The sequence below is a fragment of the Streptantibioticus silvisoli genome (genome assembly GCF_027947535.2).
Taxonomy (GTDB): Bacteria; Actinomycetota; Actinomycetes; order Streptomycetales; family Streptomycetaceae; genus Streptantibioticus_C; species Streptantibioticus_C silvisoli.
Genome location: NZ_JAAGKO020000040.1, coordinates 1 through 81972 on the forward strand (window position 1 = coordinate 1; position 81972 = coordinate 81972).

Annotated in this window: 140 protein-coding genes and 1 pseudogene; 19 read left to right on the forward strand and 122 right to left on the reverse strand. The window is 68.4% G+C overall.

Features of this window, described 5'->3' with window-relative positions; translation table 11 throughout:
• Both POF43_RS23695 and POF43_RS23700 read left to right on the forward strand, forming a co-directional pair.
• Positions 1-202, forward strand: a 202-nt coding sequence (locus tag POF43_RS23695; protein WP_282704741.1) for a hypothetical protein, incomplete at its 5' end; no start/stop codon positions are given.
• Between the two features lie 295 nt (positions 203-497).
• Positions 498-740, forward strand: coding sequence for a helix-turn-helix transcriptional regulator (locus POF43_RS23700; RefSeq protein ID WP_271322749.1), 243 nt, complete (start codon positions 498-500; stop codon positions 738-740).
• A 370-nt stretch (positions 741-1110) separates the two neighbouring features.
• On the opposite strand, the gene POF43_RS23705 is transcribed toward POF43_RS23700, so the two are convergent.
• Positions 1111-1491 carry a hypothetical protein gene (locus POF43_RS23705; RefSeq protein WP_271322748.1) on the reverse strand — a complete coding sequence of 127 codons (381 nt, stop codon included), beginning with the start codon at positions 1489-1491 and terminating at the stop codon, positions 1111-1113.
• Positions 1492-1600: 109 nt separating this feature from the next.
• Positions 1601-2785, reverse strand: a complete 1185-nt coding sequence (locus tag POF43_RS23710) for a helix-turn-helix domain-containing protein (RefSeq protein ID WP_271322747.1) — start codon at positions 2783-2785, stop codon at positions 1601-1603.
• An 83-nt stretch (positions 2786-2868) separates the two neighbouring features.
• On the opposite strand from POF43_RS23710, the gene POF43_RS23715 reads away from it, so the two are divergent.
• Both POF43_RS23715 and POF43_RS23720 read left to right on the forward strand, forming a co-directional pair.
• Complete coding sequence (locus POF43_RS23715) at positions 2869-3411, forward strand: flavoprotein (protein ID WP_271322746.1); 543 nt, start codon at positions 2869-2871, stop codon at positions 3409-3411.
• A 39-nt stretch (positions 3412-3450) separates the two neighbouring features.
• Entirely contained in the window at positions 3451-3633 is a 183-nt protein-coding gene (locus POF43_RS23720) for a hypothetical protein (protein ID WP_271322745.1), read from the forward strand.
• 64 nt (positions 3634-3697) lie between these two features.
• Here the strand turns inward: POF43_RS23720 and POF43_RS23725 are convergent, their stop codons facing one another.
• The 4 genes from POF43_RS23725 to POF43_RS23740 form a co-directional block, all read right to left on the reverse strand.
• Positions 3698-3964 carry a hypothetical protein gene (locus POF43_RS23725; protein WP_271322744.1) on the reverse strand — a complete coding sequence of 89 codons (267 nt, stop codon included), beginning with the start codon at positions 3962-3964 and terminating at the stop codon, positions 3698-3700.
• Entirely contained in the window at positions 3961-4491 is a 531-nt protein-coding gene (locus tag POF43_RS23730) for a DUF6221 family protein (protein WP_271322743.1), read from the reverse strand. The genes POF43_RS23725 and POF43_RS23730 overlap by 4 nt, the downstream gene beginning before the upstream one ends.
• Positions 4492-4899: 408 nt before the next feature.
• Positions 4900-5805, reverse strand: coding sequence for a hypothetical protein (locus POF43_RS23735; RefSeq protein ID WP_271322742.1), 906 nt, complete (start codon positions 5803-5805; stop codon positions 4900-4902).
• Positions 5806-5816: 11 nt separating this feature from the next.
• On the reverse strand, positions 5817-6116 hold the full coding sequence (locus POF43_RS23740; RefSeq protein ID WP_271322741.1) for a hypothetical protein: 300 nt from the start codon (positions 6114-6116) through the stop codon (positions 5817-5819).
• A 203-nt stretch (positions 6117-6319) separates the two neighbouring features.
• On the opposite strand from POF43_RS23740, the gene POF43_RS23745 reads away from it, so the two are divergent.
• From POF43_RS23745 to POF43_RS23760, 4 genes are read left to right on the forward strand one after another with little or no spacing between them, the layout of a single operon-like run.
• Positions 6320-6571 carry a hypothetical protein gene (locus POF43_RS23745; RefSeq protein ID WP_271322740.1) on the forward strand — a complete coding sequence of 84 codons (252 nt, stop codon included), beginning with the start codon at positions 6320-6322 and terminating at the stop codon, positions 6569-6571.
• Positions 6568-7725, forward strand: coding sequence for a site-specific integrase (locus POF43_RS23750; protein WP_271322739.1), 1158 nt, complete (start codon positions 6568-6570; stop codon positions 7723-7725). Before POF43_RS23745 ends, POF43_RS23750 begins: the two co-directional genes overlap by 4 nt.
• Positions 7725-7988, forward strand: a complete 264-nt coding sequence (locus POF43_RS23755) for a hypothetical protein (RefSeq protein WP_271322738.1) — start codon at positions 7725-7727, stop codon at positions 7986-7988. Before POF43_RS23750 ends, POF43_RS23755 begins: the two co-directional genes overlap by 1 nt.
• Before the next feature lie 54 nt (positions 7989-8042).
• Positions 8043-8351 (forward strand): hypothetical protein, encoded by a 309-nt coding sequence (locus POF43_RS23760; protein WP_271322737.1) that lies wholly within the window; start codon positions 8043-8045, stop codon positions 8349-8351.
• Positions 8352-8354: 3 nt separating this feature from the next.
• Here POF43_RS23760 and POF43_RS23765 read toward each other — a convergent pair whose 3' ends face one another.
• Together POF43_RS23765 and POF43_RS23770 are read right to left on the reverse strand one after the other, a co-directional pair.
• A complete protein-coding gene (locus tag POF43_RS23765; protein WP_271322736.1) occupies positions 8355-8879 on the reverse strand; it encodes a DUF6233 domain-containing protein in 525 nt (174 codons plus the stop codon).
• On the reverse strand, positions 8866-9126 hold the full coding sequence (locus POF43_RS23770) for a DUF8825 domain-containing protein (RefSeq protein WP_271322735.1): 261 nt from the start codon (positions 9124-9126) through the stop codon (positions 8866-8868). The genes POF43_RS23765 and POF43_RS23770 overlap by 14 nt, the downstream gene beginning before the upstream one ends.
• A gap of 111 nt (positions 9127-9237) precedes the next feature.
• Here POF43_RS23770 and POF43_RS23775 point away from each other — a divergent pair, with 111 nt between their 5' ends.
• Positions 9238-9423 (forward strand): hypothetical protein, encoded by a 186-nt coding sequence (locus tag POF43_RS23775; protein WP_271322734.1) that lies wholly within the window; start codon positions 9238-9240, stop codon positions 9421-9423.
• Positions 9424-9812: 389 nt separating this feature from the next.
• Here the strand turns inward: POF43_RS23775 and POF43_RS23780 are convergent, their stop codons facing one another.
• The 10 genes from POF43_RS23780 to POF43_RS23820 form a co-directional block, all read right to left on the reverse strand.
• A complete protein-coding gene (locus POF43_RS23780) occupies positions 9813-10124 on the reverse strand; it encodes a putative phage holin (protein ID WP_271322733.1) in 312 nt (103 codons plus the stop codon).
• A 17-nt stretch (positions 10125-10141) separates the two neighbouring features.
• On the reverse strand, positions 10142-10369 hold the full coding sequence (locus POF43_RS35350) for a DUF7620 family protein (protein WP_443732112.1): 228 nt from the start codon (positions 10367-10369) through the stop codon (positions 10142-10144).
• A gap of 313 nt (positions 10370-10682) precedes the next feature.
• Positions 10683-11066, reverse strand: a complete 384-nt coding sequence (locus tag POF43_RS23785) for a hypothetical protein (protein WP_271322732.1) — start codon at positions 11064-11066, stop codon at positions 10683-10685.
• Positions 11063-11761: a glycoside hydrolase family 25 domain-containing protein gene (locus POF43_RS23790; protein WP_271322731.1), complete on the reverse strand. Its 699-nt coding sequence runs from the start codon at positions 11759-11761 to the stop codon at positions 11063-11065. Before POF43_RS23790 ends, POF43_RS23785 begins: the two co-directional genes overlap by 4 nt.
• A complete protein-coding gene (locus POF43_RS23795; protein ID WP_271322730.1) occupies positions 11758-11940 on the reverse strand; it encodes a hypothetical protein in 183 nt (60 codons plus the stop codon). The genes POF43_RS23790 and POF43_RS23795 overlap by 4 nt, the downstream gene beginning before the upstream one ends.
• Before the next feature lies 1 nt (position 11941).
• Positions 11942-12835 carry a hypothetical protein gene (locus POF43_RS23800; RefSeq protein ID WP_282704742.1) on the reverse strand — a complete coding sequence of 298 codons (894 nt, stop codon included), beginning with the start codon at positions 12833-12835 and terminating at the stop codon, positions 11942-11944.
• Positions 12836-12898: 63 nt separating this feature from the next.
• Positions 12899-13243 (reverse strand): hypothetical protein, encoded by a 345-nt coding sequence (locus POF43_RS23805; protein WP_271323123.1) that lies wholly within the window; start codon positions 13241-13243, stop codon positions 12899-12901.
• Positions 13244-13252: 9 nt separating this feature from the next.
• Positions 13253-13810, reverse strand: a complete 558-nt coding sequence (locus tag POF43_RS23810; RefSeq protein WP_271323122.1) for a hypothetical protein — start codon at positions 13808-13810, stop codon at positions 13253-13255.
• A gap of 30 nt (positions 13811-13840) precedes the next feature.
• The gene (locus tag POF43_RS23815) at positions 13841-17248 is read right to left on the reverse strand and encodes a hypothetical protein (protein WP_271323121.1); all 3408 of its coding nucleotides are present in this window, start codon (positions 17246-17248) and stop codon (positions 13841-13843) included.
• An 8-nt stretch (positions 17249-17256) separates the two neighbouring features.
• Positions 17257-21078 carry a phage tail tape measure protein gene (locus POF43_RS23820; RefSeq protein WP_271323120.1) on the reverse strand — a complete coding sequence of 1274 codons (3822 nt, stop codon included), beginning with the start codon at positions 21076-21078 and terminating at the stop codon, positions 17257-17259.
• 42 nt (positions 21079-21120) lie between these two features.
• Between POF43_RS23820 and POF43_RS23825 the strand changes: the two genes are divergently transcribed.
• Entirely contained in the window at positions 21121-21450 is a 330-nt protein-coding gene (locus POF43_RS23825) for a DUF732 domain-containing protein (RefSeq protein WP_271323119.1), read from the forward strand.
• Here the strand turns inward: POF43_RS23825 and POF43_RS23830 are convergent.
• From POF43_RS23830 to POF43_RS23950, 25 genes are all read right to left on the reverse strand, one after another.
• On the reverse strand, positions 21447-21920 hold the full coding sequence (locus POF43_RS23830) for a hypothetical protein (RefSeq protein WP_271323118.1): 474 nt from the start codon (positions 21918-21920) through the stop codon (positions 21447-21449). The genes POF43_RS23825 and POF43_RS23830 overlap by 4 nt on opposite strands.
• Positions 21917-22072: a hypothetical protein gene (locus POF43_RS23835; RefSeq protein WP_271323117.1), complete on the reverse strand. Its 156-nt coding sequence runs from the start codon at positions 22070-22072 to the stop codon at positions 21917-21919. Before POF43_RS23835 ends, POF43_RS23830 begins: the two co-directional genes overlap by 4 nt.
• 107 nt (positions 22073-22179) lie before the next feature.
• Entirely contained in the window at positions 22180-22587 is a 408-nt protein-coding gene (locus POF43_RS23840) for a hypothetical protein (protein ID WP_271323116.1), read from the reverse strand.
• An 87-nt stretch (positions 22588-22674) separates the two neighbouring features.
• Positions 22675-23838 carry a phage tail tube protein gene (locus tag POF43_RS23845; RefSeq protein WP_271323115.1) on the reverse strand — a complete coding sequence of 388 codons (1164 nt, stop codon included), beginning with the start codon at positions 23836-23838 and terminating at the stop codon, positions 22675-22677.
• Positions 23835-24041, reverse strand: coding sequence for a hypothetical protein (locus POF43_RS23850; protein ID WP_271323114.1), 207 nt, complete (start codon positions 24039-24041; stop codon positions 23835-23837). The genes POF43_RS23845 and POF43_RS23850 overlap by 4 nt, the downstream gene beginning before the upstream one ends.
• 56 nt (positions 24042-24097) lie before the next feature.
• Positions 24098-24589, reverse strand: coding sequence for a hypothetical protein (locus tag POF43_RS23855; protein ID WP_271323113.1), 492 nt, complete (start codon positions 24587-24589; stop codon positions 24098-24100).
• Position 24590: 1 nt separating this feature from the next.
• Positions 24591-25259 carry a hypothetical protein gene (locus POF43_RS23860; protein WP_271323112.1) on the reverse strand — a complete coding sequence of 223 codons (669 nt, stop codon included), beginning with the start codon at positions 25257-25259 and terminating at the stop codon, positions 24591-24593.
• 27 nt (positions 25260-25286) lie between these two features.
• The gene (locus tag POF43_RS23865) at positions 25287-25601 is read right to left on the reverse strand and encodes a hypothetical protein (protein WP_271323111.1); all 315 of its coding nucleotides are present in this window, start codon (positions 25599-25601) and stop codon (positions 25287-25289) included.
• Between the two features lie 70 nt (positions 25602-25671).
• Complete coding sequence (locus POF43_RS23870) at positions 25672-27051, reverse strand: SU10 major capsid protein (RefSeq protein ID WP_271323110.1); 1380 nt, start codon at positions 27049-27051, stop codon at positions 25672-25674.
• A 145-nt stretch (positions 27052-27196) separates the two neighbouring features.
• Entirely contained in the window at positions 27197-29026 is a 1830-nt protein-coding gene (locus POF43_RS23875) for a DUF6582 domain-containing protein (protein ID WP_282704743.1), read from the reverse strand.
• A 172-nt stretch (positions 29027-29198) separates the two neighbouring features.
• Positions 29199-29519: a hypothetical protein gene (locus POF43_RS23880; protein WP_271322114.1), complete on the reverse strand. Its 321-nt coding sequence runs from the start codon at positions 29517-29519 to the stop codon at positions 29199-29201.
• Between the two features lie 74 nt (positions 29520-29593).
• On the reverse strand, positions 29594-30580 hold the full coding sequence (locus tag POF43_RS23885; protein ID WP_271322113.1) for a hypothetical protein: 987 nt from the start codon (positions 30578-30580) through the stop codon (positions 29594-29596).
• Positions 30581-30722: 142 nt separating this feature from the next.
• A complete protein-coding gene (locus POF43_RS23890; RefSeq protein WP_271322112.1) occupies positions 30723-32234 on the reverse strand; it encodes a phage portal protein in 1512 nt (503 codons plus the stop codon).
• Positions 32235-32251: 17 nt separating this feature from the next.
• A complete protein-coding gene (locus POF43_RS23895; RefSeq protein WP_271322111.1) occupies positions 32252-33796 on the reverse strand; it encodes a terminase large subunit domain-containing protein in 1545 nt (514 codons plus the stop codon).
• On the reverse strand, positions 33747-34280 hold the full coding sequence (locus POF43_RS23900; protein ID WP_271322110.1) for a hypothetical protein: 534 nt from the start codon (positions 34278-34280) through the stop codon (positions 33747-33749). Before POF43_RS23900 ends, POF43_RS23895 begins: the two co-directional genes overlap by 50 nt.
• 45 nt (positions 34281-34325) lie before the next feature.
• Positions 34326-34472 (reverse strand): hypothetical protein, encoded by a 147-nt coding sequence (locus POF43_RS23905; protein WP_271322109.1) that lies wholly within the window; start codon positions 34470-34472, stop codon positions 34326-34328.
• A 2-nt stretch (positions 34473-34474) separates the two neighbouring features.
• The gene (locus tag POF43_RS23910; protein ID WP_271322108.1) at positions 34475-34735 is read right to left on the reverse strand and encodes a hypothetical protein; all 261 of its coding nucleotides are present in this window, start codon (positions 34733-34735) and stop codon (positions 34475-34477) included.
• Positions 34736-34801: 66 nt separating this feature from the next.
• Entirely contained in the window at positions 34802-35020 is a 219-nt protein-coding gene (locus tag POF43_RS23915) for a hypothetical protein (RefSeq protein ID WP_271322107.1), read from the reverse strand.
• Between the two features lie 96 nt (positions 35021-35116).
• Positions 35117-35299 (reverse strand): hypothetical protein, encoded by a 183-nt coding sequence (locus tag POF43_RS23920; RefSeq protein WP_271322106.1) that lies wholly within the window; start codon positions 35297-35299, stop codon positions 35117-35119.
• A complete protein-coding gene (locus POF43_RS23925; protein WP_271322105.1) occupies positions 35296-35469 on the reverse strand; it encodes a hypothetical protein in 174 nt (57 codons plus the stop codon). The genes POF43_RS23920 and POF43_RS23925 overlap by 4 nt, the downstream gene beginning before the upstream one ends.
• Positions 35466-36599 carry a hypothetical protein gene (locus POF43_RS23930; RefSeq protein WP_271322104.1) on the reverse strand — a complete coding sequence of 378 codons (1134 nt, stop codon included), beginning with the start codon at positions 36597-36599 and terminating at the stop codon, positions 35466-35468. The genes POF43_RS23925 and POF43_RS23930 overlap by 4 nt, the downstream gene beginning before the upstream one ends.
• Before the next feature lie 160 nt (positions 36600-36759).
• Positions 36760-36978, reverse strand: coding sequence for a helix-turn-helix domain-containing protein (locus tag POF43_RS23935; RefSeq protein WP_271322103.1), 219 nt, complete (start codon positions 36976-36978; stop codon positions 36760-36762).
• A 99-nt stretch (positions 36979-37077) separates the two neighbouring features.
• A complete protein-coding gene (locus POF43_RS23940) occupies positions 37078-37779 on the reverse strand; it encodes a hypothetical protein (protein WP_271322102.1) in 702 nt (233 codons plus the stop codon).
• A 64-nt stretch (positions 37780-37843) separates the two neighbouring features.
• Positions 37844-38203, reverse strand: a complete 360-nt coding sequence (locus tag POF43_RS23945) for a DUF6221 family protein (protein WP_271322101.1) — start codon at positions 38201-38203, stop codon at positions 37844-37846.
• Positions 38200-38538 (reverse strand): hypothetical protein, encoded by a 339-nt coding sequence (locus tag POF43_RS23950; RefSeq protein WP_271322100.1) that lies wholly within the window; start codon positions 38536-38538, stop codon positions 38200-38202. Before POF43_RS23950 ends, POF43_RS23945 begins: the two co-directional genes overlap by 4 nt.
• Positions 38539-38614: 76 nt before the next feature.
• Here POF43_RS23950 and POF43_RS23955 point away from each other — a divergent pair, with 76 nt between their 5' ends.
• A complete protein-coding gene (locus tag POF43_RS23955; protein WP_271322099.1) occupies positions 38615-38785 on the forward strand; it encodes a hypothetical protein in 171 nt (56 codons plus the stop codon).
• Between the two features lie 10 nt (positions 38786-38795).
• Here POF43_RS23955 and POF43_RS23960 read toward each other — a convergent pair whose 3' ends face one another.
• From POF43_RS23960 to POF43_RS24085, 27 genes and pseudogenes are all read right to left on the reverse strand, one after another.
• Complete coding sequence (locus POF43_RS23960) at positions 38796-39284, reverse strand: Scr1 family TA system antitoxin-like transcriptional regulator (protein WP_271322098.1); 489 nt, start codon at positions 39282-39284, stop codon at positions 38796-38798.
• A 71-nt stretch (positions 39285-39355) separates the two neighbouring features.
• A pseudogene (locus tag POF43_RS35200) lies at positions 39356-39637 on the reverse strand (helix-turn-helix domain-containing protein); the annotation flags it as partial.
• Positions 39638-39688: 51 nt separating this feature from the next.
• Complete coding sequence (locus POF43_RS23965) at positions 39689-40279, reverse strand: hypothetical protein (protein WP_271322097.1); 591 nt, start codon at positions 40277-40279, stop codon at positions 39689-39691.
• Between the two features lie 13 nt (positions 40280-40292).
• Complete coding sequence (locus tag POF43_RS23970) at positions 40293-40829, reverse strand: hypothetical protein (RefSeq protein WP_271322096.1); 537 nt, start codon at positions 40827-40829, stop codon at positions 40293-40295.
• 106 nt (positions 40830-40935) lie between these two features.
• The gene (locus tag POF43_RS23975) at positions 40936-41331 is read right to left on the reverse strand and encodes a DUF3307 domain-containing protein (protein ID WP_271322095.1); all 396 of its coding nucleotides are present in this window, start codon (positions 41329-41331) and stop codon (positions 40936-40938) included.
• 102 nt (positions 41332-41433) lie between these two features.
• Positions 41434-41631, reverse strand: coding sequence for a hypothetical protein (locus POF43_RS23980; protein ID WP_271322094.1), 198 nt, complete (start codon positions 41629-41631; stop codon positions 41434-41436).
• A 100-nt stretch (positions 41632-41731) separates the two neighbouring features.
• Positions 41732-41866 (reverse strand): hypothetical protein, encoded by a 135-nt coding sequence (locus POF43_RS23985; RefSeq protein WP_271322093.1) that lies wholly within the window; start codon positions 41864-41866, stop codon positions 41732-41734.
• A gap of 25 nt (positions 41867-41891) precedes the next feature.
• Positions 41892-42080, reverse strand: a complete 189-nt coding sequence (locus tag POF43_RS23990; protein ID WP_271322092.1) for a hypothetical protein — start codon at positions 42078-42080, stop codon at positions 41892-41894.
• Between the two features lie 165 nt (positions 42081-42245).
• On the reverse strand, positions 42246-42470 hold the full coding sequence (locus POF43_RS23995) for a hypothetical protein (protein ID WP_271322091.1): 225 nt from the start codon (positions 42468-42470) through the stop codon (positions 42246-42248).
• A gap of 44 nt (positions 42471-42514) precedes the next feature.
• Positions 42515-43051 carry a DUF6197 family protein gene (locus POF43_RS24000; RefSeq protein ID WP_271322090.1) on the reverse strand — a complete coding sequence of 179 codons (537 nt, stop codon included), beginning with the start codon at positions 43049-43051 and terminating at the stop codon, positions 42515-42517.
• Positions 43052-43112: 61 nt separating this feature from the next.
• A complete protein-coding gene (locus tag POF43_RS24005; protein ID WP_271322089.1) occupies positions 43113-43310 on the reverse strand; it encodes a DUF4236 domain-containing protein in 198 nt (65 codons plus the stop codon).
• An 84-nt stretch (positions 43311-43394) separates the two neighbouring features.
• Complete coding sequence (locus tag POF43_RS24010) at positions 43395-43589, reverse strand: hypothetical protein (protein ID WP_271322088.1); 195 nt, start codon at positions 43587-43589, stop codon at positions 43395-43397.
• A gap of 40 nt (positions 43590-43629) precedes the next feature.
• Positions 43630-43815: a hypothetical protein gene (locus POF43_RS24015; protein ID WP_271322087.1), complete on the reverse strand. Its 186-nt coding sequence runs from the start codon at positions 43813-43815 to the stop codon at positions 43630-43632.
• A 22-nt stretch (positions 43816-43837) separates the two neighbouring features.
• Positions 43838-44617, reverse strand: a complete 780-nt coding sequence (locus tag POF43_RS24020; RefSeq protein WP_271322086.1) for a hypothetical protein — start codon at positions 44615-44617, stop codon at positions 43838-43840.
• 138 nt (positions 44618-44755) lie between these two features.
• Positions 44756-46897: a hypothetical protein gene (locus tag POF43_RS24025; RefSeq protein WP_271322085.1), complete on the reverse strand. Its 2142-nt coding sequence runs from the start codon at positions 46895-46897 to the stop codon at positions 44756-44758.
• A 3-nt stretch (positions 46898-46900) separates the two neighbouring features.
• Positions 46901-48343, reverse strand: coding sequence for a hypothetical protein (locus tag POF43_RS24030; RefSeq protein WP_271322084.1), 1443 nt, complete (start codon positions 48341-48343; stop codon positions 46901-46903).
• Positions 48344-48375: 32 nt separating this feature from the next.
• The gene (locus POF43_RS24035; protein WP_271322083.1) at positions 48376-48672 is read right to left on the reverse strand and encodes a hypothetical protein; all 297 of its coding nucleotides are present in this window, start codon (positions 48670-48672) and stop codon (positions 48376-48378) included.
• Entirely contained in the window at positions 48669-49118 is a 450-nt protein-coding gene (locus tag POF43_RS24040; RefSeq protein WP_271322082.1) for a hypothetical protein, read from the reverse strand. The genes POF43_RS24035 and POF43_RS24040 overlap by 4 nt, the downstream gene beginning before the upstream one ends.
• An 82-nt stretch (positions 49119-49200) precedes the next feature.
• The gene (locus tag POF43_RS24045; protein WP_271322081.1) at positions 49201-49413 is read right to left on the reverse strand and encodes a hypothetical protein; all 213 of its coding nucleotides are present in this window, start codon (positions 49411-49413) and stop codon (positions 49201-49203) included.
• 205 nt (positions 49414-49618) lie between these two features.
• Entirely contained in the window at positions 49619-50002 is a 384-nt protein-coding gene (locus tag POF43_RS24050; protein ID WP_271322080.1) for a RapZ C-terminal domain-containing protein, read from the reverse strand.
• Between the two features lie 28 nt (positions 50003-50030).
• On the reverse strand, positions 50031-50201 hold the full coding sequence (locus POF43_RS24055) for a hypothetical protein (protein ID WP_271322079.1): 171 nt from the start codon (positions 50199-50201) through the stop codon (positions 50031-50033).
• Between the two features lie 92 nt (positions 50202-50293).
• Entirely contained in the window at positions 50294-50515 is a 222-nt protein-coding gene (locus tag POF43_RS24060; RefSeq protein ID WP_271322078.1) for a hypothetical protein, read from the reverse strand.
• Complete coding sequence (locus POF43_RS24065) at positions 50512-50700, reverse strand: hypothetical protein (protein WP_271322077.1); 189 nt, start codon at positions 50698-50700, stop codon at positions 50512-50514. Before POF43_RS24065 ends, POF43_RS24060 begins: the two co-directional genes overlap by 4 nt.
• Positions 50697-50852, reverse strand: coding sequence for a hypothetical protein (locus POF43_RS24070; protein ID WP_271322076.1), 156 nt, complete (start codon positions 50850-50852; stop codon positions 50697-50699). Before POF43_RS24070 ends, POF43_RS24065 begins: the two co-directional genes overlap by 4 nt.
• Positions 50846-51004, reverse strand: a complete 159-nt coding sequence (locus POF43_RS24075) for a hypothetical protein (protein ID WP_271322075.1) — start codon at positions 51002-51004, stop codon at positions 50846-50848. Before POF43_RS24075 ends, POF43_RS24070 begins: the two co-directional genes overlap by 7 nt.
• 428 nt (positions 51005-51432) lie before the next feature.
• Positions 51433-51672, reverse strand: a complete 240-nt coding sequence (locus tag POF43_RS24080) for a helix-turn-helix domain-containing protein (protein ID WP_271322074.1) — start codon at positions 51670-51672, stop codon at positions 51433-51435.
• Positions 51673-51837: 165 nt separating this feature from the next.
• Positions 51838-52590, reverse strand: a complete 753-nt coding sequence (locus tag POF43_RS24085; protein WP_271322073.1) for a GntR family transcriptional regulator — start codon at positions 52588-52590, stop codon at positions 51838-51840.
• Positions 52591-52663: 73 nt separating this feature from the next.
• Here POF43_RS24085 and POF43_RS24090 point away from each other — a divergent pair, with 73 nt between their 5' ends.
• Together POF43_RS24090 and POF43_RS24095 are read left to right on the forward strand one after the other, a co-directional pair.
• On the forward strand, positions 52664-53350 hold the full coding sequence (locus POF43_RS24090) for a GIY-YIG nuclease family protein (protein WP_282704744.1): 687 nt from the start codon (positions 52664-52666) through the stop codon (positions 53348-53350).
• A 611-nt stretch (positions 53351-53961) separates the two neighbouring features.
• The gene (locus POF43_RS24095) at positions 53962-54369 is read left to right on the forward strand and encodes a DUF6907 domain-containing protein (RefSeq protein WP_271322071.1); all 408 of its coding nucleotides are present in this window, start codon (positions 53962-53964) and stop codon (positions 54367-54369) included.
• 86 nt (positions 54370-54455) lie between these two features.
• Here POF43_RS24095 and POF43_RS24100 read toward each other — a convergent pair whose 3' ends face one another.
• Entirely contained in the window at positions 54456-54653 is a 198-nt protein-coding gene (locus POF43_RS24100; protein WP_271322070.1) for a hypothetical protein, read from the reverse strand.
• A 206-nt stretch (positions 54654-54859) separates the two neighbouring features.
• On the opposite strand from POF43_RS24100, the gene POF43_RS24105 reads away from it, so the two are divergent.
• The 3 genes from POF43_RS24105 to POF43_RS24115 are packed head-to-tail and all read left to right on the forward strand — an operon-like array spanning position 54860 to position 55931.
• Positions 54860-55333 (forward strand): hypothetical protein, encoded by a 474-nt coding sequence (locus tag POF43_RS24105; protein WP_271322069.1) that lies wholly within the window; start codon positions 54860-54862, stop codon positions 55331-55333.
• The gene (locus tag POF43_RS24110; RefSeq protein WP_271322068.1) at positions 55330-55551 is read left to right on the forward strand and encodes a hypothetical protein; all 222 of its coding nucleotides are present in this window, start codon (positions 55330-55332) and stop codon (positions 55549-55551) included. Before POF43_RS24105 ends, POF43_RS24110 begins: the two co-directional genes overlap by 4 nt.
• A gap of 20 nt (positions 55552-55571) precedes the next feature.
• The gene (locus tag POF43_RS24115) at positions 55572-55931 is read left to right on the forward strand and encodes an SLOG family protein (RefSeq protein WP_282704745.1); all 360 of its coding nucleotides are present in this window, start codon (positions 55572-55574) and stop codon (positions 55929-55931) included.
• A gap of 39 nt (positions 55932-55970) precedes the next feature.
• On the opposite strand, the gene POF43_RS24120 is transcribed toward POF43_RS24115, so the two are convergent.
• The 12 genes from POF43_RS24120 to POF43_RS24175 form a co-directional block, all read right to left on the reverse strand.
• Positions 55971-56093, reverse strand: coding sequence for a hypothetical protein (locus POF43_RS24120; RefSeq protein WP_271322066.1), 123 nt, complete (start codon positions 56091-56093; stop codon positions 55971-55973).
• 217 nt (positions 56094-56310) lie between these two features.
• Positions 56311-56616, reverse strand: coding sequence for a hypothetical protein (locus POF43_RS24125; RefSeq protein WP_271322065.1), 306 nt, complete (start codon positions 56614-56616; stop codon positions 56311-56313).
• Positions 56613-56936, reverse strand: coding sequence for a hypothetical protein (locus tag POF43_RS24130; protein WP_271322064.1), 324 nt, complete (start codon positions 56934-56936; stop codon positions 56613-56615). Before POF43_RS24130 ends, POF43_RS24125 begins: the two co-directional genes overlap by 4 nt.
• On the reverse strand, positions 56933-57244 hold the full coding sequence (locus POF43_RS24135; protein ID WP_271322063.1) for a MazG nucleotide pyrophosphohydrolase domain-containing protein: 312 nt from the start codon (positions 57242-57244) through the stop codon (positions 56933-56935). The genes POF43_RS24130 and POF43_RS24135 overlap by 4 nt, the downstream gene beginning before the upstream one ends.
• Positions 57237-57581: a MazG-like family protein gene (locus tag POF43_RS24140; protein ID WP_271322062.1), complete on the reverse strand. Its 345-nt coding sequence runs from the start codon at positions 57579-57581 to the stop codon at positions 57237-57239. The genes POF43_RS24135 and POF43_RS24140 overlap by 8 nt, the downstream gene beginning before the upstream one ends.
• Positions 57578-57817 carry a hypothetical protein gene (locus POF43_RS24145; protein WP_271322061.1) on the reverse strand — a complete coding sequence of 80 codons (240 nt, stop codon included), beginning with the start codon at positions 57815-57817 and terminating at the stop codon, positions 57578-57580. Before POF43_RS24145 ends, POF43_RS24140 begins: the two co-directional genes overlap by 4 nt.
• Before the next feature lie 122 nt (positions 57818-57939).
• Positions 57940-58260: a hypothetical protein gene (locus tag POF43_RS24150; RefSeq protein WP_271322060.1), complete on the reverse strand. Its 321-nt coding sequence runs from the start codon at positions 58258-58260 to the stop codon at positions 57940-57942.
• A gap of 41 nt (positions 58261-58301) precedes the next feature.
• A complete protein-coding gene (locus POF43_RS24155; protein WP_271322059.1) occupies positions 58302-58484 on the reverse strand; it encodes a hypothetical protein in 183 nt (60 codons plus the stop codon).
• Between the two features lie 51 nt (positions 58485-58535).
• Positions 58536-58703, reverse strand: coding sequence for a hypothetical protein (locus POF43_RS24160; RefSeq protein WP_271322058.1), 168 nt, complete (start codon positions 58701-58703; stop codon positions 58536-58538).
• 10 nt (positions 58704-58713) lie between these two features.
• On the reverse strand, positions 58714-59046 hold the full coding sequence (locus tag POF43_RS24165; protein ID WP_271322057.1) for a WYL domain-containing protein: 333 nt from the start codon (positions 59044-59046) through the stop codon (positions 58714-58716).
• A complete protein-coding gene (locus POF43_RS24170) occupies positions 59043-59201 on the reverse strand; it encodes a hypothetical protein (RefSeq protein ID WP_271322056.1) in 159 nt (52 codons plus the stop codon). Before POF43_RS24170 ends, POF43_RS24165 begins: the two co-directional genes overlap by 4 nt.
• Positions 59202-59259: 58 nt before the next feature.
• Entirely contained in the window at positions 59260-59451 is a 192-nt protein-coding gene (locus POF43_RS24175; RefSeq protein WP_271322055.1) for a hypothetical protein, read from the reverse strand.
• Here POF43_RS24175 and POF43_RS24180 point away from each other — a divergent pair.
• A complete protein-coding gene (locus POF43_RS24180; RefSeq protein WP_271322054.1) occupies positions 59441-59842 on the forward strand; it encodes a hypothetical protein in 402 nt (133 codons plus the stop codon). The genes POF43_RS24175 and POF43_RS24180 overlap by 11 nt on opposite strands.
• 65 nt (positions 59843-59907) lie before the next feature.
• Here POF43_RS24180 and POF43_RS24185 read toward each other — a convergent pair whose 3' ends face one another.
• From POF43_RS24185 to POF43_RS24235, 12 genes are all read right to left on the reverse strand, one after another.
• Positions 59908-60243, reverse strand: a complete 336-nt coding sequence (locus POF43_RS24185; protein WP_271322053.1) for a LuxR C-terminal-related transcriptional regulator — start codon at positions 60241-60243, stop codon at positions 59908-59910.
• 166 nt (positions 60244-60409) lie between these two features.
• The gene (locus tag POF43_RS24190) at positions 60410-60838 is read right to left on the reverse strand and encodes a DUF4326 domain-containing protein (RefSeq protein ID WP_271322052.1); all 429 of its coding nucleotides are present in this window, start codon (positions 60836-60838) and stop codon (positions 60410-60412) included.
• A gap of 166 nt (positions 60839-61004) precedes the next feature.
• Positions 61005-61172 (reverse strand): hypothetical protein, encoded by a 168-nt coding sequence (locus POF43_RS24195; RefSeq protein ID WP_271322051.1) that lies wholly within the window; start codon positions 61170-61172, stop codon positions 61005-61007.
• 203 nt (positions 61173-61375) lie between these two features.
• Positions 61376-62347, reverse strand: coding sequence for a DNA cytosine methyltransferase (locus POF43_RS24200; protein WP_271322050.1), 972 nt, complete (start codon positions 62345-62347; stop codon positions 61376-61378).
• 229 nt (positions 62348-62576) lie between these two features.
• Complete coding sequence (locus POF43_RS24205; RefSeq protein WP_271322049.1) at positions 62577-62756, reverse strand: DUF4326 domain-containing protein; 180 nt, start codon at positions 62754-62756, stop codon at positions 62577-62579.
• Positions 62753-63046, reverse strand: a complete 294-nt coding sequence (locus POF43_RS24210; RefSeq protein WP_271322048.1) for a hypothetical protein — start codon at positions 63044-63046, stop codon at positions 62753-62755. Before POF43_RS24210 ends, POF43_RS24205 begins: the two co-directional genes overlap by 4 nt.
• Before the next feature lie 13 nt (positions 63047-63059).
• Entirely contained in the window at positions 63060-63362 is a 303-nt protein-coding gene (locus tag POF43_RS35355) for a zinc finger domain-containing protein (protein ID WP_443732113.1), read from the reverse strand.
• Complete coding sequence (locus tag POF43_RS24215; RefSeq protein WP_282704746.1) at positions 63359-63601, reverse strand: hypothetical protein; 243 nt, start codon at positions 63599-63601, stop codon at positions 63359-63361. Before POF43_RS24215 ends, POF43_RS35355 begins: the two co-directional genes overlap by 4 nt.
• Entirely contained in the window at positions 63598-64338 is a 741-nt protein-coding gene (locus POF43_RS24220; protein ID WP_271325998.1) for a zinc finger domain-containing protein, read from the reverse strand. Before POF43_RS24220 ends, POF43_RS24215 begins: the two co-directional genes overlap by 4 nt.
• Positions 64335-64661, reverse strand: a complete 327-nt coding sequence (locus tag POF43_RS24225) for a hypothetical protein (RefSeq protein ID WP_282704747.1) — start codon at positions 64659-64661, stop codon at positions 64335-64337. The genes POF43_RS24220 and POF43_RS24225 overlap by 4 nt, the downstream gene beginning before the upstream one ends.
• Positions 64662-64746: 85 nt before the next feature.
• A complete protein-coding gene (locus tag POF43_RS24230) occupies positions 64747-65379 on the reverse strand; it encodes a hypothetical protein (protein WP_282704748.1) in 633 nt (210 codons plus the stop codon).
• Positions 65379-66152 carry an HNH endonuclease gene (locus tag POF43_RS24235; RefSeq protein WP_271322958.1) on the reverse strand — a complete coding sequence of 258 codons (774 nt, stop codon included), beginning with the start codon at positions 66150-66152 and terminating at the stop codon, positions 65379-65381. The genes POF43_RS24230 and POF43_RS24235 overlap by 1 nt, the downstream gene beginning before the upstream one ends.
• Before the next feature lie 198 nt (positions 66153-66350).
• On the opposite strand from POF43_RS24235, the gene POF43_RS24240 reads away from it, so the two are divergent.
• Positions 66351-66527 (forward strand): hypothetical protein, encoded by a 177-nt coding sequence (locus POF43_RS24240; protein WP_271322959.1) that lies wholly within the window; start codon positions 66351-66353, stop codon positions 66525-66527.
• Between the two features lie 62 nt (positions 66528-66589).
• Here the strand turns inward: POF43_RS24240 and POF43_RS24245 are convergent, their stop codons facing one another.
• The 27 genes from POF43_RS24245 to POF43_RS35205 all read right to left on the reverse strand — a co-directional run bounded on the left by POF43_RS24245 (position 66590) and on the right by POF43_RS35205 (position 81282).
• Positions 66590-67906 (reverse strand): hypothetical protein, encoded by a 1317-nt coding sequence (locus POF43_RS24245; RefSeq protein WP_271322960.1) that lies wholly within the window; start codon positions 67904-67906, stop codon positions 66590-66592.
• Positions 67907-68115: 209 nt separating this feature from the next.
• On the reverse strand, positions 68116-68907 hold the full coding sequence (locus POF43_RS34970) for a DNA-methyltransferase (protein WP_271322962.1): 792 nt from the start codon (positions 68905-68907) through the stop codon (positions 68116-68118).
• Positions 68904-69173, reverse strand: coding sequence for a WhiB family transcriptional regulator (locus tag POF43_RS24255; protein ID WP_271322963.1), 270 nt, complete (start codon positions 69171-69173; stop codon positions 68904-68906). The genes POF43_RS34970 and POF43_RS24255 overlap by 4 nt, the downstream gene beginning before the upstream one ends.
• Positions 69170-70021, reverse strand: a complete 852-nt coding sequence (locus POF43_RS24260) for a hypothetical protein (protein ID WP_271322964.1) — start codon at positions 70019-70021, stop codon at positions 69170-69172. Before POF43_RS24260 ends, POF43_RS24255 begins: the two co-directional genes overlap by 4 nt.
• A gap of 77 nt (positions 70022-70098) precedes the next feature.
• Entirely contained in the window at positions 70099-70311 is a 213-nt protein-coding gene (locus tag POF43_RS24265; RefSeq protein WP_271322965.1) for a hypothetical protein, read from the reverse strand.
• Positions 70308-70655: a hypothetical protein gene (locus POF43_RS24270; protein ID WP_271322966.1), complete on the reverse strand. Its 348-nt coding sequence runs from the start codon at positions 70653-70655 to the stop codon at positions 70308-70310. The genes POF43_RS24265 and POF43_RS24270 overlap by 4 nt, the downstream gene beginning before the upstream one ends.
• On the reverse strand, positions 70652-71470 hold the full coding sequence (locus tag POF43_RS24275) for a phage antirepressor KilAC domain-containing protein (protein ID WP_271322967.1): 819 nt from the start codon (positions 71468-71470) through the stop codon (positions 70652-70654). Before POF43_RS24275 ends, POF43_RS24270 begins: the two co-directional genes overlap by 4 nt.
• A 73-nt stretch (positions 71471-71543) precedes the next feature.
• Complete coding sequence (locus POF43_RS24280) at positions 71544-72254, reverse strand: exonuclease domain-containing protein (protein WP_271322968.1); 711 nt, start codon at positions 72252-72254, stop codon at positions 71544-71546.
• Complete coding sequence (locus tag POF43_RS24285) at positions 72251-72484, reverse strand: hypothetical protein (protein WP_271322969.1); 234 nt, start codon at positions 72482-72484, stop codon at positions 72251-72253. Before POF43_RS24285 ends, POF43_RS24280 begins: the two co-directional genes overlap by 4 nt.
• A gap of 65 nt (positions 72485-72549) precedes the next feature.
• Positions 72550-73527: a recombination directionality factor gene (locus tag POF43_RS24290; protein ID WP_271322970.1), complete on the reverse strand. Its 978-nt coding sequence runs from the start codon at positions 73525-73527 to the stop codon at positions 72550-72552.
• Complete coding sequence (locus POF43_RS24295; protein WP_271322971.1) at positions 73527-74375, reverse strand: hypothetical protein; 849 nt, start codon at positions 74373-74375, stop codon at positions 73527-73529. Before POF43_RS24295 ends, POF43_RS24290 begins: the two co-directional genes overlap by 1 nt.
• A 68-nt stretch (positions 74376-74443) precedes the next feature.
• A complete protein-coding gene (locus POF43_RS24300; RefSeq protein ID WP_271322972.1) occupies positions 74444-74881 on the reverse strand; it encodes a hypothetical protein in 438 nt (145 codons plus the stop codon).
• A gap of 10 nt (positions 74882-74891) precedes the next feature.
• Entirely contained in the window at positions 74892-75224 is a 333-nt protein-coding gene (locus POF43_RS24305; RefSeq protein ID WP_271322973.1) for a hypothetical protein, read from the reverse strand.
• 65 nt (positions 75225-75289) lie between these two features.
• Positions 75290-75574 carry a hypothetical protein gene (locus tag POF43_RS24310; RefSeq protein ID WP_271322974.1) on the reverse strand — a complete coding sequence of 95 codons (285 nt, stop codon included), beginning with the start codon at positions 75572-75574 and terminating at the stop codon, positions 75290-75292.
• Between the two features lie 15 nt (positions 75575-75589).
• A complete protein-coding gene (locus tag POF43_RS24315) occupies positions 75590-75862 on the reverse strand; it encodes a hypothetical protein (RefSeq protein ID WP_271322975.1) in 273 nt (90 codons plus the stop codon).
• Positions 75863-76096: 234 nt separating this feature from the next.
• Positions 76097-76330, reverse strand: a complete 234-nt coding sequence (locus POF43_RS24320) for a hypothetical protein (RefSeq protein WP_271322976.1) — start codon at positions 76328-76330, stop codon at positions 76097-76099.
• Complete coding sequence (locus POF43_RS24325; RefSeq protein ID WP_271322977.1) at positions 76327-76785, reverse strand: hypothetical protein; 459 nt, start codon at positions 76783-76785, stop codon at positions 76327-76329. Before POF43_RS24325 ends, POF43_RS24320 begins: the two co-directional genes overlap by 4 nt.
• Entirely contained in the window at positions 76778-77794 is a 1017-nt protein-coding gene (locus POF43_RS24330) for a hypothetical protein (RefSeq protein ID WP_271322978.1), read from the reverse strand. The genes POF43_RS24325 and POF43_RS24330 overlap by 8 nt, the downstream gene beginning before the upstream one ends.
• A 26-nt stretch (positions 77795-77820) precedes the next feature.
• The gene (locus POF43_RS24335; RefSeq protein ID WP_271322979.1) at positions 77821-78027 is read right to left on the reverse strand and encodes a hypothetical protein; all 207 of its coding nucleotides are present in this window, start codon (positions 78025-78027) and stop codon (positions 77821-77823) included.
• Complete coding sequence (locus POF43_RS24340; RefSeq protein ID WP_271322980.1) at positions 78024-78311, reverse strand: hypothetical protein; 288 nt, start codon at positions 78309-78311, stop codon at positions 78024-78026. Before POF43_RS24340 ends, POF43_RS24335 begins: the two co-directional genes overlap by 4 nt.
• The gene (locus POF43_RS24345; protein ID WP_271322981.1) at positions 78308-78574 is read right to left on the reverse strand and encodes a hypothetical protein; all 267 of its coding nucleotides are present in this window, start codon (positions 78572-78574) and stop codon (positions 78308-78310) included. Before POF43_RS24345 ends, POF43_RS24340 begins: the two co-directional genes overlap by 4 nt.
• A complete protein-coding gene (locus tag POF43_RS24350) occupies positions 78571-79092 on the reverse strand; it encodes a hypothetical protein (protein WP_271322982.1) in 522 nt (173 codons plus the stop codon). Before POF43_RS24350 ends, POF43_RS24345 begins: the two co-directional genes overlap by 4 nt.
• Positions 79089-79442 carry a hypothetical protein gene (locus POF43_RS24355; RefSeq protein ID WP_271322983.1) on the reverse strand — a complete coding sequence of 118 codons (354 nt, stop codon included), beginning with the start codon at positions 79440-79442 and terminating at the stop codon, positions 79089-79091. The genes POF43_RS24350 and POF43_RS24355 overlap by 4 nt, the downstream gene beginning before the upstream one ends.
• Complete coding sequence (locus tag POF43_RS24360; RefSeq protein ID WP_271322984.1) at positions 79442-79810, reverse strand: hypothetical protein; 369 nt, start codon at positions 79808-79810, stop codon at positions 79442-79444. The genes POF43_RS24355 and POF43_RS24360 overlap by 1 nt, the downstream gene beginning before the upstream one ends.
• Entirely contained in the window at positions 79807-80652 is an 846-nt protein-coding gene (locus POF43_RS24365; protein ID WP_271322985.1) for a hypothetical protein, read from the reverse strand. Before POF43_RS24365 ends, POF43_RS24360 begins: the two co-directional genes overlap by 4 nt.
• A gap of 97 nt (positions 80653-80749) precedes the next feature.
• Complete coding sequence (locus POF43_RS24370) at positions 80750-81079, reverse strand: helix-turn-helix domain-containing protein (protein WP_271322986.1); 330 nt, start codon at positions 81077-81079, stop codon at positions 80750-80752.
• The gene (locus POF43_RS35205; RefSeq protein ID WP_372516113.1) at positions 81076-81282 is read right to left on the reverse strand and encodes a helix-turn-helix domain-containing protein; all 207 of its coding nucleotides are present in this window, start codon (positions 81280-81282) and stop codon (positions 81076-81078) included. The genes POF43_RS24370 and POF43_RS35205 overlap by 4 nt, the downstream gene beginning before the upstream one ends.
• A 295-nt stretch (positions 81283-81577) precedes the next feature.
• On the opposite strand from POF43_RS35205, the gene POF43_RS24375 reads away from it, so the two are divergent.
• Positions 81578-81972: helix-turn-helix domain-containing protein (locus POF43_RS24375; RefSeq protein ID WP_282704749.1), on the forward strand; the 395-nt coding region annotated here is incomplete at its 3' end.

Consider the following 81972-nt stretch of genomic DNA (forward strand, 5'->3'; position numbering starts at 1 on the left):
CGACGACGTCTTCAAGGTCATCAATGCAGGTGGGGCGACTCGCCGCCGGTGGTTCGCGGCCCATCCGAACGCCACTCACGGAACGCACGCCGACGCGGCGCCGGACGATCCCCCGCGTCGCCCGGCAGCCCAAAAGCACGTTCGTGTGACCATCGCACTTTGTTCGTCGTCGCAGGTCAGAGGCGATATCGGATGGGCATAGATCCGGGTTGACCAGGAGTCCATCCGAGTTGATCCGAGCGGGTCGTCTCCCAGAAATCTCCCACGGGGGACGCTCACGGCCCGGAACGCGCACGCGCCCCGCCCTCGTCGAGGGCGGGGCGCGCTCAGTGTCGGCCTAAGGGGGGTCACCTGACCTTTGGACCGACACGACTCCGGCGGAAGTGGTTCCGCCCGTTCGGGTGGCACGGGCTCTCGGGAGCCGCGCCCGTTCATGATCATAAAAAGCGGCGCGAGATGTACTGACAGGGCACCCTAACTGCTCAAACTTGTATGGGGTGCCAACTGAAGATCAACTGAAGTGGGCGATGGCCGAACGCCATGCCCTTGGCCGGCGCATCCAGGGCGCCCGAGAACAGGCGAACATTCGACAGGAAGCGCTCGCTCACAAGGTGGGGGTAGATCGCCGGACCGTTCAGCGCATCGAGGCTGGCTCCGGTAACGCCACCATCACCACGCTGCTACTCATTGCCCGAGCCCTCGGCGAGCCCCTGGCGGACCTTCTGGCCGAACGGACATGACCCGCCCTTCGTATGGCGCATGCGAGGAAAGAACTGACGGTAACCCCCCTGCTGCGCTGCACGAAAGCGCTTTGCGCTGGACCATCGAAGCTTGCACCGTCCTGTCACAGCGGGCTCAATCGCCACATGAAGATCACCCCGATATCACAAATGGAATCTTGGAATCGGCCGCTCGGTCACGGAACGAGCGTTCCGTCGGCCGTCTGCGGCAGGCCGCTGTCGCCGACCTGATCAGCCAGCAGAACGACCCCCTTCTTCGTGCGGCACCGCCCGCACCCGTACATGGTCCAGCCGGGCCCCGAAGCACTGAGGACGGCACCAACCGCCTGAAGATCGGCCCCGGCCCCGTCTATGCCGCACCACTTACAGCTCACCGGTCAACCCCGGCCGCACACGAGGCCAGCGCTTCCGCGAGGAGCCGCGGCCCAGTCAGAACCCCGTGCTTCCGGATGGAGCGCAGCCACCGCTGGCCACCGTCCGCGGACGGCCCGGGGATCGTCACCCAGCAGGCCACGCCGAGGGCCTGGCTGGCCGGGGCGGTCCAGTCGACCGCCGTCCCGGCCGGGACGAGCCAGTAGACGGTCTCTCCCCACACGTCCTCGATGCACGCGCCGGTGCGCTCGCCGAGAATCTCCAGCACCTGCTGGGCCACAGCGGCGGGGACTCGGATCGCATCCCAGTCGATTCCCGCGCGGATCGCCTCCATGTCGCGGCCGTCGGGAAGCCACTCGGGTAGTTCGGTAGTCGTCATGGCCAGGGGCCTTTCACCAGTCGTGATCGATCTGGATCAAGGCTGGCAAACGAAAAGGGCCTGGAGTGCCACAGTCTTGTGGCACTCCAGGCCCGAGCTTCACGGCACGTTACAGACCGACCCAGGCGGCCAGATGGTCGAGGCTTCCAGGGGTTCGGCGGGACGTGTAGACGAGGCCCTTGATGGTCTCCCGCGCCCCCGGGTGATAACGGGTCTGCTGAGGGGCGAGCTTCCTTGCCAGCGACAGCGACTTCACTGCCGCCTCATGGTTACCGGTCTCCAGCTCGCAGCGGGCTTGGTCGACCTGGATGTGGGCCACACGGCTCATCGCCCAGTCTCGGGGCGGATTGAGGTTCCGGGCGCGGGTGAGTGCGTGGTCGTACAAGCCCATCTCGACGTGGGCGGACACGTCGTGCGCACCGACATTCGTCGGCCCGAACGACAGGTAGTGAACGTGCCCTGCCTCGCCGGTACGGAGCGCGAACTCACCGGCCTGCTCCAGGTGCGTGGCGACCGTGCTGGGTTTACGGGACCGGGCAGCGATGATGCTCGCACCGAGATGCAGCTGCCCGGCAACGGCCAGCGCGGAGATCGACGTGTCCTCGTGAGGGACCAGTTGCTGGCCGGCGGAGATGAGCCGTAGCCCGATCGTGTACTCGCCCTCCCGAAAATACGTCAGTGCCCGCATGTACTGGCGGACGGCGGCGAGCAGCGGGTCGGAAGCACGTTCCGCGGCCCAGTCCATACGGTCCAGGGCAACCGTGCTGAGGTCGTAGTAGCCGAGCTTGACCGCGATGTCGTGCGCCGTGCGGTACGTCGAGGCGAGCGCCGCCCACAGTTCAGTCGACGGGGACCGGTACGCGGCCGTGGTGATCTGCGCGATGACCCCGGGCAGTGTGTGGGCGGCCTCGTGGAGCTTCGTGGCGCGGACGAGGATGCACAGCTTCTCCGCGGCGGCCACGAGTTCACGGTCGGGCGGCAAGGTCATCTCCGGGTTGGCGCCCAGGTCGTAGAGGTCGAGTGCCTCACGGATGGGCCGCACCATCCCAGCGAGCCGGTCCTGCTGGAGTTCCGTGATGTACGGCTGGCCGGTCAGCGCGGTGACGTCGACCCGGAGGGTCCGCGCAACGGTGGCGACCAGGTCGGGGGTGGCGGTGCGTTCACCTCTCTCGACGGCCCGCAGGAGCCGGTACGAGTAGGGGATGCGGTCGGCGAGGCCGCGTTGGGTGAGGCCGGCGAGTCGGCGGTGTGCGGCGATGCGGGTGCCGGTGTGTTCCTCGGGGGCGGTGGACATAACGGAACGGTACTCGTGCCCGGCGCCAACGGCGCACGTTCGGAGCGTTTGCGTGCGACGGCTTGCGCCGGTGAGATATCGGCATGACGACTCGTGTGCTGTACCTGTTCGGATGCGCTGCCCCGCCCGTACTCGACCTCGTCCCGGTGATCAGTTCGGCGCGGCGCGACGGCTGGGATGTGTGCCTTGGGCTCACACCCACCGCCGCCAAGTGGCTGGCGGACGCACTGCCCCGCCTGAAGGCGGTGACGGGGCATCCGGTGCGGTCCGAGTACAAGCTGCCGGGCGAGCCGGACGCGTGGCCGCCGGCGGACGCGATCCTCGTCGCCCCGGCGACGTTCAACAGCATCAACTCCTGGGCGCTCGGGTTGACCTCGTCGTTCGTGATCGGGGTGGCGGCGGAGGCGATCGGGAAGCGCATCCCGCTGGTGGCCATGCCGTGCGTCAACAGTGCCTTCGTGCGGCACCCGCAGTTCGACCGGTCCGTCGAGACACTGCGAGGCGCCGGGGTGAACGTGCTCTACGGGGAGGACGGCTTTGTGCCGAACCGGCCCGGTGAGAAGAAGCCGTTCCCGTGGCAGGTGGCTCTGGATGCGGTGAACGCCACCGTCTCACCCGCCTGTTGACCGCCCCGATTTTCGGCACTCGTCGGTAGAATCGGTCACATGTCCATCCCGATCATCCGATCTTGCACGTGCGCCGCCGCGTCGCGTCTGGACCGGGCGCAGGCGGAGATCCGTGCGCTCACCGGCCGGGGGACGCTTTCGGCGGCCGACCGGCTGAAGCTGGCGCGGTGGCAGCGGGAGTGGGTCGCCGCCTGGCGGGAGACGTCCGGCGCGGCAGCGTGATCACTCTACGGGCGCCCGTAGAGTGACGCCCTGACCTGGCTTTTCCGCGACAGCACGAAAAGGGTCAGGCGCTCGACTTGGCCGCCAACCCTTCCATCTCCACCGTGACCCGCCGGGCGAGTTCCCCCAGGCGCGCGACAACCACGCTCGCCGTCTCCGCTTCACGCTGGACGTCCCGCAGTTCGTTGAAGAACTCCCGCCGACGGTGCCGCCGGGCAGCGCGGGCCTCCCGCGTCTCCCGCCACGCCTGAGCGGACACCCAGAGGGCGGCCAGCAGGAACGCGGCGGCGTGCAGGGCCCCGACGAGGAGAAGCGCGGTCCACAGGTTCACTCGCCCACCGCCTCGGCGTATCCGGTCCGGTCGGAGAACTCGGCGGCGAGCAGGCGCAGGCGCCGGTTCACGCGTTCGTCTCGGCCGCAGCCGCACGGCTGCCCGCGGCGGTCAGCGTCGGCGTGGCCGCCGTCGTGGTCGTCGGTTGCGGCGGCGCAGGTGTACCAGGGGTCATCAACGACGAGGTGGCGTTCGGCGAGCAGGTCGGCGACCAGCGCACGCTTGGCCTCGATCGCACGGAGGATGCGGGCCGGGTCGTGCGCGGCGATGTGGGCGGCGTCGGCCATTCCTTGCGGGTTGCTCGCCGGGCCGGTTGACGCGACGGCTCCGGTGAACGGGTGTGGTCCGCCGTACCCGACAAACTCCTCGCCTTTGGTCAGGTCGTACCGTTCGAACGCCTCAGGATCGAGCCACTGCTTGCCGGGGTTGTGCCACCACGGGCCGGGCGTGGCAGCCCGCGCGATCCGTTTGTCTTCGTCGTACTGCTCGCCGATCCACGCGGCCAGCCGGTTGATGTCGTCGATCATCGGTGGCTCCCGGCGGTCAGGTAGGCGATCCAGACGCTCCAAGCGAGGAGCGCTACCGTGCCAGCGGGCCCGACGAACCGCACCCCGGCCGGGATACCCCGGACGACGCTGGTGATAGTGCTGGCCAGGTAGCGAAGCGGGCGACGCGGGTACCGGTTCATGCGTCCATCCTCTCTCACGGGGCCACGCGCCCGGTGGTGTTGAACGCCTCTTGCTGTGGCCCCGTCGCGCCACACGGCGGGGCCTCCCAGCAGTCCGGCACATCCAGCAGCCAGCAGCACGACACGGGTTGATGGGATGCCGTCAGCGTAAGCCCGGCCACCGACAAGGCGGCGGCGTCAACCCAGAGCCTGACGTGCGTGTGCCCGGACGATTCGAGCGTCCGGGGCACCGTGCTGCGAGTGGACGTCAGTCCTGCATGCCGACGTACTCGACGCCGGACACGAGGCCAGTCTGCGGCGTGGACACGAAGCTGGGAGCCCAGCCTGCGTTCACGAACGCCAGCGCGCTCTCGTAGGAGATCGCGGAGTGCTTGGACGCGCCCCACGTGTACTCGGGGCTCGCCATCCACCGGGCCAGTTCTTCCGGCGTGGCGAAGGCCGGGGAGATCGGACCGCCCTCGGAGACCGTCTGCCAGAGCTGCCACCCGTCACCGGCGGGCGGGTCGGTGGGCTCCCATGCCTCTCGGTCAGCCCACTGCCCGGGGTACGCCTCGATTCCGCCTTCTCCCTCGCAGGTCTGGCACGTTGACTCGACGCCCTCCCGCTTGCACCGGGCCTCGATCGCGATGTGCGCGTTGATCCCGTCGTGGCCGAAGCCGGTCAGGGACCACTCGTTAACCTGGGCAGCCGTGGGGACAGCGGCCGGTTCGATCTTCTCCCAGCGCGGGTTACGGTTGGCGTCGAAGGTATGGGTGAACTCGCGGAGGCGGTCGCCCTCGACCAGCGCTTCCACATCCTCCTGTGCCAGGTGGTGGCACCAGGCATTGTTGTAGAGGGTCGTCAGCCGCATGGCTTCCAACCCGATGGCGGTCTCGCCGACGCCGTAGTAATCCGGCGCGTGGGCGACGTTGCGCTCGGCCTTCGACCGGATGGCCGGGGCGCTGGGGAGGTACGGCATCGAGCCGGTGTCCTCCGGCCGAAACGGCACGTTGCCGTACCAGAGGTCGTGCAGATACTCGGCGCGCTTCGACCGGCCGCTTTTGCAGTCGGGACACGGAAGGCTATCCAGCTCGTCGGGAGACAAGAACCCGCTCCAGGTCTCGTCGAGGGGAAAGTCGAAGTCGAGCGGTACTCGACGGATTTCGCGGCCCATGGTCAGTCCTCCTACTTCTCGTGCTGCTTGAGGTGGTTACGGACGCTGGCGGGGGTGCCGGCGTATCCGCAGTCGCGGGGGCAGTACTCCCAGCCTCCGCGCTCGACGGCCGCCTTGGTGACGGAGTTGGTGGGGCCGTAGCCGTTCGCGTCGAGCATGCGGGCCACGGAACCCTCGTAGTCGGCGGCGAGGATCGCGCCCTCGGCGGTCTTGTCGTGTCCCCGGGCGAAGAAGCTGCCGAGGCCGACGGTCTTACCGCAGCCGCACCAGCAGATGCCCGTCGGGAGAAGGCGCTTCGTGTCTTCACTCATAAGAACAAGATACACCTTCTTGGTCAGTCTTCAAGAAGGTTTACCAAGAAGATTAGACGCGGCAGCGCATAACGTTCCCCTAGGTGCTGGCCCTGGGGCCTGCGGCCGACGCCCCGTCACCATCACCACGAATGACATGTGTTACCAGCGGTAGCCGCGTATAATTTCCCTTATACCAATCTGCGACCAGAGGGAGAATCGCCGTGCGGATCAAGCAGATCGAACTCGACGACGAAGGCATGCCCGAGGCGGTACTGGTTCGAATGACCCACGACGAAGCCTTGTACCTCGCGCTCCTGACTGGCAAGCAGACCGGGGCGACGAGCGCACAGATCATTCCGGGAGGCGCCGCCCGAAACTCCGAGGTGTACGAAGCCCTCACGGGTGAACTGTTCAACCGGTACTACGACGACGGTGTGAACGATGCCGTGCGGGCCCAGCGGGAGTCGGCGTGAGCGAACCCGACGAGGTGGTCGACGCCGAACTGGTCGAGGATGACCACCTCCCGATCCGACGCCCCGATAACACCACGGCCCGGCCGCTTGTCGACCTGCACACCATCCTGGTCCCCGGTCAGCCCATCCCTACTGAAGCCGACCAGCCGACGTACACAGAGGCGGACCTCCGCGTCTCCGAGGCCACTGCCGAGCGGCTGAAGAACAAGTCCAAGCCAGTGAACACCTCCCGCACCTACGACAACCAGCGCGACCTCTTCCGCCGCTGGTGCGAGACCGAAGGTCGCGTCGCACGGCCGTGCACTACCGCCACCTACGTCGAGTACGTCGCTCACCTCATCGACGACGGGCGGGCGCCCAACGCCATCAGCGTCGCCATGTCCGCCATCCGCACCTGGATGCCCGACGACAAGAAACCCGGCACCACCGAAGCACGCGGCATGCTCAACGAGTACAGGAAGGAATGGAACAAGCGCGTCGGCGTGAAGAAGGCGCCGGCCATCACCGACGCCATGCTCCAAGCCATGATCGCCACCTGCGACCTGGAGCACCCCAACGGCATCCGCGACCGGTGCGTCCTCCTCCTCGGCCGCGGAGCCCTCAACCGGCGAATTGAACTCGCCGATCTCACGATCGGCAACGTCACCGTCGAAGCCGAGGGCGTCGCCCTCTGGATCTCCGCCAGCAAGACCGATCAAGAGGCCAAAGGCGAGGAAACCTTCATCCCCGCCGACGACGACCCGCTCCTCGACCCGGTGGCCGCCACCCGAGCATGGCTCAACGTCCTCCATCAACTGGGTGTTCACGATGGCGCGTTCCTCCGGGCCCTCACCCGCGAAGGACGACTCCAGTCCCGCGTCCGCGCCACCAACCGAGGCGAGCACGTTACCGGCGACGCCATCAACACCTGGGTTCGCGGGCGAGCACAAGCAGCTGGCCTTCCCGGCTGGAAGAAGGTCACCGCACACGGGCTACGACGCGGCGGTGCTCAAGCCATCGCCGACGCCGACGGTGACCCCACCAGCCAGGGTCGCTGGAAGGCGGGGAGCGCCGTGGTGAAGCGCGAGTACCTCGACCGGGCGCAGAACCGTGGAGCCAACCCTTGGCTCAAGGTGCAGGAGAAACGGCGCAGTCAGCAGAAGGAGGCTGAGTAGTGGATGAGGTCGATCTGGAGTGGCAGTTCACCCAGCAGTGGCCCGGCGACGAGACGCTGGACGGCTACGTGCCTCGCGTCGGGGAGCACGTGTTCTGCTACCGGCCGTCCGACGGCAAGACGCACTGCGGCGTCGTGGACGAGAACCGGTGCGGCCTGTTCCTCACGACGTGCGCTGGCGGCAAGATGGTGCTGACGGCCGCGCTGTGGAGGGTGCAGCCGCACCCGTGGGCGGCCACGTGTCCGCCGCGGCGCGCTGCATGAACGACCCGTGCAAGCCTCTTCCCATCCGGGCGGCGGGAGGGGAAGGGTGGCGGCATGCTCGATCCGACCCTTGAAATCGCTCTCGCGCAGCGGGGCATCGACTTCCCCCGCGAAGCGGCCCTCGCCCTCGCCAACCTGGAGGCGCTTCTCCGTCGCGCTCCCGACGACATTGCAACGGTCGACGCCTTCTTCCGTCGGCTTGCCGACGAAGGGGTCATCGCACCGCGCCAGTGGGAAGAAGTGCCCTTCGAGGAGCACTTGAAGGGCTTGGACTCCTGCACGAACGGAACGGTCGAGACGGCGACGAACCTCGGTCTGTGGCTGGCGCAGCTGAAGCGCCAACTCGGCCCGGCCGCCTGGTAGAAGCTACCGGCCGGGTCGTGGCGGGTACCGCAGCCAGAGGGGCGCTTTGTGTGGCCGGCAGTGTTCGCAGGGAACGATGCGATTCTCGGGCCCGTAGAGGCTGCCGCGAACCGTGTCGACCGCCTCTTCATCGGTGAGCGGTAGACCGCCTTGGGCCTGGCGGCGGCAGTCCTTGCGGTGGAGCATCCCCGCAGGGCCGTCGTCGGGCGGCGGGGAGTAGATGACGACCTTCCACGGTCGCGGGATACGCTCATCGACCGTGCGCACCGCGGTGTAGTCCTGGCCGGTGATCGGCTCCAGGCGGTCGGCCGGCACGTCGAACCGTACCGGCGCCTGCTCGGGCGCCCAGCTACCACCGGGCTGCTGAGACCGCATCCAGAGGAGCGCTTCGACCTCGTACCACCAGCCGTCGGGGGTGCGGCGGCGGCCGGTGACGATGACCCGGAGCCGCTGCCCGCGGGGCAGCGTCACCGTCGCCCACGGGCCGGCGCCAGCCCAGATGTCCTCGGCGGGGTCAGGCTCCGGCATGATCCTCTGCCGCAGCATCGTCGGCGACCTGTTGCTGGAGCACGGCTTTCGCCGCGGTGCCTCTGCCGGGCTCGGCGTTCCACCAGGGGTGTTGTGAGAGCTGGAGAGCCAGATCGCGTTCGTGGTCGCGAAGCCGCTGGCGTTCTTCGGCAGGGGCATCGGCGGGGAGTGCCCGAAGGCCGATCCCGGTCCGGTGGAAGTCGCGGCGCAGCTGGACGAGGTCATCGGGGAAGTCGTAGTCGGCCATGCCCCGGATCGTACAAGCGAGCGAATTCGGTTAGAGCGTCACCCCGCCGACAGGTCATTCCATCGAGTGATCGACGCCGGAGGAATCCATTCGGTACGAGACGATGGGTTCATGAGCACGCCAGACCCGAACTGCATCGACTGCTACGGCAGCGGCCGTCGCGAGAACCCGTACTACCACCCCTGCGACGGCCCACTGTGCGAGGCAGACCAGCCCACCATCGAGTGCGAGTGCGGGGACGGCGGCGTCCCCGGCGAGGAACCGCCGCTCGCCCAACGGCCCGGTGTCGTCCTATAGCCGGACACGCGACGATGCCCCCACCCCGCCGAAGCGGGGTGGGGGCATCGTGGTCTCCGGGGGCCTCAGCCGCCACGAGAGCGCACGAGGGCGGGAGAGTCCAGTCACCTGGTCTCGACCTGTCCCGGCAGACAGGTTCCCGGGGGCGTCATCACCGCAAGGTGAAGGAGCTGGCAGCAGCTCAAGCCGGTTCCCGACGAACGATCCCGCCCGGCTGTCACACCGACTGACTCTCGGGGGCCCGGGTTTCCCACGGGCAGACGAGCGGGTCGCACTGCCCGGTGACGTGCACTCGGCAACCTAGGTCACCACACCGGGCAGAAGGCGCCTACACCGCCAACAATGGACGGTTCAGCTCCTACCCCAACTATCCCATACCGGCAGCTGGTTCACACTCCAGTTCGGTCGCGCTGCGGCACTCGGCCGCGCTGCACCCGCAGCAGAATCACGAGGCGCTGCACCATCAACAAGATGATCGCCGCCGAAACGGTCACCCGCACACCACGCAGCACCGAAGCCGTGGCCCCGTGAGGCCAGAACCAGATCGCCACCGTGTACGCGAGGAACGCGCCCACCGCGCCAGCGAACGCCATGAGGTTCCGGCCCGCCTCCGACCGCCACCACGGCGCCAGCACGTGGTAAGCCACCACGAACACCAGACAGACGAAGGCCCCCACCCCCGACATCACCACGTTCACCACCTGTGCTCCATCCATGATCACCGTTCACCCCCCATCGCAGCCCGGAACATCTCCGCGAAGTGGTTACGCTCACGCAGTTCCCTCAGACGGTGCATAGCAGCCGCCACCTCAACAGTCCGCTCATCCTCCACACTCTGAGCCGCCTGAGCCCGCTCCAACGCCGCCTCCGCCTCCCGCAACCCCGGCGTTGCCTCCTGCGGTCGGGGCTTACGACGGAGGAACAGACGTCCGATCCATCGGAGCACGACCCACCTCCCCCGGCGGAACAACAGCCTGGGGAATAGCCCGCAGGACGCGGTCAGTCGTGCGCGCGTACTCCAACAGGTCCCCCAACTGGTCGCTCTGCTTCTGGCGAGACTCCGCCTCCGTCATAGCGACCTCACGCCACGTGTCCCGCTCGCCCGACACTTCAGCGATCCGGGCATCACGGTCGTGTCGGAGATCCTGCACCTGTCTACGGGGAACGAGGCGACCAGTGAGGACGAGGTAGACGACGGCGGCCAGGATCGCGACGGCACCACCCTGTACACCGACGCTCCCCAGGAAGCCGTCGGCCACTCACGCCCCCTGGGTGGTAGTCGGCGTCGGGGCCGGACGAAGCTGGTCGGCGGCCACCGGGGCGGCCACCTGGGTACGCAGCCACGCGGCACCCACCGCGGCGATCAGCGCCATCGCACCCGTCTCCAGATCCGGAGCAACGTGGAAGCCGAAGCCCAGCAGCAGCGCGAACCCCGCCTGCGCAAGCCCGGAAACCGCAGCGACGACACCGTCATGAACCATGACCGCCACGACCACCGCCAAGACCGCGGCGAGAACAGCGTTCACCGCCGACTGCTGGCCGGACGTGAGATGCCAGACCGCCGCCGACAGCAACTGGAGCAGGGCCGTCGCCGCACCGAGGATGACCGCCGGCTCACGCCCGAAGATCAGAGCCGGCTTCACTTGCCCACCCCCTTGTCGGCCAGGCCGCGGACGATGCCGTCGATGTCGGTGACGAACGACTCCAACGTCCAGTACCGGTTGACCTTGTCGACCCGGTCGGCGGGCGCCGGGTACAGGCCGTCGGTCTGGGCGACGGCGCGGGCGATGGCGGGGCCGGCTGCGGCGATGCGCTCGTCAATGAGCTTGCTGAGCGCGGCCAGGTCGGCCGAGGTGAGCGTCATGGTGTCCTCCGGGACGGGCTTGGGGTCGATGCCGGGCCAGTAGTCCGCGACCACGGACTTGTCCCACCCGGGATCGTTCTGGAACTGCTTGGCGACCGCCCCGGTAGGGATGGTCGCCTTGTTGTCGTACTGGGCGATCCAGTAGTGCGGCTCCGCGATCCCCGCGTTACGGAACGCGGCACGCACGGCCGGCCAGGTGCTGGAGTTGCAGTACACCGTCGGATCGACACCCGCGTGCCGTCGGGACACGACCCAGCCCGGGGCCTGAGCCGGGGTGGCGTCACCGGTCTCCACATCCAGCACCTGTCCGGCGTCGGTGGAGGCCAGGACGGCGATCTCCACGATGCGGGCCTTCGGGAACCGCTTCCGCAGTGCCGTCACGTTCGCGTAGCGGCCGTCCACGTAGCCCGCGTACAGGGGGGCTCCGGTCGGCAGGTGGGCGACAGTCACCCCGTCGTACATGGTGCGCGTCACGGCGCCTCCTTCAGTGAGCGGGCATCGAGGATCTGCTCGATGCGTTGGGTTTGCTGATGGTGTAGTCGGGTGGTGTGGCGGCGGATCATCACGTGGTGAAGTGCGGCGACCGGCACCCAGATGACGTTGGCGGCCAGGTTCGGCCAGAGTGACGCCCAGGCGCCGGGAAGCCAGTGCACGTCAGAGGCCCTTGGCCGCCAGCCAGGCGTGAGCGGCGTCCGCGAGCTGCTGGTCGGCCCCTGACGGTGCTGGCTGAGGCGTCGGGGCCGGTGCCGGGGAGGGGGTGGGCTGAGGCTGCGGGGCGGGTATCGGGTTCGTCTCGCCGGTCAGCGCCGCGTAGTCCTCGCCCAGGGCGTACAGGTCCAGTCCAGCGTTGTCCACCCCGGACTGGGTGTTCACGAAGTCCGGGGTGATGATGACCCACGCCTCGTCGAAGTACTTCTTCCAGAACGCCAGCGTCAACTTCTGCGTTGCTCCCCAGGTCACGCAGGTGAAGCCCGTGGAGTCGTAGGCTCCTACGGTCACACAGTGGCCGCCTTCGATCTGGGCGCCCTTGACGACGTCCCACGGCTGGCCGTTGTCGAACTGGTTCATGGCGGAGTCGGGGAAGTTGAAGCCGCAGTAGATCTGGCCGAAGGCCGCGATGGCCTGCCGGACCTCCGTGACGTTCGAGATGTCGACCTTGGCGAAGGCCACGATCTTCTCGCCGTCGAAGCCGGTCTTCTGCCAGTACTCCAGGACGTCCTGGCAGACTGCGCCCTGATCGGTATTCGGCTTGCCGGGCACGTAGTGGCCGACGGCCTCGTACAGGTGGAGTACGTCGTCGTCGGTGATTGCTGCGGCCGGGTTCTTGGCGTCTGCGAGGTCCCCGATGCGCTTGTGGGCGACGCCGGCGCACGTGCAGTCGCCGAGCTGGTCGTTGAGGTACATGCCCCAGGAGGTGACCTCGGAGAGCCAGTCGGCTGTGGCGGGCGGCGCCGGCGTTTCGGCACCCAGGGCGTGGGAGAACTTGAGGTGCGGGCGTCCCGGCTGGGCGGGAAGACGGCCGCCACGGAACGTGGTGGTGCTAGGCATGGTGGCTCCTGGGCATGAGGGAAGCCCCGGCCGGCGGCTCGGGGCTCGGGGTGAAGCGGTGGTTCAGGCGTTGGGGGGTTGCCAGTGGTCCGGCAGCACGGTTGCGGCGGTGACGTCCTGCGGGTCCGGGTCGTCCGGCAGCGGTTCCGGGGTGCAGTTGCACCCGGGCAGGTCCGGCGGGTTCGGTGCCGTGCAGATCGATTCGTGCACGTGGGCGGCGAGGTCCATGCTGATGGCGTGCACGGTACACGCGTACACCGGGACCGTCACCGTGTCCTCGGTCGGCGGCGGGGCGTACTCCGGCTGGGTCGCGGCGATCTCCACCAGTTCGGCGGCGGTCGGTCGGCGCGTCCACACGACGGCGGCCGGGTTCGAGCAGCCGCCGACAGCGGCACAGGGCAAGGACAACGAGGTCTCCTAGTTAGAGATCCATTGGAGGGCGAGCATCGGCCCGAACGCGGTCGTGGCCGTGGTGGCGGTGGCGAGCGTGGAACCGCTGGACTGCCACATCTGCATCTCGACGTAGTCGCCGACGTTCAACTGGGTCGCGGTGAGCATCGATCCGACCCAGCTGTTGCCGGTCGATGGTGGCCCGGCCTGGGTGGTGGAGCCGATGATGCTGACCCCGTTGACCATGATTCCCAGTTCGCGGGTGCCGGTGGTGTTGCTGACGAATCCGCCGAGGGCGTGGATCAGGTAGGTTCCGGCGACCTGGACGGTGTAGCGGGACGTCTGGGTGGTGGTGGAGTGGCCGCCGTCGCTGTCGTAGACCTCGCTGTCGAGGAGTATCGACACGTTGGTGGTGCCGGTGGCGACGGACTGGGCGACGGTCGCGTAGCCCTTGAAGCGCGGCACGCCGTTGCTGCCGGTGCCGAACATCCACTGGAGCGTGGCCTGGACCTGGGCGTTCCAGAGGGCGCTGGTGATGTAGTTGCCCGGTGCTTCGGTTGCGGCGAGCGGGGCGGTGCGGCCCATGCTTGTCCTTTCCGGGCTCACGCCCGGTGGTCAGTAGGCGAAGGAGGAAGAGTCGAACTTGGCGACGATGTCCCAGGTGCTGGGGTCGGTGACGCCCGCTGGGAGTGGCTCGCAGACCACGTCACCAGCCGAGTGCGATTTGGTGGTGGCCGCAGTGAGCGTCAGTGTCGCCGTCGTCCACCCGGTCGTGGTGGCGCCGACGGACAGGATCGCGACGGTCTCCGCGTTCGCGGTGCCCTGACCGAGGACGAGCTGCTGACCGGCTGCGAGCTGGGCTGCCGCCGGGTTGGTGCTGTCCTGACCGGCGTTGATCGTGACGGTCGTCGCGCCCGTTGAAGCCGCTGTGGCCAGCGTCGTGTGGAACGCGGCGAACACCCCGTACAGCAGCGGATCAACCGGGGAGCACTGGAGCGTCCAGAACGCTTCGCCGGTGTCGTCCATGTCGACCTGGATGGACTCGATGAAGCAGTCGACCTGGATCGGAGCTGCGGGCGACGGTGGCCGGCGCATCACACGAACTCGCATGCCGAGTTCCAGGCTGAGACAGACCGGCCACAGCGACGGGAACGCCGACGGGTGCAGCTTGATGCTGTCCACGCGGACGAGCGGCTGCTTGTACCGGGAGACGAGGTACCCGGCCGCGTCCTGGCACTCTGCTGCTGATGCGGCGTTGACGGTGCGGGTGAGGGAGCGCGGAAAGTACTCGGCGATGCTGGTGGAGTCCTGGGCGCTGAAGATCTGGTTGGTCGACTGCTGGGTGACCTGCACCTGATTGCCCAAGTGGGTCGGGTCGTAGTCGAGTTGGCAGTCCTCGTAAGGCCACTCGCCGGACGCCGTGTTCTCCCCGAACGTGTAGACGGGCGCCAAGGAGTTGTACCGGTTACCGCGGGACTGGAAGGTAACCGTCCCATCTCGGGCGACGAAGTGACTCCCCGCCTCGGTATCGACTACGGCTTCGAGGGCGCTGAACGCGTCCGTCCCCGAGAGGTCGCTCGCCGGCCCCATGTTGGTGGTCAGCCCGGCCTGGAGCGATGTGCCACCCGTGTAGCCGGCGTAGCGCAGGATCCGCGCGTACCGGGCGTCCGTGGACTCACCTGCGCACTGCGACCGCCACGCCCCGTACAACGCCGCACAATCGGCCGGAGACAGAGCCGTCGGGAACTCGGCAACATAGGAGATGTCGCCCGCGAACGCGCTCAACGCCGCATGTGTAGTGACGTCGTAGTTCGCGCCGACCGTGTTCGAGACCAGCCCGGACGGGATCCAACTCGCTGCGCTTCCTCCAGGAGAGGCCGTGTTGTAGCCGCCGTCGATGGAGACGAACATGTTCGCGCTAGTGATGCCGGAGTAACCGAAGAGGGCCAAGTGCCAGTTTCCGTCGGCGACATCGCCGCCACCAGCGGCCACACTGGAAGTTCCGGCGCTGCTGTTGCCGAATCTGAAGCTCAGCGCCCCGGTATTGTCGAGGCAGAGGATCAGCTGGTTACGGAGCTGCGCCAGGGTGGCGCTTCCGGCGGTGGCCGCCCAGATATCGGCCTCGCCCGTCGGGGCGGTTCCACCTGACCAACGGAACGCGATCATGCGGGTCCACGTCCCGCCGACCGGGGCGACGATGCCGGCCTTGGTCAGGTCCAGGAAACTGATCGCGCCGGTTCCAGCGCCGGGGGTGGTCGTAGTGAATGTGGCGACGCTGTTGTCGTTCAGGTAAGTTCCGCTGGCTGCGGACGCGGTGATGCTCGTACCAAAGGTCACTGTTCCGGAGCCGTATTTGCCGTTCCCGACGGGTGCTACCGGATTGGCGCCGGTACTGTCGGTGGCCGCCTGCACCCCGCCCGGATCGGACAGCGGGTAGAGATACCGCGGGCTGCGATACTGAATCTCCTGCGACAGCGGGTCGGTCAAGGTGACCTGCGACAGCATGGCCAAGGCGTCCACCGCGGTCGCACTGACCACACCGTAGGTGCCGGACATAGTCCAGGTGGACGGCCAGCGCTCCACGAACCCCGCGTAGATCGGCGACCAGGTACCGGGGGCTACCCAAGCTGAAGGAGAAGGGGCCTTCTCAACCTGCCAACCGTCGGCCTGGATGTTCGCTGTGGACGTGGCGGTCAACGCCGTCTGCACGCCCACCACCATGTATGCCGCACCCGTCGGGGACGCTGCAACAGAGACCGCCAGCGTGGACCAAGCTGCGGGCGTTCCACCCGTAAGCGTTGTCGCCGCACCGTTGGTCTGACTGGCCAACACGCCAGCGGCGGTGTAGAAGGCGATGAACGCCTGAGCCGACAGGCTGCTGGAGACCGTGACGCACCGCGCCCGTACCGTGTGAGCAACCGGCTGCCCTGGATCTGGAGCGACCCGAGCCGTGTAGCAGATCGCCGTCCCCGACGCTGTGGAGACGGGGACGGCGAACTGAAGGACGTTGCCGCCCTGCCAAGCGCCCGCAGTTGCGACGACGCTTCCACCGGAGGTGTCCGTGCCTGAGGAGACCCGTGCCGTCGCGGGGATCAGCCCGGCGGCACCGCCGATGTCGCCGCCGGTCGCCAGATACTGGGACATGAGGTTCGGGGTCGGCGGCCATTGGGCGTGCTTGCGGTACGGCTGGTAGGGCAGCACGTGCCCGTACCACGGGCCCCCACTGTTAAGCGGGTCGAGAGAACCGTCCTTGTTGGCCAAGGTGACGTCGTAGGTACCGGACTGGATCTCGTCCAGCTCGTACTGGCGACCGCGCTTGACCGAGGTGGCGCCTTGAGTGCGGCCGGTCAACGCGACCAGATTCGTCACCGGTGACGTCGCACCGTTGACGGTCTGCGACGGCCCCCACGCCTCGACGACGGTAGGCCAATTCTGGTTCGCGGCCCCTCCTCGCCGCGTGTTCACGTTCGCGATCAGCGACAGGTTCCCGCTGACCTCGGTAGCAGCCGCCTGGGACTCGAACGCCAAGGTGACGGCGGTCGCGTCCCACGTGTAGGCCGCAGACGCCTGCTGGGTCCAGTTCAGCCCGTCCGGAGAGGTGTCAGCGTAGAACGTGCCGGTCGCTTCCCGAATGCGCCACCAGCGGTGAGTGTCCGGGCTGTAGGCCGGTAGGACCGTGGTGACGGTGCTGCCGGCGGTCATCAGGTTCAGGTGGAAGGCGCCCGCTTCGACGGCCATGGCGATCGAGTTGTTGGCGTCGCGCCGAACCCGCGCCACCGTCTTGGTCGAGCCGTTCCCGTTCGCCGCCACCCCCACCCGGGCAGCCACCGACGAACTGGTTGCGTCGTACACCGCGGTCGTTCCGAACGAGTTGACGGTACCCGAGGTGGTGGGTATGGCGAGCTGGACCTGGTTGTTGACCGTGTCCAGCGTTGCCGCACCCGCCGTGATCGCCCCCCACAGCACGGTGTTGATCGCGCCGGTGAAATCGTCCGCGAGGGTGCCGATCTTCGGGTTCGCCACGGCAACCCCTATCGCTTGTAGTTGGTGTAGGCGACGGGGCGGCGCATGCCCTTGCGGAGCATCGCCGTTTCGATGCTATCGACCAGTTGGTTCTCGGTGACGGCGTTGCCCGCCACGTTGATGGTGATGTAGGTGTTCCCGCCCGCGGCGGCGGCGGTTGATCCTGTGGCGGAGCTTGCCCCCAGGGGGCCGAGGCTGGCGGCCTGCCGGACCGACATGGCCATGCCCTGGGCGGCGATTGCGGCCTGTTTGCTGGATCGGTTAATGCCGACGGCCATGCCTTGTGCCGTGTAGTCGCCCAGTTCGGCCATGACCGTGGACGGCGACTTGATTCCCAGCGCCTTCTTGATCGCCCCTTGCATCGATTTGGCGATCTTGTCCATCTCCTTCTCGATCGCCGACTCTTGCGACTTCAGGCCCTTCACCAGGCCCTTCGCCGAGTTGATACCGGCCCCGTACATGGAGTTGGCCACCGAGGTGCCCACGGAGTTCGCCGAGGTCTGGAGGCTCTTCTGGTACTGGTTCATCTGGGCGACAGCCGACTGTGGCCCCGATGCGAGCGCGGCAACCGTGGCACCGGCCTGCGCCACACCGGCCTGGGCGTACTGCTGGATCAGGTTGCTCGACAACCCCTCTTTCTGGAGCTGCTGGAGCTGAACGGCGAAAGCTTGTGCCTGCTGGAACTGGGACCGCATGTTCGCGACCACGTCCGCGCTGGACAGGGTGGAGCCGTCAGCGGCGTCCGGTGCGATACCGGATAGGCCCTGCATGATGCTGCTGGCCACCGACGTCTTCTCCTTCGAGAAGTCCGTCTCCAGGCTGGCCAGATTCTTGTTCGCCGCTTTGAGCTTGGTGGCGATGGAGTCACGATGTTCGGCCAGCTTGGTGAGGGCCGCGTTCTCCTGGGAGACGTATCGGCGGATCCCGGTGTGCCCCTGAAAATCGGTGTACAGGTCAGTGGAGAGCCGTTTCGTGGTGGCCTTCACCGTGGCGGTACTGCCAGTGAGCCCCTGGACGAGGCCGTAGATGATCCACGCGCCGAAGCTGGCGAACTTCTTGCTCGGCGACGCGATGCCCAACTCGTCGGCGAAAGTCCCCATGACGGTGGTGGCCATGCCACGCATGGTCTGGGTCATCGTTCCGGTGGAGCCCTCGATCGACGAGTGCAGGCCGGCCACGATCTGCATGCCGATGTTCCGGCCGCCGATCTGAGGCGAACCCGAACCGGACAACGGGCCCTTCTTCGCCGGGCTCCACGGGAGGTGGTCCTTGATCTCCTTCGTGACGCTGGAGATTGCCCCCGTAACCGAACCGACAGCGGATTTGATGCCACTAACCAGACCGTTGATGACATTACGGCCGGCGGCAACCAGCCAGCTCGAAGCACCACCCAGAGCGTTGAGGATCGTGGATTTGATCAGCCCGATGCCGGTGGACGCCAGGCCCTTGAGGTCGGACCATACGCTTGAGAACGCGGACTTCACGTCCGCCCAAGCCTTCGACCAGTCTCCGTGGATGAGGTCGAGGCCCACCTGGATGATGCCCTTGACGATGTCGATGTACGTCTTCACGTAGGCGGCGATGAACGACCAGGCCGCCTTCAGCAGGTCGACAATGCCGTCCCAGGCCGGTTCGAAGATGCTGTGCCACAGCCACATGGCCGCGGCTCCCACATCCTGGAAGACGCCCTGAACGATGTCGCGGAAGGTCTTGCAGTGGTTGTAGGCGTAGATCAAACCCGCCACCAGCGCGGCGATGGCGAGGACGATCAGCATGATCGGGTTGGCGTCCATCGCCGCATCCAGAAGCCATTGAGCCGCTGCCATCGCCTTCTCGGCGATGGCCGAGGCCAGCGCAGCCGTCTTCTCGATGACGAACGCGCCGGCCTGTCGGGCGGCGGCGATCGTTGCGGTCAGTGCTTTACGCGAGAAGTCCAGTGCCGCCAGGGCGGCCGTCTTCAAGGCGCCGCCGACACCCTTCACTGCGGAGACGAGACCACTCCACGCGCTGGCGGCGCCAGCCTTCGCAGCCGAACCGATCTTGCTGCCTAGCGTCGCGGCGTTCCCCGCAGCCGTAGAGAAGGCGCTGCCGACGGACGAGGCTGCTTTGCTCACGCCAGAGGCGGCCTTCGACGCCCCGGAAGTGATCCCGGACCAAGCTGTGCTGAAGCCGCGGCTGATAGCGCTTGCCGACTTGGAACCGGCGCTCTTGACTCCGTCCCAGGCGTACATGCCCTTCAGGCGCAGCGTTTCGAAGGCGCTCTGAGCCGAAGACAGCCCAGAGGAAGCGCCGGACCCGATCTTCGACCAGGGCACGTTCCCGATGGCCTTGCCGATCCCGGCGATGCCCTTGATCAGCGGTGTTAGGGCACCGGATATGAACTTGACGACCGATCCGAGCAGCACCGAGCCGATGACGCCGGCCAGCGCCTCGGCCGCCGTCTTGTGCTGCATGAAGAAGCTGATCGACGACTGGATGGCCGGTATCAACTTCGAGCCGATGGTGATGAGGACGACGTCAAGCTGCTGCTTGAGCTTCCCCATCTGCACGTTGAACAACTGGCTCGTCGACTTCCAGCCCTCGACGCTGCTGCTGGCGTCGCCGTATGACTTCGCCACCTTCGCGACGTTGTCGCTCGTGCCCTTGGCGCTCTTCCCGGTCGTCAACAGCGCTGTCTGTAGGCCCGACTGCCCCCCAGTGGCCTTCGACAGCAGGTCGGCGAAGGTGGCGAGCGAGCCGTTGCCAGACTTCACGCCGTCGGAGAAGCCCTTCGACTTTGTGACCAACTCCATGAACTGTGAGCCCATGGCGTAGCCGTCCGCGCCGAGGCCCTTGAACGTCTGCCTGAAGTCTGAGGCCGACATCTTGCCGTTCTCGAACGCCTGCGCCGCCGACCTCAATCCGCTCGGCATCTTCCCGAGCATCGCCTGAAGCGATTGCGCGGCCTGCGCGGACTGCTTGAACACCCCGGCCGCGTACAGGCCGGACGGGCCCATCTTCGACTGGATCGCGTTGACAATCGTGTTCAGCGTTCCGGACAGCCCCTGCGTGCCGAGATCCTTCGACACCTGCTGCGTGGTCAGGCCCAACTGGTTCAGAGTGGAGACGGCGACCGAGTTCGGCTTTTGCAGGCCGCGCAGAGTACCCGACATGAGTTGTGCGGCGTGCTGGGCCGTCTCCCCGTGCTGCGTCATCGTCGCGAGCGTTCCGGCGACGTCAGCGAACGACACCTTCGCCGCGTAGGCGGCTGGCAGGACCGTCGGGAGTGCGGTGGCAAACTCGGCGAACGTGGCCTTCGACTCGCCGGCAGCGGTCTTGAGCGCGTTCATGACCTGCACCGACTTCGATGCAGGCAGGTTGTAATTCTTCATGACGGTCGTCATCGCGGAGACGACATCGTTGAGCGGGGCGCCCTCCTCGCGGGCGCCTTCCGCGGCAGTACGGACGACGTCGAGGCCGCCCTTGGCGAAGCTGAACCCGGCCTTCTCCGCTTGGTACATGCCGTCGGTGAGCTGCTGCCACGGGGTGCCCGTGGCGGAGGCGATCGACAGGATCCCGCTGCGAACTGCGGCGAGGTTCTTCTTCTGCTCGCCCGCCGCGGTGACGAGGACGTTCGTCTGCTGCTGGAAGTCGCCCGCCATCTTCACCGCGGCGACAGCGACACCGGCGCCCGCGAGCGTCGTCGCCTTACCGATCTTCGTAATCAGGCCACTGACGCCACCCATTTTGGCCGTGAACGACTCACCGGACTCTGCAGCGTCCGCCATACCGCGGGTGAACGGAGCGGTCTCGGCGCGCAGGACCGTGTAGAGGTCGGCGACTTCAGCCATGTCGGTCTCCCCCTGCCCGTGGAGTCGTTACGGTGAGGCGGCATGAGAATCCAGGGGCCGATCGCCGTTGCCGTGTTTGCCGTGCTGACCATCTCTGGGTGCGGCAGTTCGGCTCCGAGCAAGACCGACCAGCTTTACGCGGTGGCGGTTCAGCAGGCTGATCCGGACGATTTCGGTGCGATACCTGTGGACAAGTTGGCGTCCACCTTGAGCGGTGAAGGGCCCGACATCTGCACCCGCCTCAAGAAGGGTGGCCTCGCGAATGCAGTCGCCTACGTGAAGTTGGGCTACTCGACGAAGGAAGCCGAGGCCTTGATCGGATCCGCCGTGCCGGCCTACTGCCCTGGCCAGAAGACCAAGTTGGGCGGCTAGAGCCGCGGCCAGCCCCCAGTGCGGAACGCGGCCTGGTACAGCTGCGGCGCTACGACCCTGGTGGCGAAGCTCAGGGCCGGTTTGAGGAACGGGTAGGTAGCTCCGTTGCGGAGCCCGGTCTCCAGGTATTTGCCGTACAGGTTCGCGGGGGTCTTCTTCTTCCCGTAGGGCGGGTTGAAGCCGACGGCGGTGCCAACCTTGGTTTCCCAACCTCCGCCCGTCCAGATGATCGGGCTGTGGGTCAGGGAGCGGCGGAGCGTCCCTGAGATGACCGCCGGGCCCGCCCCCGGGCGGGCAGGGGTAGGCGTGCCGTACTTGTGGGCGCCGGATGAAGCGTTGACCTTGGCCTGTCTTTCGACCGCCAGGGCCAGGCCGGTGAGCATGGTGTGAGCCCGCTTCTGCCCGTCGGCCGCGATCTCGGCGAAGAGGCGCGTGAACATCCCTGGGCGTAGCTCGGGCAAGGCGCTCACCTCGTTCGTTGTTGCCGTTCGGCTTTCCGGCGTTCGCGTTCCGACTCGCGTTCTTCGTGCTCGGCGATGATCCCGAGGAAGTCGAGGACGTAACGGCGGACGTATAGGGGCGTGGCCTGGAGCTGGTCCCAGGACCAGTGCATGCGGCTCATGAGGATGTAGTCGGCCCACTCGGCTGGCGCCTCGTTGGACGCCCATGTGCCGCCGATGATGGATTCGACGGGCAGGAGGACGTCCTCGTAGTACGGGGAGCCGGGGCCTACTGAGGGTCCGCGACCCGGCCGATCTCCTCGCTGATGCGGTTGAGGATGGCCATGGGCAGCCGGGCAACGTTCTCGGGGGTGACCTTGTCGAGGCGTACCTGGTCTGCGGCTTCGAGGGCGGCCATCTGGGCGTCGAGGTCGTCGGCGTCCAGGTCGATGGCGGGGGTTTCGCCGCTGGCGGATGCGTCGTACACGCGCCAGTCGACGATCAGCCCGGCCACCATCTTGTACACGGCCCGCTCGGCGTCTTTCTGGTCGACCGGCTCGCCGTCGGCGTCGACCGGTACGTCTTCGGGTGTGAGATCGTTCGGCGGCTGGAGCTTGGGGTTGCGCAGCAGCACGGACACCTTCTCGCCGAGTTCGGGGAAGGTGAGGAGCACGAAGCGGTTGTTGTAGCCGGACATGGGGTTCTCCTGTGGATCGAGGGCGTTGAGGGCGTGGACCCTGGCTGGGCAGCGACGCCCTCACGCGCCGCCCAGCCAGGGAGTTCATCAGTAGGCGGTCGTCACGAAGTTCTTCAGCACGGCCTGGATCGACCCGGAGTCGGTGGCGTTGAAGATGCCGTTGATCGTGAAGTCCGCGGTCACGTAGGCGCCGGACAGATCGGGCTTGCCTTTGGACCAGCCGGGCTGAGTGGTCGTGAGCGTCAGCAAGCAGCCGGCCGCATCGACACCGGCGCCGACGGGCTGGGTGAGCGTCATGCTGGTCGGGTTGTTCTGCAGGGCCTGCAGGTAGAGGTTGTAGTCCGTCTCGTTCTCGTAGATCGCCTTGTAGGTGATGTCGGCGTCGAGGACTGCGGAGAACACCTCGCGCGGCTGCTGGGTGCCGTTGGACCCGTGGATGGCTTCGGTGGCGCGCTTCAGGGACAGGTCGTAGGTCAGGCCGCGGGTCGATGTGGCACCGGCGTTGGTCATGGTGAACTGCCAGCCGAGGAGCGGGGCGGGCTCGGAGAACACCGGGGTGAGCGGCCCGTTCTGGATGGCGCCTATCCAGCCGGTGTACTTGGCGTCGATGGTGCAGATCGCCTTCGGGTCGACCTTGATGTCGACGTCAGACAGCATGCAGCCGGGGTAGCCCCAGATGTCGACGGTGTTCCACTCAGTGATGGACCAGGTGGGCTTCGCTGTGGTCGGGGACTGCTTGAAGGTGTGGGTGGTCTGGCTGACTACGGTGGCAGCCGATGCATGGGCGTAGGTGAGGCCGCTCGCCGGGGTGGTGATGGGGATGGTGTACGGGCCGGAGCCGCTCGGGGTGCCGGTGATGGCGTACTCTGCCTTGCCACCCGTGTCGATCATGATGGTGGAAGCGGCCGGGATCGACGTCGGGACGCTGATCGACGTTGCGCCCGCGGTCGTTGCCGACGAGAGGGTCGTGGAGACGCCCGCCGTTACGGTGTCCGGGCCGATGATCCGCAGGGCGTAGCCGATGGAGTCCGGGTAGGCCGCGAACTCCAGGTCGACGGCCGACTGGCCCGCGCCCTGGTAGAGGCCCTGCAGGTTCGAGTCGTTGTTCCGGTACGACAGGTCTTGCAGCTGGTCGTAGTCGATCTCGGCGTCGCCCTTGGTGACGGGCAGGTAGTAGGTGGGCGTGGCCCACGTTCCCTGGGTGGTCTCCTTGGCGATGCCGACGTATCCGAGCCGTCCGAGCTGGGTCACTGCGGCTCACCTCCTTCGGTGTCCGCGGCGTTCCGCTTGCTTGGCTTGGGGTCCGGCATGGGGGCTCTGGTTGGGGGTTCGTCGTCGATGGCGCTCCAGCCGTCCAGGAGGACAGAGTGGTCGAGGGTTCCGCCGACCTCGATCCGTTGGGGCGTGTCGCCCGCTACGGTCCAGGCCGAGCCGGTGGTGTTGCGCTGGCGCACAGCGGGCTCCTGCAAGCGTGGTGAGGTCGCGACCGGGCGGGCGCGAGAAAGAAGGGTCAGGATGTGTAGTCCTGGTCGTCGCCCTGGTAGGTGATGCGGGCTGTCAGGTCGGCCCGGGGCTGGAGGGTGATGTCCGGGTCGTCGAACTGGACGTCGATGTCCATGGGGTTCTCGGCGACGCTGAGGAATCGAGCCCCGTGGGTCTTGTCGCCGAACAGGCCGTTGACTCGTTGGAGAATGAGGTCGACGGCTTCGTCGAGGTCTGACTGGACGGATTCGGCTTGCCCGGTCCCTGACGATTGGGGCCAGGTGATGCGCAGGCTGAACGTGTGGTGGTTGATTTTGCGGTTGAAGCCGAATCGTTCGACGTGGATGCCGCTGCGCAGGACGAACAAGCAAGCGCGGCGTGCAGGCGGTGTGCGCGGTAGATACGCCTGAACGACGTCGAACGGTCCTCCGGACGTCCGCAGGAGGGCGGGGAGTCCGTCGGTGGGGTCGTAGGCGGCCAGCCATGCCGCTTCTCGGGCGACAGCGTCAGCGGTCGACATTTCACCCCCGCTGGTAGTTGGCGAGGATCTTCTCCGCCCGATCTGAGAGAGCGCCGGGGTCGTGGCCGAACTGGGCTCCGGCTGGGTCGATCTCGGCGAGGGCGTTCACAGCTGCGACGAGTTTGCAGGCTCGCACCAGATCGGCGGGGATGGTCTTGTAACCGCCGTCGTAGGTGATGCGGATGTTCGTGCCGATCGGCAGGTAAAGGCCCAGTTGGAAGAAGACGTGGCCAGTGTCCGAGTCGGTGGAGAGAAGCTGTCCTGCGGTCACGGTCTCGGTGCCGCCGTAGGAGCGGACCAAGCTGACGTTGAGGTTGTCGTAGGACCACAGATCGGCGTATCGAGGTGCCGTCTCGTTGAGCCAGACATGTCGAACCAGGGAACTGGCCCCCAGGGAGTCGGCGTAGGAACGGCCGAGCGTCCCCTGGATGTCCATGGGGAGGTTCGAAGAATCGGCATACTCGTCCGGGTCGATGCCCTCAGCCCGATGTGACTCGGGAAGTTGTGTGAACGGTGCGAGTCGCCGGCCGCAGGTACCTTCGCATTCCCTGGTGGCCTCGATCATGAGCTGGTCGAGGGCATCGGAGGAGTAGTCGCGCACCAGGTCCGCGAACTGGCCCTGCTGCATCTGGTCGGAGGTGGCCAGCGGTACGGGGGCATCGTCAGCCACGTGATCGCCCTTCTCGTCCCGCTGTCGTCAGGAGGTCGTGCGGCGGCGGCCGGGGGTCTTCTTCGCGGTGCTGTCGGTGGCGTCGTCGTCCTTCGGGTCGACTTCCGACATTTCGGCGTCCAGGGCGGGTTCGACGATCGCGCTCGGCGCCTCGCCGCCCCCGGACGGCTGTTTGTCAGCGGAGGAATCGCCCTGATCGTCAACGGTGAAGCCGCCATCGGGGATGGCGACGAGTTCCATGGCTTCGTCGTAGTCGACCTGGACGACGTCGCCGTCGCGCCCCCAGGTGTGGCCGTAGGAGTCGGATCCGGCGGTCTGTTTGCGGACGGGGACGGTGGGCATGGCGGCTCCTGCTGTTCGGATTGACGGTGGGGGCCGGGGCGGCGACCGATACGGCGCCGCCCCGGTGGGGTCAGACGCTGACGCCGACGCGGGCGAGACGGCCCGTGAACCGCGGCGCACGGACCGCGAGAGTGGTGTCGGAGATGACCGCGTAGGGCAGCGTGTCGGGCGACGCGGTCGTCGGGTACACGTCGAGCGGTTCGGCCTCGCGCACGTAGGGGCGGACGACGTTGTTGCGGTCACGGCTGATCAGGTAGATGTTCTCCTGGCCGGTCGACGGCGGCAGCAGGTTCGCGTTGGTCCCGTAGTACTGGACGGGCAGCGTCGCGGGAACAGTCGAGCTGTTCTGCGGGACGAGCGCGGTGCCGGTGTCCACGATCGACGTGGTGAGGATCGGGGTGACGCCGTCGGCGGCGAGGCCCACGGTGCCATCCACGTAGCCGAGGAACGTCTCGGTGCCCGTCGCTCCACCGGCCAAGGTCCGGTAGACCTTGTACAGCTGCGGCTGAAGTCCGTCGAGACCGGCGGGGCTGGAGAAGCTCAGGGTGATGGTGTTGGTGGAGGTGCCGGAGCCAGTGGCCTGGGAAACTTCGGCGGACGCCCCGATCTCACCCTGCCGTGCGACGACCGCGGAGATCACGTACTTGTAGGTCGACGACGCCGGCAGCGAACCACCCGTGGTGGCGGTCGCGGTGGCGACGGTGCCGACGGAGTAGCCGCGGGCCTGGAGGAACGAGGTCTTGACCAGGGGGATGTTGCGGTAGGTCGGCACGATGAGGCCGGCGGCGACCTCAACCGTGTCGACGTAGCGCTGGCTCGACTGCTGAAGCTGGGCGATCTTCGAGGCGGCGGTGTTCGACAGGACGATCTGCCAGGTGTCGTCGAACACGGGCATGGCCGCGTTGGTTTCGACCATGTCGATCAGCTCGTCGAGCATGGGCAGCGTCAGGCTGGCGCCGGCCTTGTCCTGGGCGTTCTGGAAGCCGCCGGTGAACGTGGCGATCTGGGTGTCGAGACCGTCGAACTGGGGCTGGGCGCCGGTCGCGGTGGAGGCGGCGTTGCCCCAGCACATGCCGGTCTCGATGTCCCAGTACAGGCCCCGAATGGAGCCCTCGATTTCCGTTTCTCGCAGATCCCCGATGACCTGGCGGGTGACCTGCTGCGCGTAGCCGGTGACGGCACCGACGACCTGGACGTGCTTCATGTCGAACTTCGCCTGCAGGTAAGCCGAGTTGGCGACCGGGCGGGCTCCACCGTCCGGCACGAAACCGCCGGCGGCGACGCTCGTGCGCTGGTTGAAGTAGTAGGTGTCGGCGGCCCACGGGACGGTCGGGATGGACCGCACGAGGGGGCTGTAGCGGCGCTGGTACTCCAGCAGAATCGGGTCGATGATCTTCGGGACGAGTGCACTGGCACCCGCGGCGTTGAGCGCTTCACGCAGCTCGGACATGCTGGCTCCTTGGGAGCGATAGCCCGCAGGACGGGCATGGCGAAGGCCCCGTCACAGGGGTGGCGGGGCCTGGGGGTTGGGGACCATCGCTGCCGTTCGGCACCAGCCGTGCGAGCTGGCGGTCAGGTGAATCCGAGGGGTCGAGTCAGCCGCGGAAGCGATCCTGGAGGACGTGCTGACGCAGGGCCGGGCCGAAGAACCGGGCGCGCTCGTCCGGGGTGTACTGGTGCAGCGGCTTGTCCGGCCACTCGGCGGGGGCGCCGTGAGAGTTCAGGCCCGGTTCGTGCGCGGTGGTGGTCTCGGTGACCGGCTGGACGTAGCCCTTTCGGGACGGCGGCCCCTGCCGTTCGACGGTCTCCTGCACGGCCCCGGGCAGTGCCGCCTTGACCCCTTCGGCCACGAGACGGGCGATCATCTGCTCCTGCGTCTCCTCAACCACCGGAGCGACGGCCGGGGCGGACTCGACAGCCGGTGCCACCGGTGCGGGCGCCGCCTCGGCCGGCTTGGGTGCCATGGCGGTGACGAAGCCCGCGAGGGCATCGCTCAGCTTGTCGATCTTCGCCCCGAGGGCGTTGATGCCGTTGTCGGTTCCCGGGGTGTCGGCCGCCGGGGTGGGGGTGGACTCCGCCATGGCGGGCTCCTTCTCCTGGGTGGGGTCGGCGGCCGGCGTGTCCGGTGCCGAAGTCTGGGTGACGCCGTCTACGAGAGCGGGGGCGATCTCGCCGCTCGCCTCTTCGAGGGTGGCCGTCGGAAGGCTGATGCTCTCGTCGGCGTCGGGACTCACGGACTTGCATATGTCGCAGCCGCATCCGCAAGGGCAGCCGTCGGCGACGGCCATCGGATGGGGGACGGCGCATCCGCAGCCGCACGAGCAAGCCGATCCGGGGGTGGTGGCCACGGTGTCCTCGTCGCTGTCGGTGTCTTCGCCGGGAGCACCGGGCAGGTCGATGTCGGCGTCCATGTCCGGGTCCAAGGCCATCAGAGCATCGCAGGCGCCGCCCATTGCTGCCCGGCCGACGATGCCGAGGTCGTGCGGGTCAAGGACCGCGGAGGAGACGGTGACCGTGGTCGGCCCGTTGGTCAGCGACAGGTACATGGCGCCCGACGGGCTGTCCATGTCCCAGCACTCGGCCAGGGACTCGGTGACGACGGTCGCTGGGTCAATCAGCCAGCCTTCGGCTGTCGCCACGGTGACGCCGAAGCCCTTAAGGGCTTTGACGATGCGCTGTTTGACCCGCTTGAGCTGAGCCGAGGTGTACTGGGCGGCGTTGTCCGACTTCGAGATGAACGCCCAAGCGGCCTTGGCGTGAGCCTTCGTATCGATCTGGTAGCGCTGCTTCTTGTCCTTCAGATAGCCCGGGTCGGCGTAGGGACCGCCCTCGCCCTTCAAACCGGAGTCACGCTTGGACATCGGCGGGGTGACGGCCTCAACAAGAGCGACCGAAGCCTCGGGGGCTGCTTCGACGATCGGCATGCGTTCGCTTCCGTCCGACTCGCGTGGCTGGGTGCCGGCGGCGTTGACCGAGGCGATACCGGCGCCGTCCACGCCCGGCTTGCGGGTGTAGTCGAGGCCGTCGAGTTCCAAGTCTTCAGCGGTCTCGACAGTGCGTCCCTCGTGCTGAATGCGGCGTACAGGACCGACCCAGGCGCCGCGGATGCTCACGCCGCGCAGGACCGGGTCAGGGCCGGAGATCAGGCCGTGGATATCGCGGCCGTGACTCGTGTCGACGATGTTCGCCTCGTAGGTGGCGGACCCGTCGGCCTCATGGTTGAGGCCGGTGATACGCCCAACAATTCGGGTGGAATCGTCACCGGCATCGTGGTGGGTGAGGGTCGTCAACGGCATGCTGCCGTCGGCAATGCGCTGCTGGCCGCGGGCAACCATGCGGCCGATGGCGTCGGCCGTGTAGAGGCGGCCGTTCTTCGATACACCGGGCCGGATCGCGGTCCCGGTCACGGTGGCGATCGTGGCCATCAGTGGCGTTGTCCTTTCGTGCCGCGGTGAAGAAGGTCAGTGACGAGCCGAGCGACGGCTTCACGGACTTTCGGACTGTGGGCGATGGCTGTGGCAAGGCGTTCGTCAAACGAGGTCTCTTCGTCGAGGGCTTCGACTCGTTCGCGCCGCTTCGGGATGTCGTACACCGGCGTCACCGGCCGACCAGGCATATCGAGGCGCCGGGAAAGACGGGATTGGTGCCCCCAATAGTCCAGGTAACGCGCGCCCACCGTGGAAGCACCATCGCCGCGGCAGACGGCATGTGCAGACCAGCGCATGCGGAGACCCGGCCGGGACCGGCGGTCAGTTCGGTCGCGGCCAAGACGCTGGGAAACCAGTTGCCGTCAGGGTCTCGAACATCGAGCCCGACAGTGAGGGTCGGACTCGTCCCAGTCGACGTGCCGGTGATGGAGACCGACAGCCACACGTCGGTGACCGACATCAGGTCGATGTTCGTGCTGGCGCCTGTCACGGTCAGGGTGGTGGGGCCAGCGGCTGACAGACGCCAAAGTTCGCGGGGTATCGGGTTGTACACCGCTCCTCCGATCAGGTTGTGAACCAGCCGGCGAAGCGGGTGAGGTTCATGTCGGCGGCCAGGACGCACCGGCACAGTGGATGCGCAGGCGCCTGAGGTACGGAGTTGATCTGCCAGGGGCTGCCGGTCTCGTTGTCCTCGCAGGTGGGGCAAACGCGGCCGTCGCCGGCGGTGATCCAGTCGACGGCCTGGACGCCTTCGCTGGTATAGAGGGTGAGCGCACCCTGGTCGGCGCCGGTGGTGAGAGCCCAGTCGACGACGAAGGCGACGGCGTTCACGTCGGCGGTGTCGAGAAGCGTGCTGGCCGCGTCGAGCATGTCCTCGTAGGAACCGCCGTTAGCCGCTTGTTCGGCCAGGAGGCGACCAAGGTCTGTGGTCGCCCGGTCGAGAAGCCGGGCGAGCCAAGTGTCGGCTTCGGACCACAGTTCGTCGAGACGGGCGAGTTGCTGGTAGGCGTGGTCGAATGCGATGTCCCAGTCGAGCCCAATGCGGCCGACGCGTTCGGCGGCGATGGCGACGGCGTTGACGATCCCCTCGGCCCGTCCGGCGGCTAGCGCGTCGCGGATGGTTTGACGTAGCGCCGCCCATCCGGAGGTGGTAGCCAGGGAAACGAGGATGCCGCGTGCCGCGGCCAACGCTGCCGCCCTGATGGCAGCGGGATCGGGCGCGGCTTCGACGAGACCGAGTTGGGCGCGTAGGTGATGCAGTCCGTCGCGGAAGAGTCGAGGCCGGATGAGCTTTCGCCAGGCGGTGGTGACGGCCGCCGTGTACTGGTCGGTCAGCTTCTCCCGCCGCTGAAACAGCAGGGCCCACATGCCTTCCAGCTTGCCGAGATCCAGGGTGGCTTCGAGGATCTGCGGATCATCGGCCTGCTCGACCGCTATTCGGACCGCTTCGACGCAGGCGATACGGACCCGGCCAGTCATCGGGCCGCCTGACACGGCCCAACCGGCGGCAAACGCCTCCCGGGCCGCAAGTGCGATCGAGTGGGCACTCATAGACCGGGCCCCTTCGTCTCAGGCAATGTCCTTCGGCAGAAGAGCCGGAACGTCGCTGGCACGCAGGGGGTGACTCGGTAGCGTTCCAGGTTCAAGCGCTGTCTCGACTTCGGTCGTCGGAGCGTCTTCCTGGCCGGCCCCGTCACGGTCCTCGTTCATCGACTCCTCCGGGGAGGCGAGCGAGAGCCTCGCGGAGTCGCCGCCGGTACCGGTCCTGATGGCTTTCTTCCGGAGGTTCGCCTTGGGGCGTGTCCGCCTCGGGTTCCATCTGTTCGCCCCCGGGCGGCTGTTCGCCGGCTGCGACCGCGGGGGCGCCCTTGGCTGCAATGTTCGCCGCGGACATGCGGGCAATATCGCGCCACAGCACCAGGTTCTGCCGGTCGACGAGCGTGGGGTCGTCGCCACCGTCGACGGGGGGTTCGCCGATCTCGGCCCGGTAGCGGTTGAGGGTCCACGAGCCGTTGCGCAGGCGCTGATCGCGGATGTCCTCAATGGTGGCGGAGTCCCGCATGTCGATGTCGCGGAACTTCATGTGCCAGCCGGCGACACCGAAGCCCTGTCGGGCGATGTGGAAGTTGAGCTTTTCCAGGATCAACTCGGCGATGGGCTGGCAGGTGTTGACGCGGAACGTCTTGTCCTGGCTCTCACCGGTGCCACCGCCGAGGTTGCCGGATTCGATCACGGTCGCCTTTGACGGGGGCACGCCGTAGCAGGCAAGGATCTCGTCACGCTTCTGGTCCAGGAATGATTGCAGGTCGGCGACCTTGCCCTGGGACAGTTCGTTGACGGTACCGCCGCCCTTGGTGGTGATCGGCGCACCCAGGTTCCTGGGGCCGATGTTCCGTACCGCGTACTGGTTGAGCCACTTCGTCATCTCGCTGGGTGACATGCCCGCCGGGAAATCGACGTGAATCGTGGGCGGCTGGCCCTTGCGGAAGATCTCCTTGCCGTTGCTGGCCGCGAAAAGCCATGTGGTGATCGGCAAGAGAGCGGCTTGGGTCGGTGAAACGCCGAACACACCCGAGCGGGGCGCGTCGAGGGCTATGTGCACGACCTCACGCGGTTCGAATTGGGCGCGCTGCCCGAACTCGGTGGTCTGCACGTAGCCAGTGACCTGGCCGTGCTCGTCCGTGAGAGGGAATGTAGTGGGGCAGTCGAGGTTGTACAGGGCGACCGGTTGGTTCCCGACCCAGGTGATCTCGATGAACGCATCGCCGAACACCATGAGGTCGACGATGACGTTCCGGAGGAGTTGGCGGATGTCCTCAGTCGGGTTGCAGTAGGCCAGCAGCCGCTCCAGCGTCAAAACTTCCGCAGGCTTGTCGGGGGTTTCCTGATCGCCTTCGCCATCGTCGTTGTCCCAATCGGTGACGACACCGCCGGCGGTGATAGTGCGGGAGATCGCAGTGACCGATGCCCACGACCAAGGGCACGACAGGTACGCCTCGTACAACTCGGTCATCATCGACGACCGGTCCGTCTGGGTCGAGGCACCCATGCCCTGCCGGTACTCGGTCAGACCGCCCGGGGGAACCCCGTACTCGTAGCCGGTCCGCTCGGGCAGCTTCGCCGGCCCCGGGGTGGCCGCCTCGGTGATCGGGAATGGGTCGCGGTCTCCGAGGAGACGGTTGAGGAGGTTGGAGCCCCAGCCCACGGCAGCCCCCTCTTCGGTTAGACGAACGGTGAGCGGGCGGTGCTACCGCGGTTGGGCTGTTCGACGTCGTCCGCCGGCGTGTTCAGCCGTTCCGGTTTCCGCTGGGCGACGCCGGGGGCGAGCGCTTCGAGGAGCCGGGCTACTTCATGGTTCTGATCGTCGGCCAGGAGCGGGAACTGGGGGCCGGCGCCGAGGTTGATCGCGAGATAACGCAGGGCGTCCATCGCGTGGTCGGAGCCGGTGGTGTCGGCGTCTTCAGGGTCGCCCGTGGTCGCGTGGGGCAGTGCCGGCAGTTCCCGCAGGAGGTTCGCGCACGTCGTGAAGAAGTGGGTCATCGGGCAGGTTGCCCAGCCGAGAGCACGGTGGTGTGGGCAGGCGGGTGCCTCCTTGAGCAGGGAGTGGACGCGCTGCCAGCCCGGGACGCGTCCGCCCTTGCCGGCTGGGGTGAGGGTGACGCCGTGCTCGGCGTAGACGGTCGCGATGGGCTTCGCATCGCCCCGGGTCGCCCACATGGCGTCGTCAGCCCAGCGGGCCGCCACGCTCTCCCCCTCGGTTTCGGCGGCGAGGATCCGGGCGGCTTGGTCAGCCTCTCCGACCTGGGTGCGGTAGATCTCCCGGTAGATCCACAGGCGTCCGTCCTCGTCGACCGCGCCCCACAGGACACACCATGGGGCTGTGTAGCCCCAGTCGATGCCGTTGTAGCGGGTCCATGTGGCGGGGAGGTTGATGGGCTGGAGGACGTGCCGGTCCCAGGAGAACTCGGTGAACATTTGACCCATGAAGGCGTCCCACGACCCTTCGAGGAAGGCTTTCCGCATCTGCTCGGGGAGCGCTTTGAGGTCGGCGGCGTACTCAGGGTTGACGTGCGGATTGTCCGTCAATCGGGACGGAATGAACCGGACTGTTCGGCCGCGTTCATCGACTACGACCTTCTCGCCGTAGTTGGTGGCGTCCACGTACCGGGCCTTTGCCGTGCCGTGGCCGGGGCCGCCCGGGTTCGTGCCGGAGCGGATACCGATGACGGGGATGTCGGCACGACCGGACCGCAGTCGGCTTTCGAGGAACGCACACACGTCGGGCGGGGTCAGGTTCCTTTCGTCGAACAGCAGCAGCTGGTACTGGCCGCCCTGCCGCCTTGTCGCGTCCTTGACCGACTCGGCGTAGCGGAACATCAACAGCGATCCGTTGTTGAAGCGCAACTCGTACTCTGTGCCGTTCCACGAGGCGCCGACGGCGCCCGCGTATCCAACCTGAGCCAACTCCGCGAGCAGGCTCTCCTTCAACTCACCGTAAGTACGACGGAAGGCTCCAACTCGGAGGCCCGGGTGGCGGACGCACTGTCGGATCCCCTCCATGACAAGGGCCTTGCTCTTGCCGCCGCCGGCCGCACCGCCGTACAACACGTCGTACTCGGCCGCCTCATGGAACTCCCGCTGCTTCGGCGTCGGCGTGTAGCCGAGGATCGCGAAGGCATCGAGATTCCGCATTCGGGCGCCCTCGCGACGCTGAAGCTCAGCTTGGAGGAGTTGAAGTTCCTCCATCTTCTGGATCTTCAGTGCCAAGATCGGCGAGTTGTCGACGGGCGTCCGCGAGGGCCTTGTCGAGGGCTTCAAGGGTGAACGCCCCCTCGATCTTCGTCGCCGCCTCAGTTCCGCGTAGCTTCGCGACCTGGCCGCTGATCTTCAGGATGCGGTCGATCGCCGCGTACTTGGGGCCCGGGTCGCGCATCGGTTCCCCGCTGATCGGATGCGCAATGGTCTTGCCTCCCTGGCTGACCAGGTAGTAGTCCTCACGCAGTAGCTCATGGGCGACTTCGGCGAGACCGTCGAGTTCGAGAAGCTGCTCCTCGCGGTAGATCTCGACGGTCTCGTGCTCTGCCGCTTTGGCCTCTGCCAAGGTGCGGTAGAAGTCCTTTCGGGCCTCAGACTCGCTGTTGTAGCCGATCTCCTTGTAGAACTCCCTGTACGGGACCTTCTTGCGTCGGTTGTCGACCAACTGCCTTCGACGTTCGGCCAGCCGTATCTGCTCGGCTCGGGAGACGGTCACGGCGTACCTCCTAGGGGATGTTGGCGCCCCGGGTGGCACCGCTCATCAGTGGAGGGCGTGGATCATCGTCGGGAGGACGAACGCGGCGAGTCCGGCGTAGGCGAGCCGGTCCCGGTACGGCACGGTGTCCGGGAGGAGTGCGGCCAGGGCCAGGAGCATGAACGCGATGGTGTAGCAGATGGCGTCGAGCATGGTCACACCTGCTGGGTGGCACCGGGGGTGGCGGCCTTGGTGGGCTGCTGCTGGGCGTTGAGGGCGTTGGCCACGTCCTGGGCGAGCTGCTGGCCGTCGATTTTGAGGGTTGCGACGACTCCGGTCCGGTCGGTGAGGATCTGCTCGCGGAGGCCGTCGAACATGGGCTTGAGGTCGGCTTCGAGTGCGGTCGCGAGGGCATGGGCTTCGTCCTCGCCAATGTGGAGGGCGCGGATGAGGGCGTCCTTGATCTGGGCGAACATGGGGTCTCCTCGTGGGGGCCCGCTGTCCGGCTGGGCGGTGAAGTCGGCCGGACAGCGGGGGTCAGGTCAGGCTCCCGTCGATTCTGCGGTTGCGCACAGCTGGACGCGTTCGGCGGAAAGGAAGTTTGCGTGTCGGACGGAGTACACGGTCTGGTTGTCGGTGTCCTTGAAGACCATGCAGGCGTCGTCGTGCTGGAAGTAGGCGGCCGTGACGGTCTTGGTGATGATGCCGCAGCCGGGTTCCTCAACGCGGACCTTGAAGGTGTGACTGCTGGGCGTGCCCATGGTTTTCTCCTGATGGTTGTGGTGTTGGTCGAGCAATCCGCCGCCGGTGTGGCGGAAGTTTGTTCGGAACGGTTTCCGGGACCTCGCCGAACAACTTCAGTCGGCGACGAATACCGCGGTGCGGTTGGCGCGGCAGGTGTCGCCGAGGCGCCACCAGCGGGTGACTCCGGCGAGTGCGGGCTGTCCGCAGCGGGAGCAGTGGCCGGGCCGGGGCTGCCAGTCGCCCGGCTGGAACGGGGCGTCGAGCGCCCGCCACTCGTCGCAGGTGCGGGCGGTCACACGAGTTCCCGACCGTCAAGACTTGCGTGGACGATCAGCCAGCCCATCGACCCGTCGTCCTGCTTCACCGGCTTCACGGTTGGCCCGCAAAGGCAGTTGGGTTCTTCGGTCGACGTGTCGTGTTCGATCAGGTCGTCGATCGGGCGGACGTGCAGCGTGTGCGTGTTCATCCGATGCCGTCACCGTCGGCGAGGTGCGTGAACCGTAGGCCGGGCCCGGCGAGGTTCGGCGTCACGTTCCGCACCAGGAACGACTGCGACGTGCGATTGTTCTTGCGCACGCAGCCGAGGTAGAGGGCCATCTGCCGTCCGGGGGCTTGCGTCTGCGTGTACGAGTGGCGGCCGACGAGTGCGCAGCTCCGGTAGGTGACGAGCCCGGGGTTGATGTACTCGTGGGCGATCAGGTTCTGGCTCCACGGCTGGAAGCCGAGGGCGGTGTCGTCACACCCGTCGAACAGGATCTGCGAGCCGGACCAGGCGCTGTTGATGACCTGGTGCGTCGCGTTCCGCAGTTCAAAGCGGACATCCCTGACTGCGAGCTTCTGCACGCTGTCGGCATGCGTGCCGGCGCCGAGCTGGATGAACCGGGACTGGCCGCCGTCCGGCCGGGTTCCTTCGAGAATCCACGAGCCGCCGCAGATGGCGATGCTGCCGCCCTTGTCGAAGCGGAGAGCGGTGCCGTACTGGTACTCGATCTTGCAGTCGCGGAGGGCGAAGTTGAGGAACTGGTCCTGCGCCGGGTAGCCGGACTTGCCGGACCACAGCCAGGCGTTCTCGTAGGACCCGGTGACCGCGCACCGGTCGAAGACCCATTCGGAGTTGCAGTTCGAGTTGGTCGGACCGTCGAGGACGATCCCGTTGCCCCAGGTGCCGCGCCATTCGCAGCGGATGAAGTTCCAGTCCTGTGCCCCGCCGATGTCGGAGCAGTTGGAGTGGAGGAAGTCCGCGGCCTTGTTCGTGGAGCGGAAGGAGCAGTCGTGCCAGGTGACGCCCATCCAGCGGTCCGTGTTGACCAGGAGCGGCGCGGTACCGGTCATGACGATCTCGGACGACCGCTTGCCCAGCCCGCGCACCGTGAGGCCCTGGGCGCGTCCGGACACCGCGGGCATGATCGTGTCGGAGACCGTGTAGACGCCGGCCAGCAGGACCTCGACCGTGGACACCGGGACGGAACCGCCCGCATCCGTGGCCAGCCGCTTGCCGACATCGGCGAACAGCTTCCGGAACGCGGCCGTCCAGTCCGCGTCGCCGGCCTGGTGGTAGTCCTCGGGCCGGACCGTCCACGCGTTGAGCGGAGCCATCGTTCCCCCTGCCGTGTTGGGCCGTGTGCCCCTGTGGAGTGCTCTGTGTGTGGTCTCGCGGCCCGACCGGGGGTGGTTCGGGCCGCGAGACGGGCCCGTCCCCCGCAGGACGGGCATCCCTACCGGCCAGCATCCGCAATGGGCGGCCAGGGCAGGGAGATCAGGCGGCGACGTGGGAACGTTGCGCTGCGGTGCGGGTGGCGGCTTCGGCACGAAGCACGTCCATCGCCCGGTATCGGGGACGCCCGGTTCGGTTGATCGGCTTGAGCTTTCCGCGGCGCTTCCACTGGTAGATGACGTCGCAGGAGACTCCGGCTGCCTCGGCGGCTTCCTGAGTCGTCCAGTTGGTTGAGGCGAGGTCTCCGTATATGGCGGTCACGATCGCCTCCTCGTGGAACGCCGAAGGCCCCGCACTGTGGCGGGGCCTTCGGTAAACATGACTGTCCGTGCACAAATCTGACACGGCAAGATCGGGGTGTCAAGCTGCGACTTGTCCGGAGTGTCCGGCGGCCAGCGTCTTGGTGTGCTCGAAGTACTCGCCGGGGGTGAGGAGGAGTCCGCAGGTGGTGTTGCGGCATTCGATGTAGTCGTCGCCGTCGGCGCGGAACAGGGTGAGGAGTTCGCACCGGGGGCATGGGACGCGGTGGTGGTCGAGGCGTTCATCGCGGGCGGTGAACCGGGTGGCGGCCCGGTTCCACTGGTGGATTTGGGAGGCCGGGTTTGCGGAGAGCCGGTCGTGGGTTTCGCCGGCGGCGGGGTGGTATTCGAGGGCCCAGTCGAGGTGTGCAGCGAGGAAGGTCACGGACTGGGTAGCGACGACCCCTTCGCGCCGACCGATGGACCGCCCAGTGAGGCCGCGGAGTCCGCGGATGTCGGCTTCGAGTTCTATGAGGCCGCCGATGATGTGGTCGGTGATGAGCCGGGAGGCTTGGCCGGGCCATGCGGGGTGGGTTGGGCTGCGGCCGATGGTTCCGGTGGGGAGTCCGCGGGTGCCGTTGGTGGCTTCGAGCCAGATAGCGGCGAGGAGTTCGGGGAGTTGGGCGAGTTCGCGGTGGGCGCGTTCGGTGCAGCGGGTGCAGTGGAGGGGGTTGCCCCATGCGGGTTGGAGGTTGTGTGGTTGGCCGTCGGCTTCGGCTTGGCGCCAGGCGGTGTTGTGGCTACCGGGGCAGGCTGTCGGCACGGGGTCCTCCGGGTGTGCGGGTGCTGATCACATGGTGCACCCGCCGCCCGACAAGGCCCGGCAGCTACTCGGCGGCCGTCCAGCCGTAGCCCTCGGCGAGCAAGCGGATGGCGTCCTCGGCGAGGGTGTTGGCGTTAGGACTGTTCCAGCCGTTGAGTACGTTGACGCACTCCGCGAGCATCTTCCGGTCAGCGGCGACCCGGCGGAGCACGTCCGCCGGGTCGTTGGCAGCCATGTGGTCGGCGTATCGCCGCCAGTAGACGTTGGCGATCGTCCCTGAGTTGCGGGCGTCGCGGATCTCGCCGTCCATTTCCTCGGCGTCCCAGACCCCGCAAGCGCACTTGTCGTCTTTACACGCTGCCGCACGGGCGAGGGCTTCCCGCCGGGCGAACTCCGTCTCCAGCCACACCGCCAGGTCAGTCACCGCCGCTCCGTCCACTCCGCGTATCGCCTCTCCCACTGGTCAAGGGGCACGGCTTCCTGCCCGTCAGCGTCGTTGTCCCACACGATCCAGCAGTCCGCTACAGCGAACGCGGAGCGGACGGCGTCAAGTTCGCTGGCGAGGGTGACGGCATCTGCCATGCCCCATGTACCACCGTCGTACAGGAGGCGCCATACCCCGTACTCGGTGCCGTCCATCCAGCCTGCGAAGTATGCAGCCTCCGACACGTCCGACATGGCCCGCGCTAGCGCCTGCTGAACTGGATTCAGGTGGCCGTGTATCTCGACCCAGATGGACACCATGTCGTTCTCGCTCATGCTCGCAGTATGCGTCCGAAGCCCGACAACCCCCGGCGCTGCTGCGTCAACGGTTGCCATGCGTCACACTGGGCTCATGGCTGTGGTACTCGGCGTGCTGGCGGACAGTGAGCGGGAAGCCCTGGAGTGGGTGGACCGGCTCATCGCCCTGGGGTTCGAGGCGCACGGTCGGCCTATGCCCGCAGTAGCCGGGGAACACAGGTGGCTGGCCCGCGTCCGGCCCGCAGCGGAGACCGTCGAGGTGTAGCGCCAGCCGGTCAGCGCTTCCCGATCCGGGCGGCTGTGTTCAGGATGAGGCTGTGGGATGCCCGGGGCGGTAGGGCGACCGACCGTAGGGTGGCGAACTCGGCCTCGGCGGCTCGGGCCGCTTCAGGTGCCAGCCAGCACACCCCGACGCCGGTATCGACGTAGGCGGCTGGTTGGTCGTCCTCGTGCAGCAGGGTGACCGGGGCCGTCAGCCCCACCGGTTCGCCGCTGTTAAGGGGCAGCACCTGGATGGTGATGTGGGGCCGGTCGGCGAGTTCGGCGAGGTGCCGGAGCCGCTGAGCGTGCTCCGTCTGGTCGCCGACCATGCGGGTGAGCACGCTCTCGTCGAGCACTAGGCAGATCGGGTTACCGGCGTCGAGGATTCGGGCGCGGGCCGTCGGCTCAGCCTCGTCCGATGCCGGGTCGACGAGGAACAGTGCGGGCAGCAGGATCGGCGCGTAGTAGAAGAGGGCCGTGCTGGTCGCTTCCGACGGGCGCACCTCGTGCTGCGGGCGTGGCCGGTCACGAATGTGGGGGCCATCGTGATGATCGCACCGCGTGCATCACACACCATATCCGCAGCTTTCAGGTAGGCCGCGGTCGGCACTCGCCGCCCGACTTCTACCGAAGAGACCAGGTCCACGCTGTAGCCGATGCGCTGACCGTAGTCGTCCTGGCCGAGTCCGGCCCGGCGGCGCCATAGCCTGAGGATGGTGCCGGCGAGGCGTAGTACGGCGTCGGACTCCTCTGGCTTCCCGGTGCGGGTGCTCACGGTCTCAGCGTTGCTGGTGCTCGTATCCGCTGCAACTGGCGCTCGGCCGGTTGGACGAAGGCCAACGGGCCGAGCATGCACCTGCCCCCACCGGTCGTCGATGGGGGCTGGTGGTGCAGACGTGGTTGGTCGTCAGTCGGGGTGTACGGCGGCACGAGCAAGCTGTGCGGTTGCGGCGGCGTTCAGCGAGATGCGGGAGCAGTCACGAGCGAAGTCGCGGAACAGGATGCGGAAGGCGTCGGCGCGGATGGCTTCCAGTGACGGGTGCTGTGGGTCGCTGCTCCGCAGTCCCGGGAGGGTGGCGCCATACTCGTCGGCCCGGCGGGCACAGAAGGCCCGCACTTCGTCGAGCGCGGCGGACATGGCGCTGAGCGTCATCTCCACGCTGCCGGCATCCTCACGGCGGTCCTCGGCCGGGGTGGTGAGGTCGAGCGCCACCTCGAACTCCTCCTCGGCGACTCCGAGCGTCTCGGTGAAGGTTAGCGCCGCGTCCAGGCGTTCAGCCAGGGTCTTTCCGCGCGGCCGCCCCTGGCCCGTGCGGGCGGCGCTGGCGGCGATCACCTTGCTGGCCTTCCAGCGGGGGGACCGGCCGTCGTAGGCGTCGGCCTGGGGGGCGTAGCCCTTTGAGACGTAGGAGCGCCAGACCCTGCCCGGGTCGGGGCCGGTCAGGCCCCATTCCTCGGCGCAGCGTTCGGAGTTCCACAGTTCGGGTTCGGTGGTCATAGCGGTCTCCGGTTCAGGCGGTGACGCGGGTGGCGGCGGTCCGGGCGTCGTTCATGAGGGTGTTGATCAGGTCGGGGACGGCGGCGGCGAGGTCGAACTCGGGTGCGCGGTTGTCGGCGCGGTAGAGGCGGTGGCCGCATTCGGCGGTGAGGCGTTCACGGGCCTCGTTCCGGCCGTCCGCCTCATCGGCGGTGAGGGCGATGGCGTAGCGGATGTGGGCCTGGGCCCATTCGGCTGCGGCGCGGGCGTCGGCGCGGCCACTGAACCGGTCGCGGCTGCCGCCGGGCCGGTCGGCGGCGCGGCAGCCGCGTTCCGGGGTGAAGCGGGCGACGAGCTGTGCCACCTCGGCGGCTTGGGATGTGAAGTCGTTGGTCATGATGGTCTTCCTGGTTCGCATGGTGCCGATGGCGATGCGGCGGGCGAGGGAGGTCGCGTCCACGATCCACCGACCGGACGCCTTCGTCGCGGCGATGACGCCGCGTCGGCACCAGGTTCGGATGGTGGCGACGGTGACGTTGGCCTGGGTGGCGGCTGCGGTGGTGGTGTTCATCAGATCCCCTCAGATTCAATGCACCTATCTTTGCATCTTTGAATCCTTGAAGTCAAGCCCGGGGAAATGCAGAAGCCCCCGCCGGCGCTCAGCGGGGGCTGACGGTTCAGAGCGCGGTGATCAGCCCGGCGGCCACGGCCAGCATCAGCACGTGCGCCGCCTGATCCACATGCGCCGCACCACCCCTCGCACGGAACGCCGCCTGACCGGTGTTGTCCATCCACCACGCCACGATCCACCGGCGGTCTATCAGGGCGTGCGTCGCGGTCACCCACACGGTCCCGACGATCGCACCGGTGAGTGTCAGGTTCGGCGCGACCGTGACCGTAGCGATCCCGAGGGCCACGGCGGTGAGCGCGGCGTGAGTACCAGCATGCGCGAACGCCGCCGCCCATCCGGCCCAACCGGGGTCGGCCTTGTGTCCGGCCTGATGATCCGTCTGGCCGGGGTAGTCGGCGGCCAGATGAGCGACGTACAGCAGGATGAACAGGGCGGCGAACACGGCGGCCTCCAGGGGGCGCGGGGATAGTGAGGTCAGGCGATACGCGAACCGGAGAAAAGGTTCGGGGCGGCCGTGTATCAACGGCCGCCCCCGGGGGCGTTGTCAGCGGTGCTTCTCGCCGACCACGATGTCGGGGAGGTCTCCGTAGTGGACATCGACCCGGTGGCCGTAGCGGTCACCCTGGACCATTTCGCCCTGAGCCGTGGTGTGGCTGCTGCTTTCGTCGCCGCTGGTGGCCTTGGTGACGTTGGTGATGTGCTGTCCGCCGTAGACGACGCCGGTGTTCACGATGCTTCCCATGACTGCTGCCTCTTTCTTGGCTGGTTGTGCACTAGGGCATGGAAAAGGGGGCCGCGTTTCACGTGCGGCCCCCTTGGGTGGGGCAGTTGACGGGCGCTGGTTACTTCTGGCTGTTCCTCTCCCGGAGCCGCTCGACCTCATCCGGGATTTCGGCCTCGGCTTGGGCGTAGAGCGCTTCCCTCTCGTCCGGATCGGTGCTTTCAACGGCGGCGCGCAGTGAATCGAAGAACCCCACGGGTTGCCTCTCGGTTTGTGGTCGGTCAGTTGTCGCGGGGGCTGCTCTGGTCGCCGTGGTTGGTGACCAGGTTGGACAGCGCGGGGGCCATCCCGCCGGCGGGGGTATCGGTGCCGCAGCCGGAGCAGGTGACGTGCTGACCAGTGTGGTCCTGTTCGACGCGGGCGGTGCCCCCGTTGTGCTGGAACTGGGCGCTCACGATTTCGCGGGCCATGGGTCCTCCTGGATGGTGTCGTTGTGGTCGTGACCCGAATCATCGTGGATCACTTCGTTCCGCCTGGATCACTATGGACCACGTGGAGCATGGTGCGCAACGGGGAGATGCGAAAGGGCCGCCCGGGATAACTCCCGAACGGCCCACCGACCTATGTACGCCGAACTACTTCGCGGGCGACTTCCAGGCCCGGATCGTCCCCCGCGCCAGACCTGTCAGCTCACTGATGCGACGCTCCGACACCTCTGCGACCACGGCATTCACCACCAGGGGCCTCAGCTTCTTATCGATCCCGGCAAGCTTGGTGACCAGCTCGATCCGCTCTCGCCCAAGGGGGGTGAGAGCTTCTTCCGCGTCGGCCCTCAGGCTGGCCGGTGTGATCTGTTCCATATGGGTCAGGATAGACCGGGTGGCGCGAAGCAGCCCCCGCCCGGTCAGATGTTGCGGGCGTTGGCCAACTCGGCGGCCTGCCACATCAGCCGCACCGGCAGCCGGCTGTCCCGGTTGTCATCGTTCCAGGACGGCACCGTCGCCGCGCCGGGGAACCGTCGGCGGATCGCTTCCAGGAGCACGTCCATCGCGGCGGTCTCCTGGGCTGTCGACTCGGCTTCGGCCTGGATGGCGCCACGGTCGCAGGTGGCCCCGTCTCCGTCGGTGTCCATGCCGGAGCACCAGCCGTGCTGTTCCAGGCGCCGCGCTGCCCGTTGGAGCAGCGCGGCAACCGGTGTCGGGTACGGGGCGAGCGGTAGCAGGGGCGCGGCAACGGGACCACGGACAACGTCGGCCAGGTCAACGGGCTCGGTAGCGAGGTGGGCGGTGTTCACCTCCATGGCAAGAGCGGCCATGCTCAGCCGGGCCGTCATTTCAACCCCGACGAGCGCCATGCGCGCCTCCAGGTCGAGCCCGGGACCAGCCTCGACGGCGGTCGTGCTGGTGGTGGTGCTGGCGGTGGTGTCCGTGAGGCTGGTCATGGCGAACTCCTCTCAGGTCTGGTGGCGGGTTGTCAGGGGGCGGTGTCGCGCCGGAAGAACATCAGGCGTCCCGGCGGGTGCGGGAGCGGCGGTACCCGAACGGGCCGGGCAGGTCAACGGAGTCGGTGGTGCGCCCGGTCGAGGACCAGGTGCGGTGGATAGGGCCGAGCTTTAGCGTCCACGAGTGGGACTTCTTGCCGAGGTTGAGGTCAAGCAGGCCGGGGATCACACGGATCTTCCGGCGGTAGGTCAGGCCCATGGCGGGGGTCCTCTCGTCGCGATCTGCCGGTCTGGCGGATCTCCGTCCGTCCGGGACGCTGGGCCCCGGACGGACGGGCTACCGTCAGCGGCGGCGCAGGTTCTCCTCGGCGGCGTGCACCCGGTCCTGGGCGGCGAGGTTCGCCTGACCGGCAACCGAGTTGATGTCGACGGTGCCGAGTTCGCCGGTGTTGACGGGGTCGGCGGCGAGAGCCTGCTTGGCGGCCTTCAGCTCCTGCTTCGCGGCCTGCTGCTCCGGGCTGCTGCTACGTCCGAACATGGGTTCCTCCTGGTGCAGTTGGTGGGTGGACAGGGGGCTGTCAGTGGCCGTAGTGGGTGGGGAGGGGGAGGCCGAGGGTCGCGTAGTACACCTCGGCGTGCTCGGTGCCGTCGGTCGCACCGGTCACGTACCGGTCGGTCACCTCGGCGACCACCCCGTCGGCGGTTTCCTGGTCACCGGCTTCGCGGGCGGCGATGTACCGGTCGGTCGACTCGTACTGGGACATGACGGGGTCCTTTCGGTGGTGGTCAGCTGGCTTTGGCGGCTTTGCCGCGGCCGTTGCAGGGGGCGCAGACGGTGGTGGTCTGCGTGCCGGAGTCGAGGGTGTAGAGGGCGCCGGTGCCGCCGCAGTCCCCGCACAGGCCCTTCTTGCGGGCGGCGGCCGGGGTGATGCGGGAGTTCTGGGCGAGCCACTGCAAGTCGGTCTTCGGGGCGGCGGCGGTGTTGGTCTTGGTGAGCGAGGCGGTCTTCGCCGGGGCGGGGAGGTTGGTCGGGTCGACTCCTTCGGGGAGTTGCATGACGAGTCCGCCGCCCATGGGCCGGCCGCCGTGCTTCTCCTGCTCGTGGGTGCGGAGTGCCTTGGTGGCGGTCTTGTCGTCGTGGTGGCGGGGCTTCTGGCTCTTGCCGCAGGGGCACCTCCAGCCCAGGAGGCCCGACCGCTTGTCGACCCCGGCGCGGGCTGCGGCGTGGATCCTGAGCTTGGAGACCTTGACCTCGCGCGGCTTGGCAGGGCAGGTCTTGGAGCCGGCGAACGAACCGTCCTTGTCCCGCTTGGTGATCACGCCGAGGCCGCCGCAGGTCTGGCAGCCCTCATGGGTGATGCGGAGGATCGCCGCATCTTTCCGGGAGCGCACGGACTCGTGATGAGCCTTGGCATGGCGGGCGATCCGGCGGCCGAGCCACGAGGCGAACCGTTCGGCGGGGCTGGTGTGGCGGCTCGGCCGCTTGGCAACCGCAGCCCGGGTTGCGGGGCGCTTGGCGGGCTTCTTGGCGGTCCGCTTGCTGGGAGTGGCGGTCGTCGCGGCCATGATCGGCGGGTCCTTTCAGGATCGTCACAAATACGGAGGAATAGGTTGGCGGGAGCCCGGCGTGGACCCGGCGGGAGGGCGGCGGACACCCGGCGACCTGCACCGATGCCTCGCCGTCCCGCCGGGCTGCCGCCGGGGTTACGCCGGGCTCTTACCGGGGTTCTGCCGGGCCTTCGCCGGGTCCAACAGGCCCTTCGCGGCCTTCTCGACGTCGTCACGGGTCCAACCGCGGAGGTATCCCTCCGGGCAGTTCTGCCGGTCCGCCTTCACATCGGCGTGGGACCGGAGCTTCTTGCCGAGGACGGTGCTGTCGATCCCCTCGATCCCGGCCGCCTCGACAGCGGGGACGAGGATCTCGGTCGACGGCAGGAAGTCCCGGCCACGGGAGTCGAACTCCTGAAACAGCACCGACAGCAAGAACGCGTCGGCCTCGTCGGAGACGGCAAGCTGGTCGGTCAGCGAGCCCCGCTGGGCAGTGGACTCCAGTGCGTATCCGGCGGCGAGGATGGTGTCGGCGTCGGTCCGGTTGACGCCGGCAGCGACGCGCTCCGGCACGGCGTTGAGGATCTGGTCGCGGCTGTAGCCGTTGAAACGGTGCCGGATCGGGCGGGTGAACTGGCCGCCCATGATGTAGGACTGGCCGGCGTCGTTGACCACCGGGCCGACGGCGGGCTTCATGCGGTCAGGGCGCCAACCGAGGGCACCCATGCCCGCACCGAACACGATCCGCACGTCCTCGAAGCGACACGCCATGCCGATCCGGTAGGGGATCACCCCGGCCACGGCGTCACCGAGGGCGTCCCCGGTGGCTTCCTGACCCATCATAATCAGGTAGACGCCGTACTGGCGCCCCGTGCGCAACACGTCGATGGCCGTCTTCTTCCCCTTCGGCGTGAGCAGCAGGTACTCGTCGATGAAGATGTAGACGTGCGGGTGCTCGGCGGTCGCCTTCCACCGGTCGCCCATGCCCGGCACGCGGGGCATGACTTCCTTGCGGGCGTTGACGTAGGCGAGGGCGCGGTCCAGGGCTTCCTCGCACTCCTCCTGGGTGCGGGCCCGCAGTTCCATGAGATCACCGAACTCTGCGAGTCCGCCCTTGATCGGGTCGAGGTCCCAGCAGACTGCGTCCACACAGGCGGTGAGGGCCTCGGCGATGGTGCGGGAGGCGCCGAGGGTCTTGCCGGCGCCCATCGCGCCGACGACCAGGGCGCAGAACCCGTCGAGGGTGATCTCGAACGGGCTGCCGTCCATGGCCCGGCCCATGACGATCGCGTCGTGCACGGACAGGGATCGGGGGGCATGGATCTGCGGTCGGGGCATGTCGGCGAACGGGTCGGCGCGGACGAGGCGGACGGTGATGCGGGACTTGTCACTGGCCAGCGGTTCCATCATGAACCCGCCATCCGGGATGGCCAGGTGAGATTCGATCTGGTCGGCGGCGGACTGAACCTTGCCCGGTGTCGAGCCCTTGAGGACGACATCGATCTCGTAGCCCCAATCGCGGACCGACCCGAGGATGATGCTGCGGGTGCTGACACCCTCGGCGGCCAGGGCCCGGCCGACACAGTCGGCGACCTGCTCCGGCGACTTGCACCAGGCGAGCGGGTAGGGCTCGACACCATCGTCGATGTCCTCGGCGGCGACGATCTCCCCGGGGGCGATCCGGCGGTTGAGCCGGTACCGCCCGTAGGCGGTGATCGCGGCGACGGCGGCGGCGGCTTCGGCTCCGGGCAGGATGGCCCAGGAGTCGGCGGCGGCCAGGCCGGCTCCGGCGGTGAGGCCCCACCAGCCGAGGAGGTCGGCGAGTCCGAGGCCGCCGATGCTGCGGGCGAGGAACTTCCAGCGGGTTCGCCGGGTCTGGTGGATCTTGGTCCAGTCGGTGGCGGATGCCATGCCGCCGATGGTGTCGTGGTGGTCCCGGGCGCGGACGTACCGGTAGCCGAGGCGGCTGGTGTGCAGGAGGCCGTGGCCGAAGTAGCGGGTGCCGAGGGCGGTGGCGCGGCCGGTGTATCGGGCGGCGGTCATCGCCGCCGACCCGCCACGGTAGAGAACCGGGGGCCTCGGGACGTAGTACTCGACGATGCCCGGAGCGGTGTCCTCGCCGTCGTCGGCCTGGTCGTCGACAACCATCTCGATGGTGTCGGCGGAGGTGCGGTCGACCACCTCGCCGACGATCGTCAGGTGCGGCTTGTGGAGGCTCACGGTCGGCGCGTCGGAGCGCATGAAGTCGGGGACATCCAGGTCGTCGCCGGACTCCCGGATCGTGTAGTTAGTAGACATCGGTCAGCCCTCCTGGGGGTCGCTGTTGTGGACCTGCTTGGCGGTGATGGACGCCTGCCGGCGGGCCGCGTTCACGTACTGCGGGGTGTCTCCTGCACGTCGCGTCGGGGGCTTGCGAGCGGGCCCTCGCTGAGCACGGGGCATTTGGTTTGCACGCTGCGACGACACGCTCTTTTCTGTGCCCTTTTCGGCACCCTGCGTGACGTACTTCTGCATGCGGCTGACAGCCGCGTTGCGAGCGCCCACGACGTTCGCGTCCTCACCCGGCGCGGCACCGTTCACGTCGAAGCACGCCTGCCGCCACGTGGCCTCCGAAACCGTCGTCTCACCAAGCGCGGTGGACAGTCGGACGGCCCGCTCCCACTCCTTCGGATAGAACTCCTCGCGCTGCTTCGCGAGCTTCTGCGCAGCCTCCGCCGCAGCCTTCTCCTCGGCAGCCTTCGCGACGTCCGCACGCTGCTTGGCGGCCTTCTCTTCGGCGGCAATCCGGGCGGCTTCCTTCTTCGCGGCACGCCGCTGTGCGCGGGTCAGCTTCCCGTCGCGGAGGCGGATGCGACCGTGCTCGTGGAGGTCCCACACACCGGGCCCGGCCAGTGATGCGAACGCGGTGCCGGCAGCGGTGGCCATGTCGAAGTGCGTCAGGCCGTGGGACAGGTTGATACCGGCGGCGAGGAACGCCAGGGTCCAGGCGATGAGCCGGTAGTGCCAATGCGGCCGGTGGTCATCAACCGCAGCGGCAGCACCACGGAGCACGACCCAGGCGCCGCCTTCGAGGACGACGGGTGCGGCCAGAAGCCAGGGGGCGTTCGGGTTGTAGAACGCCGACATCTGTACGGGGAGGGCGACGATCGCGCACACGATTGCGAAGCTGATTGCCGCTTTACGCCATGACTTAGCGGACGAGGCGACCTTGGTCTGAGCATCGGCGTTCTGGCGCCGTTCGGCTTCGGCAGCCTCGCGGGCTTCGCGGGCCGTGCGCTCCTCCTCTTCCCTCTTGCGGTTGGCGGCGGCGATGCGGGTGTCGTTGTCGGCCTTCTCGCGGTCGAACCGCAGCTGGTTTCGCTTGAGGTTGAGGGCTTCCTTCTCGTTGGCGATCCGCAGGGCTTCCTTCTCTTCGGCCGCCTTGGCTGCGGTCGCTTCGGCTTCGGCGGCGGCTGCGACGCGTCGGGCTTCGGCTTTGGCGGCGGCGTCGAGTCGGATCGCCTCGGCCTGCGCTTCGGCGAGCGGGTCGCTGGTCGGCTGGACGGGTTCGGCGTGGGCGTGCTGCTCGACCGACACCGGCAGGGCGGCCAGGGTCTGGGTCGGGGCGACGGTCGGCGTCGGCAGGTTGATGGGGAAGTCGACGAGCCGGATCTGGGTCGCCGCGGCCCGCTTGGGCGTGTCGACGGTGTGGCCGTTGACGGGCTGCCCGTTGGGGCCGTACAGGCGAGCCGGGGCGGTGGTCACGGTGGATCAGTCCTCTCAGGGTCAGGTGGGGGTCAGGCTGCGGTTTGGGCGCGGGTGCGGTTGAACTCGGTGGCGAACGCCTCGGCGACGCCTACACCGAGGGACTGGCCGAACGGCTGGCGCCCGGCCTTCGCGGAGGCGGCGTACTCGGCGCGGGCGGCGATGTAGGCGGCGAGGGTAATGAGGGCGCGGGCGGCCCGGAGGGCGAACACCGCGACACCGAGCAGGGCCAGGCCGGTGGCGACGAGGATGCGCGGTATCCACCGGCACACCCCCCGCACAACCAGCCGGAACCGGGAGGGCTTCGCGGTGATCAGGTAGGTGTTCACGCCGACACCCGGCCCGCGAACGTCTCGGTGATCAGGTGCTCGATGCGGTACGCCTCGTCCTCGTCGGCGTTGATCGCGTCCGGGTTCGCACCCGGGCGGCTGGCCTGGGCGACGTGGACCAGCTCGTGACAGAGCGTCGGCCACAGGTGTCGGCGCCCCGCGGTGTGGACGATGACGAGGGAGTCCTCGCCGCCGGTGCAGCCAATGGTCTGGCCGTAGCATCCGCGGCTGTCCCACCAGGTGCGCAGCCACTCCCGCGCGCCGCCGGGGGTCCAGTAGGTCGGGGAGAGGATCAAGGAGGCCAGGGCGCGGGAGCCGAGCAGCACGGTGCACTCGGGCACCGGCTCGCCCAGCGCGTCGGCGACGGCGGCACGGGCCCGACGGACCATCGGCGCATCGGACACGTCGGCGGCACGCAGGATCGGCAGGGCCAGCGGGAAGTACACGATGGGAGTCCCTTCGGGGAGTTGCGGGTCTGAGGGGTTGCCACCCGTCCTGGGCGCGGGGCCCGGGGCGGATGGGTGACCGTCAGCGGCGGCGGGTGCGGGTGCGGGTGCGGGCGGTGTAGAGCCGGTTGATCGACCACTGGTAGCCGATGAAGCACCCCCAGCCGGCGGCGATCGTGACCGGCAGCCCGGTGTGGTGGGCGTGGATGCGGTAGGCGATACCGACCGCGAGAACGGCGGCGATCAGGGTGATGAGCAGGGCCGGGGTTGTGTTCTTGGCTCGGGTGCTGGGCATCGGTGTCCTTCGGGCGGTGGTCTGTCAGTGGAAGTGGCCGGTAGCCGTGCCGATGATGGCGATGAGTGCGACGGTGAACATCAGGTAGACGGCGGCGAATGTCAGGTAGCGCATGGGTGGGCCCCTTCGGGATTGCTGTGGTGGATGAGGTTGGTGCTGGCGGATCTCCAGGCCGCCCGTGCGAGACGGGCGGCGAGGGCTACCGTCAGCGGCCGATGACGGGCCGGTGCAGGTCGCGGTGGGTCAACTCGATGGCGCCCCCGTAGTTCGCCCGCAGCAGGCCCGCCACGAAATCAGCGACCGCTGCACTGCGGTGCCGGCCGCCAACACAGCCGACCGCGACACGGATCGGGGCGTCGCCGGGGCCGGCGAGGTAAGCGCGGACCATGGCGACGGTGGCGTCCACGAGGTCCCAGATCCCGGGGGTGGCGCCCACGACCGCGCGCACGGGCATGTCGGCGGCGGTCATCTCCCGCAACGCTGGGTCGACATGGGGGTCGCGGAAATGCTGGCGGAGGTCGAGGGTCAGGTGAGCCTCCGGGGCCGCACCGTGGCCGTATCCGAAGCTGGTGATCGTGACCTGAGACATGAGAGGCACCTTTCAATGTGGTGAACGGTCAGCCGGCGGTGGGGTAGTTGCGGCGCTCCTCCGGCAGGTCGGCGCCGGACTTGAGACCGTCGATCAGCGGGCCGCGCAGCGGGTCACCGTCCGGGAGGGCGCGGGCAGAGGTGAGCAGTTCGTGGCTGCGGGCGAAGTCATCGGCGTCGGTCTCGCGACGGGGGCTCATGGGGTTCTCCTCAAGGTCGGGGGTTGATCCGGCGGGTCTGGCGGATCTCCGCCCCATCCGGGCCCCAGGGGTCCGGACAGGACGGGCTACCGTCAGCTGTGGGTGCGGTTGGCTCGGCGGATGTCGTCGTCGGTGGCGCCCAGGGCGTGAGCCCGACGGACAGCGGCAACACCGGCTTCGACCGCGGCGGCGTACTCGTCGTTGTCGGTACCGAGCACGATCTCCACGGCCGCAACGTGAGTCGCGGCAGAGACAACGGCGGCGGCAGCACCCTTGGGGGACATGGGCATCTCCTCGGTATTCGGGTCGGTCACGGCCGGCCCTCCGGCTGGACCGTGTACTGGGCGGCGTTCCCGTAGGCGTCCTGCGCTGCCTGCTGGTGGAAGGCCACTGACTGGCCGGAGAGCTGAAGTTCCACGATCCGGGCGGCCAGGTTGTCGCCCCGCTGCTGCTCCTCCGCCGCCAACATCGGCGCCGGGCCCGATCCGAAGAGGTTCACGACCGGCCACCGTTCCGGAGCCGTTCGGCTTCGGTGCGGGCTTCTTCGGCGAGCTTCCGGGCTTCCTCGGCCTGCGCGATGCGAGCGGCGGTCCAGGAATCGGCGTCGGGGTTGGTCTGCTGGCCGATCGATCCGAGGGCCACGGTCACCACCCCCGGACGGTGGCGACGGTGCGGCGCACGTGCGCCGGGGTCACCGACAGGGGCCTCGGCTCGACCGGGTGCTGCCGACGCTCCTCCACCAGTTCGGACGCCGCTTCCTCCGCCGCGTCGCCGATGATCTCGGCCTTCTCCGCCGCGGTCACCGCACACCACCCGACAAGCGGGCCAACATCTCGCTGGGGGCCACGGACCCCTTCGGCCGCCCGTACTCCGGGCTGCGAACCTTGCCCTGCTCCAGCAGCTTCGTGCGAGACGACCGCGCCATCACGACACCCCCAAGGCGGTGACGAGACGGGCCAGGGCAGCCACACCACGCGGCGACAAGTGCTGCGCCGCAGCGTGAGCAGCGCGATCCGCGTCCGACATGCGAGGGGCCGTGCCACGGACGCGGCGCAGGGCCTCGTCCTCCTGCGACAAGCGATTGGTGGGCGCCGACGGCGCACCGGTACGATCGGACATCTGGTCCTCCTGGTGAAGCAGGTGGGATTTGACCGGGGCGGTGTGCAACCACCAACCCGGGGACTACGGGACCCGTCGCGGTGTGCAACCACTGCGGCGGGTTTCTTGCTGTTCAGGCGGCTTCGGGCTCGATCTGTGAGCAGCGCAGGTACTCCGTCACGGCCGACTCGGGGATACGGAGTCCGCGAGGACGAACCTTTCCCTTGCCGAAGCGGTGACTGCGGAGGTCTCCGCTCCGGGCGAGCCGGTAGACGGAAGTCAGCGAGAGGCGCAGCGCCGCCGCGACTTCCGAAGCGTCGAGCAGCTTCTCGTCCTGTGGTCCCGCGACCACGACGGCAGCTGTGTCGCTCATTGATCTCCCTCCAGACATGGCTAGTAGAGGCCCGTTTTCTTCCCGGGCTGACAACGACAGCTTAGACAACTGGAGCTGTACTGCACAAGCAGTTGTCCTAGACCAGTTGCGCGCCCAAGATAAAAGCCCCCGGTTGGCGGCCGGGGGCTGGGCTAGCGAGATCCGCTACGAAGGGAACGTGTAGATCAGCCGGTAGCTGTCGGAGTCCATGACCATCTCATTGACCTCTACCGGGCGATCGTCCGAGTCGTATGCCGTGCGGACGATGCGGAGAATTGGGGTCGTCTGGGTGATCCCCAGGTCTGCGACCTCGTCAGAGAGAGGCAAACGAACCTCGATCTCCTCGCGGTAGCGAGCCGGACCGTGGCCGATCTCGTCGAGTCGGGCGTACACCCCCCCCGGGCCCGTGTCGGGCTGTGCGATGCGCGCTTCTTCGGCCAGGTCTGCCGGATACCAGCCGGTGGACTTCATGACGGTGCGCTTGTCGACCCGATGCAGCCGGCTGCGCCGCCACACCTTCTGGCCGCGCACTCCGAGCACGCCAGCCACGGGCGCAGGCGGATCGATTTTCTCGACCTGCGTAGTCTCCTGGTGTCCAAGCGGGCCGGTGTCGTGATCCCAGATGGATCGACCGGCTCCCCATTGGCTTCTTGAGGCTCGTGCGACCGCATCACGGCTGAGGCGCCGGAAGCTGCGCAGGTGGACACCCGATCCACGGCGTGTCTCGATCAGGTCTTCACTGCGCAAGACCTGGAGGGCGTCTCGGACGGTATTTCGAGCAACCCCGTACTGCTCAGACATCTCACGTTCACTCGGGAGCTTGCGGGTGCCTTCGTAGGCGCCGGACTGGATCTTGGCGCGCAACTCGTCCGCGATCTGCTGATAGCGCGGCTTGTCGCCTCGCGCCTTCCCTGCCACGACGTCCTCCTTCGTGTGTGCTGGTGAGTAGACGGTACCTGTCTACCCGTGATTCTCATGCTGACCTGCGCAGGTGACCACTGTGGCAACTCAGCCCATTGACAATTGGTCCAGTACCAATAAGCATGTTGTCCAGCGCTTGCTGGAGTGGCGTCCTCTGGACGGCCCGGTGAGCACCTTTCGCGCGAACGATCGAACGAAGGAGAAGTGGATGCCGCCCCAGGGGCGAACCGCCGTCTATACCCTCTACAGCGCCGAGGGAGAGATCATCTACGTTGGCATCTCCAACAGCCCGCACGCCCGCTGGAAGGCACACGCGGACACCAAAGACTGGTGGAGCACGGTGGCCACTCGGGAGATCGAGTGGTTCCCAAGTCGACTGGAAGCGGAGGCGCGCGAACGGCTACTGATCTCTGAATGTAGGCCGATGTGGAACCTCGACCCTGGTATGCCAGAGAATCGCGTTCCCACCCACAGGCATGACCGCATCCGAGCCGGGTGGACCCCTGACCAGACGCTCCTCGACTTGGTGGCGCGCTACGAGTCTGAGCAGGCGACCGCTGGCGCCACGCGGGATGAGCTGGAGAGCGAGATCGTCGCCGTGATGATGAAGGGCGTCTCGGCCAGCCGGATGGCCAAGTTCCTTCCTTGGGGAGTTCCGACGATTCAGGCCATCGGGAAGAAGGGCGGAGTCCCGCTCCTGCGTCGGCCGACCGTCAGGTCCATCCGGGAGGATTCGTCCGACCCGACCAAGTCGTAGGTGGTGCTCCGAGGACGACCGGCCGCCGCTGGAGCAGGTGTACGCGGGGATGGTGACCGCGATCACGGCGTTCGAGTCCGGCGGCCAGACGGCCATCGGCGCCTGAGCGCCAGCACCCCGCGACGATCGGCTTCTCCCGTCTGGCGGGACGCCTCTGTCGATTGTGGTGTCGTCTCGCGGGATGTGGGTTGCGCGTCTCGGTGCCGGCTTGTGGGGCGGTGCGAGGGTGGGTGGCGGGGTTGCTGCGGATGCCCGTGGCGATTGTTTTCGGCCATCCGTTGGCGTCGGGATTGGTTGTCTTCCCGTGCCGTTCGGTCTCGCTGTTCGATCTGTCGGTTGGGAGTTGTTGCAGGTGGGAGCCCTTAGGTGGGCAAGCATTCGTAACCTTATAGGCCAATTGTCCACCCCGTGGTGAGGTAGAAAAGTGCCTCACGGTGGGGTAGAGATCAAGCCGCTTGGGTCATCCGGATCTTGCGGGTCTGATTCGGTAGGCCCAGTAGCGTCGTTAAACGCGAACGGCCGGAGCGGGAACTCCGGCCGTCGCAAGCACCAAGCGGGTCATCACCCCGCTCAGTCAGTGATCCATCACCGTTCAGAGAGAAGGGTTCACCGTGTCCACTTTAGCTTCTTCCGTACAGGGCGGCGTGTACAAGTCCGCCCCGGCGCCCGCATCGCTTGTGCCCGGGGCCACCCCGCCGCTGTCCCATCCGACCCCGTGTCCGTCGTGGTGCCGGCACCGTTTTCGCCCGCTCGGCCACCACTTCGGCCCGTCGTCGACGGCGCACTTCTCCTTGCAGCAGGTGTTGGCGAACCCTGATCCGTTGCCGGGTGATCTGCCGGTGTTGCTGCGTGCGGAGGTGACGCGTCTGGATGAGGGCGGCGAGCTGGGTGAGCCGGTGATGTTCGTGCAGGGTGAGACGGACATCGAGTTGGATGCGGCGGGCGCGGACATGCTGATCGCGGACATGGAGGCGTTTGTGGCGAAGTTGCGGGTGTTGCGCGGGCAGATGGACGTCTGACCGTCTCGCGAGAGTGGTGCGGCCCGGCGGGTTGTCCTGCCGGGCCGCAGCCGGTCTGCGGCTTCCGTGGGGGGTGCCCGCGCCGTCTACGGCTTGTAGAGGGCGGTGATGAGGCTGCCGGCGGGGAGGATCCAGATGCCGTCGCTGTCGGGGTCTTTGATGTGTACGAACCCGTTGTCGAGGGCGATTTGGGCGTTGAGGTGGCGTCTTCCGCTTCCGCCGGGGCCGGCTTGGAAGATTGTTTCGGTGGTTTCGACCTCGGCCGTGATCCAGTTCAGGTCCATGCGGGATGCCTGCCTTTCGATGCCGTCGGTGAAACTTCGGACGTCTGTGCGGTGACCCTGCTCACGCCCCGTGACCTGCGGTTTTCCCACCTCTTTCCGTCCAACTGACCCCCGATCTTGACGGGTTGGTGGGACAATTGAACCACCACAAACCTGGAGGAATCATGACTGGCCGTGCCTTGCCTCATGACCCGTACATCACCGCTGTGTGTAACGCGCTCACCGCCGCCGGCCTGGAGCCTGGCGATGACACCTGGCTGTCCGACAGCGAGACGCGTGGCACGTACTGCTACCTCGGCGCGGTCATCACCCTCGACCCGTCCAGCAATGACGAGGACATCCCGGTTGGCGCCGCATGGCCGCACGGGCTGATCCTGACCTGGGCGTGGCACACCGGCGTTGAGGACGGCGAGCCGGAGCGGGGTCCCGTCTGGGAGTTCGCCGAACTGAACGCCGATGGCTCCAACGCCTACCCGACCGATCTGCCGGTCCACGGCTACGCCTCGCCGGCCGCGGTCGTTGAGGCGGTCCGTAGGGTCATCGACCGCAGCATCGGCGCCGGCCACTTCTACAACGGTGGTCAGCCGAAGTGGGACGGCGGGATCATCGGCGGCTCTTGGGAGCGCGCCGACGAGCTGGCCGCCTGGTGCGAGGCGTGGAGCGCGAAGGAGGCCGTGTGATGGTCGAACAGGTCGGCCCGACAGTCTCGTCCCGCTGGTTCTGGTCGCCGTCGTGGGATTCGGCGTGGTGGCGTCCGCTGATTCTGGCGGGTATCCGTGGCGGGGACGAGAACTGCAACCGGACGGTCGGACTACGGCTGCCGGGCGGGGCGCTGTTTCTGTGCCTGAACGTTTCGCTGCGGCAGGAGCCGTGCGACGAGTGCCGGGCGCTGTCGTGACGCCCCCGTTCCGTGTGCTGGTGACGGGTTCCCGTTCGTGGGCGGACATGCCGACGGTCCGGGAGGCCCTTCGCCAGGTGCGGTTGGAGGTCGCGGGCGGTCCGATCGTGGTGGTGCACGGGGCGTGTCCGCGTGGTGCGGATGCTCTCGCTGACCTGCTGGCCACGAGGGCGCCCGCGGAGTTCCGGATGTCGGTGGAGCGGCATCCGGCGGACTGGGACGCGCTGGGGAAACGGGCCGGATTCGTGCGGAACCAGCACATGGTGGATCTGGGGGCGGACGTGTGTCTGGCGTTCATCCGCAGCGGGTCGCGGGGGGCGTCACACACGGCTCGAGTGGCGGAGCGGGCGGGGATTCTGGTTCGGCGCTGGACAGCTTGAAGGCCGCCCCGACATGTCGGGGCGGCCTTCGTGGCGGCCCTACTCGCAGGTCTCGCGGCGGGTGCCGATGTGGACGGACTTGGCCGGGACGCCGGGTCGGGCACTTTCGATGCTGATCGCCTTGTGGCAGTCCGGGCAGAACTGGATGCTGCGCTCGCTCATGTTGTTCCTCCTTCGGATCGTGGGGCCGGCTGGCCTCACGCGTTAGGAGTAGCGGACAGATGGGTGGTGTGGGGGGACTCCAAGAATCGTCGTGGTGTCGCGTTTGACGAACGTGCTGCGGCCCCACCGGGGGTGTTGGTGGGGCCGCTCACCCTGGGGAGGGTGTGGTCACGCTACGCCTCGCCGGCTGAATCAGCGCCGGTCCGGACACTGGGAATCACGGCGTCTCCTTGTCGAGGTGGCAGGGGCACTGGCACGGTGTTCGGCAGAACTTGCAGGATGCCGGGGTTTTAGCCCCGCATACACCGGTTTCGCCTTGGCAGTACTGGTGGCCGGTGCGCCCGTCGGGGAGGCGCATGTCGCCGTGGAGGCAGCCGGTGGACAGGTACTGGTGTTGCCCGTCGTGTCCGGTGGCGGCGGCTGTGGCGAGGAGCGTTTCGATGTTGGCCTGGGCCCGGCGGGTGCTGAGACCGGCTTGGGTGAGGTAGGCGACGAGCCGGGCCCGCTGATCGTCGATCGTCACTGGTAGGTCTCCTCCTCTACGGCGGCGAAGAATGCACGCACGGTCAGCTCGGGGTTGTCGGCGGCGGCCTGCTCCAGTTCGTCGCACATGTTGTTGACGCCTTGGTGGTACCGGCATTGGTCGCCGGTCTCGGTGCACGCCTGGCAGTCGAACGGGCTGGCGGCGTAGGGGGTGATCTCGGGTGGCTGGTTGGGGTTGGTTGCGGCACGGTGGTCTGCGGGGAGTGCCCAGTCGGGTAGGTCGCGGACGTGGTGGGCGAGTTGGGCGGCGAGGTCGGGCTGGTAGCGAAGGAGTTGGTCCCATAGCTCGGCGGCGGTCACGGCGTGTCCTTGATGAGCGCACCGGTCTCGATGCGCCGGTAGACGCGGGTCGAGTTGACGGCCATCTTCTGTTCGACGGCGTCGGCGAGGTCTATGCCGGTCATCTCGGCGAGGCTGACGAGGTACAGGTACACGTCGGCCAGCTCCTCGCCGAGGCCGGGCAGTCCCTTGCGCCAGGCGTCGAACGCCTCGGCGACCTCGCCGTAGAGCAACCCGAACTCCAGGGGAACGTCGGTGGTGTTGAAGCTCTTGGCCTGCTTGTTGGCCCAGGTGGCGGACTGCGTGGCACGGATCGACAGGTCAGGCATCGGTGGCCTCCATCCGTTTGGCGATCTTCTGGATCTTGGCTTCGAGCACGCCGGCCGGGTCGTCAGCGAACCGGTAGAGGGCGACGAGCGCGGTCACGACCACGTCGCACAGTTCGTCGGCCACGTCTTCCTGGGTGTGGGTGATGCCCTTGCGCGGGTTCTGGCCGATCATGCCGATGTACGCCTGGGTGACCTCGCCGACTTCCTCGGCGAGCTTGAGGAGCCGCATGGCGGTCTCGTGGTCGGAGTGGCCGTTGGCGTTGTCGATCCACGCCGTGATCCGACGCAGCGTGGCCCACGCATCCGGAGCGAGGACGGGGGTGTCGGTGTTGGTCATGCGGTGTCTACTTCGGCGTTGCTCAGGTCGCGGATGGCGTCGTCGATGGCCTGGTTGTAGGTGGTGGTCTCGATGCTGTCGGGGTTGTCTGCGGCGCGCTGGGAGCGGATGAGGGCGACGAGGTAGCTGCGGGTCGTGTCGTACAGGAGGTCGCGGTCCTCGTCGGTGAGGACTTCGAAGCTGCGGACGTAGTCGAGTTCGCGCTTCGCGGCGGTCAGACTGGCGGGCTCGGTCATCACGGTCTCCTCGGGTTGTTGGTGGCGGGTGGTGGCGCCTCGGGCGGGATTCGATCCCGCAGCTCATGCGTGGGCCGAGGCTGGTCCGGCGAAGCGGGTAGTCCAGGACGACGGGCGGACGATCAGGGGGTCTTTGGACGCCAGAAGTCAGCCATTTCGGCGCCGGTGAGTTGCTCCTCATGGCCGGTGACGTCCTGCCGCAGGGTGTAGACGGTGGGGGCGCCTGACCATCTGCCGCCCTTGGCGCGGTCCCAGTCCACTGCGGTAACGGTCCACGAAGATCCGTCGGTGTGCACGAGCCGGTCGCCATGAAACAGGGCGCCTTGTTGGCGTGGATGAACTGTGCACACGTCCTTGGCCCATGTCATTCGCCCGTCAACAACGGCGGCGACGATGGTTGGCTCGCTGTAGTTCTTCATCGCTTCGAAGTCGTCGTCGTTCACTGGGAGAGCGATGGATGTCTGTTCGGGGTCTGCCGCCATGGTCACTTCACCCGCGTCCAGTCGTACCCGCCCTCGGGGTGTCGCCTGTTGAGGAGATCGGTGGTGGCCTCGGCCGCCTTGAATTCGGTGAATGTCCCAAACCACCTGCCCTGCACGTCGTGGATCTCGAAGGTGCCAGGCAGATTCATGGTGTAGCGGTGCGGGGTTCGGATGGTGTTGCTCACTGTTGGCCTCCGACGTGCGGGTAGATGGTGGTTGGCGGGCTGGTGAAGCGATTACTGGACTTCGCCGCGCATAACGGCCATGAGGAAGTCGTCGAGGAAGATCGGCGGCACGTCAGGGCGGGTGGAGTCGTGGAGTTCGAGGCTTCCGCCGTTGGCGGCGGTCTCGCGGATGGCGTCGCCGTTCGGGCTGGACATGTCGATGCGGGTGATGTTGGCCATCTGAGGTTCCTCAGGCAGCAAGCGCGACAGCGCTGGTCAGGGTCTGGTGGTTGGTGATGCGGTCGATGCGGAAGTGGGTGTCGTCGCCATCCCGCAGGTCGTGGGCGCGGAGGATGATGTCGCCCGCCGCGGTGACCCGCAGGTCGAGGGGCCGTATCGCCCGCCGGGACGCCTCGCCGGACGCCTTGCGGTAGCTGATGACGACCGTCGTCCCGGTGTCGATCGCCTGGTACAGGTCGACGATCAGGCTGTGCCGGTAGCCGCGCACAGCGGTGACCAGGCAGGGGTCGGCGGTGAGGGCGGTGCGGATCGTGCGGCGGATGGCGGCGAGCGTGCGGTTCATCGGGTCACCACGGCAGGAATGGTCACGGTGGGCCAACTGACCAGGGCGTCGTAGTCGAAGTGGTTCCGGTTGCCGCTGGCACGGTGGTGGCCGTCGTTCTTGCCGCAGGCGAACGTGATGCCGTCCTTCGTGGTGGTGGCCTTGCACTTCTTCACGGCGGTCTCCCTGCGGCGGTTGAGCGGTCGTTGGTGGGCTGAGTGCCTCGGGGGGCGGTCAGCCCTTGGTGACCTGCGCCCGGTGTACAACGGCGACGGTCGATCCGGACGCGTTGAGGATCATGAAGAACCGGTCGTCGCGGCCCGCCCACCAGGCGTTCCGAGCGCCGCGGATCGCGGCGTCCAGCGTCTCGCTCCGGGAGGTGATCTCACGGTTGTCCATCGTGGTGTAGCGGAGCGTGCTGGCCATCGTGGTCTCCCTGCGGTTGATGCCCTTGGCGATGACTCCATTGTGGCCAACTCGCTTGGCGTTGTCAACACTGTTGGCATTGGCGTCAGCCAACGCCTATGCCATCATGAACGGCATGGACACCCATGCCCTCGAAGCCGCAGCTCAGCGTTACAAGAAAGCCGACGATGCCCTCAGGAACGCCCGCGAGAAACTCCAGGTGGAGGCGGTCGCCGCCCTGCGCTCCGGGGTCAAACAAGTCGAGGTCGGACGCATCACCGAGTGGAGCCGCGAATACCTGCGGCGCCTGCGCGACGAGGCCGACAAGCGCGATGCCGAAGCAGAAGCTCAGGCGGAACTCGAAGCCCTTCGCCAACGCGTCGCCGAGCTGGAAGCCGATCCCGACGCCTGATCTCCGCCCCCGTTCGCCCCGCCCACCGCCTTGGTGTGCGGGGCGTCTGCATGCCGGGCCCGGCATCACGCCGCGTCCCGCCGGGTCTTGAGCCCGGCCCGGTAAACGGCCTCCCCGGACCGGCACGCCTCGCACGGCGGCTCACCGCGGCGTTGGTGGGTGGTGTAGCCGGCGTGGTCACCGTGCCGCTGCCAGCGAAACACCTGGAGTTCCCACGCCCGGTTCACCGCATGCCGCAGGTTCCGGGCACCGAGGGCGGCGATGATGATCCGCTCGTGGTAGTCGACCGTGCCCTCGGCAAGGAACAGTGCGGCGGCGATCTCCCGGCGGGACAGGCCCTCGGCAGCCAGACGCAGGATCTGCTGTTGCCGGTCAGTCAGGGCCGGCGGGAAGGGGGTCACAGGAGTCCTCTCGTCGGCACGTCCACGACGGGGCGTGCAGGCGGTTCGGGGTCGGGTTCGTCGTCGACCGGCAGCGGCACGGCAGCGCCCTCCCAGCGGGCGCACCAGCAATCACCCGGCCGGCACACCGACGGGTCGTCGATGCACGGGGCGCGACGGTCAGCGGTCACGGCTGGCCACCCGCGGCGACGCGGAGTAGGACCGCGGCGTGGCAGTGGTCCGGCTCGCCCGGCTCCGGCTCAGCGCACCAGCACATGAGGTCCCGGCCCGCGAGATCCCGGACTTCGGCCAGCAACTTGGGCTGCGCTTGGATCCACTCGGCGTAGTAGCGCGTGGCTTGCTGGCGGGCGGTCACCTCGTAAGCGCAGCGCACCCAGTAGGTGCCAGGGATCGGATTGCTGTAGGGATCGCGAGTCCACGAGACGGCCCAACCCTTCGGGTTCTTCGTCGTCACCACGGCCCACGGGTTCCCGAAGCGAGTGCCGCGCCCGACGTAGATCGGCTTGCGGCCCTGCTCGTCGAGCGGGGCGGTCCACCCTGCGGTGCGGCGACGCTTGATCCGGCGGGGTGTGGTGGCGGGTTCGGGGTTGGTCATCGGGTGCTCCTCGTGGTTTCGGTTGACGGGATGCGGGCTCCTGGCGCCCCTGGGGGCCTTTCGTGGGCTCGGTGGACCCGAGGGCCGCTCTTGTGCTGTTCGGCGCTCAGGCGGGCGCGGAGACGGCTTCCCGGGGGCCGGGTGCCGCACATCGAAGGTTCGGGCTTCATCCGCCCGCCTCGATCTGATCCGGTTTCGGCGCTTCCAACCCGAGTTGCACCGCCGCGAGTTCCACGGCCTCCCGGATCGACAAGCCCTCCTCCGAACCGGCCCGCAGAGCCTCCGCACGGGCATGCAGTTCGTCGGCGAGCACCTGCTGCTCGGCGGTGAGCACCGGACGACCACGGCGCCCGCGGGACGGCCGAGGAGCGGCGGGTTCTTGGATGTGGGTCATGTCGGCCTCGATTCGCTGTGTGGTGCGCGTTCTAACGGCCTCGGGGCGCCTTCCGGCCCTCGAGTGCCACCCGGAGCGCCCACAGGCCCTCACAGGGCCCCTGTGGACGCTCCGGGCGGTGGTGGTGCGGTGGGCGGCGGGAATCACGCCGCGGCAGGAAGGGCGGCGGCAGACGGCAGGCCGGTCGCGGCCGAAAGGACCGCGGTCGCGAACGGGACAGCGACGGCATTGCCAACCTGGAGGTACCGCTGACCCGCCCGGCCGGCGAACACCAGGCCCGGCCGGAACCCCTGAAGTACGGCAGCCTCAGCCAGCGTCGGCCGCATGTGGGTTACCCCAACCCGCTCCCGCCACTCGCCAACCCGCTCCGCCGCGGCCTTCATGGCCCGCCGGGTGCCGTTGCCGAACGGCTCCGCACCACCCGTCGCCGTACCGCCGCCCGTCACTGTGGGCGCCGGCCGCCGGGTGTAGCCCCAGCCGATCGCCTCCGCCATCGACACGTGCGGCAGCAGCCCCAGCCCGAACCCGTGGGTCGGCTCCGGCAACCTGACCTCCGCGACCCGGCTGGCAACGAGCACCGCACGCTTACGGTGCTGCGGCAGCCCGAAGTCCGCCGCATCCAGCACCCCGCACGCCGCCGAGTACCCCCAGTCGCGCAGGATCTCGACGTACTGCCCCCACAGCGGCAGCACTGCCGGCACCTGCTCCATTGCGATCCACTGTGGGCGCAGGTCGTAATGCCAGCGCATCGGCTCCGCCGTGAGGATCGACCGCTCGTCCAGGCAGGCAGCCTTGATGGCTGCCCGGGTGTCCCGTCCGCGGGCCAGGTCTTCCACCGCCTGCGCGACCAGCGGCCGGTCGTGCAGGCCGAGACGGCCACCCGAGCGCGAGTACGCCTGACACGGCGGCGAATCCACCTTGCCGACGGTCCGGCCACGGAACGGCTCGGTCGGGTAGTCGGCCACGTCGCACTGGACGGTGGCGTGCCCCGCATCGCTGCGAGTTCGGCAGGCCGCCCAGTCCAGCTCCAGCCCTACATCGGCGAGGCCGAGGGGGAGCATGCCCTCGGACCAGCCGATGCCGGCGAACCCGTGGACGATCAAGTCGGCGGTCATCAGGCGGCCTTTCCGGTCTGGGCGGTGGTGTCGGGTACGGCGCGGAGGTGCCGGCGACGGCGGACCGCGGGTTCGCCGATGGCGGCGGCCAACTCGGCGTAATGTGCGGCAGCCTCAGCCGGCGTGGTCACCCGACGGGGCCCGAGGAGCTGTACGCCCGTCTGCGGGCCTCTCACGCCCCCGAACGTCCCGGTGGGCAGTTCCTCCGCCAAAAGCCGCTCCAGGGGCGTCACAGCGTCTCCCCGGGGGCATCGTTCGCCAGCCGCAGCAACACCGCGGCGTGGCAGTGGTCTGGCTCGCCCGGCTCCGGCAACGGGCACGTGCACGCCAAGTCCTTGCCGCGAAGCAGGTGGAGATCCGCGAGGGTCCAGCCCTTCGTGCGCTTGCGCTGAACACGTTGCGGGCTCATGCGGTGACTCCTTCGCGGCTGACGGGATGCGCGGCGGCCGACCACGCGGTCAACATCCGCACGCCCTCGAACTCACTGCGGGGCGCCAACACCAGCTGGCCGAGCGGGCCCTGGATGCGCTCCAGGGCGACTTCCGCGGATCCGGCCCAGGTGCAGCAGACGGCGTACAGGCTGCGGCTGGTGCCGTTCAGCGCGATGGCGTTGACGATCGTCGCCGCGGGCTCGTACTCGCCGTCGACCGCGTACTGGAGCGCCGCGAGCGAGAAACGCTTGACCTCTTCGAGTTCCATGATCGTTGGCCTTTCAGGCGGCACGCGAGGTGCGGTCGGCTTCGGTGTGGCGCTGCGGATGCACGGCCCCGCCGGGGAGCGGGATGCCGCCGGCGTGGCACGGGGTGGACGGGGCGACCTGGCAGGCAGGGCAGACGGCGACGGTCCGAGCCCAGGCGTCGAGGCGGGCCGGATGCACTGGGCTGTCCGTGATCCGGTGGCGCCCCGACCGAGTCGTGCACGCCTCCCGTGCGCCAGCGCCACAGTGCGGGCACGGAACGCTGCGGGCCGGGTGCGGTGCGGTCCCCAGCAGGCGGCGGAGTTCATGAACGGTCATGGAGTGGCCTCGGGTTCTTCGATCGGGCAGGGACAGTCGGGCGGGCAGAAGTGCTGGCTGGGCGGGTGTGTGCCAGCTGGCCACTCGCCAGGTCGGCGCCCTGTTGGGGTGGGCTGCTGCTGTGGGGCGGGTTTTGCGTCGCGGCGGGCGACGCCCTCGGCGATCTGGGCGCGGAGGTAGGCACGCAGGTCGCCCTGGCAGCGCATCACGGTGATGTCGTCGGGGTCGACGTCGGTCATGACGCTTCGCCTTCGACGATCTCCGCGCCCCAGACCTCGTCGTTCTGCATTCGAACCAGCGCCAGACGGGAAGCGGCTCGGCGGCGTTCTTCTTCAGCTGTTCGCTGCTCGGCGGTCTGCTCGGTTGTCCCAGCCGCTGCCCGAAGGCGTGCGCCGTGCGGTTTCCGGCGGGGCTTGCCGATGGGCTGTTTCTCGCTGCCTCCCGGCGTCTTGCACGGCCGACCGATCGCAGCGCCGCATGCCGGGCAGCGGATACCGAGCGGGCCGGAGCGCCGTACTTCGGCAGCGAGGGATTCCTCGTCGGAGTCGGGCACCAGGCGGCCGATGTTGGCGCCTTCAAGGACCTTCGCGACGTCCTTGTGTGGGCCGCCGGTCAGCGCGGGGAGATCGGCCGGCGGGGCGACGTAGCCGGAAGCGATGGCCCGTACTTGTCGCCGGTAGCGGGCCAGGTACTGCGGCACCGTCTCATCCCCGATCGGCTCGTACTGGAAGTTTTCCAACCGCCGACTGCGGATCCTCGCGCGGAGCGTCCGCACGTGGTGGGGCAGGATCCACAACCGCTGTTCGGGATCCTTCGGCGGCGTCGAGTAGTAGGCGGCCACGGCGGCCTTGGTGTCGTGGTCGAGCGGAACGTCGTGCAGGGAGGAGGCCCAGGCAACGGCTGCGGCCTGGGAAGGCTTGCGGTTGTCGAAGGCGGAGCAGTGGCCCAGCAGTTCGGCGGCTTCTCTCGGGTTCATGCAGAGTCCTTGTCGAAAGACGCAGCGACAGCAGCCCAGCCGGAGACGGTTGTGTCGGTACCGGGGAGGGGCTGGCCGGAGTCGATGTCGATGACGTTGCCTCGGGGACCACCGGCGTTCATGGCCTGGTTGACGAAGCTGGGGATCGACGAGGGATCGGCGCCCTTGACCATCCAGTTGGCGACGCCGCGGCGGATGTCGTCGGGGTGGATCCGGTCGTCCAGAAGGTTTTTGATCTGTTTGGCGACGCGGCCGATGACGTTGCTGGGGGGGCGCTTAGTGCAACGCTCCAGCCACTCGCCGACGATCGTGTTGGTGCCCACGGGCTCCGGTTCTTCGGGCGCCGTCTCGGTCGCGCCGACGAAGTCGGATTCCTCGACGATGACGAGCTCGGTCTGCCCGGCCGCCTCAGCCGACGCGTCTTGTATGGGGCTGGGGGAAGGGGCAGGGGCAGGGGCAGGGGCAGGGGAATGCGCGTGTGATGCGGGCGCGTGCGCACGCGTAGAGGGTTCGGCAGGGGGTTCGGGAAGGGTTCGGGGGCGGTGTCGTGTCGGGTACGTGGAGGGTTCGACGGAGGTTCGCCAGGTGGTCCTCAACCTGCTGGCGGACGGATGGTCCGCGGGGCCCCGGCTCGGCGTTCAACTCGTCGAGGGGCAGGTTGTCCATCTCGTCCAGCAGGGCGCGGCGCAGCTTGACCGACGAGATCTCGGCGGCGCCGGAGACCATGGCGCCCATGACCTTGGGCATGCGCCAGACGCCGTCGTTACGGACGAACGTGCGGACCAGAAGTTCCTCGGTGTCGTCGTCCACGACGATGAACCGGGTCTCCTCCAAGGTGGCGATGCGCTTCTCCAACTCGGCCACCGTCAGGCCGCAGGCCTTGCGGGACCAGCGTCGCAGGGTGAGGTCGAGCAGGCCGGCGTGGTTGAGGTTGGGCTGGGAGATGAGGAACAGGTAGAGGCGCTGGTCGCCTTCTCCGAGGCTGATGAAATCCTGGTCCTCCCAGATGGAGGCGAGGATCCGGCCGTGTCCGCGGGCCATCAGGCGTCACCGCCCGCGACGTTCGCTTCGGTCAGGTACCCGTCGATGGTCGCGCTCAAGGAACGGCCGGCTCGCGTCGCAGCGGTCACCAAGAACGCTGGTTGTACGCCGACGGCGAGTGCCGTCTGAACCGTGTTGATGAACTGGATGGCGGCCGGGATGTCTGGGTTGGGGACTGCGTCAGGCCTCGCTCCGTCCCATTCGGATTCCCACTCGGCGAGTGCCTCTACGCAGGTCAGGAAGCGGCTGGTCGACTCTGACGCGGGGCGGCGGGAAGACCGCACGACGTCTCCGATGTACGACGAGATGTCGGTGGCGTTCTGGGCTCCGGCGCGGTACGCGGCCTCGGTGAGGTCTGCTTGGGAAGCCAGGCCGCAGGCGAGAACCTTGTGCGTTTCATCCGTGAAGAAGATGTCGTCGAAGTCGGTGACGGGCTGCCCAGTCCGTCCCCAGGCCCACTTCCACACCATGTAGAGGTGCGCGAACAGGGTGACACTTTGCTGTTCTGCGTCCCGCCGCAGGGCTGCTGCCTGTCGGAGCGAGCCCTGGTCGACATCGCCGACGCTGAATCCGGTCGGCAGGCTGCTGGTCTTGCCGCTGTTGCAGGGTTCGCAGGCGGTGACGAGGTTGGTGGGTGCGTCGGTGCCTCCGAGCGCTTTGGGGATGACGTGATCGACGCGCAGCGGTGCGTCGGGCGCCGTGGCACCGCAGTAGCGACACGCGAAGTTGTCGCGCCGCAAGATCTCGTAGCGGAGGCGCTTGGAGACGGCCATTGGTCTTCTTTCACGAGTGCTGATCGGTTTCGGGGCGCGTGGAACCAGGGCCCTTCAGGGCGGCTTCCTTTGGGCGGCGTTCGCCCTCTCGGCACGCCTCCACCATAGCGTAAGGTGCCCGTGCACCCGAGGGGCATTCGAGGGGCATTTGCTGCCACGCAGGTGCCCATCCTCTGCACGGTCAGCTACGCTGTGCTCATGACGACGAAGGGAACCCCCGGCCGCGTAATCCGCGTCGATGAAGAGACGTGGACGGCATACGAGGAGGTGTGCAAGGCCAAGGGGCTGTCGCGCGCCGCTGACCTGCGCGTCTACATCAACCAGCAGATCGCCGCCCACAAGCGTCGGCTTCGCGCCGAAGCAACTGGTTCCTGACACGTCTCCTCCTTCCGTCTGGCCGGCCCCGCGGCACCCCCGTGGGGTGTTGTCGTGTGTGGTCATGCGGCTTTGCGGTGAATGGGCCAGCCGGGGCCGGGCGGCATCTCGGGGGTGCCGCTGAGGGCGGCGGGCGTGTGTGCGGGGCAGCGGTGGCCACAGAGGAAGCGGCGGACTTCCTCGGCGTTCTGGCAGTAGCGACCCTCGGAGCCCAGCCAGTAGGTGCATGTCCTGTTCGCCGGCCGTCGTTTGCTGCTGTCGAGTACGGAAATCCGTTCTCTGCGATGGCTGTCGAAGCAGAGTGGACGGCCGTCGCGGTCAACGCATTGGGTCGGCCGTCCGCAGAGACGACAGGTTGGGACCGGGGCGTGAGACGTCAGGTCGACGGCTTGCGCGAACATCGCCGCGAGTTCCGCTTCCTTCTGTACGGAGTGGCCCTCGCGGACGCCTCGCCTGGTCTTTTCCGGACCGGCTGGGACGCCTCCGAGTAGCGCGATATCCGCACCAGCGATGTGGGTCGCGTACCGGTCGTAGGACTGCCGGTCGGTCCAGAAGAACCGGGGGGCGCCTACGATGCGGGCGTCGTACACGGGCATGTAGGCGCCGACGGGCGCTCCGCGCAAGACATCATCGAGCGCACCGGCCGTGACATGCCCCCGAGCGTGGGGCTTGCCGCACCCGCTGAACTTTCGGTTGGGGCACTGGTGCCCTTCTCCGGCTGTGCAGGTGTAGATCTCGACGTAGTAGATGCCGCCGCGGAACTCCAGTCGGTAGTTGACGTTCCGGATGACCCGGGGTGGAAGATCCCCGTCCGTCCGGAGGATCGGCACCATGCCCCTTACGGTGTCGGTGTCGGTGTGCCACATATTGGTGCGGCCAACGGCTGCCGCCAGACGTGTTCGCTCTGGGGCGCTGTAGCGGCCCGTGGCGCTGAATGGCGAGTGCTGATACTCGTAGGCGACGACCAGCGCGCCCGTCAGAAGGACATCGGCTCGCGTTTTCCCATCGGGGGCCCAAGCCTCCCGTTGAGGCTCATACCCTTCCGGTTCGCCTATGAGGACGGCGCGATCTTTGTGAGCCCGATGCTGCGGGCTTTCGACAGTCTCGTAGTCGTGGTCTGGGCGTGATTCACCCGCTTGGTGGCTGATGACGCGTGTGCCGCGGCCGGTGTTGTACGTCTTGAGCCACTGCACTTCTCGGTACTGCTGCCAGCACTTGGCACACTGAACCAGCTGTCGCTTGGCTGATCGGACGTTCCTAGAGCGCAGTTCTTCCCACTGGCGGTCGCTGAGCTTCTTCGCGTCGATCACGCCTCGGTCGTTCGCGTTTGCCTGGCAGCGCAATCCGCGGTCGATGACGATGATCTGGTTGTTCAACACGACAGATTCCTTTCGACTGGCTGGTCAGATCCGTGCGCCGATGCGTCGGAGGTCGTTGCGGATGCGGTCGAGTGCGGGTTTGGCGGGTGAGCAGGCGATGGTGAAGGCGCCGCCGTTGGGCCCTTGGACCCTGTAGTGGCCGGAGCGGGCGACGTGGATTCGGCAGCCGGCTCGTCGCGCCCGGCGGAGGAGGGCGCGGACGTCCTTGTTCATGCGGCCTCGATCTGGCGGGCGAGTTTCTCGGCGGCGCGCACGCGTTCGACGGCCACCTCGGCGTAGTGGCGGTCGATCTCCACCACGTGCGCGCGTCGGCCGAGGAGAACGGCGGCGACGGCTGTGGAGCCGGAACCGGCGCACGGGTCGACGACGAGGTCGCCGGGCTGTTCGGCATCGGCGCGCCGCGTGGAGGACTCGATCAGCTCCATCAGCAGCGGGATCGGCTTCTCGTTGCTGTGACGGCTGGCACCCCGCGAGTTGGGCCGCTGGTGTCGCAGGACACTGCCGTGCCGGAGGCGTGCGGCGAGTCGGCCGTCTCCTCGGGCGCGACCGGCGGCGGAGCGGGTGTGCACGCCGAACGCGATGGGCTCGTGCGCGGGCCCCCAGTTCTGTGCCAGGTTGCCCATGCCAGTCAGGCGCTTATCCCACATCAGGGGCGCGGTACCGCCGAGACGGAGCGGGGCGGCGAGCACGTCAGCGGCGTACCCGAAGGCGTAGACGTGGCGTCCTTCGGCGAGGCGGTCCGCCCATAGGCCGAGGGCGGTGGGCCAGTCCACAGAGCCGTCGTCCCCCGTGATCTCACTGAACGTGCCGGAGCGGCCGGAGTTGAACCGCACCCCGTAGGGCGGGTCGGTGAGCAGCAGCCCGTACCCGCGGGGGCAGGCGGCGATGACGGCGGGGTCGCGGCAGTCGCCCCACACCACGGTGGCGCGGTCGGACTGGTGGAGTATCTCGCCACCGGGCGGCGGGGTGAGGGTGAGGTCGAGGGGTTCGGCGGTGGTCACGATGCGGCCTTCCGTTCGGTGAGTTGTTGGTGGACACGCCAGCGTTGGTCGGGCTCCAACCCGCCGCGGATGCCGTGGCGCATGCTGGCGGCGGTGTCGCCTTCCCGATTGAGCGCGTCGTCGAGGCAGTCGAGGCGGACCTGGCAGGCCCAGCAGTCGTCCTTGGCCCGCTCGATGCGGGTGAGGTACCGGGCGCCGAAGCCGGCCGGGAAGAAGGTCTCGGGGTCGGTGCCGCGGCACTGTGCCTGGTCGTGCCAGTCGGTCATGCGGCGTCCTTTTTGCGCCGGTCGCGGGTTCCGCAGTGGAGGGTGCGGACGATCTCCCTCACGTGGCCGAGGCCGACTTCCTCGCCGATTCGGTGGTGGATTTCTTCGGGGCTGACGCCGAAGCGGGCGAGGTGGAGGACCTCGTCACGGCGGATAGCAGCCACGTCGTTGCGCTTGAGGGGGATGATGACGGCGTCATCGACCTCGGGTTCCGCGTTGGGGTCGTCAATGTTGTCGCCCCAGGCGAGAGGTCCGTGCCAGTCGTTGTTGGCGGCGCGACGTCGGGAACGTTCGCTGTCGCCGGTCGTGGCGACGAGGGTGCGGTATCCGTTGGCAATGCGCTTGGCGACGTGGAGGGCGATGGTGGTGCGATCGCCGGTGAGTAGGTCACTGAGGGTGGAGTGTTCGACCCCGGTGACTGCACTGATGGCTTTGACGGAGTGGGCCAAGCGCATGGCTGCCTGGATACGGCGGATGCTGCCGATGGCGGCTACTTGGCGCCCAGCCGGGATGGCGTCGCCGGGCTGGATGGCGAGGATGCGTGTGGCGACGTCTCGGCGAACTGTGGGTTGAAGTCGCCGGCGAATACGGGAGAGGACGCACTGGGAGGTTTCTGCTGCGGCGGCGAGCTGGACCCATCCGGCATCGTTGGCGAAGAGCATGTCGATGTGTTGGGCGATGGGTTCGACGGGGAGGCGGAGCTGGCGGCCGGTGGCGTTGAGGAAGCGCCTCCGCTTGTCGTAGCTGTTTTCGGCACTGCGGCAGGGGCCGCAGTTGCAGCCTGGGATGCCCATGGCGGGGCGGCCCTTTGCGCGGGCGGTGGTGCCGTGGTCGGCGAGGGGTTTCATGAGGGTGGTTCTCCTTCCGCGGCGGTGCGGCTGAGGTGCGGTGGTGGGTCAGACGGCGTTGTGGTGGCGGTGTCGTGTCACGGGATGTCCGGGCATCCGGGCGAGCACGGGCCGTACCGGTTCTTGAGGTCGTTGCAGACGGCGCAGGTGGGTGCGGTTCCGGCGGGGAGGTATGTGTGACCGGTGAGGTCGGCTCCGCAGAGGCCGAGGTCGGGGTTGCAGCAGTAGAGGTGGTTCTCGTCGGCGCCGGCGGTCGTGGCGGCGGGAACCGACTGGAGGCTCGTGGTCATGCGGCGTTCCTTCTTGCGGCCGGGGTGCCGATCCAGGTCCGCACCCCGGAGTGGTGAGTGGTGGGCCGGTCCGAGGTGGTCCAGCCGTGGGTGCGTATCCAGCCCTCGTCGGCGAGGAGCCGCATGAACCGGCCCCAGGTGTGCGCGGGGTCGGGCGGTTCGGGGAGATTCGCGGCGTCGGCGACCGTGTAGGTGGTGAACGGCCGGCCGGACGCTGCTGCGGCTTCATAGGCGGGGCGGACCGCGGCGAGCCAGGTTTCGTAGTCCTCGGCGCGCTGCACGGCGGCGGGTATGCGGGCCGGCGGGAGGGTGCCGTCGAGAGTCGGCTGGACCGGGGCGGTCACGCGGCACCGCCCAGTTCGGGCTGGAACGGTGCCCCGGGGATTTGCACCGGCCCGCTGCCGCCGAGACGGCGGTGAAGCTCGTGGAGTCCCTTCGCGGTCACGCGGACCTGCGGTGCATCGACGACGAGTTGCCCGGTGCGCGGGTGGTAGTGGGTTTTGGGGAGTTCGGAGAGCCAGCCGCGGGTGACTGCGGTCTGGAAGACGCGGGGTCGTCCGTCGGATATCTGCTGGTAGACCCACTTGTGGTCGGCCAGCATGGTGAAGAGACGGTTCTGCCCGAGCTGGATGTCGGGGTCTCGGGAAAGTATCTTGGCGGCGTCGCCGACGGAGAAGTCCCCGTCGGCGGAGGCAAGGACGTCCCAAGAGCGCGCGGCCGGCTCCAACTCGGCGACCCGGGCTTCAGCGGCGAGGCGTTTCTGCTCGGACTCGATCGCGGCCTGGAGGGCTTCGAGTTTCGTCATCTCGCGGGGCGGCTCGGCCGAGTAGGAGCCGGTCTCGCGGATCTGCCGCAGGATCTCCTTGACCTGCTTCTTGATGGCCTTGGCGCCGGGGAGGCTGCTGCGGAAGATCAGCTCCCACATGCCGTCCTCGTAGATGACGGAAAGCCGCTGGTCACCGCCAGGGGTACTCACAATCTGAGTACCCTTCTCGTCGTCCTCCAGGAGGCGAAGCGCGTTGCTTGCATCCCGGTGGCCCATGGTCTTGGCGAAGTCAGTTGCCACCGAGTAGGGGCGCCCATCGGCAGCGACGCCGAAGCGGATGTTGGTGTCCGAGACGTTGAAAACCTGCAACGCGTTGGTGGGTTCAGCGGTCACGTGGGTCTCCTGGTTCTGGGTGGGATGTGGTGGGGCCGTCCCCGCCCGGCTCGGCCGGGGACGGCCGGGGCGGTCAGGTGGCGGACGAGTCCGGGATGAGCGGCCACGCGCCTTCGATGCCCGCATTGGGGTGCTGTCGGCGCAGGTATTCCTGGTAGGAGGCGGCCTGTTCGGCGGCCCACGTGATCTGGTGCTTGTGGAGGTCGTCGAGGTCGAAGTCGCGGACGGCCGGGTAAAGGGAGCCGATCCGCCAGGCGACCCGTGCGGCGCCAAAGGCATCGGCCGCGGCGTCGTGTGCCCCGTCGAGCGCCACCCCGTAGTGCTGGCAGAGGTGGGTGAGGGTCCGCTTGCCGCGGCGATAGGTGTCGACCTGCTTGTCGAGGATGTACGGGTCGATGACCCGCAGGCCGTCGCCGACGAGATCGACGAGCGGGGTGATGCCGTGGCGTCGGGCTTCGCGGTCGAGGACGGTGAAGTCGTAGCGGGCGTTCATGGCGACGACCGGAATGTCCTGGGCAACGGCCTGTGCGAGTGCGGCGACGACCTGCTCAATCACCTCGGGCGCCGGGCGCCCCTCGGCCTGGGCGCGCTCGGTGCTGATCCCGTGGATCTTGGCGGCTTCCTCGGGGATCGGGACTCCCGGGTCGGCCATCCAGTTCGCGATCTGCGCCGGCTGACTGCCGCCGACGAGAGCGACGCAGGCGGTGACGATCCGGGCGACCTCAGGGGTCGGAGAAGTGGTCTCCGTGTCGAAGGCGGCCATTCGGCCGGTGTGCCAGGTCACTTGGCGTCCCCGTTCGCGGCGGTGCGCCAGGCGTTGATGTGGTCGCCGTCGCCGACGTAGCGGTCGGCGAGCTGTCCAGCGGTAGCGGCAGCGAGGGCAAGGGTTGCGTGAACCTGGGCGGCGGTCAGAGTGGCCGTGATTCGCTCGCTGGTGGCGGTGATGTCGCCGTCGTTGTCGGTAGCGTCACACAAGAGTCGTTCGGCTTCGAGGTAGTGCTCGGGTCCAGTCATGGTGTGGTCTCCTTGGGTGCGGGGACGCCCTCATTTCGGGTGAGGGCGTCCCCGCGGCTTGTTGGTCAGGACTGCGGGATGGTGGCCACGGCGGGCCACGGCGCGTCGTCGGGGACGACCTCGACGTCGTAGGCGCCGTCTTCGTCCGGCGTGACGAGTTCGGCGTCCTTGCGGGCGGCGATGGCCATGAGCTGCTTGGACAGCGGGTCGCTACCCTTCGGGTCGACGTGGCCCGCTTCTGCGGCCCGGCGCCAGGTGTCGCGGACGTCGTCGGACGTCAGGCCGCCTTCGGCCTCGGCGATGTAGTCCGGACGCGGCGCCTCGATAGCGAGGGCCGTGCTCTGGCCGGACGGGTTGAGAGCAAGCGCGGTGGGCAGCGGGCCAGCCAGGGCCTGGCGGGGAGTAACGCCGCGCAGTTCGACCACGACGACCGGGAACTTCTTCGTCTCCCCGTTCGCCACGCGCTGCCGCGGCTCGATCCGCAGGGTGACCGGCACGAAGCCCTGCCCGTTGGTGCCAGCGAGCACCATGTCGACCATGCCGCCCCACTCGGACGCGGCGTAGAACGAGTGGGTCTCCGCCCGCCACAGGCCCATGCCGGAGAGGTCCGGCAGCATCACGTTCAGGCGAGAGGTCGCCGAACAGACGCGGCCCTTCGCCTGGAGGTACCAGTTCTCGCCGAACTGGGCTGCGCACAGGCACGGCTTGCGGGACAGCGTCTCCGTCTCGCCGTCGCAGCGGCGGGCGCAACCGCCCTTGGACCACATCTCGTTGTACTGGTTGAGCGGATCGCCGGGGGTGATCAGGGCTTCGATGGACGATGCCTTGGTGATGACCCGCCACTGCTCGATGGTGGAGTTGAGCGGCTTCCACTGCTGGGGTTCGCCGCCCCAAAGTTCGGCGGCAGTACGGACGTGCTCTTCGGAGTGGGAGGTGATGACCCAGGTGGCGGAGCGGACGGGCCGGTTTCCCTGGGTGTAGCCGGTACGGAGCCGGCCGTGTTCGGCGGCCTTGCGCTGGATGTTGAGGAGTCTGGAGCCCATCAGGCTGCTGCCTTTCGGATGGTGCGGCGCCGCGCGGGGGCGGCCTTCTGGCCGGGGGCGAGGAGCGCCGGGTAGGTGGTGGGCGCGGCGTGGTGCCACAGGGCGTTGGTGAGGGCGCCGCGGAAGGCGCGGTGCGCGTCGCGGCCGGCGGGCATCTCGACGAGGGCGTGAGATCGGGCCCGCAGGTTGAGGACCCCGGTGCGCTGGATCTTCGGCATGGGGGCGTCCGTGTCGTCCGGCAGCAGTACGGTTTCGCAGTAGCGAAGGGCGGCGAGTTGCTGGGTGTTCTCCGGATAGACGGACTTGGCGGAGCGGGTGGCGGAGGTCTTGTAGTCGATGAGCCACAGTTCGCGCTTGCCGCCTGCGGCGGTGGGGAGCCAGATCATGAGGTCGGCGGTGCCGGCGTAGCCGAGGCGCCGGTTCATGCAGGTGATTTCGGTGGCGTATACGTCGCGGTCGGCGGCTATGCCCCACAGTGCGATCCAGCGGTCGAACTGGTTGAGGTAGGGGGCGACTTCCGGGTCGCTGGGGGTGGGGGCGCCGAGCATGCGGGCTTCGGCGGCGGAGTGGATGCGGTCGCCGAGGTTGGCGGCCCGGTCTCGGGCGTCGCGGTGAACCTGCTTGATTTCGCGGACCAGGTTGGTGCGGTCGGTGATGGCCCGGTGGGCGACCTCGATGCGGCGGTCGAGGACCCATTCGACGGTGAGCTTGACGGCCCAGGGCATGAGGGCGGCTTTGGCGACGGAGGTTGCGAGGACGTTGGTGACGGAGACGAGATCGGGGCCGCCGGCGGGGTCGCTGTAGTAGCGGCCTTGGTCGGTGTCGTGGGCGTGACGGGGGTCGGTCACTGGGTTCTCCGGTGGTTTGGCGTCCCGGCCGCCGCGCGGCGGTCAACGGCGGCCGGGCAGATGGTGGGTCAGGTGGCAGCGATGGTGCGGAGGCAGTCGAGGCCGCCGCGAACCCGCAGCAGATCGATGGCGGCCCCGTAGGCGGGGTAGGCGCGGCTGAGGCGTGCGGCGTTCTCGTCGTCGGCGTACTCCCACAGGGCCAGCAGCCGGGTGGTGAACGCCGAGGGCGGGTAACCGTTGGGGTCACGGCCGAAGAGGCACCACAGGACGTGTGCGGCTACGGCGGCCGGGATGTTCGGTGTCGACCGGTCGGCGGTGTGCTCGCGGATGGCGTCGCCGAGCATGGAGTGGAGGGTCGTGGCGTCGGCGAGAGGGATCTCCATGGGCAGGACCTCGGTGTTGCCGGGGAGGAATACGTCGATGTCGACGGTGGTGGTGTCGCCCGTGCCGTGGGTGGCGATGGACTGGCCCCAGCGGATCGGGGCTTCGGGGGTGGGCTCGTTCACGGGGTTCTCCTCAGACGCTCTCGAAGAGCGCTGCGGTGAACGCGTTCTCGCTGGCGGCAGCGGTGTTCCAGCAGTCGATGCACAGGAACGTGATGGGGAGCTGTACGCCGAACTCGTGCCAGGGCTGCTCTTCGGCCTGGAAGCGGAACAGCTTCTTCACCTGCGCGCAGTCGGGGCATTCGCCGGTGCGGACCGTACCGAGGATCAGTGCCTGCTGCTGACGGGCGAGTTCGTCCTGTACGGCGCCCCAGCTGGTGCCGCAGTCGACGCACGGGCCGGGCCGGGTGATCGAACCGAGCGGCGGCTGGCAGGGATGTGAGTGCTTACAGAGGGAGACGTTCATCGGGTTCTCCTGTGATGCTGAGGTTGGGTGCCCCGCCGGATATCCGCCAGCGGGGCGTTCGGCGTTCAGTTCTTGGCGGCCGTGGTGCAGCGGGGGTCGTTCGGGACGACGGCGACAGCGCCGTACTTGTCGTCGCCGTGGTAGGTCACGTAGACCCGGTTCGGCCCGTCGCACTTGGAGGCGATGTTGTTGAACCCGTCAGGCATCGTGATGACCTCGGCCGGGTTGTTGTTGGTGCCGTTGCGGGGGCTGTCCTTGAACGGTTCGGCGGTCTTGTCGGCGGAGCAGCCGGCGAGGGCGAGAACGGCGGTGGCGGCGAGGGCTGCGGCGATGGTGCGGGTGTGGTTCACGGTGGGTTCTCCTGTTCAGGCGGCGTTCGGGATAGCGGCGCGTTCGCCGACGTAGCGGGCGTAGACGGCGGTGCCCATCTCGGTGTCCTCGCAGCGGGCCGTGTAGGAGCCGGCGGGCTCGTAATAGGGCAGCCGGTAGGCGTGGATGATCCGGTAGGCGACGTTCTTGGCGTTGTGCCGTGCCGAGTAGGTGCCGACGGGGAGTTCCAGGCCGGGGACTTCGCGGAGGGCGTCGGCGATGGGTTGGTGCCGCACGAGGGTGTGGGCGGCACGGTTTCGGTGGGTCATCGGGTGCTCCGGCGGTTCATGTGGCGGCAGAATCCGAGCCACAGGGCGACGGTGATGAGGACGGTGATCACGAGGCGGCTCCGATCCCGGCGGTACGGGATGTCCGGGGCTCGACCAACCGGCGGTTCCCACGCTGCCCGATTTGGACGCCCTGCGCTTCGTGCAAGCGAGCAAATTTCAACGCCGCGCTTCGTGCTTCCGCACAGAACCCCAGCGCGGTCGTGGCGACGGCGCTCACGTGGCGGCTCCCTGTGTGGTCACCCAGTACCGGCGGTTGGGGTGGTCGATCCGGGTGAGACCCCCGTCGGTTTCGATGGCGGCGAGGAGCCGGCGGGCGGAGTGTCGGTCGATGCTGATGCCGTCGGCTCGGAGGGCGTTCATGGCGACCGTGGTGGTCCACTGCTGGCCGGGGTTGCTGCGGATGGCGCTGTAGAGGGTGTTGAGGCGGTAGGTGCCGGCGGCGGTCACGACGCGCCCCCGTCCTGCGCCGGTGCCGGGGCGAGCGCGGCGCGGATGCGGCGGACAGCGATGGCCATGCCGTCGTCGGCGACGGGGTACAACTCGCGCTCGATCCGGTCGCACTCGGCGAGCGCGCGGACTACGGCGGCGGATGCGGGTGGGTCGGGCTGCTCGCCGCCGAGGATGCGGCCGATGGCCATGGCGAGGCCGACTTCGCCGGGCCGGTCGCGCCAGACGACGAGGGCCTCGTGGATGGCGGTGATCCGCTGCTCGGCGGCCTCGGCCCGCTGCCGGGCGTCGGCCAGCGCGTCGTCCCGGACGGCCAGCACGGCGGCGGCCTGCTCGGCGGGTATCAGCGCGCGGCACTCGTCCAGGGCGGCGGCGTACTGCTCGCGCAGCTGCTCCCGCCCGTCGTCCGGCGTGCCGGGCTCGGCGTCCGGCGCGGTGGCGGGGTTGTCAGTCACGGTCGGTCTCCGGGGTCGAGGAGGGCAGGCGGACGGTGCCGGTCGGCGGGTACTGGGCGACGTGCTCGGCGGTGCTGATGCCGGGGCAGCCGAGGTGGAACGGGTGCGGCCGGGTGATCGGGCAGCGGCGTCGGTTCGGCTCGGGCGGGGCGCCGGGGCAGGTGCAGTCCTGGGTGACCCAGTAGTCGCAGGGCTCCGGGTGCACGCGGGCGCGCTCGGCGGCGAGGCGGTCGGTAGCGCGCGCCCAGGCGTCGAAGGGGTTCGGTCGTCGCGGGGCCGGGGCGTCCGGCGCGGTCTCCGGCTGCGGCGCGGGGACGGCCGGGCACGGCCAGCGGTTGCCGCAGGCGCACCAGTGGCACCCGTCCAGCGGGTCCGGAGTGGCGTCGTAGTGCAGCGGCGCGGTGGCCTGTGGGGTGTAGGGGTGCCGGCCGGGCCCAGCGCAGGCGAGGCAGCGGGGCTGCCGGTCGTCGTGCGCGGCGCGCTGGTGGCCGCACACGCAGACCGCCGCGGCGTCCGCGCCACCGTCCTTGCCGCTGGCGCGGTGCCAGCGGCGGGCGTACCCGCAGTGCGTGCACAGGCCGGCGTGCGGGCCCGGGGCGTACCCGGGGCAGGCGGCGACCGGCTCCGGGGTGCCCATCGGGGCGTCCGGCGCGGTCTCCGGCTGCGGCGCGGGGTCGTAGCACGCCTCGGGGGTGTGCACCGTCAGCAGCGTCTGCCCGCCGCAGTCACACGTCGCGGGGGCCTGCCCGGCGGCAGCCAGCTCGGCCACCGGCGGGATCGTGGCGCCCTTCTCGATACCCAGCCGTACCAGCGCGGCGGCGTCCCGCAGGACGGCCGTGCAGTGGTAGCAGCAGCCGTCGTGCCGGGCGCGGAGCTGGGTGAGCAGCGCGGTCCACGCCTCCGCGCGGGCGGCGGCCTCCACCGCGTCCAGCACCGGCATCACGGCAGCGACCGCCAGGCGCCGGACGTGGGTGTTCTCGATGTCGGAGGCGCTGATCGCTGCCTCCACTCGGCGCCGCATCTCGTCCCGGGCGGTCACTGGCCCTCACCCGCCTCGGCGCAGTCGGGGCACAGGTCGCGGCCGTTGCGGCCGTCGCGGCGGTGTCGCCACCCATCAGCGCGGGCCACGCGACGCAGCTCCGCAGCCGTCTCGCCGGGCGTCTCAGCCATGCCGATCCACGCCCCGCACGGCTGGCCGCTGACGCCGTCGCACCACAGACGGCGGTAGGTCATGACGCTCACAGCGCACCGTCCTCGGTGGCCGGGGCGGCGGCCACCATCCGGTACGGCGGCGCGTCATCGTCGTCCGAGTTGTTCCGCTCGATCTCCCCGGCCGCCAGCAACGCCTTGATGCAGTCCTCGCACAGCAGGCGCCCGTCGGCAAGGAGTACCCAGCCGCAGGACTCCGCCTCGTCGATCGCCTCGGCCGCAGACGGGAAGTGAGGCGTGAAGTCGTGCTCGAAGTCGTTGACGTTCTTGCACCGGTCGCAGGCGACCGAGTAGCAGGTGTGCTGGGTCGTGCTCATCGGGTCCCCCCGGGGATGTGACGGGTGTGGGTGAGGTGTGCGGCCAGCACGGCCATGCGCGGGTGGCGGGCCCGGTGACGGGGCGGGCGGTGCATGGCGGCGGCCCGGGTACGGCCGTAAGCCAGCCAGCAGCAGACGGCCCGCCGGAACAGACGGCCCAGCCACCGGCCAGACGCACCACCCCGCAACACCACGGCGGACACCAGCGCGTAGACCACGACGGCCGCGCCGAACATCTGCGGCTCGGACAGGTGCGGGGTCACCGGGACTCACCGCCGACGAACAGGGCGTCTTGGCCGTGGGGCGGCCGCCGGGCCGCGGCCTCGGCCAGCGCGCGCACATCGGCGGGAGTGACTGCGCCACCAACGCCCAGCACGAGCGCCGTCAGACGCCTGCTGTCCGCGGAAACACCGTCGCCCCAGGCGGACGCAGCCGCTACGCCTCCCTCGGCGCACACACGACCCCACCGCGCCGCGAACGGTTCACCGTCGCAAGCGACTGCCGTGCACGTTTTCCAGATGAAATGTGCCATAACGCCGGTCGTTATTCCGACCGGACCACCCGGGCGCCGACGACGACCACGGCGATAACTCCGCGCCCACGACGACCGGAGGTCGTCGTCCTCCATCAGGTCGGCCACCCGGTGCAGGACCTGGGCGTCAGTACCGAGACGACCATCTCGCGACTGCCGGTCGAATCGAGCGGCCCGCAAGCGCTCCAGCACGTCACCCACCGGCGACAGCGCCACCGGCACCTCGGCCGGCCCGTCCGCGTGGTTCATGCCGCCACCCCGCCATCCACCACAGCCAGCGGACGGGCCGCCGGGTGGTAGACCTCCGAGCCCTGCCGCAGCAACTGGCCCAGATCCGTGCGGGACAGGCGCATCTCCGCCGGGCCCATGTCGGCCTCGGCTTCGATGTCGTCGACCAGGGCGTCGATCTCCGCGCCCTCCGCGTCATCCGGAGATGCCACCGCATCGATGAGGGCGTCGAGGGCGTTCTGCACGTCGGTCGCGTGGTCCCCGCGCAGGGCCAGAGCCAGCTGGGTGAGGGTGTCGCGGCGGATACGGTCCGCCCGCAGCGTGGTCTCGCCCAGGATGTTCGAGGTGATGGACAGGTCGAGGCGGATCATTAGGCCACGCCCTTCCAGCAGTCGCCGGCGATGGAGGCGGTGAAGTCGCCGGGGGTCTGCTCGCCGGCGGGAACCGGCACGGACACCCGTACCGGGACCGGGGCGCCCGGCAGGCCGTCAGCGGTGGTGTGGAGGACCCACAGGTCCACGCCGTGCGGCGTCGGGTGCACGGTGATCCGGCCGCCCCGGGCGTACATCCACTGGCCGAGGTCGTCCAGCGATGTGACGGTCACGTGGGCCGCGTCCGGGCGACCGGTCAGCGAACCGATCGGCAGAGGCTGGGAGTCGCACATCGCCTCGACCGAAGCCACGTTCCGGCGGGACAAGAACAGGGGAGACGTCGGCAGTTCCAGCAGCAGGGCAGTCACGACGCCACCTCCGGGCGGGTCAAGGACGCGACCACGGCGTCCGGGTGATCGATCGCGAGGTGCGCGAACGCGTCCTCGACGGCGGGGGCTTCCAGGTCGTGCGCCTGGGCGACACGGGCCATCAGGACGGAAAGCGGCACGTCCTGAGCGGCGATACGGGGCGCCCGGCCGGGCAGCAGCTCCACCGGGCACCAGTCCCACCGGTGAGACTCGCCCGCGATGCGGTACATCGTCTCGCCGGACCGCAGGTCCCGACCGGTGATCCACACCCCGTCCTCGCCGGCGGTGGTGCCGTCCGGTAGACGGACCTCGAACTGGTGGCGGTCCGGCGCCGTCGACACGACCTCGAACCGGGTCATGTCATCCCAGTCGATGAGCTGGTCGCCCGGGCGGAGCTCCACCGACGTGGGGCGCTCAGGGAGCTCGGCCGCCTCGGCCGGGACGCGGTACTCCGTCGCCAGCCCGGCCAGCTCCCGCGCGGCGGCCAGGTCCGCCCGCAGGCGGTCCACCTCAGCGCTCTGCCCGTCGATCTGCCGCTGGAGCACCTGCTCCGCCGTCGCCCCGGCCGCGCACTGCACCCGCAGGCGGTCCACCACGGCCAGCAACGCGGTGATGTTCTCGGGCGCTGCCGCCATCCACAGGGCCAGATCCCCGGCCCAGTCCGGCAGAGTCGCCAGCACCGTGCCGTCGTGCAGCACCTGCCAGCAGCCACGCTCGTCGGTGCCGCCCTCGACCTCACGGATCGTCCACGGGTTCGGCAGCCACTCCGTCGGCTGACACTGGCGGATCTCCACCGGCCGCCCGGGGCTCAGAGGTTCGGGGGTCTGAGAAGATGAAGCCATCGCAGGCTCCTCCATTCGGTGAGTGGTGAGGGGTGTTGCGTAGGCCCCGGCTGCCGGTGACCGGACAGAAACCGGCGGTTGGGGCCGTGAAGCCGCTCTAGGCGGCGATGGAGCGGGGGCGGTGCCCCTGGCGAGTCGGGTCGATCTCCCGGTGCTCCGCCACGGCCGCGATGTGCTTCCGGCGCATCCGGCGGAACTTGCCGATGAACGTGAACGGGATCGTCTTCTCGTTCATGCGGTCTTCGACCCAGTTCTCGGAGACTCCGAGCAGCTCAGCAGCCTGAGCCGGCGTGTAGCACCGGATTTCCGGGTCGGCTTCCGCCACGGTCGAAGACCGGGCGATGCTCTCCAAGGCCACGACAAGACGTTCGAGGAGAGTGGTATCCAGGACCACGGTCTCCGGCAGTGGGGGGCTGGTCAGGCTCACGGTGGGGTCTCCCTTGTGATTGCGTCGATGGGTATGCCGAGCGCGGCTGCGATCTGTCGGAGCGTGTCGTCGCTCGCCTGGCGCTGGCCGGTCTCGATGCGGCTGAGGAAGCTGGGGGTTCTCTCCGCAAGGCTTGCGAGCCGTCTCAGGCTGAGTCCGCGAGCCTCACGGATGGACCTGATTGCGGCTCCGTTCGGTGTCACAACACCTAACGTAGACCTAACGACCGGGATTCACAAGGCGTTGATCCGCCTTCAATATGTGTTCATCCGTGTTAACCGGGCGCCCCTTGGCCTTCACTAGGTGAAACGCCGCCCCCGGGCGCACCCCTACGCCGCACAAAGGACCCACCGGGTAGCCAGTCTGCGCAACCAGAAGCACGACAGGCTCACCGAGGCACATCCAGGCAACAGCTACGCGCCAGTACTACGGATCAACACAGGTCAATTAGGGGAACCAGTGGGTGCCCGTTGCCTCTCGGTAGGGCATGATGACCGCATGACCCAGGACTGGAAGCGGCTCGGCGACGCCATCAGGGACGCCCGCACCTCGCGAGGCATGACCCAGATCGACCTCGCCACCGCGGCAGAGGTCAGCGAAGCGACCGTTCAAAACCTCGAAGGCGCCCGCAAAAACCCCCGCCGCCGCCCCCCCTCACTCCCCCGCATCGAAGCCGCGCTCAACTGGGCCGCCGGCTCCGCCACCCGCATCCTCGAAGGAGGCGCCCCCCTCGACGCCCCCTCTCCCCCCGCCAGCGCTCCCCCGCCAGCCAGCGACAGCCAACTCCCCCTCCGCGTCCAACACGAACTGCGCGACAGCGAGGTCGTCGACACCGATGTCCTCGACCTGTCCGCCGGCGGCATGCGCCTGGTCGTCGTCGTCACCCGCGGGGG

Bases quoted from the DNA above. Each gene is read 5' to 3' on its own strand.
- POF43_RS23705 (WP_271322748.1), bottom strand. From the start codon at position 1,491: ATGACGACTACCGAACTACCCGAGTGGCTTCCCGACGGCCGCGACATG.
- POF43_RS23710 (WP_271322747.1), bottom strand. From the start codon at position 2,785: ATGTCCACCGCCCCCGAGGAACACACCGGCACCCGCATCGCCGCACAC.
- POF43_RS23715 (WP_271322746.1), top strand. From the start codon at position 2,869: ATGACGACTCGTGTGCTGTACCTGTTCGGATGCGCTGCCCCGCCCGTA.
- POF43_RS23720 (WP_271322745.1), top strand. From the start codon at position 3,451: ATGTCCATCCCGATCATCCGATCTTGCACGTGCGCCGCCGCGTCGCGT.
- POF43_RS23730 (WP_271322743.1), bottom strand. From the start codon at position 4,491: ATGATCGACGACATCAACCGGCTGGCCGCGTGGATCGGCGAGCAGTAC.
- POF43_RS23735 (WP_271322742.1), bottom strand. From the start codon at position 5,805: ATGGGCCGCGAAATCCGTCGAGTACCGCTCGACTTCGACTTTCCCCTC.
- POF43_RS23740 (WP_271322741.1), bottom strand. From the start codon at position 6,116: ATGAGTGAAGACACGAAGCGCCTTCTCCCGACGGGCATCTGCTGGTGC.
- POF43_RS23760 (WP_271322737.1), top strand. From the start codon at position 8,043: ATGCTCGATCCGACCCTTGAAATCGCTCTCGCGCAGCGGGGCATCGAC.
- POF43_RS23765 (WP_271322736.1), bottom strand. From the start codon at position 8,879: ATGCCGGAGCCTGACCCCGCCGAGGACATCTGGGCTGGCGCCGGCCCG.
- POF43_RS23770 (WP_271322735.1), bottom strand. From the start codon at position 9,126: ATGGCCGACTACGACTTCCCCGATGACCTCGTCCAGCTGCGCCGCGAC.
- POF43_RS23775 (WP_271322734.1), top strand. From the start codon at position 9,238: ATGAGCACGCCAGACCCGAACTGCATCGACTGCTACGGCAGCGGCCGT.
- POF43_RS23800 (WP_282704742.1), bottom strand. From the start codon at position 12,835: ATGCCTAGCACCACCACGTTCCGTGGCGGCCGTCTTCCCGCCCAGCCG.
- POF43_RS23810 (WP_271323122.1), bottom strand. From the start codon at position 13,810: ATGGGCCGCACCGCCCCGCTCGCCGCAACCGAAGCACCGGGCAACTAC.
- POF43_RS23820 (WP_271323120.1), bottom strand. From the start codon at position 21,078: ATGGCTGAAGTCGCCGACCTCTACACGGTCCTGCGCGCCGAGACCGCT.
- POF43_RS23825 (WP_271323119.1), top strand. From the start codon at position 21,121: ATGAGAATCCAGGGGCCGATCGCCGTTGCCGTGTTTGCCGTGCTGACC.
- POF43_RS23835 (WP_271323117.1), bottom strand. From the start codon at position 22,072: ATGAGCCGCATGCACTGGTCCTGGGACCAGCTCCAGGCCACGCCCCTA.
- POF43_RS23840 (WP_271323116.1), bottom strand. From the start codon at position 22,587: ATGTCCGGCTACAACAACCGCTTCGTGCTCCTCACCTTCCCCGAACTC.
- POF43_RS23855 (WP_271323113.1), bottom strand. From the start codon at position 24,589: ATGTCGACCGCTGACGCTGTCGCCCGAGAAGCGGCATGGCTGGCCGCC.
- POF43_RS23865 (WP_271323111.1), bottom strand. From the start codon at position 25,601: ATGCCCACCGTCCCCGTCCGCAAACAGACCGCCGGATCCGACTCCTAC.
- POF43_RS23870 (WP_271323110.1), bottom strand. From the start codon at position 27,051: ATGTCCGAGCTGCGTGAAGCGCTCAACGCCGCGGGTGCCAGTGCACTC.
- POF43_RS23875 (WP_282704743.1), bottom strand. From the start codon at position 29,026: ATGGCCACGATCGCCACCGTGACCGGGACCGCGATCCGGCCCGGTGTA.
- POF43_RS23885 (WP_271322113.1), bottom strand. From the start codon at position 30,580: ATGAGTGCCCACTCGATCGCACTTGCGGCCCGGGAGGCGTTTGCCGCC.
- POF43_RS23905 (WP_271322109.1), bottom strand. From the start codon at position 34,472: ATGCTCGACGCCATCTGCTACACCATCGCGTTCATGCTCCTGGCCCTG.
- POF43_RS23910 (WP_271322108.1), bottom strand. From the start codon at position 34,735: ATGTTCGCCCAGATCAAGGACGCCCTCATCCGCGCCCTCCACATTGGC.
- POF43_RS23915 (WP_271322107.1), bottom strand. From the start codon at position 35,020: ATGGGCACGCCCAGCAGTCACACCTTCAAGGTCCGCGTTGAGGAACCC.
- POF43_RS23925 (WP_271322105.1), bottom strand. From the start codon at position 35,469: ATGAACACGCACACGCTGCACGTCCGCCCGATCGACGACCTGATCGAA.
- POF43_RS23930 (WP_271322104.1), bottom strand. From the start codon at position 36,599: ATGGCTCCGCTCAACGCGTGGACGGTCCGGCCCGAGGACTACCACCAG.
- POF43_RS23950 (WP_271322100.1), bottom strand. From the start codon at position 38,538: ATGAGCGAGAACGACATGGTGTCCATCTGGGTCGAGATACACGGCCAC.
- POF43_RS23955 (WP_271322099.1), top strand. From the start codon at position 38,615: ATGGCTGTGGTACTCGGCGTGCTGGCGGACAGTGAGCGGGAAGCCCTG.
- POF43_RS23965 (WP_271322097.1), bottom strand. From the start codon at position 40,279: ATGACCACCGAACCCGAACTGTGGAACTCCGAACGCTGCGCCGAGGAA.
- POF43_RS23970 (WP_271322096.1), bottom strand. From the start codon at position 40,829: ATGAACACCACCACCGCAGCCGCCACCCAGGCCAACGTCACCGTCGCC.
- POF43_RS23980 (WP_271322094.1), bottom strand. From the start codon at position 41,631: ATGGGAAGCATCGTGAACACCGGCGTCGTCTACGGCGGACAGCACATC.
- POF43_RS23990 (WP_271322092.1), bottom strand. From the start codon at position 42,080: ATGGCCCGCGAAATCGTGAGCGCCCAGTTCCAGCACAACGGGGGCACC.
- POF43_RS23995 (WP_271322091.1), bottom strand. From the start codon at position 42,470: ATGGAACAGATCACACCGGCCAGCCTGAGGGCCGACGCGGAAGAAGCT.
- POF43_RS24000 (WP_271322090.1), bottom strand. From the start codon at position 43,051: ATGACCAGCCTCACGGACACCACCGCCAGCACCACCACCAGCACGACC.
- POF43_RS24005 (WP_271322089.1), bottom strand. From the start codon at position 43,310: ATGGGCCTGACCTACCGCCGGAAGATCCGTGTGATCCCCGGCCTGCTT.
- POF43_RS24010 (WP_271322088.1), bottom strand. From the start codon at position 43,589: ATGTTCGGACGTAGCAGCAGCCCGGAGCAGCAGGCCGCGAAGCAGGAG.
- POF43_RS24015 (WP_271322087.1), bottom strand. From the start codon at position 43,815: ATGTCCCAGTACGAGTCGACCGACCGGTACATCGCCGCCCGCGAAGCC.
- POF43_RS24020 (WP_271322086.1), bottom strand. From the start codon at position 44,617: ATGGCCGCGACGACCGCCACTCCCAGCAAGCGGACCGCCAAGAAGCCC.
- POF43_RS24025 (WP_271322085.1), bottom strand. From the start codon at position 46,897: ATGTCTACTAACTACACGATCCGGGAGTCCGGCGACGACCTGGATGTC.
- POF43_RS24045 (WP_271322081.1), bottom strand. From the start codon at position 49,413: ATGCCCAGCACCCGAGCCAAGAACACAACCCCGGCCCTGCTCATCACC.
- POF43_RS24050 (WP_271322080.1), bottom strand. From the start codon at position 50,002: ATGTCTCAGGTCACGATCACCAGCTTCGGATACGGCCACGGTGCGGCC.
- POF43_RS24055 (WP_271322079.1), bottom strand. From the start codon at position 50,201: ATGAGCCCCCGTCGCGAGACCGACGCCGATGACTTCGCCCGCAGCCAC.
- POF43_RS24080 (WP_271322074.1), bottom strand. From the start codon at position 51,672: ATGAGCGACACAGCTGCCGTCGTGGTCGCGGGACCACAGGACGAGAAG.
- POF43_RS24100 (WP_271322070.1), bottom strand. From the start codon at position 54,653: ATGGACCTGAACTGGATCACGGCCGAGGTCGAAACCACCGAAACAATC.
- POF43_RS24120 (WP_271322066.1), bottom strand. From the start codon at position 56,093: ATGAGCGAGCGCAGCATCCAGTTCTGCCCGGACTGCCACAAGGCGATC.
- POF43_RS24135 (WP_271322063.1), bottom strand. From the start codon at position 57,244: ATGCCTGACCTGTCGATCCGTGCCACGCAGTCCGCCACCTGGGCCAAC.
- POF43_RS24140 (WP_271322062.1), bottom strand. From the start codon at position 57,581: ATGACCAACACCGACACCCCCGTCCTCGCTCCGGATGCGTGGGCCACG.
- POF43_RS24145 (WP_271322061.1), bottom strand. From the start codon at position 57,817: ATGACCGAGCCCGCCAGTCTGACCGCCGCGAAGCGCGAACTCGACTAC.
- POF43_RS24160 (WP_271322058.1), bottom strand. From the start codon at position 58,703: ATGGCCAACATCACCCGCATCGACATGTCCAGCCCGAACGGCGACGCC.
- POF43_RS24165 (WP_271322057.1), bottom strand. From the start codon at position 59,046: ATGAACCGCACGCTCGCCGCCATCCGCCGCACGATCCGCACCGCCCTC.
- POF43_RS24175 (WP_271322055.1), bottom strand. From the start codon at position 59,451: ATGGCCAGCACGCTCCGCTACACCACGATGGACAACCGTGAGATCACC.
- POF43_RS24190 (WP_271322052.1), bottom strand. From the start codon at position 60,838: ATGACCAACCCCGAACCCGCCACCACACCCCGCCGGATCAAGCGTCGC.
- POF43_RS24200 (WP_271322050.1), bottom strand. From the start codon at position 62,347: ATGACCGCCGACTTGATCGTCCACGGGTTCGCCGGCATCGGCTGGTCC.
- POF43_RS24205 (WP_271322049.1), bottom strand. From the start codon at position 62,756: ATGAGCCCGCAACGTGTTCAGCGCAAGCGCACGAAGGGCTGGACCCTC.
- POF43_RS24210 (WP_271322048.1), bottom strand. From the start codon at position 63,046: ATGGAACTCGAAGAGGTCAAGCGTTTCTCGCTCGCGGCGCTCCAGTAC.
- POF43_RS35355 (WP_443732113.1), bottom strand. From the start codon at position 63,362: ATGACCGTTCATGAACTCCGCCGCCTGCTGGGGACCGCACCGCACCCG.
- POF43_RS24215 (WP_282704746.1), bottom strand. From the start codon at position 63,601: ATGACCGACGTCGACCCCGACGACATCACCGTGATGCGCTGCCAGGGC.
- POF43_RS24220 (WP_271325998.1), bottom strand. From the start codon at position 64,338: ATGAACCCGAGAGAAGCCGCCGAACTGCTGGGCCACTGCTCCGCCTTC.
- POF43_RS24230 (WP_282704748.1), bottom strand. From the start codon at position 65,379: ATGGCCCGCGGACACGGCCGGATCCTCGCCTCCATCTGGGAGGACCAG.
- POF43_RS24235 (WP_271322958.1), bottom strand. From the start codon at position 66,152: ATGGCCGTCTCCAAGCGCCTCCGCTACGAGATCTTGCGGCGCGACAAC.
- POF43_RS24240 (WP_271322959.1), top strand. From the start codon at position 66,351: ATGACGACGAAGGGAACCCCCGGCCGCGTAATCCGCGTCGATGAAGAG.
- POF43_RS24255 (WP_271322963.1), bottom strand. From the start codon at position 69,173: ATGACCGACTGGCACGACCAGGCACAGTGCCGCGGCACCGACCCCGAG.
- POF43_RS24260 (WP_271322964.1), bottom strand. From the start codon at position 70,021: ATGAAACCCCTCGCCGACCACGGCACCACCGCCCGCGCAAAGGGCCGC.
- POF43_RS24265 (WP_271322965.1), bottom strand. From the start codon at position 70,311: ATGACCACGAGCCTCCAGTCGGTTCCCGCCGCCACGACCGCCGGCGCC.
- POF43_RS24285 (WP_271322969.1), bottom strand. From the start codon at position 72,484: ATGACTGGACCCGAGCACTACCTCGAAGCCGAACGACTCTTGTGTGAC.
- POF43_RS24290 (WP_271322970.1), bottom strand. From the start codon at position 73,527: ATGGGCTCCAGACTCCTCAACATCCAGCGCAAGGCCGCCGAACACGGC.
- POF43_RS24305 (WP_271322973.1), bottom strand. From the start codon at position 75,224: ATGAACGTCTCCCTCTGTAAGCACTCACATCCCTGCCAGCCGCCGCTC.
- POF43_RS24315 (WP_271322975.1), bottom strand. From the start codon at position 75,862: ATGACCCACCGAAACCGTGCCGCCCACACCCTCGTGCGGCACCAACCC.
- POF43_RS24340 (WP_271322980.1), bottom strand. From the start codon at position 78,311: ATGAGCACGACCCAGCACACCTGCTACTCGGTCGCCTGCGACCGGTGC.
- POF43_RS24350 (WP_271322982.1), bottom strand. From the start codon at position 79,092: ATGAACCACGCGGACGGGCCGGCCGAGGTGCCGGTGGCGCTGTCGCCG.
- POF43_RS24355 (WP_271322983.1), bottom strand. From the start codon at position 79,442: ATGATCCGCCTCGACCTGTCCATCACCTCGAACATCCTGGGCGAGACC.
- POF43_RS24365 (WP_271322985.1), bottom strand. From the start codon at position 80,652: ATGGCTTCATCTTCTCAGACCCCCGAACCTCTGAGCCCCGGGCGGCCG.